Genomic DNA, 96,451 nt, shown 5'->3' on the forward strand with positions numbered 1-96,451 from the left:
TTCTGGTTTTCAAAAGCTTTTTCCAGAAATGTTTCCGACTGGTAAAGGTACTGTCCCGGCGTACCGCACACGTAGGATGTAAAGCCCTGCTGCTCCCACATTTGCATGGGCGAAAATGAACTGTAAGACTCACTGTCCCCGACAATCACCACGTCGATGGTATCTGCTTTTTCTCCCAATATCCCATTGGCAGGCACATCCTCCATGCCAAATGCTTTCATATTATTTTTTGGAATAAAAATCATGGACAGCACCACGAGAAGGGCAATGAGTCCTGCCGAAAAAAACAGACTGCCCACAGCTTTTTTAATTCCCTGCTTCAATAAGTATCACCTCCATTTAAAAACCGGCATAAATAGGATCAAGAGGAACGTATCCGACACCGTAAGCCCCAAAAATAATGACAAACAGGATCAGACCGTAACACAGTCCCCACCGCACAGGCAGGCCCCTTTTTCCCAGCCATTCTCTCGGATCAATGCTTTTTTCCTTCAAAATACTGTTAATGAATACGATCAGCACCGCCACTGCAACGATCAAAAAGTCCTTTTTATCCATGCCGATCTGAAATAAGCTCCCATCCTTAACCGAGGCAAATGTAAAGTTTGTCACCATATTGACAAACATGCCAAGCCCGGCCTTTAAACCGTGAGCCCGGAAAAACATCTCCCCCACACAGACCAGGGCGGCTGTACGGACTATACGTACCGTGCCCCACGCCACAGACTTCCGGGGAATATGGAGTACCTTGCAGATTTTTGCCGCTGCCGGCTCGAAAATCTGCGCGCCGAAAATCAGCGCAAAATGATACATTCCAAAAAATATATAGTTCCAGCCGCTGCCATGCCACAGGCCGTTGCACAGCCACACGCAGAACAGGGCACAGCCTCCTGAGAGGAGAGGCCCATAGTAATTACCCACATGTTTCCGGCCAAAGGATGTTAATTTTTTCATAGGCCGTAACATGGATACAGGGTAAAAAATATAATCTTTAAACCATGTACCTAAAGTGATATGCCATCTCTGCCAGAACTGAGAAATACTTTTTGAGAAAAAGGGCTGGCGGAAATTTTCAGGCAGTTGTATTCCGAAAATCTCTCCGGTACCAAGGACTATATCCATAGTGCCGGAAAAGTCCATGTAAAGCTGGCATGTGTACAGCACTGCTCCCATGGCGATAACGCCGCCATCATACTGCCCCGGATTTTCATAGACATTTTTTATAAACAAATTCAGTCGGTCTGCGACCACCAGCTTTTTCATCATGCCAAAGACAATGCGCTGGCTGCCGCGGACAAGATTGTCAAAATGTATTCGCTCTCCATTAAAGAGCTGTTCATCCATTTCCTTAAACCTGCAGATAGGTCCCTCGATAAGCCTGGGGAAAAAACACATGTACAGTGCCAGACGGCAAATATTGCCCTGGGCCGGTATTTTCCCCCAATAAACGTCCATAATATAGGAAACAGCCTGAAGTGCATAAAAGGAAATGCCAATGGGCACGGCCATGGCGGGAATCTCCAGGGCTGCCGGAATCTTTAACGCTGCCAGAAGCCGGTTAATGTTCCCCATAAAAAATGGCGTATATTTAAGAAAAAGCAGAAGGCCCACATTAAACAGAGCAATCCCCGCAGTTACCGCCATCTGCTTTTTCTGATATATTTTTCTCAGTTCCTTTTTTGTCGGGCCTCCCTGTGTCTCTGCCGCCAGGCGGATACGCTCGTCTTTGTGTGTTCCCAAAAGGGCGATCCATATCCCGCCGTAATGGATAGACACAATGGAGGCCAGAAGGTAAATAACCAGTTTCCCACTGATACACCAGAAGAAGATGAGGCTGCTTCCAAGCAGAACCGCCCATCTTCCCTTTTTGGGGAAAAGGGTGTACACCACAATGACCAAAGGCAGAAACAGGGCCAGGTAGGCAATGGAATAATAGGAATCCATTGCCATCAGTTATCCTCCTCCTTCAGTCTGCAGATCAGATCCCAGATACGCGCAGCAGAGTTAAAATTCTCAGGCAGAATCCAGACGGCGGGAATGACAACATCGAAGGCGTCCTCAATCTCTGCCACAAGGGCGAGAATCGTGAGGGAGTTAAGGATCTGTCCGTCAATAAGGTTTTCGCATGTGGCATAATCCACACCTGGCTGAATATCTTCTAAAATCTCGATTAATTTTTCCATAATTTATTCTTCCTTTCACATTTTTATTACAACAGTTCAGCCATCAGAGATGGGACGGACAGATTTATGCACGCATAAAGATCTGGACGTTCCAACTCTGATGAGAGGAGCTTACATATTTAAAGGATATGTCTCCAGCGGGCCACGGGCCAGATGGCTCTCTCCTTTCTCATCTAAAATAACAATTGCGGGCAGATTTCTGCTTAAAAACAGGGCAATTCCCTCAGTCATAGCGTAGGCGCCGGTATTTTTAAAGATGAGTACATCCCCGGTCTTTACATCCGACAATGGCATCTGCTTTACAAGAATATCATTAATAGTACACAGAGAGCCGCAGATATTCCAGTTTTGCTCATTCTCCACAGGCCGGCGTGGAAACAGTTCGCACAGCGGCTGTTTCATAGCCATGGACTGTCCATAGTAAACCATCTGATGGATTCCTCCATCGACAATAGCGTAATTTTGCCCTTTATTCCTTTTTGTGTCGACAATCCGGGTCAGATAGGTTCCGCAGGATGCGGCGATACTTCGTCCCAGCTCCAGAGTGATCTTGCCTTTATGGGACAACCCTTTCAGCAATTGGGCAAATCCCTGTAAGAACTCTTCCTCATTAAAATTCTCCCCCGCAAAATAATCTACGGGAAGGCCGGGGCCAAACTCCAGTTCCGGAAGTCTGCACCCATATTCCTTATCCAACTTTTCAAGGAGACGGTCCACTTCGTTAAGTTCTCTCTCCAGACGCCTCAATGATTTTTTCTGAGTTCCGGAAAAATACTGGATACCCAGGATATTTAAACAGGGATCATTGCGGCTGTTTTTAACAATATTGCAGATGTCCTCTGCGTCCATACCAAACTGTCCTCCGGAAGTAAGGCGCAACAGCATAGGGATTTTCTTTTTATACCGGCTGGCAAGGCCGTGAAGAAGTTTAAACTGTCCCACGGATTCTACAGTGTATGCCCCCGGCAGAAATTCCCCTTTAACCAGCTCCTCCATCAACTCTGGATCTTTATACACGCCGGAGATCACCAATTTTTCTGACATAAGATTCTGAGTCCGGCAGATTTTAAGCTCTCCGGGCGAACACACTTCAAAACGGTCGATAATATCTTTTAAAACACCTGGAATAAATGTGTTGGCCTTCACGGCATAACACAGCGCTATATTTTCCGGCAGCACAGATCTTAAATAGGCGATTCTTCCTTTCAGCACCCCTGTATCGAAAACATAAAAAGGGGTCGGATGGCTTTCCAGCAATGTTTCTATTAACTTTTTATTCATAAAATTCACCACCTTATATGATTCCTGAAGCTAAAGCTTTCCGGTCAGTTTTTCCGTTGGGTGTCAAAGGCATCCCTTCCACCCATTTTAAAGACGTAGGGATCATAAACGCCGGGAGCATTTCCTTCAGCTTTACAGACAGTTCACCTTTTGAAATAGTGCCTGTATAAAAACCGTAGAGACGGCTTTTCTTCTCATCAAAGACGCAGCAGCATCTGGAAACACCTGGGACATTGTGTATGGCCCTCTCGATCTCTTCCAGTTCGATCCGGTGTCCCATATACTTCACCTGAAAATCTTTCCGGCCGCAAAAATATATATCAAAAAAATCATCCAGGCATCCCAGATCTCCAGTTCTGTAGATCGTCTCCGGGTAAGCCTTATTTAAAGGATTTTGGACAAAACTTTTTTTCGTCGCCTCATGGGCGTTAAAATATCCCAGAGCCAGATCTGTTCCCCGGACGCATATTTCCCCAACTTTTCCCGCCTCTTTAATTTCACGGTTCTGCTCATCCAGCAGAAATACCCCTTTATTTGGGAACGGCCGGCCAATGGGAAGTCCCCGGCTATAGTCCCGGTTCCTTTCCACCACATGGTATGTACAATTACAGGTGATTTCCGTGGGGCCGTAGAGATTGACAAAAACAGTGTCCGGCAGATGATCCATCCAGCTCTTTAAATGTTTCCACGGCATCACTTCCCCGCTGAACATAATCTTGTCCACCGTTTCCGGGATCTTATAATCCAGCCCATGGAAGGTTGTCACCAGACAGAGGGCGGAAACCGCCCAGATCATTGTCGTCACCTTGTGGCTGCATATAAAATCCAAAAGTCCTGAAGGATTTGAAAAAAGTCTCCGGGGAATAATCACCAGCTTGGCGCCGGTTTTTACGGCGGAATAAATATCTTTCACAGATACATCAAAATCAAATGGCGCCTGATTGCCAATCACGTCTGAGGCACTGATATGAAACAGCCCGGTAAACGTATCAATAAAGTCCATCACTGACCGGTGGCTCACAGCCACCCCTTTGGGGACCCCCGATGACCCTGAAGTAAACATGATATAAAGAGGATCCGTGTCAAGCATATTTTTCCGGATGAGAGCCAATCCCTTCTGATTCTCTGTTTCCGCTTTAAGATCATTAATATTAAAAATCTTCTGACCGGAGAAAATCTCGCTGGCCTTTTCCCACGTCTGATCATCGGCGATGACCACTTTAAGTTCCAAAACATGGGCCATCTGAGCCAGTCGGGGCGCCGGAAGCTGTGGAGAAAGCATGACATAGCAGCCTCCCGCATATACGCTTCCAAAAAAAGCAGTCAAGGCATTGATACCTTTTTCCATAAATATTCCCACCGGTTTTCCCGGATCGACCCAGTTTAAAAGGCCGCTTCCTACTCTCTGGCTCATTCCCGCAAGCTGACGATATGTGCAGCTTCCCCAGGCGTCTATGACGCCGTTTTTTTCCGGACGTCTCCTAGCAGTTTTCTCTAATATATCTAAAATCAAATAATTTTTTGTCATTAATCATCCTCCTGAAAAATGCATGTGTTCTTTCTTACAATTCAGAGTATACTGTACCTGCCTTTATTTACCCTATAGCTGAACCTAAAGATTTGTTAAGGAATTTTAAGATGAAAGCACCCAAGGATTTTAGATTTATCCCTTATAATAACCTCACTATCAGATATAAGGAGGCCCCATTTTATGAAATATAACCTTTTAATCGCAGAAGACGATCCAGATATTACTCAGCTCCTGGCCCTTTATCTGGATAACGGCGATTACCACATTTTTACTGCGGATAACGGGGAGACCGCTTTACAGATCGCCAGAGAAGAAAAAATTGATGTTGCCCTGGTGGATGTTATGATGCCTAAAATGAATGGATACCAGTTTATTAAATCCATCCGCCAGAATACATCCTTCCCCATCATTATCATTTCAGCAAAAACTATGGATGAGGATGAAGTTCTAGGATTAAATATTGGGGCAGACGCCTACATAAAAAAGCCATTTAATCCCCTGGTTGTCGTGGCCCAGGTCAACGCCGCAGTCCGGCGGGCCTATGCCCTGACATCCAACTCTTCCCAGGAGAGCAGCCGTCTCATCGTAGGAGATCTGGAATTTGACACAGAGAAGTTTCTTTTATATAAGAAGGGCGAGCTGCTCCCCATGACCCCCGCCGAGCTTAAAATCATGGCTGTACTTATGAAATCACCTGAGCGGATATTTACAAAAGCCCAGCTTTATGAATGTATTAACGGGGATTATTATGAAAACGATGACAATACGATGATGGTCCATATTTCCAACATCCGCTCAAAAATCGAGGACCATCCGGAATCACCTCAGTATATTAAAACTATAAGGGGGTTGGGTTACAAAATTGAAAGCAAGAAAAATTAGATTTCAGAAAAGTTTTATTTTTACATGCGCCGTCCATTTTCTCGGCTATTCTCTGATTTTATTCCTTATATATATGATCATCAGTTCCTTTATACAGACGCGGCTATCCAACGCCTTCCCGGTCATTGAAGATCTTCTGAAATACGATGATGTTGTGAATAAAGATGATTTTTCAAAGATTCCCGCCAGGCTGACCCGGATTTGCGATATCATTATCTTTGATGAGGACGGCCGGACGATCTATGCCTCAGACCGGGCCATCACCGAGAAAATCAGTGCGGAAAATCTGGTGGTGATCAGTTCCTGCGACGGGACTTTTTATTCCGTCTATGAAAAAGACTGTGAAAACAATCAGCCCTGCTATCTGATCAACCTTAATGAACAGGACGCAGATACCGGCCGGATACGGATTTTAGGAAGCTGTACACTTGACGAAGACCTGAATATTCTTTCAGGTGAGCTTTTTTCAGACAAAGATTCCCTGACTCAGGAGGAGTTTCAACTGCTTCAGGGAATTTACACAAGCAACAAAAATATTGTTAAATATGAATATGAAAATGATCTTGGAGAATACCGGGCCATGGTCTTTATCTCTCCCCAGATGACCGCCCAGTCTTACGACAAGGTCATGGGGCGGGCCAGCCGGATGTGGCTCATGGCCATACCGCTCATCGCCATTGTAATTCTCATTGAAGGTCTTTTGTTTACAAGAAAAGTGCGGTCATCTTTCCTCCCTCTAAACGAGGCTGTGGCAAATTATGAAAAAACTCAAACCTTTAAAATTGACACTCACGCTGTCCCTGTGGAATTTCAGCCCATCACTCAGAATTTTACACAGCTTTTAAATCGTCTGACAAAGGTACAGAAAGAAAAAGAAGAAATTTATAAAGAACGTCAGAGAATCATCACAGATATTTCCCACGATTTAAAAACGCCCCTGACAGTGATCCAGGGTTACGCCAAGGCATTTATGGAAAACATGATTCCGGAAGATAAAAAAGATAAATATCTGTCGGTCATTTACAACCGCTCTGTCTTGGCTGCAGGGCTGATCGACACCCTCTTTGACTATGTGCGCATGGGACATCCTCAGTACCAGGCAAACATGGAGGAACTTGAGCTTACCGGCTACATCTCCGGCATTTTGGCAGAAAAATACAGCGAAATTGAAAACAGCCAGTGTTTCCTGGAAGTGGATATCCAGGATGCGCCCATTCATTTTTGCGGGGACAAAAAATTACTGCGCCGGCTTATAGAAAACCTGATTGGAAATGCTTTAAAATATAATCCCCCGGAAACTACCATCTATGTATCGCTGAATGTCACTGACCAGGCTATCTGTCTGACAGTGGCAGATAACGGCACCGGTATCCCGAAAGACATCTCGGACCAGGTGTTTGCCCCATTTGTTACGGGAAGCGCAGCCCGGACAAGCGGCGACGGCACCGGACTTGGACTTGCTATCGTCCGGCAGATCGTAGAGATTCACGGTGGAAACATCCAACTTGTGCCTTCCACAGAAAGTCACTATGCCACAGAATTTAAAATAACTTTCCCTTATAGCCGTCAAAGCATCCCCTGATGCCTTACGCCAAACAGACATTCTCAAGGATCTCACTTAAAGCGCTTCCGCTGCTTGTATGGCAGCGGACGATCTGAGCATTGGACTTTTTGGCCTCAGCCACAGCGCATTTTGCCATTTTGTGGGATACTGTGTTTGTGAAAAGAATGATCAGATCCGGTTTTCCGATCTGGCTACCAAGCTTGGCGGACATCTGTGTAAACACTTTAGCTTTACAGTTATAGCTTTTGCAGATCTTTTTATATTGGCACACCATACAGTCATGGCCGCCTACAATGACAATACTCATAATCTTCATCTTCCTCCTTTGACTTCATTGCCGTTGCTCCTGGCGCCATTTTAAGGCGTCAGGAGCATCCGTATCTTTTGTTTAGAGAGCTGCAAGCAGGCGTCCCAGGTCCCGGCACTTCTCCAGGCCGTCCTCATCCGGCGCCTCGTTGATAATCAGACCTTCACCGCCAACAAGATTGGCCCCCGCGGTCTTCATCCGCTCTTCCCAGTCTCTCATCCACTCGCCATCGCCCCAACCGTAGGAGCCAAAAAGAGCGATATTTTTGCCGGCTGCAAACTTCTCCACTTCCTCCACAAAAGGTTCCATTTCCATTTCTTCCAGCACTTCCGCGCCCATAGCCGGGCATCCCAGAGCAAAAGTCTGAACGCCTTTAAGATCATCCAAAGACGCCGCCGATACTTCGACAACTTCTCCTTCCTTGCCGCCCTGGGCAATGCCTTCTCCCAAAGCTTCGGCCATCGCCTGGGTATTTCCTGTCTGTGACCAATAAACAACATAAATTTTACTCATACTGCACTCCTCCTGATTATATCTGAAAAACTGGCTCCGGCATCTACCTGCCGGATCATAGATTCTTTCGCCCGATTGAACTGTTCAAATAATTTTAATGTATCGGATAAATTATCATAGATTTTCCAATATCCGGTATATAAATCATTTTTCCCTTTATTGATGATAAAACCATAGACATCTGCCGCGGGATAGCCCAGAATCAGCCCCATCTCATGAGGAAAATCTTTTTTTTGCTGACAGTAGTCTGTGTACCGCCGGCAAAAAAGATCCAGGACGTCTTCCAGGCAGGTCTTATCATAACCCAGCCATAAAAGCAGGGCTAAAACCCGGCTCTGTCTTAAATAGGCCTCCAGCTCATCTCTCCGGTAGAGAAGAAAAGTAGCTTTTGTCTCTGTCCTGCAGATCAGCCTTGCTTCAATACAGCTTTTGCGAAACAGCCGCCTTATATGATTTTCGTCTTTACTGCTGACAATCAGCAGATTGGATACTTTCAATCCGGCCAGAACCGGAGAACACTGAAGGGCAAGCTGCATCTTCAGCGCTTTAATATCCTTATGGGTTATAATCTGAAATACATCTTCGCTCATGTGTCCTCCTTTGCTAGTTAGCTATAACTAACTTGCTTATATACTAGCGGATTCACAGTTATTCGTCAATAGGGATTAATAAGAACAAATTCTCATTATCAGTAGATCAAAACCGAATCCCTGCGCATCCTAAGCGGAGCGTTTATCATATAGGGGATTGACTCCCACCACTAATACAAATTTGTTATACTCGCCGCCTATAGAGGCGGGAGTCTTCCCACATCTGATAAAACGGTGCCAAAACTCTTTATAAACAGTTTTGACACCGACAAGTTTTTTTATTCTTTTTCAAGAAGATTTTCCATACTCTTCAAACTGATAGCCAGAGTGGACATATTGTGAAGGAGTGCCGAAGTGGTGGGCATGATCCCCCCGGCCACGCCAAGAATGATCAGGGCGGTGTTGATCCCCACAATACGACGGTAATTTTTCTGAATACGAACCATGAGCAGGTTGCTGAGACGTTTCAGCGTCACCAGCTCATTTAAGTCGTTGGCGGATATGGTGATATCGGCAATCTCCCTGGCAATCTGGGCCCCATCGCTAATAGCAATGCCCACATTTGCCGCGGACAGCGCCGGAGAATCGTTGATACCGTCCCCAACCATAATCACCTTTCGTCCAAGGGACTTTTCCCTTTCCACAAATGCCGCCTTATCTTCGGGAAGCACTTCCGAGTAATATTCGTCAATGCCAACCTGTCGGGCAATGGCCGCAGCAGTGCGCTCGCTGTCCCCTGTCATCATAACAATTTTATCAATACCACAGGCTTTCAGTTCTTTGACAACAGTGCCCGCTTCCTCCCGGATGGGATCTTCGATACAAATCACCGCTGCCAATTTCTGCTCTACTGCCAGATATAAATGGGAATACTCCGGAGAAAGGCTGTCAAAACGTTTCTCCTCCCCTGGCGGAATCACGGATTTTTCGTCCTCAAAGACAAAATGGTAGCTGCCGATAATGACTTTTTTGTCCTCTATAAAAGAAGAAATGCCGTGGGCTACAATATAATCCACTTTGGAATGCATTTCCTCATGTTCCAGATGTTTTTTCCGGGCGGCATCCACCACAGCCTTGGCCATAGAATGAGGGAAGTGTTCTTCCAAACAGGCGGCGATGCGAAGCATTTCGTCAGGATCTCGTCCGTCAAAGGTCACCACTTCTTTCACCGTAGGGCAGGCGTTGGTCAGAGTGCCTGTTTTATCAAAGACAATGGTGGTCGCTTCCGCCGCAGCTTCCAGATATTTTCCGCCTTTAACTGTCATATAATGGTCGCCGGCCTCTCGGATTGCTGATAAAACTGCGATAGGCATGGCCAGCTTCAGAGCGCAGGAAAAATCAACCATAAGTACCGCCAGAGCTTTGGTAGCACTCCGGGTGATGGCACCTACAAGTCCGGTTCCCAAGAGAGTATAAGGCACCAGCCGGTCAGCCAGATGCTCCGCCTTGCTTTCTAATCCGGATTTAAGCTTTTCGGAATCCTCGATCATGGCAACAATCTTTTCATAACGGTTGGCTCCGGAGACAGCCTTTACCTTAATTGTCAGTTCCCCTTCCTCCACAACAGTCCCGGCGTAGACATAGCCGCCGTTTTCTTTTTTCACAGGTATAGATTCACCGGTCATGGACGCCTGGTTGACCATACCTTCCCCGGCCGTGACTAAGCCGTCGAATGGGATTACATTACCCATATGGACTACAACCTCATCCCCCTGCTCAATGGTCTGGGATGGAACAAGGACTTCCTGCCCGTCTTTTAGAAGCCATACGTTTCTGATATTTAAAGACATACTCCGGGCCAGGTCACTGACTGACTTTTTATGGGTCCAGTCTTCTAGGATCTCCCCTACACCTAGTAAAAACATGACAGAGTTGGCGGTGTCAAAATCGCCCCGGAGCATGGACACGCCAATGGCGGTGGCGTCCAGCACAGGAACTTCCAGCCTTCCTTTGGACAGACATTTCAGCCCATGGTAAATATACTTTACCGACTTAAAGATTGTGTAGGCGATCCGAAGTGGCCGGGGCAGCAGTAATTTTCGGCCAAAATGGAACAGCACTTTCATAGTCAGTTGTTCCTTAAACTGGTGGGTCAGGGCTCTCCCGGAATTTTCTATAACATTTTCCGGCACCTGGGCCGACTCATAGTGAAAGGCCTTAACCGCCCCGATCACAGTCTCCGGAGCGCCAGTAAAATAAATCGCCGCGTCACAGGTATATTCATACACTTTAACACGGGATACATTTTTCACTTTTTCTAAATAGTATTGTAAAATATCGGCCTGTCTGCAGGTCATATGATTCTGGGCCAGATGTATACGCATCCGGCCCTTTGTTTCATGCTTAATGATAAATTTCACATTAAAAACCTCGATTATTCTGCTTCGGTCTGTTATTCTTCTACAGTCTGCTCATCGCACTCATCTTCCTGAACGCTGGCAGCCTCTTTCGCCGCTCTCTCCTCATTGATCATCTTCGCCTCGGCGAGAATATCCTCAGCGTTCTCCTGAACAGTGGTGGCTGTTTTCATCACACAGTCTTTCGCCCGAAGAGCTGCTGCTGTACAATTTGTATACACTTTCTTAGCGTCTTTGCTGGAGAGCAGCTTAATCCCAGCCGTTCCAAAAAGCACACCTCCCGCAAAAATACCTAAACATTTTAATTTGGAAATATCAATCATTTTTCTGCCTCCTGTAAAAAATATGTAGTAACAGTTCAGCCATCAGGAATGGGCGGGATGATTTATGCTTGCATAAGAATCAGACCGCCTCATTCCTGATAAGTGGAGCGCCCGATCATGAGCAAAAGAGCGGCGCAGCCGCGGGTCAGCGCATTAGCGCGATTTTGCGAATGGCGCGCGCTGAACTGTTACATTCTCTTGTTCAGCCATCAGGAATGAGCGGGCTGAACTGTCACAATATGTATGAGAGCTGCTTTAGCGGCTCTGTTATTTGTGCTTGTAGCCGGTATACATAACCATAATAAATGATATGAGCATTGCCCAAGCCCAAAATTTATGATGTTTCACTAAAAAATCACTTCCTTAGTCCTTAAATTTACAATGAAAGCCAGTCTAAAAACAAGACCGGCGAGTTGTCTGCAGACCGGACAGTCTCCGTGGTACTGGCGCCGCGCAACATGGCCATGTTCTTATGAATTACTATAGGATTCTCATTGTCAGAAGTCAATTCTAACCTGCTTTATTGAGAAATCTTATCGTTTTTCACATTCTCACCACATTTTTCGCGATTCCCATGGTGGACGCCCGATGGGATACAAGAATGATCGTCTTGTCCTCTTTCTCCTCATTCAGGCTTTTTAATATCATCCCCTCATTTAAACTGTCGATATTACTTGTAGGCTCATCCAGGAAGATTACCGGGCTGTTGTGCAAAAATGCCCTGGCGATGCCGATACGCTGACGCTCTCCCCCGGAAATACTGTCCCCAAGCTCGGAAAGCTTTGTCTCATAGCCGCCAGGAAGGGACTGAATGAAATCGTGGATTGACGCCTTTTTCGCCGCGGCAATGACCTCCTCCCTGGAAGCGGAAAGTTTTGCTACCTTAATATTATTCTCAATAGTATCATGAAAAAGGAAGATCTCCTGGGTGACATAGGCCACATGGCGCCTTAAATTCGATGTGGTAATCCGGTTGACATCCTCACCGCCGTAAGATATTGTCCCGGAATCCGTCTCATAAAAACGCATCATCAGTTTAAGGAGAGTAGATTTACCGCAACCGCTTTTTCCAAGAATACCGTGGATCATCCCCGGTGCAAAATCATGACAAAAATCTTCCAACACTATTTTTGGTTTTTCACCTGTTTTTACCTTTTCCCCCTTTTTGTCCTTTTCCCCTGCCGTCCTGTAGGCAAAGGACACATGATCGCAATGGATAGCCCCGTTTCCGGGAGCCGCGCCACCAACCACTTCCTGTACTTGTGGCGATTCTTCCAGCAGTGACAGCACCCGTTTTCCCGCAGCCAAAGTCTGGGTAAGGTTGTTTGACAGGGAGGACAGGGCCGCCACCGGCCCGAAGGAACTCATCATGGCAATCACGGCGATGACACCGTCGGCTCCTTCCATCTGCCCAGACATCACAAAGGCCGCGCAGACTGCCGCCTGAAGAATACCTGCGGCAAGGATCACCCAGTCTGTGGCAATCTTCTGGGTATTCTCCCTTTTTTTCAGCCTCAGAGAAATTTTTTCAAGGCTTTCACTTTTTTCATTCATATGGCCCATACGCTCTTTTTGGCCGCCATACTGGAGAATTTCATCCAGGCCGTAGAGATTGTCCAGAACAACTGTATTCAGCCGGCCAAAGAGATCCCGGTATTTTACTCCGTCCGCTCCTCCCAGGCGGCTGTTGACTACAGGGATGACCAGACCTGTGATCACATAAAAGACCGCCGCCAGGACAGCCGCTGCCGGATGGAGGCAGGCCATAAAGGCGATCATAACAGCCGATGTAATCACGCCAATGGCAATGGGAGATATGGTGTGAGCGTAAAATACTTCCAGAAGTTCAATATCGCTTGTAAGAATAGCGATGAGATTGCCTTTATCACTGCCGTCAAGCTTGGCCGGCGCCAGCCGGCGGAGGGCTGCGAATACTTTATGGCGGATGCGGGCCAGCAGCTTAAAGGCGATAAAATGATTGCTGGCCTGCTCCCCATAACGAAGGAACCCCCGGACCACAGCAAAAACAATGATCACCAAAATGATCTGTCCCAGATTTCCATCATAAAATCCTGCGGCGGTGAGAAGTCCGTAGCCGCCAAGAACAGTAATAAATGTGGCCATCAGATTGCCGGCGCACCCCAAAATGATAGCCAGTGCCATAAAACCCAGCAGAGGCCTGACCATGCCGATGAGCCCGGCCATAACTTTCAGTCCGCTTCTTCTTTGATGATTCACAGCGCCACCGCCTTTCCCGAATAATTTTCAAGTTCTTTCTGCCGGTTAAAGATCTGGCTGTAGTAGCCGCCAGCATTCACAAGTTCCCGGTGTGTTCCCTGTTCTGTAATTTTTCCCTCTTTGAGGACAAGGATCTTGTCCGCCCGGACCACATTGGCCAGGCGATGGGAAATTAAAATCACCGTCTTTGTTTTTGCCAGGCGCTCCACCACTTCCATGATCTTATTTTCACTTTCCGCGTCAATATTTGAAGTAGCCTCGTCAAAAATATAAATATCGCTGTCGTGGAGAATGGCACGAGCCAAACAGAGGCGCTGTTTTTGCCCGCCGGATAAATTGGCAGCTTTTTCTTCGATCACCATGGACAGCCCGCCCTTCTCCATGATCGTTTCGTAAAGATCCACCTCTTTTAAGGCTCTGTAAAGCTGTTCCTGCTCCGCCCCCGGATTTCCCATTCTCAGGTTTTCTTCCACCGTTCCCCCAAACACATAGCTGTCATGGCAGATCCGGGTCACTTTTTTGTACAGACTTCCCTCATTTATATTTTCAATAGGTATCCCGCCAACGCAGATCTGACCGGTATACCCGGAATAGGCCCCCATGATCAAAGAAGCAATCGTACTCTTCCCGCAGCCGGACACGCCTACCAGCGCCGTAAAAGAATGATCTTCAGCACTGAAAGAGATTTTCTGAAGGACTTCCTTTTCCTGGTCATAGCCAAAAGATACCTGATCAAAGACAATGTCTGAGCCTTTGATCTTCTCTTCCCCGCTATGAACCTTGGAAGGACGGTCCAGGAGGTTGAAAATTTTGTTTGCCGCGGCGTTTCCGTTCATGGCAATATGGAAAAAAGAACCTAACAGTCGCAGGGGCAGGAAAAATTCAGCACTGACCAGGATGATAAACAGACATTGACCAAGGCCGATGTTTGCCGCCCTGCACTCTAAAATTGCCAGGATGATGCCGGCTGCTGCGCCGCCGTAGGCCACCAGATCCATAATGCTGATGGAATTTAACTGCATGATCAGCACACGCATAGTGACTTTTCTGAATGTCTCCGACTCCTGGTCCATCTTTTTGCTGTAGTGTTCATCAGCCTGATAAATTTTCAGAGTTGTCAGTCCCTGGAGACACTGGAGGAATGAATCCCCCAGATGGGTGTAGGTTCCCCAGTATTTTGCCAGCATTTTTTTCGCCAACTTCTGCACCGCCACAATAGCCAGTGGGATCAGAGGAACACAGATCAGCAAAACAACCGCCACTTTTAAAGTCATTGTCCCTACGATGACGAACAATGTCAGCGGCGCCAGCAGACTGTAAAAAAACTGGGGAACATATTTTCCAAAATAAATTTCAAGCTGTTCCACACCTTCCGTGCTGATCTGAACAGCCTCCGACGACGACACAGATTCCCGATAGGATGCTCCCAGATCCATAAGCTTCCCGTAGATTTTTTCTCTCAGTCTCTGCTTAACAGAGGAGGAGGCAGCAAAAGACATGCGGCTGTTTAAAGTGTTCATCACAGCTCTCAGAACCCAAACCCCCGCCAGGATCAGGATAAGACAGACCCCATCACTGAGAATAACATCTCCTTTCAGCATTTTTTCCATAAAAAGAGCGGCAAAATAAATCAGAAGTACGTTGGCCATCAGAGTGACCCATAAGGTCACAACCATGCCGGCAACGTACTTCTGATTTTCTTTAAACTCCTTCATCAGACGTTGATTAAACATGTGATTTTCTCCTGTTTTGTAAAGTGATTTTCATATGACGCAGGGCTATCACCGGATGGACAAAAAGCATCCTCGGCCCGGAATAGCGCATGATCTGCCGGACTTTTTCCTGCATTTTCGGCGAATAGCAGTGAACCTTGCAGGCGCTGCAAAATGTTTTGGTCTCCATAAAAGGACAACTATCCGTCCGGCTGTTGGCGTAGGATAAAAGAGCTTCACATTCAGGGCAAAGCTCCCCTGTCCGTTTATGGCGGCTGCCCCGGCAGTAAATACGGACCATAATTTCCATGGTCGCCTTTTCCTGCTCCCTCTTTTTGGCAATTTCAGGAGAATCAGCTCCTTTTACCATAGTCTCTGACCTCCTCCTGCCTGACGGCGGCTGTTTTTATCTTAAAACCAAAATAGTAAAAATGGAATAATGCCACGGCAAGGATAATGATCTTTACAAACCATATAGGCACCAGGATAAAGCTGACAGAAAAGATAATAAACAAAGTAATCAATGCTTTGACCTTGGCTCCCCGGTCCATAGCCCGTTTCCCCATGGCCGGCTCTACATAGTTTTTATGGAGTTTTGTCTGAATAAACCACCGGTGGAACCGGGTAGAACCTTTGGCAAACAAAACCGCCGCCAGGATAAGAAATGGCGTCGCCGGGAGAACAGGAAGGATAATTCCCACAACCCCAAGGCCGATACATAAAAATCCCAAAATAATACAAAGTCCGTTAATAATTTTTTTCATAGTCACTCCTTTTTATAGTTGATGTCACATTCACATGGTTTTATCAGATGGGGGAAGACTCCAGCCTCTGCAGGCGGCGAGTATAACAAACTCGTATCAGTGGCGGGAGTCAATCCCCCATCTGATAAACGCTCCGCTTAGGATGCACAGGGATTCTGTAAGGAAGATGTCAGCTAAAGCTGCCCCGAATCCCGCGCCAAGACCCGCGAGCAGGTCTTGAATGTAATAGAAACAAGTTTCTGATTTTTGGCAAAGCCACAGGCGTTAAGACCTTCCTGGACAACCTTGTTCCACATTTTCGCGGACAGATGATAGGTTGTCGCGTCGTCTAAAACGACAGTACAGGCGTCCTCCATGGCGCATTCTGATGAATAGGCGACCCGGTACATGTTTTTTCTGCTAATAGCGCCGATGTCTTCCAGGGCATTGATCATGCGGTAAACCGTGGCCGTCCCGATCTTGCGGTCAATTTTTGATGCCTTATAAAAGATTTCTTTACAACTGGAGCATTCATTTTCCAGGATAATATCTAAAAGCATCAGGCGCTGCTTTGTAATACGCCCGCCGTGTTCCTTTAGTTTTTCAATGATCATTTCTTTTTGCATCTGGGTCCGCTGATATTCGTTCTCTTTGCAGCAGTCTTTCCCTTCCCCCTTGACCTTCCGGCACTCTGACATCTTATCATCTCCATTTCAAAACCGGGCCGGCCATGAGCCTGCCACGCTGCCGTTATAAAACCGGAGCCCGCACTTTTTTCGCGCAGGCTCCAGTTTTTTCATTCTCTTTCAGCCCGTCAACAGGCCGTTTTTACTTTACCCGTGCCATTGCTTTAGCACTGATATTTAATGTATTGCTCTCTTTGTACGGACGTACAAGGAGGTAAATAAATACGATCACTAAGAGGAAAGCCACAACAGTACCTACGCCGAAAGCACCTGTAGTGATCAATGTGCCGATCTGGTATACGCACAGAGATACGACATAGGCCAGAAGCGTCTGATAGCCGATAGCGAACCAGAACCACTTGGCACTGTTCATTTCTCTCTTAATAGCGCCCATAGCTGCAAAGCACGGCGCACACAGAAGGTTGAATGTGAGGAAAGAGTAAGCCGCCACGGCAGTCATACTTCCTGCAAGAGCGCCCCAGTACTCGGCGCCGTCTTCCGCAACCTCAGCAAAACCGTAAAGAATACCAAAGGTGCCGACAACATTTTCCTTGGCCACAAGACCTGTGATCGCTGCCACAGCCGCTCTCCAGTTGCCCCAGCCAAGAGGTGCGAAAATCCAAGCGATGGCGTTTCCAATGGTGGCCAGGATACTGTGATCAAGTTCCATATCTTCAAGCATACGGAACTGTCCGTCCACCCATCCGAAGTATGTAGTGAACCACACAACAATGGTTGATAAAAGAATAATGGTACCGGCCTTTTTAATGAAGGACCAGCCCCGCTCCCACATGCTCCGCAGTACATTTCCTACAGTTGGCCAGTGGTAAGCAGGAAGTTCCATAACAAAAGGCGCCGGATCGCCCGCGAACATTTTTGTTTTCTTCAAGATAATACCAGAGCAGATGATGGCCGCAATACCTACAAAGTAAGCGCTGGGCGCTACCCACCAGGCTCCGCCAAACAAAGCGCCGGCAATCAAAGCAATGATCGGCATTTTAGCGCCACAGGGGATAAATGTAGTGGTCATAACGGTCATCTTACGGTCACGGTCATTTTCGATGGTACGTGAAGCCATAACGCCGGGAACGCCGCATCCGGTTCCGATAAGCATAGGAATAAAGGACTTTCCGGAGAGACCAAATTTACGAAAAATACGGTCCATGATAAAAGCGACTCTGGCCATGTAACCGCAGGATTCCAAAAATGCCAGGAAGATGAAAAGCACAAGCATCTGAGGAACAAAGCCTAATACCGCGCCGACACCGGCAACAATACCGTCAAGAATCAGTCCGGACAGCCAATCCGCGCAGCCGATGGCGGCAAGTCCGTTTCCAATCAGTTCAGGAATACTGGGGATATAAAGGCTTTCAATGCCAAACAAATGCCAGCCATCGCCAAACACGCCGTCATTGACCCAGTCTGTGGCCCATGTCCCTACAGTTGTCACTGAAACATAGTAAACAATGACCATAACCGCCGCAAAAATTGGCAGGGCTAGGAAACGGTTAGTAACAACACGGTCAATTTTATCTGAAACTGTCAGTTTTTCTTTAGTATTTACTTTCGTATAGCACTCATCAATGATGGAAGAAATATAAACATAGCGTTCATTGGTGATAATACTCTCTGTATCGTCATCCATCTCTTTCTCAATATATTTTATTTCATCACTGACATCCGGTGCCTGTTTCATCTGCATACCGATCTTGTCGTCTTTTTCTAGAAGTTTAATGGCAAAGAACCGTTTCTGCTCTTCCGGGACACCGCTTCCCAGTTTTGTCTCGATGGAATCCAGAACGTCTTCCACTTCCGCCGCAAACTTATGTACCGGGGGGACAGCCGTCTTACGCTTTGCAACCTGGATTACTTTCTCTGCCGCTTCTTTAACCCCCGTGCCTTTTAAGGCGGATATTTCCACAACTTCACAGCCAAGCTTTTGTTTCAGCTTGTCGAGATGGATCTTATTGCCGCTTTTTTTAACGATATCCATCATATTGACAGCCATAACCATAGGGATTCCCAGCTCCATCAACTGTGTGGATAAATAAAGATTACGTTCAAGGTTGGTTCCATCAATAATATTTAAGATGGCATCCGGCCTTTCATTAATAAGATAATTTCTGGCTACTACTTCTTCCAGCGTATATGGTGAGAGGGAATAAATTCCCGGAAGGTCCATAATAACCACATCTTTGTGGCCTTTGAGTTTACCTTCTTTCTTTTCTACAGTAACGCCGGGCCAGTTGCCGACAAACTGATTAGATCCTGTCAGAGCATTAAACAACGTGGTCTTTCCACTGTTGGGATTGCCCGCTAACGCAATTTTCATTGACTCTCCTACCTCTTTTCTGCCAATGGCAATATAATTTTCCAATTAGGACCGCCGTCTGCTAAAATTCTTGCAAAACCAGCGGTATATGTATTAATTTAGATATCGTTAATTAGAATACACTAACTCAATCCCAAAAAATTTTGCCGCCGCCGCGGCAATGGAAACTATTCCACCTGGATCATTTCCGCGTCCGCTTTGCGCACTGAAAGTTCATAACCTCTCACGGTGATCTCAATGGGATCTCCCAAAGGGGCGACTTTGCGCACAAAGATCTCAACGCCTTTTGTAATACCCATATCCATAATGCGGCGCTTTACCGGGCCTTCACCGGTTAATTTAGTCACCTTGACCGTCTGGCCGCAGGGAACCTGCTTTAATGTTTTCATGTCTTTGCACCTCTTATCCTACCATTATTTTATTAGCCATATCTTTACCGATAGCCACACGGGCGTCCTTCACATTGACGATAAGATTTCCGCCAATATCAGATACCACCGTAACTATCGCGCCAGCTACAAAACCAAGATTTTCCAGAAACCGGCGTGTTTCTTCTTTGCCGCCCACCTTGCGGATCACAGCTTCTTCACCGGTCTTTGCCAATGTTAAAGGCATCATATCTCATCTTCTTTCTGCAAGTACTAAAAGGTATTGATAATCATTTTCATCTCTTTCTTACAATGGTTAGTATATTCTAACAAAATCAAATTGTCAATATATGTTAATGATATTTTTTATCATTTATAACGAAAGCCAGTCTCAAAACAAAGACAGACAGGCTGCTTGCAGACTAGGCTGTCTTTGTTTTAGAGACGCTAACCCGTATGAGTACGAGGGATGCCGTAGGCAGACCGAAAAGTACGAATACGGGTAGGATGGCGGGAGTGCCTCTGCACAAAGCCATCCGTGGCTTTCATTATATAATATTGCCGCGCATCGCGCGGCGGCCAGTCTCAAAACAAAGACAGACAGGCTGCTTGCAGACCGCCCATCCCGCGGCAGCCATGAAAAATATTTATAAAAAATGAAATAATTCTTTAAGGTTTTGATATATAAATCAGATATTGGATATGTTAATATATAGTAAACGACAAATACATTTATCGTTTACTATAAAATAATTGTTCAAAAAGAAATTAAGGAGGTATCCAAAGATGACCGCTGCTGTCGCCTTTGTGCGAAGAAATGCTATAACTATCGCAGGACTTTCAGTCCTGATCATCATTGCCGCCGTCGCTGCGGCATCCGGTCTTTTTTCATCCAGAGACAATCTTGAAATATTTCTTTCTCAGGCCGGCATTGCCGCGCCTATTATCTTTTTGCTGATTCAGACCATCCAGGTGGTGATCCCCATTCTCCCCGGCGGAGTAACCAGCCTTATCAGCGTTGTCGTCTTTGGCCCGGTGTGGGGATTTATATACAGCTACGCCGGTATGGTGGCCGGATCGGTCATCAGCTTCCTCTTAGTCCGAAAATACGGTAAGAAACTGATTTTAAAACTGATTTCTGAAGATCACTACAACAAATATATCGGCTGGCTGGAGCGAGGAAAGCGTTTCCATCTCCTCTTTGCCGCCGCCATATTCCTTCCATTTTTCCCAGATGACGTATTGTGTATGCTTGCCGGACTGTCGGACATGTCTCTGAAACGTTTTACATTGATTATTCTTTTATGCCGCCCAGTATCTCTCATTGGATACAGTGTAGGATTTAACCTGTTTACCATGTTCTTTTAAGAAAGCCGGATAAAGACTTGGCTCCATCCGGCTTTCAAAATTTTTGTTATGTTGTGGAGTGGTTCGGCCTGGATTTGTCATTATTTCCCGGAACATCCACCCGTTCCACATATCCGTTTTTCAATTTGCTGCTCCGCTTAAAGGCTTTGCTCCATCCGCCAATCTTATTGTAGATCCAAAAAGAATGAGTAATCACGGTTTTTGCCTTTCCCATCTTCTCTTTGGTCGTATTAGTGTAAATACTTCCGCCGCAGGTGATAGGCTTCCTGCTCTTAATAAAGTCAATCAACTGGGATTCCCGGCAGATATCATCGGGTACTTCTGTGTAGGCCAGACCGATACAGTCCAGCTTATGGGCATCACTGCCCCCCGTTCCCGGAAGATTATACTCTGCCGCAATCCTGCGAGCCTTCTCGTTGACTTCCAAAGGTTCGCAGGCGTTAAAAACTTCCATAAAATCAAACTCTTTTAATATGTCCGGATTCCGCTTATAGGCTTTAGCATTCATAAAGCTCATAAACTTCTCACCGCATGGATGAGCCGGGCCTAGAATCCCCCCATAATTGTGGACAATAGGGATGAGCATCTGTACAGGAATTCCTCTCAATTCCAAAAGCCGCAGTTTTATGCTCTCTGGCATGATCACAATAATATGCCCTGCGTCCACTGTGTCGTATTCAACCCCTTTAAAAACTTTGAAATCTTCGTGGCGGCGCCCTTTAATATGGTTCTTCCACTGGCGGTAGCCGCCGTAAGAATCATGATCCGTGACGAGCATTCCGCCAAACCCCTGGCGCTTCAATGATTTTATATATTCCTCAATAGGCACCTTTCCATCTAAAGATCCCTCTTTTGTATGGCAATGCATATCAATCTTCATTACACACACTCCCTTCCCTGACTTACTTTCCAGGACCGTGTTCCCCTATTTATACTATACCTCTTTTTTCGATTTTTTACAACGCTCAAAACAAATCTGTTGTAGCAGTTCAGCCATCAGAAGGGAACCAAACTGTTACAACCGGTCTTTAAACATAGCAGAAGCTCGGAAAACAGAGTTACAGACCGCCTTTCAGGACGAATTTTCGGATAGCCCAGGCCACCCCGTCCTCTGTATTGGCCTTTGTAATAAAATCCGCAGCCTGACGGATCTTCTCCTCCCCGTTGGCCATAGCCACAGAAAAGCCCGCAGCCCGGATCATAGGAAGATCGTTGCCGGAATCTCCGCAGGCCATGATCTGTTCCCTCTTTATACCCAAAATCCGGCCCAGAGCCAGAAGTCCACTGCCCTTATCACATGTAGGCGCGTTGATTTCCATATTGAAGGATGATGCGTTGGTAATATTGTAGTCCGGATATTTTTCTTTCATTTTCATAAAAGCGTCATCCCGGATCTTCATATCGCCAAAAATCATATGCAGCTTCTCCACCCCAAAGGGCTGTTCTCTTATATAGCCAGCCAGGTCATCTTTTGGAATCCGTGTCTTTCTAATATATTCAAGAAGGGACTGAGGTACAAAAGAAAAATTGTCAGCATTTTCATAATTTTTCCGGTCTGTATAGCATTTGCCGTCCATATAGCATTCCGCCAGACCTTTAAACTCCAGCATATCCGTCACCATTCCCGCGGCAAAATCTTTGTCTATACAATTTTCATAGAGCCTCCGGCCGGTACAAAGATCCACCACTGCCGCCCCGTTACTTGTTAAGGCGTAATGGACCCCCGGAATGTCAAGAAATGCCTGAGGCAGACCTCCCACAGGCCGGCCTGTGGCGGGAAGAACTACAACGCCCTGATTTATGGCCTGAGAGATTGCCTGGCGGACGCCGGGAGTGATCTCCTTGGCGTCATTAAATACGGTTCCGTCCAGATCCAGGCCGATCATGCGTATATCCATCTTCTCATTCATGTTCCCGGCCTCCGATATTTTCAATCTGCCAGTCAATGGGCGTTTCCCCATGGCTTTCCAGAAAAGCATTGGTCTTACTGAAAGGCCGGCTCCCGAAAAATCCCCGGAAGGCCGACAGAGGGCTTGGGTGGGGAGATTTCAGGACAAGATGCTTTGGATTGGTCAGCATCGCCGCTTTCTGCTGGGCCGGCCGTCCCCACAAAATAAACACCACCGGGCGATCCAGAGCATTCACTGCTTCAATGACAGCGTCAGTAAACTGTTCCCACCCCATTCCCTGGTGGGAATTGGCCTGATGGGCTCTCACTGTCAGGACTGTGTTGAGCATAAGAACCCCTTGATCCGCCCATTTTTTAAGATATCCGTTGTCCGGGACATAGCATCCCAAATCATCGTGAAGTTCCTGAAAAATATTTACCAGGGACGGCGGCAGTTCCCGGACCTGAGGCTTCACAGAGAAACTCAGCCCGTGAGCCTGATTCACATTGTGATAGGGGTCCTGTCCGAGAATAACCACTTTCACCTTATGAAGGGGCGTAAAATGAAAAGCGTTAAAGATCTCCTCCGCCGGAGGATAAACCACATGGGTCATATATTCATTTTTGACAAATTTATATAAACGGGCATAGTAAGGCTTTTTAAATTCCGGCTCCATCACTTCAAGCCAGTCATTGGTGATCATTGCCATGGTCTTTCCTCCGTAACATCACAGCCGAACGGAAACGCCGCGGCCGCGAAGATATTTTTTCAGATCACAGATCTCCATTTCTTTGTAATGAAACAGCGAAGCCGCAAGGACAGCATCCGCTTTTCCTTCAGTGAGAGCGTCATAAAAATGGCTCATCTGGCCAGCACCGCCGGAGGCGATCACCGGGATCGACACATTTTCGGCAATGGTTCTTGTCAGTTCAAGATCATAGCCGTTTTTCGTACCGTCGCAGTCCATACTGGTCAGAAGGATCTCGCCGGCACCCAGAGCGTTGGCCCTGATGGCCCACTCAACAGCATCCAGTCCGGTGTCAATGCGACCTCCGTTCTTGTAAACATTCCATCCGCTGCCATCTTCACGGCGGCGGGCGTCAATAGCCACAACTACACACTGACTGCCAAACTTTTCCGCTGCCTGGCTGATCAGTGACGGCGTATTAATGGCAGAAGAATTAATAGAAATTTTATCCGCGCCTTCCCGCAAAAGCACACGGAAATCTTCCACAGTACGAATACCTCCGCCTACAGTAAAAGGGATAAATACTTTCGCGGCCACCTCTCGGACCAGATCTACCACTGTATTTCTCTGATCGCTGGACGCTGTAATATCCAAAAAGACCAGCTCATCGGCGCCGGCTTTATCATAAGCCGCGGCAATCTCCACAGGATCACCGGCGTCTCTTAAATTAACAAAATTTACACCTTTCACAACTCTCCCGCCATTGACATCCAAGCAGGGAATGACTCTCTTTGTAAACATAGCCGCCTCCTATAACGATGCAAAATTCTTCAGTATATTTAATCCCACTTCACTGCTCTTTTCCGGGTGAAATTGGCAGGCAAACAGGTTCTCATGCTCCACTGCGGCGTGAATTTCCACGCCATAAAAGGTCTTTGCCGCCACATCTTCCTCATGCTCCGCTTTCAGGTAATAGGAATGGACAAAGTAAACATAGCTTCCCGGATCAATCCCGCGAAACAGCTTTGTGCCGGGCCTAAGATCAATGGAGTTCCATCCCATATGAGGGATCTTTAAACTGTCGACCGGCGGTATTTTTACGATCTCGCCCTTTAAAAGACCGAGTCCGGCCACCCCAGGGCTTTCCTCGCTCCCGGAAAACATAAGCTGCAATCCAAGGCAGATGCCTAAAAAGGGAATTTTTTTATCTACAACATCGTAAATGGTATTGACAAGGCCAAAACGGTGAAGCTTATCCATAGCGTCGCCAAAAGCGCCTACACCTGGGAGTACCACTTTTTCAGCGCTGAGTATCACATCCCTGTCCCTGGTGATCACAGCAGTCTCACCGAGAAACTGAAGGGCTTTTTCTACACTTTTTAAATTTCCTGCGTCATAGTCTATAATTGCAATCATTAATGACCAACTCCTTTGTGTCTATTCTACCTGACTTTTTATGATTTTTACAGTCCTTCTGGAAAGTTTATAAATTTCATCCGCTTTTTCTACGATTCGCGCATAATTTTCTCTCCATCCAGATTTTTTTGATTCATTTTGACAATACTTTGATAAGTTTTGCTCTTCAAAACACGAAAATATTTTGAAATTCAATATATATTTTTTATGTTCTTCGTTACTTTTACGAAGGATTTTACACACATATTTAAAGAAATATTTGCAAAGGGCTCTGATTTATACTATGATAGCATTATCAATTATCTTTATTGATTTCTTTAAGGAGGATTAACATGAAGACAACATTATTTGTTGAATATGGCCAGAATCAGACAGAGGATAAAGCTCTGATCGCCAAAGTCAAAGAGATCTGGGTAAACGCCGGCAACAAGATTAAAGATATTAATACTTTAAATCTCTATGTAAAACCGGAAGAAAACTCTGTTTACTATGTTGTTAATGAAACCGTATCTGGCAAACTGACACTTCCTGAACTGGAAGAGGCGTAATCTATCAAAGTGCTGACTAATCTCAAATACATAAATATGTGAAAAGCCGACAGCGTCCTTTTCGGAACACTGCCGGCATTTTTTATTCTCCTGCCGGGGATATGTCCACGCCTGTAGTAGCGTCCAGCTCAAACCAGAATTCAACCCCATCCTCATGGTTGAACACGCCATAGTTCTGCCCCAGAAGATCCATACTTGCCTTCACAATAGACAGACCGACGCCGCTGCCGCCATACTCTCTTGTGTGGGCTTTATCCACTTTATAAAACTTGCCCCAAATTTTCGGCAAATCCTCTTCCGGTATAGGCGTTCCGGTATTAAACACCGATACCCTCACATGCTGCTGATCTTTAACGATACGAACACGGATAATCTTCTCCCCATCCACATGGTTAAATGCGTTGGAGAGATAATTATTAAATACTTCCTCGACAGTGTACACATCCGCCCAGGCATAAACGGGTTCCCTGGCGTCAAAATCCAGAGTCACCTGTTTTTGTTTAAACAGAATATCAGAACTGGACAGCAGGTTTTCCACCACAGAAACCACATCAAAATGTTCCATATTCAGATTATTTTCTCCGAACTCAAGCTGATTAAGATCAAGAAGCTTCTTCACAATGTTGTTCATTTTCGCCGCCTCATCTACAATAACTTCACAGTAAAAATTCCGGCTTTCCTCATCGTCGTTAATATTTTCCATAAGTCCTTCCGCATATCCCTGAATGAGGGCAATAGGCGTTTTCAATTCATGGGACACATTAGAAAGAAATTCCGTCCTCATATTATCAATCTGGGTCTGCTTTTCCAGATCTTTTTTAAGTTTGGCATTGGCCAGTTTCAGCTCGCCCAGCGTTGTCTCCAAAGTAGATGACAGATAGTTCATACTGTTCCCAAGGACTCCAATCTCATCCTGACGGTTAACCCGGTATTTGGTGGTAAAATCTAACTGGGCCATCCGTGTGGCAATCTGAGCCAGAGTGAGTATGGGCTGGGTAAAGCTTCTCGAAATAATGTAAACCACCACTGTGCCAGCCACCAGCATAAACAGAGAGATATACAGATAAAACTGGTTGGACAGATTTACGCTGCGCTCCATACTGTCAATTGATGATCGGATTAGTATTCGGTCCCCGTTGTCCAGACTGGCAGACAGATAAAGATAATCGTTGCCAAGACGCTGGACATACATTTTCTGGATCTGATATTTGGCTGTTGTCCTTAATGTTTCCGTCTGCTCATTGCTCTGGGCGTCCCAGTAATCCTGAACCATTTTATTCTGTTCATCCCCATTATCCTGTGTTCCCATGGAAGAATAAATGGTCTGGGCATAAATCGTCCCGTTAAACATACTAAGATCATAGGTTCTGAAAATAACGATGGATGTCCCTCTGCCCTCACTCATCCGTTCCAGACTGTTTTCAAAATCTTCCCCTAGAATCTGGGAAAAATCCGTATTCGGGTTATCCGAAGGAAACCCTTCCGCCTCCTGGGTCACGGCGCCGCTGACCATATACAGCCGGTTTACGTCGTTATATGTCTCGATCAGCCCTTTTTGCTTTCCCATCATATAAAAATCGCCCAGAAATAATCCGCTGATCAGCGTACTACATATGACAATTCCCAGCACAATTACCATAAGCATAAGGGTCAGCTTTAATCGCAATGATTTATGCATGGGTATCCACCTTCCTGTATTGTACTTTTCCCTTTATTTTGACACTTCAAACTTATACCCCATGCCCCAGATTGTCTTAATGTACTCGCCCTTATCCTTCAGCTTGCTGCGAAGCTTTTTCACATGGGTATCAATCGTCCTGGCGTCACCGAAATAATCATAATTCCACACATTATTTAAGATACGCTCCCTGGACAGAGCCACCCCCTGATTTGCCACAAAATAGGACAGCAGCTCAAATTCCTTAAAACTCAGCTCTACCGGTTCCCCGTCCACAGTTACCTCATGGGCCGCTTTATTGAGACGGATGCCCCCCGCTTCAATAATATCATCAGGGCCAATGGCATTGCTCCGGCGCAAAATCGCCTCCACCCTCGCCACAAGAATCTTGGGGCTGAAAGGTTTTGTAATGTACTCGTCAACGCCAAGTTCAAAGCCTAACAGTTCATCTTTTTCATCACTTTTCGCCGTCAGCATAATAATAGGTACCTGAGACATTTTCCGGATCTCCCGGCACACTTCCCAGCCATCCATTTTAGGCATCATTACGTCAAGAAGGATCAGGGCGATATCTTTTGTCTCAAAGAAAATATCCACCGCCTGTTCCCCGTTTTCCGCTTCAATAACTTCAAAGCCTTTCTTGGACAGGAAATCCTTCACCAGTTTCCGCATACGGCTTTCATCATCCACCACAAGTATCTTTAAATTATCCATGGCTGCACCTCACCTGAATCCTACTTTTTGTAAGGCCCTGGCAAAACACAGCGCCGGGGCCTTACCTGTTTTTCTTCTTATTAGTATACAAAATAATTATGTATCTACTGTGAATTTCCGCAAAAAAATAAAGGCAGCGAAAAAAATTTTCAAAACAAAGGATTTTCCCTAAATACGCCCCTGGCATTCCACAAAGATCAATTGTATCTCATTGGGCTCCAGTATGGTTGTAAAAGCGATCTTTCCATTGTTTTCTTTATATGTGCGGACAGTCATATGTGGCGTACAACGCATTTTCAGATATGCTGTATCCTCACTGTCCATATATTGGGGCACGGACATGGCGATCCACTCGTCAAGAACGCTCCCGCTGTTTTTATTCACCCGCAAAAATTTAAGCCGGTACGTATTTTGGAAAAGTACAGGCAGTTCAAAATATAGCCTTAAAGAATGACGCCCGCCGGAAAAGAATACCTCCGCCTCCTCAGGGGAGATTTCATCTTCTCTTTTAAGATAATACCGGTAATCGGGAGATTTATAATGATGGCAGAGAATTCTGTAATTATGATATTTCCCCCTGGTAACAATAACATTTTCCGTTTTTTTACAAATAAAGCGCTCCAGACAGTTTAAAAAATTAATGGCATACCAGGCCGGTTTTCTTATCCCCTCTCTGGTGAGAAGACCCACACTGCCGCTTAAACAGGGTGTCTGGTCAATATACTCCGCGTATAGATCTGATCCCGTCCAATAAGCCAGAACATCAGCCAGATTCATACATTCCAGCACATTTTTTACAATCCAGGCCCCTTTATAAACCGTATCATTGATAATATTTCGGTTAAAAACCGTACAATTCCACTCAGTGACTGTCAGACGCACATTCAGACCTTCTCTGGCCATAACCTCTGCGGCAAACTCAAGGCAGGATTTCATATATCCGTCCCGCATCACATGATTATTCAGGCACATGTCAGAATTTTTTCTGGCATAGGGATAGATGTACATAGAAATAAATGAGGGTCTCTGATCTATTTTTGCCCAGCGCCGGATCAATTCTTCAAACTGTTCTTTCCCAAAGCGCAGGGAAAAGCCGCCGCCGCCAACCTTGATATTGGTACCAAATCCCCGCACAGTCTCCGCCAGCACCGCAAAATCTCTCAGATACCTGCAGATCATTTCGTCAATATAATTTCTCCACTCTCCCATCCCCAATTTAAAATCTGCTTTAGCTAAACCATCAGGGTTTTTATTGAATGATTATAGTATATTTGATTATATGCATAAAATCATCAGCACTTTTTGATATTTTTCATGCACTTTTTACGTTAATAGGTATTTTATTCACCAATAATGTTGTTATAACTGATATTTTTTTATCTTTTTTTAATCTTCTTTTATCTACTTTGCTTTATGTTTTTTTCTTTCCATTTCGACATATTCTGTGCTATAATGAGTCAATACAATGATTTTTGAGGTGAGATGTTTGAAATTATTAGAAGATAAGATCCTTGCTGAGGGCAGGGCACTGAACTCATCCACTCTGAAAGTGGACAGTTTTATTAATCATCAGGTAGACCCTGTGCTTATGGACGCCATCGGCAGGGAATTTGCCTGTCATTTCAAAAACGCCGGCGTGACCAAAGTTCTGACCATTGAAAGTTCCGGCATCGCTCCCGCTGTTTACACAGCCATGCATTTAAATGTCCCAATGATCATCCTTAAAAAACAGACATCTAAAATTCTCAACGGAAATGTGGCTCAGACCAATATTACGTCCTTTACCAAGGGGACAAGCTATGAACTGACCCTTTCCCTGGATTATGTAAATCCATCGGATACCGTCCTGATTATTGATGATTTTCTTGCTAACGGAGAGGCTGCCACCGGAGCTGTCCGCCTGGCAAAAGCCGCCGGGGCAAAGATTGCCGGCATCGGTATTCTCATCGAAAAATCCTTTCAGAAAGGCCGGCAAAAGCTTCTGGATCAGGGCTACGATGTGTACTCTCTAGCCAGAATCGCCCGCTTAGACGAGGGCATTATCGAATTTGTAAAATAACGCTTCAGCTCATGGTCGAGCCCAAAAGACAATCCGGAAGAAGGGACGGTGTGAAAATACCGTCCCTTCTTCCGGATTGTCTTTTTCATTTTGGGAAACGCCGCAAATCGCCCAATATGAACGCTTCCCATAAATTTTACTATTTATCCAGACCTCCATACATCAACACCGCTTGTAAAACACCTCCGGCGATGGTTCTTGCCTTATCAGAGATAGTCGTACAGTTGCCCTGCTGGGAAACCCTTGGATCTATATCTGCAATCTTAAAACCTTCGGGAATATTTAGGCCGCCGCGGAGAAGACCGCGCAAAACACCATCTATTGTGGCATATACCGGCGTATCAGCAACCCAGGCGATGATCTGACCTTTTTGAACAATATCGCCAATGGCTGAGACTTCCCTCATAACACCGGCTGCCGGCGAGTGAATGACCCTCTCACGGCTCACGCCGGCGATCTCCCCAGGTATTCCCGTATTAGGGATGGCGCAGCCCCTGGTAATGATCCGGCCAAGCTGATGGCCCCTCATCGTCTCAATGACAACGTGGACGTCTTTGCCCGCCTCAAATCCCGGTCCAAGGCCAATGACCAGAGGCGCCATATCTATAGATGTGCCGAGATTTTTTTTGGCGATGATTCCGTCAACAACCACCTGGGGGCTTAATTTTTTAATCCAATAGCCGCCGGGATCTTCCGCCACAGGGATGATCCCCTGAGTCCACATTTTTTCCATGTCTGCCTTGTCCCTGACTTTTCCGGCACCCACGCCCTCCACAGAGATTAGATTCTGGTACATAACTTCACTAAAGGCCGCCCGCCGGCGGATCGTCGTTGGTTGTCCTGTTTCAAGCACAAGGACTTTAAATCCGCACTGGTGCAGACACCAGATGGTTCCCGTAGCCAGATCGCCGCCGCCCCGGACAATAATAAGACATTGACTGATCTTCATCAAACTACACCTTCTTTTAAAACGGTTTTATGTTGTTTTACAGGCCAAGCCACCGCTCGGCCTCCTCAGGAGTGTCAATATCCACCCCTGCCTGGGGATCGGCAATTTTCACAGGGAACACTTTCTCTGGATATTTTAAAATCACTGTTTTTCCGCCATTATCCCCGGTAAGTGTCTCTAGCTCATGGTATAGAGAGGACGGAAACAATGCCGGGCTTCCAGGTCCATAGCTATAGACAGCTCTTATAATATGACCGGGATGTCTCTCATACGTCTCAAGCATTTCCGAAAAAATACCAGGTGTCAAAAAAGGCATATCTCCGGGAATGAACATCAGCCCGTCCATATCTTTTCCAGCCTGAGTTCCAAGAACTACCGAACGGCTCTGCCCTGATTCCGGATGATCGTTTAGGATAACATCAAAACCGCGCCGGCAGGACATATCCGCCACAGCTTCATAGGCCGTCACAACAAAACACCGGGAAAATCCGGCAAAGGCAGCACTGTCCATGACATGCTCTACCAGAGCTTTCCCCCTGTAGGGGATCAGCAGTTTATTCACCGCTTTTCCGTTTTTACCGGAGTGTTGTCTGATCATTCTGTCGCCCATCCTGGATGAAAAACCAGAAGCTAGGATCACTGCTCCAATTTTCGCCCCAACCTTCATGTCCACGCCCTCCCTGCCAAAATACAGTCAATATTTTTAAGACGCCGGTCTTTTTTAAGCTCCGCCACAGCTTTTTCCTGTTCCTCTGCAGCGATCTGAGCGAGATACAATACCTTTTTTCCCACAGCTTTTCCAAACAGTCCTTCGGGGCTTGTGATCACCCGGATCAGGTGTTCCGCCGTCAAGGCATCCCCTTCACCTATTTGAGCAATACTGCAAAAGCGGTCCCACCGGTGAACTTGGGCGGGACCGATCTTTTTTCCAAGCAGGGACACAGGGAGAACACCGATAGTAATCTGTGTCTGAGGCAGAACTACCGGCTCGTGTTCCGCCCACCCCTTTAGGGGAAGCCTGCGGGAGCCGTCGGCCTCAATTAGGATCACATCCATGTGGGCTATGGTCCAGAGGAGCATTTCCCTGGAAAATCCATGAAGTTTTCCTTCTTTTTTCAGCAGCTCATCAGCCACATAATACACACCGGAAGTTTCTGTCGGGATATCCATAGCCGGACTTTCCTTTAAGATCACAGGGTATCCCGGTAAAGGGCAATAGATTTTCACCGATGTGGCCAGAGCAACCCGAAACTTTTTAGCGAGAATCCGGGCCATGCCCTGGATCAGGGTAGTCTTGCCGCCGGAGCCTATTACAGACACAATGCTCCCCTGCCCAATCTTTAATTTTTCCACACAGTCTTTAAACTCATCCCTCTCCATTATCTTTAGCCTCTTCAATGGCGGCAAGAACTTTCTCCGGCGTTATAGGAAGCGAGCGCATATTAATGTCCGCCGCATTGCGCAAAGCGTCGGCAATGGCCGGGGATGGAGTATTGACAACAATCTCCCCGATGGATTTGGCGCCGTAAGGGCCACTAGGTTCATAGCTGGATTCAAAAGCCACACGTATCTTTCCAACATCCACGCGGGAGGGGATCTTATACTGCATAAAGGAATTGGTCATCATCTTGCCTTTATCACTGTATTTCACATCTTCATACATGGCAAGACCAATCCCCTGGGCGATGCCGCCCTCGGTCTGCACCCGGGCAAGGCTTGTGTTGATCACTGTACCGCAGTCCACCACGCCTACATAATCCAGGATTTCATATTTTCCTGTCTCCTTATCCAGCTCAATCTCCACAAAACCGGCCATGAGGGGCGGCGGAGATGTGGGGCTGGAATAAAATCCGGAACCGTTTAAATACGTGCCTGTATAATTTCCCGCGCAGTGAATGGCAATGTCATGAATACTGACGGATTTTCCGCTGGATACTTCCGTCACATTGGCGCCGTCAAAGAAAAACTTCTTGGGATTAAACTTTTCCAAAGGCACGGTATATTTTTCAGGGTCCAGCATTTTAGCCCCGGCAAAAATAATCTTGTTCTTCAAATCGCAGGCCGCGTTATACACAGCCATACCAGTGACATAGGTTGTGGCTGAAGCGTAGGAACCCGAATCAAAGGGCGAAATGTCTGTATCCACCTGGGCGACAATAAATTGATCCATATCCGCCAGAAGGGCTTCCGCCGCAATTTGTGTCAGTATAGTGTCACAGCCAGTACCCATGTCCGTGGCTCCAATCTTTAATGTATAAAAGCCGTCGTCATTAAGCTTGATCTCCGCCCCGGCTGTATCCACTTTGGCAATGCCGGAGCCCTGCATGGCTATAGCCATGCCTACAGCCCGCACCTTGGTGTCGCTGATCTGAGTCCTTGGATACTTTTTATCCCACTGGATCATCTCTCTTCCCCGGTAAATACACCGGTCCAGGGCTGAGCTTGTCATTTTCTCATTATAATAAGCCGGCATGATCTCCCCAAAGCGGACCATGTTCTTTTCCCGAAGGCGGGTGGGGTCCATCCCAAGCTTTACAGCCAGCTCATTAACCGCCGACTCCAGGGCAAAAAGCCCCTGAGTGGCGCCATAACCTCTGAAGGCTCCGGCGGGCATGGTATTTGTATAGACACCGGTATATTTAAAGCGGAAAGCTCTGGCCTGGTTATACAGGGGCAAGGATTTATGGCCGCTTAACCCGATGGTCGTTGTCCCATGTTCGCCGTAGGCTCCTTGGTTGGATAAGGTATCAAGCTCAATGGCCCGTATGGTTCCGTCAAAATCCGCACCGATCTTTACCCGGATACACATTTGGTGACGGCTGTTGGAGGCGGAAAACGCCTCCTTGCGGGTATAAATGATCTTTGCCGGCAGCCCCGTCTTTAATGTGATGATCGCCGGATAAAACTCTGACACAACCGTCTGTTTCGCACCGAAACCTCCGCCGATGCGGGGCTTGATAACCCGAATACGGCTCTGTGGAATCTGAAGAGCGCGTGAAAGGATGCGGCGAACGTGAAAGGGAACCTGGGTGGAAGTCACAACACAGAGACGGCCATTGTGATCCATGTAAGTATAAGTGCGGAAAGTTTCCATCATACACTGTTCCTGGGCCAGATTTTCATATTCATGGTCCACAATTACATCGCTTCTTGAAAACTCTCCTTCAACATCCCCATGCTCATCCATGCCCTCGACAACAATATTGCGCTTATTATTCTGTCCCTGGAAATCGTAATTGTTGTGATAATCTTCATAATTATGGACGATAACCGGGTTATCTTTCGCCTTTTTATAATCAAGGACCGGCGTAAGAACTTCATAATCCACCTTGATCAGCTTCAGGGCCTGAATAGCCGCCTTCTCGTTGGCGGCGGCGACCAGGGCCACCTCATCCCCAACATAGCGCACATACTCATCAAGAATCAGACGGTCATAAGAGGACATTTCCGGATAGGTCTGACCGGCATTGGTAAAACGAACCTTCGGAACATCCTTATAGGTAAGGACACAGGCCACTCCCTTTACCATCTTTGCCTTGGAAACATCAATATTTTTAATGCGGGCATAGGCATAGGGGCTTCTCAGAGCCTTGACAATGAGACACTCCTTCGGCGCAAGATCATCGGTGTAGAGAGGTTTTCCCGTCACCAATGACATTCCGTCGATTTTTCTCACAGGTCTGCTGACATATCTCATTCTTCCACCCCCATATATTTTTTCACGGCCCGAAGCTGGCTCATATATCCGGTACAACGGCACAGATTCCCCGCAAGATAGTGGAGGATCTCCTCCTCTGTGGGATCTTTAAGCTCCCGCTTCATTGCAATAATGTTCATAATCAGTCCCGGACTGCAAAAACCGCACTGATCCGCCCCTTCGTCTACGAGAAGGGAGCCAATGAGGGCAGCCTCCTCCTGGACTCCCTCCAGGGTGGTCACATTCCGGTTGTTGCACCGCATAGCAGGGACGCTGCAGGAAAGCACCGGTTTGTCATCCAGCCACACGGTACACAAACCGCAGTTGGTTGTATCGCATCCGCACTTGACACTTTTATATCCGGCGTCCCGCAGTACTTCCATAAGCATATCGTCAGGACCGCAGTGGATTTTCCTTTTTTCACCGTTGATCACAATATGTATCAGCATCCTTCCACCTCCCTGATCGCTCTTTTTAGAAGCACTTTGGCAATTTTCTCACGATACCAGGCAGCAGCCCGCATATTGGAGCCAAAGCCCACCTCATCCCCCAGGATCTTCCCCGCCTGGGCGGCATTCTCATCCAAGGCTTTAGGATCCTTCTGGTTGCGAAAATCTTCCAGGGCCCTAGTCAGATATCCGGCAGTTTCCGGCGCCAGAACAGCCCGTCCGGGCCTGGCACCCACCGCAACTTTGAAGCGTCCGTCTGTTTTTGACAAAGCTAGGTTCACAATGGGGAAATCCGCCTCAGCGTTGCGAAACATCTGGTAAGAAGCGATCACCGGCGCCTTTTTCACCGACACTTTTACAAGAATATCCTTTGTGTAGGGCATTTTCATAAACTCTTCCAAAGGCAGGACGCCATCCTTATACATATGGACGCTTGTATCCAGCACCATCAGCGGCGTAAGGAAATCTGAAAAACCAAATCGTGAATAAACCGATCCGCCGACAGTCACCACATTGCGAAACTGGATGCCAATAATAGAAGCCACAGCCCGGCTTAAAATCCCGCTGAAATTTTCCTGTAACAGACTGCTTGTCTCTACGCTCCGGTAGCTGGTCATGGCGCCCATTTCTATGGCGTCCCCGGTATCATTAATAAAATCCAGGCCCACCTCTGACAGATCCACCGCCGTATTGATCCGCCGGCTGCCCATACGCAGCCAGGCGCATCCCGCAACGATATAGTTTGTCTTACGGGCGGTTAATATTTCATAGGCTTCCTCAACACTTTGAGGCATGGCATAATCTTTTGCAGTAAACATCCTGCTCCTCCTTATTTTCGCGGGCAGTGAGCCAAGGGGACGCGCTGGTGCGTCCATTTGGCGGTGCTGCGAGGGGTATTTGACTTGCAGCCTTTACTTAGGCAATAGTTTCAATATAGGCGATCATTTGATCCAGATAGCTGTGGGAGAATTCCTCGATAGCCCCCCGGTCACACAACTGGGCGACGGCCGGTTCAATAGGCAGGGACGCATAGGAAGGGATATTTAACGTATTTGCCATCTCCTCCCCTTTGCCTTCTCCGTAAATATAAATCTTACGTCCGCAGTCCGGACAGAGGAGATAGCTCATGTTCTGAACAAGACCCACCACAGGAATATTCATCTGTTTTACCATATTGTAGGCTTTCTTTACGATCATCTCAACAAGTTCCTGGGGACTTGTGACAATAACAATGCCGCTCACCGGCAGGGACTGGAATACTGTCAGAGGTACATCGCCGGTTCCCGGAGGCATATCTACCAGAAGATAGTCCAGCTCACCCCACACAACTTCATTCCAAAACTGCTTAACAACACCGGCCAGTACCGGGCCTCTCCAGATGACAGGTGTCTCCTCATCATCCAGCATCATATTAATGGAAATGATTTTGATGCCGCCTGGAGTCACTGCCGGGAGGATACCCTGTTCATTGCCAAGGGCCTGCTCATGGATGCCAAACATCTTGGGAATGGACGGGCCGGTAATATCTGCGTCCAGAATACCCACTTTGTAGCCTTTTTTGTTCAGCAAAACAGCCAGCTCGCTGGTGACAAGGGACTTTCCTACGCCGCCTTTGCCACTGACAACGCCTAAAACATGTTTTACATGGCTGAATTTGTTTTCCTCAACTTTAAAACTTTCCTTACGTGAACTGCAGTCCGACTGGGAACATGAACTGCAGTTGTTATTACAATCGCTCATTGCTCTCTCTCCTTTTCTTATCTTTGCTTTTCTTACATTTATGATGTTGGGGTCAAAAGGTCTTTTGACCCCAATCCCGCGCCAAGATCCGCAAGCGGGTCTTGAATTACAGTGCCAGAAAGGACCGCAGAAGAACCAGTACATTCAGCCCTTTTTCAAAGCGTCCCGCAAAGGTCTCCACAGTTCTGTTTTTAAGATCATGAACAGCCACATACTCGTGGTATTCATATTCTTTCACAAAAACCTGGTCATAATACGTGGTTACAAGCCAGTCTGTGCCAAACATAGTGGCAAAGGTTCCATATTGGCCGTCATAATCCAAGGAGCGGCCCGGATCGGTCAGACAGATGACCGGGCAGGATTCTCCGTCTTCCTGATCCAAAGACCAGTAAACCTGCCTCTGGCCAGGGTCATAAATGACTCTTCCCCCCTCAGGCACTTCATACCCGGCGAGAAGCTCATATGCCGGCGTCCTTTGGAAATCCAGAGTACACCGGATGATCTCCTCCCACCGGCGGGTCCGGTCCCTGCGGCGGAAGAGAACCTGATCCTGTCCGGCCTCCACAATGCGGACATAGTCAAAGCCCCCGTCCCCGGCTTTTGCCACAGTTAAGAATCCAGCGTCCAGTCCGGCTTTGACGCGGTCAATAAAATCCCTGACCGGCACCCACAAAATGGCGCTCTCCCCGTTTTTGTCATCCCGCTCTTCATTTTTATAAAAAGCTTCATAGATGACAGACATATGGCCGCCAAACGGCCGTACGAAAATATCTTCCGTCAGCGAGTCAAAATGGCTGTCCTTTATGGGATATTTTTTAGCCGTAGCAATCTCATATAAATAACGGACGTTCACATAGCGCTTTCCACAATCTTTAAGGCCATATGTTTCAAAAACTTCCGGCCCGCCTTTTACCTCATCGGTGATGATCATATAGTCTTCATTGAGAGAATAAATATTGATGATCTCTCCCTCTGGATTAATCAGAAAATCTGTAGTGTTCTCCCATGTCCGCTTATCAATCTTGCGCAGGCGCAGCCGGTAATCCTGCAGCACGTTGACTGCATAAAAAAAATCCGGCATCTGAGAGTATGTTCTGAAGGATTCCCACAGACGGGTATAATCCAAAGAAATCAGTCGCTCCACCTGCCGGCTTTTTAGATCCATCTTCTCAATGGAACATACATCCTTTATTTCATTTTTCTGATCAATGGCATAGATCATCGTATCGTCGGTAAGCTCCAGCACTTCAATTTCTCTGGAAAACGCGTCAAGCAGATCTACACGTTCCATAGTCTAATGCCTCTCCTTAAATTATTTTACGGGGCACTCCCGCAATCTACATCTACTATACCATACCCGCACTTAAATTTCAGCAATTTTTATGTATTTTCTGTAACAGTTCAGCCGGCAGGGATGGTGGGATGGTTTGCAAGCAGAAACATTTTTGACACATCTTCTTTTTATAATGAATCACAGAGGTGATACTAATGAAAAACAAATGGATACGTCTTGTCACTGTAATGGCCGCCACTTTGATCATCATGCTTGCCGGACGGGGGATCAGCCTTATCTTTTCGCCGGAACCCGCAGAAAAAGGTGCCCTTCTAAGGGGGGTTTTGGCCGCCGCCCGGCACAGTCCCACACCTGTAGCCGGACCGGACTGGGTCGTCAAAGATTATCTCATACCAAATCCCTACTCCCGCCCTCAGACCCCTCTGTCACAGGTCAATGGCATTGTTGTCCACTATGTTGGCAATCCGGGGACTACGGCCGAGGGCAACAAAAGTTATTTTGAACAGCTTGCCCAGACCGGCGAAACATACGCCAGCAGCCATTTTATCATCGGCCTCGACGGGGAAATCATTCAATGTATTCCTTTAAATGAAATTTCATACTGTTCAAACGAGCGCAACGATGATACGATCGCCATCGAGTGCTGCCACCCGGACGAGGGCGGACAATTTACTGAAGCTACATATAATTCCCTTCTCAGACTGACAAGCTGGCTGTGTCAGTCTTTTAGCCTGGACCCGTCTTCCGATGTGATCCGCCACTATGACGTCACAGGAAAAGAGTGCCCTCTGTATTATGTAAAGAATCCCCAGGCATGGCAGCAGTTTTTGTCCGATCTGTCAGCATTTGACCCGGAAACATAAACAAAGGGCAAAAAGCATATATTATATAAAATAATCCTGCCATTTTGGAGTATGACATGACGATCCATATTGTTCGCCAGGGGGATGACCTTGAGAGCATTGCCCGGACACACCGCATCCCCCTCTGGCTTCTTTTAATGCTCAACGGCCTTTCCGGCGATGAAACGCTGGTTCCAGGCCAGTCCCTTCTTATTCTGTATCCCCAAATCATCCACCACGTACGGGCCGGCGATACTCTCTACAAAATTGCCAGGCAGCACCATATTTCCCTTCGCACCCTTTATCAAAATAATCCTGGCCTTATCTTAAAGCCTTATATTTATCCGGGAGATCCTGTGGTGATCGCCTACAAAGACGCCCCCACAGACACTATCACTGTAAATGGCTACGCCTACCCTTTTATCCCTATTCCTCTGTTTACAGAAACACTTCCCTATCTCACCGGTTTTAATTCGTTTACTTACGAGCTTACCAATGACGGCCGTCTGGCCTTGCCGCCGGCAGATGAGATGCTCATTGATATGGCCTCTTTGGCCGGGGTGTTATCCTATATGGTCATCTCTAATCTTCGGGAACCAGACGGTTTTGATCCCCAGATTGCCCATGATATTCTCTCCCACCCCCGCCTGTGGCCTGGCCTTGCCGGTGAAATCCTGAGTGAAGTCCAGAAAAAGGGCTATGCCGGGGTAGACGTGGACTTTGAATATGTTATGCCCAAGGATCGGAAAGCATTTCCTGAATTTCTCGCATTTCTGAGAAGCTACCTGGCACCCTTGAAAAAATCTCTTTCTGTGGCTCTGGCAGCAAAAAACAGGGCCGATGCCTTGGAAAGTACCGTAGCCGGCCTTGATTATCAATCCATCGCCCAGTCTGTGGACTATGTGCTTTTAATGACTTATGAGTGGGGCTACGCCAGGGGCGAGCCGAGAGCCGTGGCTCCCCTGGATGAGGTGGAAAAAGTCCTTGATTTTGCCGTCACCCAAATACCCTCGCCAAAAATCCTCCTTGGCATTCCCAATTACGGCTATGACTGGCCTCTGCCCTATATTCCTGGAACAACCAGGGCAACTTCCATCAGCAATGTGGAGGCCGTAAACCTTGCCAGAACCTACCACTCAACTATCAAATTTGACGAGACTGCCCAGGCGCCGTGGCTGACCTACACATCACAGGGCACAGACCACATCGTCTGGTTTGAGGATGTTCGCAGTATCCGTGCAAAACTTTCCCTCATACACCGTTACCGCTTAAAAGGAGCCTGCTACTGGAATCTTATGCGTCCTTTTCCTCCCAACTGGCCCCTCGTCAGTGCTTTGTATAAGATCCGTCCCGACAATAGCAGTTCTCAAGGTCTGTAACCATAGACATATATTTATTTTTACAGTCTTCATACCGCCCTTCCCTGATCATGGAAATACAAGGGCGGATATACTTCTGATAAATCCCTTCGTAAATCCTGCCCCGGTCCGGACGGCTGTCGATGGCTCTGACCACCTCCGGCGCCCGAAGATAATATTCATCCACCAGGGCCGGACCGTTTTCAACGAGCATCAGCCAGTGATCCCTGTACTCCCTCAGACAGTTCAGTTCCTGGCAGTCATCGCCTTTTCCAAGGCTTTCACACACAGCCGTAGTAATATAGCAGAAACGCCGCTTTTTAAACCCGTTGGAAATCTGTTCATAGCTCCCTCTGTTAATGGGATGCTGGGGATACTGCTGACGCCACGCTTTCACAAGACAATCTGCCAGGGCATCGGTATACTGAGTCTTAAACTGGCTCACCGCAGGAACCACAAAGAGGGCCATGTACAGATTATCATCATAAAGGCGGACTTTTCTCTGCCGGGCCGGCGTCCGGGCAAGCCGTTCTTCTTCACAGGCAATAAATGCCCTGCTCACCTGATCCTGCACGTCTTCCAGAGCATCTTTCTCCAAAGTCCCGCAAAAATTCACATATTCCTGCATCAGATCTTTATACTGATCAAATAACTTTTGAAAGGCATCATCATATGTTTTTTTGCCAAACATTTTTGAACCGTCCACTTCATGTTCCATCATCCGGGCAAGATCCCTGGTTTTTGTAAATTCCATTATTACTGCCTCCTTACTCATACGTCAAAGAGAGCCGCCGCCATCGCTGGCGGCAGCTCTCTGCCAGTTGCCTCCACAGCTCAACTGATTCTTTAAAAAGCAACAGTTCAGCCATCCAGTGGACTGAACCATTGCTTTAAAAGTACTTTCTTGAACCCCACAAATTACTTTTCTTCAATTCAAGATATTCGTTGTAGGCTTTTTCTAAAATTTGCTTTTCGTTTGTGAATTTCAGCAGATGGTAAGCCTCATGGTACTTATAATAGCCGGAATCCACAAAATATTCTTCGCGCTGTGGTTTACTGAAATAGCTGTCCGCCATCATCAGATACCAGTGGACATCTTTGACAATCATGTCATGTGTCGTATTAAATGTGTACTGACTTTTACCGACATATTTTATAATCGCCGCTTTAACACCGGTTTCCTCCTTAACTTCACGAATGGCTGTTTCCCTGTATTCTTCACCGCTTTCTACAGTTCCCTTTGGCAACACCCAGCCTTCATATTTGTTACGGTAGTTTTTATACAAAAGAAGGATCTTGCCTCTGAAAATAACCACACCGCCACAGCTTGTTGCCTCCGTCATCGCCGTTCCTCCTGTCTCTTTTGGTGTGTTTTCCCACTATAAACAGTATACACTTTTTTGGCGTTTTTTACAAGGCTTCATTCACCAGGTACAGCTCCGGCTGGTTTAAATGCTTTTTTGAGAGCGCAGGTCAGTGAAAAATAACACTATTTCACATAGGCCGCGAATATCTGCTGGGCCACGGGAACTGCCACATAAGAACTGCTTGTGCTGGCGTTTTCCACAAGGACACAAATGGCGATCTGAGGATCCTCGGCCGGCGCGAAGCCGACAAACCAGGCGTTGTTTCCGTAATTGTCAATCTCAGCCGTACCAGTCTTGCCGGCCACGGTGTATCCAAGGCCGCTTAAAGCTGTAGCGGTTCCGCTCTGAGTCACCTGGATCATCATATCTGTCAGCAGGGACGCCTCCGATGAAGATATAAGATTTCCATAGCTCTGAGGCATATTTTTCTCCACTGTTGTCCCGTCACTGCTCTGCACGCTGTCCACCAGGTAAGGCTCCATGAGAACGCCGCCGTTGGCTATAGCGCTGGTGATCATAGCCGCATGCAGAGGGGTCATGGTCGTATTTCCCTGGCCGATGGCCGTGGCACCTTTAAGCCAGTCGCTGTCCGAACTGCTGAGAGAAAAACTGCTCTTAGCATGGGGAATCTGGGTAGGCAGACTCTGGTTAAACAAAAGGCTCTGGGCCAGTTGGGTAAATTGATCCGCGTCCAGGACGGTGCCAATATTGGCAAATGAAGCATTGCAGGAATTGGCAAAAGACTGAAACAAATTTTGCGTTCCGTGGATTGTCCCATGATAGCAGGAAAGTCCCTGGGTTTTGCCATTGCCATCGGACAACTGGATGCTACCCTGGCATGTATAGCTGTAGCCGTCATAGGAAGGATTTTCACGAATATACTCCAGAGCAGTACAAATCTTAAAAATGGACCCCGGTGTAAACAAACCGCTGGTGGCCTGATTAAGCAGACTTTTATTATTACTGTCAGAAATGATAGCGTCAAAATTAGCCTCCAAAGTATTCGGGTCATAATCCGGTTTGGACACCATGGCCAGCACCTTCCCTGTAGATGGTTCAATGGCGACCACTGCTCCCTGATTGGAACCAAGGGCGTTATAGGCCACCTGCTGCAGGGTTGTATCCAGGGTCGTGATCACGTCATCGCCGGGATTTTTCTCGTTCTGCAATTCATTAATAGCCTTTCGGAGAGGATTTATGTTGGACATGAGCAGCTCATTCTCACAGGACGCCTCAAGACCGGATTTGTTAATATCTGATGTCCCCACCACATGGGCGAACACATTGGCATAAGGATAATTGCGGATCTCCTGGCCGGAAGCGTCAGTAATCGTCTGGGCCAGCACTGATCCGTCAGCCGCCAGAATACGCCCACGGGAAGTTTTTTCCTGGAGCTGGGCAATATGGACATTGCCCGGACGGTTGATCACATCCTTGCTTTCCACAGCGTTGTAATATATAAAATATCCGATAGTTGTCAGAAAAATACAGATAAAGGCATACATGACCACAAGGATCTCCCTGTTTTTTACACCCTTAGGCTGTTTTTCCGACAAAGCCTTTACCTGCTTTTTCTCACGGCGCTGTTCCTGACGTTTGCTTTGAGGCTTTACTTCCTGATCATACTCATCCACAAATGAATCATAGCCGTCGTCACTGCCATCATCTGAGGCACCATAATAGTCATCGTCCTCCGGCGGCAGCTCAAAATAAGTATCATCGTCCCGCTCAGGGAACATGAAGGAATCCTGCTGTCCCTTATTGGAGCTGTCCCTGGTATTCCTGCTGTTCTTCATAGATCTGTGCCTCACTTTCTTTCTGTTTTAACAGGTATAGGCCCTGAATCACCGCAAAGGTAATGATCGTTGATAAAATGGAACTTCCGCCGTAGCTGATCAGCGGCAGGGTAACACCGGTATGGGGAATAAATTTGATCACACCGCCCACCGTCAAAAAAAGCTGAAAAGCGTAGGCCGCACTCAGGCCGATGGCCAGAAGTTTATAAAAAGGCCGGGTCAATTGAAGAGAAATATTGATAAACATAATAAAGCAGCTAATATATACCAGGAGTATACAGATGGCAAACAGGCCGCCAAGTTCCTCGCAGATGGCAGAGAAAATGAAATCCGATTCCACGATAGGAATATCTGTGGGAACTCCCTGGTAAAGCCCCATGCCAAACCACCCGCCGGTACCGATAGCGAAAAGAGACTGTGCAATCTGATAGCCTGTATTCTCATAATCAGACCATGGATTAAGCCACACCCGGACTCTGACCCGGACATGGCTAAATAGCCTGTAAGCTACCACCGATGCCGCCGCCAGCCCGCCGAATCCAATAGCCAGATACCTGGCTTTCTGACTGGCCACATAGACCAGAACAAGATAAGTCATAAAAAAGATTACCGCAGCACCAAGGTCATTTTCCGCCACCAGGATAAGAACAAAGGCGGCGGCAAAAATGGAGACAAACACCAGATACTTAAAGTCCGTCCGGCGGCAGAGCATCGCCGCGGCAAAAAACACGAAAATAACTTTCGCCAGCTCTGACGGCTGAAGACCGATGGGGCCGATCTGTATCCAGTTGGTAGCGCCGTTGGCTGAACGGCCGACAACGAAGACAGACGCCAGGACAAGAAGACACAAAACGCCGTAGACAATACCGAAACGCTCCAGCGTCCTTACCTTGGCAATAATTACCGGAATCACCAGAGCTACAGCCACACCAGCGACGGCAATACAAAACTGGCGGATCGCCAGATCAAAGTCCAGCCGGGTCAGCATGACAAAGCCGATCATCATTAAAAAGCACATATTATTTACAAGCAGCCGGCTGGCATGCTTATATATGGAACTGTACAGTCCAAGGGTGACGATAAAAAAGGCCACCTGAAAAATATAAAAGGCCAGCACAGCCAGAGTACGCTCATTGAGAAAAATCAGCAGATAGCACACAAAATGTATAAAGAACATAAGAATATTCTGGGTCATATACACAGACCCCCGGTCCCAGGCATGCTTCGACCGAAACACTGTAAAACATTTCATAGCATAAACCGCCGCCAGTATAATGAGCAGATATCTGGAAAGCTGTGTCATTAAATTAACCATAAGTCACCTGCCTATTCTACGCCCCGGTTAAAGTGACCGCGGGTAAAGTCTTTAAATATGTTTGCCCTGGGATTTTCTAAAATTCTCCGGATCATCTCAGGGGTTTCAAAAGTAAAATTAAATCTGACCGCCGCCGGCTGCAGACGGCCCACCTTATCCTCCATATCATAAAGGACCATGGGAAGACTGTTGTAGATCAGATTGTAGCAGTGGGAACAGACGGTGCGCACAGGAAAACTCTTACCGTATCGGTCTTTCAGCGAAAGCTCCCTGGGTGAATGGATACACTTCACTGTATTTTTATACAGGCACTGAGCAGTCACCATTAAAGGCATATACCCGTAGACAATCAGCTCACCGCCCCGGTAACAATCCTTCAAAAGCTCGGAATAATTCAGCTCCAAGGGCAGAGTTTCCCTGATTACGCCCAAGCTAAAATAATAATTCCGGGCACTGTGGTTCATAATGTAGAGGCTGGAATCGGACAGAATAAATCCGCTATTTTCCAACAACCCCTGTCCTTGTATAAACTCAAGGCTCTCCATATTACGCACAAGATATCCGTCCGGAGAACACTTTCTTAGTGTTTCTACGTATCCTTCCCACAGTTTTTGGCTGTTTTCCCGAAAAATGTGAGGCATGGCAATGACCGCTTTCTTTTTGGCATCCCGGATCTTCGCCACAGCATCTTCCCCGGCAGGACTGTCCATAAGCCAGGATTCCAGATAAATCTGGTCAAAATCTCCATATTTTAACAGGGTATCCACCATATCCAGCCGGCTGACAAGAGCTGTGCGCAAAGGCTTTTCGCCCCGGCTGTATGACTGTCTCTCAATCTTCCCGGAGATTGTCAGCGCCGCGCCGTCTGTACCTCTTAAATAGGGCTTGAGCATAGCCTCCGTCAGTGCTTCGATTCCCTCCCGGCGCAGATGGTTAATGGCCGTCAGCGGCAGATAGGCGTCCTCATCCATATAGATATCAAGGCTGTCCACATAAAAAGGCGTATTTCCAGTTTTTTTCAGCTTTTGGGAAACAACTTCTCTCGTAAGCGGCTGACTGGCAGCTTTCTCTGCCACGGGCCCCTCTACCTCCACTTTACAGTCACGGCATTCTAATTGGATTTTAGCAGGTAAATCTTTCAAAAGTGTGAATGAAACATAAATTTTTTCTTGATTTTTAACAGAAAAAAAACGATCCTGAATATCCCGCATAAGTGCCGAATTATACAGACGGTACACTTTGGATTTAGGTGATACGGCTGTGCCGAAAGATATGGAGACCTTCTGCCCAGGGCTATAATCCCGGTTCAGCGTCACCGTATGCTTATCTCCCGCCTTTTCCGCCATAAGGACATCTCCTGCGTTTAACGCTGTATCGGCTATAAAGATAATGTTTCCTCCCTGGCACTGGCTGACTGTCCCCACCAGACTTCCTCTATGGTTAGGGCGGGCCAGGGCCATCATGTTCCGGCCATTGCGCTGCTTATAATAACCGGAAGAAAAGCCGCCCCTGCAGTAGAGATCTTCCAGAGCGCGCAAATCTTTCGGGTCGACAGCATAGTTTTCTCTGCCCTTTTTCAGATATATATCTGCGTACTTCCGATACAAATAAGAGACAAAGGCGGCATATTCCGGCCGCTTCATCCGCCCCTCGATTTTAAATGAATCAATGCCCGCCTCACAGAGCATGGGGATATGCTCCAGGGTACAGAGATCTTTAGGACTTAAAAGATAGTTTTCCCCCTTGGTTCCCAGCATTTTCTTTTCTTCATAAAGAGTATAGGGCAGACGGCAGGGCTGGGCACACCGCCCTCGGTTTCCGCTCCGTCCCCCAAGCATACTGCTGAAAAGACACTGTCCGGAATAACAATAGCATAGGGCGCCATGGACAAAGCATTCAATCTCACCGCCAAAAGTATCTTTTATATGACGAATCTCCTCGATCCCCAATTCTCTGGCCAGCACAATCCGCTTAACCCCCAGGGCCTTTAGGGACTTTACATGGCCAGGAGAAACGACGGTCATCTGGGTGCTGGCATGAATGGGCAAATCGGGAAACCACTCCCGTATCCGGCACAAAGCTCCCATATCCTGAACAAGTACGGCGTCCAGCCCCCGCTCGTACAGAGGCGCCAGATAAGGATAGAGCTTGGTATTTAGTTCCTCCTCCTTCAGCAGCGTATTCACTGTCAAATATAGCCGCTTCCCGTGAATATGGGCGTAGTCTATAGCCGAGAGAAGTCCCGCAATATCCGGGTTATCGGCGTATGCTCTCGCCCCGAAGGCCGGTCCGCCCATATAAACCGCGTCGGCTCCGGCCATAAAAGCCCCGGTCATTCCCTCAAGGGAACCTGCCGGCGCAAGGATTTCAATATTTTTCATATATTTATCTCCTGAATAAAGTAACTGTTCAGTCCGCCTATTCCTGATGACTGACAGGAATGAATTAAGGAAGCAACTGTCTGGCCGTGCCATTCCTGATGGCTGAACTGTTGCTGAAAAAAAGTGCTGCATACAAAACATGCAACACCCCAAAACTATTTATGGTAAGCTTTCGTCTCAAGCTTGACGATCTGCTTTTGCAGCTCATTGATCTCCGCTTTAAGATTTTCAATCTCTTTTCCGGCTTCCTCAAGACGGATCTGGGACGAAATCAATTCATGTTTGAGATCATATTCAACTTTATCCTTATCCTCCATATCCTGTTCCAACAACTCAATCTGGCTTTTTGCCTTATAGTAGTCGTCAGCCATATTAAGTTCCAGAAGGATCTTTTGCATATCTGAATTAAGTCGGCGATAGTTGGGGGTATCGTTAAGCTCGGCCATTTTATTATTTATATATAAAGCGATCTTCTGAAGATACTCTTCGCCTTCGTAGCCGCTGAGAGTATAAACTTTACCGCCGATCACTACCTGTATATCTGTTTTTGATGACATTAAGCAGTCCTCCTAACCCTTTTTCTTCCTGAATAATTACTGTTCATCCGGTGAACAGCAACCCTGAATATACTTTATTATAAACGATACTTTAAAAAAGCACAAGACCGAAACTCTCAACTTCCCAATACCCCTGAACAGGTAGATACGCCTGTTTTGCCGGCCATTACTGGGGCGGTTTTCTCCCAAAATGCTCATAAGCCGCCGATGTCAGTGTTCTGCCTCTGGGCGTCCGGGACAGCAGACCGTTTTTAATCAGATAAGGCTCATAGACATCTTCCAGGGTGGATGCATCCTCGCCAATAGCCGCCGCCAGCGTATCCAATCCCACCGGTTTGCCGTCAAAGCGATCCATCATAGTCAGGATAATCGAACGGTCAATATGATCAAGCCCTAGCGAATCAATTTCAAGAAGATCAAGGGCTTGTGCCGCGATTGCCCCAGTAATCGCTCCGTCATAGCGCACCTGAGCATAATCCCGCACCCGTTTTAAAAGCCGGTTAGCCAGACGGGGCGTGCCTCTGGAACGCCGGGCCAGCTCCAGGGCGCCGTTGGCGTCAATATCCACATGGAGAAGATTTGCCGAGCGGCATATGATCTGGCTTAGCTCCTCCGGGCTGTAAAACTCAAGGCGGCTGACAACTCCAAACCGGTCTCTCAAAGGCGCTGTCAGAAGGCCGGCCCGGGTCGTGGCACCCACCAAGGTGAATCTTGGAAGATCCAGGCGCACAGACCGGGCTGTGGCCCCCTTCCCAATCATAATGTCAATGGCAAAGTCTTCCATGGCAGGGTAGAGAACCTCCTCCACCTGACGATTCAGGCGATGGATCTCATCAATAAACAGCAGATCCCCCTCTGACAAACTGTTTAAAACAGCGGCAATCTCTCCGGGCTTCTCAATAGCCGGTCCGCTGGTCACCTTTAAATTCACGTGCATCTCATTGGCAATGATCCCGGCCAGAGTTGTCTTTCCTAGTCCGGGAGGGCCGTAAAACAGCACATGATCCAGTGGTTCCTGGCGCTGCCGGGCCGCCTCTATATAGATTTTTAACGTCTCCTTGGCCTTAGTCTGCCCGATATAGTCTTTGAGCATCTTCGGCCTGAGATTATTTTCAATTTTAATATCTTCTTCGACAAGTTCTGTTGTTATAATCCGCCGATTCATAACATCCTCCAGCTTTCATAGTATGAGACAAGCGACAAAAGGTCATGCGGGCTGCGCTTGCGCAGGCAAGCATGGCTTTGTGGCGCGCAAAACACCGAAAAGCAGTCATTTTTCGCAGAAAAATGAGCGGATTTGAGGTGTTTTTAGGATTGCGGGAGTACGAAGTGCGGAGCAATCCGTGTCTCATGCCCATTTGTCGGGCAACTCATAGTATATTGATCAGCGACGGCAACCCGCTCCCCGGCGCTGCTCCCTCTTTAAAAAGGGGTGTCACAGAGTCAACACTTGCTTCAATGCCGCTTTCAAAATAGCGTCACTGGTCATCTGGGGCGTAATCTGGCACCGGGAAAGAGCCTGGAGTGCCTGGGTCTGGCTGTAGCCCAAAGCCACCATAGCCAGAAGAGCTTCATTTTTACTTTCTGAGGCGCCGTCCTCCAAATCCACCGGCGCAGCGGCGGCTTCTTCCAGGGAATCTTCCAGATGTATTTTATCTTTAAGCTCAATAATCAACTTTTGTGCCGTCTTTCTTCCGATCCCCGGCGCGCTGGATATGGTCTTGACATCTTCCGACAAAATGGCAAAGCGCAGGGCATCGGGGGAAATGGTGGACAGTATCCCCAAAGCTCCCTTTGGGCCGATACCATTGACCGTGATCAGAAGACGAAATATAGTCAGGTCATCCCGGTTCAGAAAGCCGTACAGACACAAATTATCTTCCCGCACATACAGGTATGTATAAATTTTAACCTCACTCCCACGGGGCGGCATCTGGCTGAGTACTGAGGCGGGGACAAACACTTCATAGCCCATTCCGTTATGTTCCAGGATAACGGAATCTGCCCGGATCTGATCAATCTGGCCTTTAATATATGCGATCATAGAATTCTCCTTTTTCATTCAGCTAATCAAACATCAGTTCTATTATATGGGATTTCCTCCGGGAAGTCAACCACCGCCAGACGCCGTCAGAGATTTCAAACAACCGTTCAGCCATCAGGAAGAAGACAGCCTAAACTGTTATGATTTCGGTCCTTGTGTTTCCCTCTTATATCTTCTATAATAAATGACAGGTCGCACCGCTGCCCCTTAAATTATTTCAACCGGGCTTTTTCGGGGTACGGAGAAAACGATTTCCATTGTAAAAATGCCGCCATTTCACCAATTTTCTGCTTTTACAGCGGACACTCACACCGGAGGTCTTTATGCTTACACGCACATACAATATTACATGGGAAGATTTTCCCGGCAACCGCCGGATCATCTCCCGTCTCACAGAACAAACCCCGTTTCTCCAGAGGGGACTTTTTTTCGATATAGAAACCACAGGATTTTCCGCTGAGAAAAACGCCCTCTATCTTATTGGATGCTGCCGCTTTACCGGCCGTTCCTGGCAGATCACTCAGTGGCTTGCCGGCAATGAAAGCCCAGAGGAACAGCGCCTTGTCCTGGAAAGCTTTTTAGGACAGCTCACACCGGGAGATCTGCTCATCTCCTATAATGGGAGTACTTTTGATCTGACCTTTCTTGAAAAAAAAAGCCGTCAGCTCTCTATACAGGAAAATCTCACGTCTTTTGACCATGTGGATCTGTACAAGGATCTTCGCCCATTAAAAAACTTTTTACATCTGAATGATCTTAAACTGAAAACCGTGGAGCGCTTTCTTGGCATTTTCAGGGAAGACACTTATTCCGGAGGCGCCCTTATACCTGTGTTTAAAAGTTACGCCCGCACTCATACCCATGCCGAGGAAGAAACGCTCCTTCTCCACAACTATGAAGATATCCAGGATTTGCTCTACATACTTCCTGTGCTGGCCTACAAAAACATCTTTCTTGACGGGCAATTTATCATTAATGGAAGCCTAAGAATTGACGGTGAAACGCCTGCAATCCAGTGGACCCTCACCGGGGACACCCCCCTGCCGGTATCTCTGCCGCGAACAAGTCTTTCTCTGGCCGGCCTATGTTCCTTAAAAACGCCCCTGGACGCTGTCCTTGAAACCAGAGATGGTCAGATTTTCCTCACCCTGCCGCTGATTCGGGAGGAACTGAAATATTTTTATCCCAACTATCAGGATTACTACTATCTCCCCCAGGAGGACTGCGCCATCCATAAAAGCGTGGCCGCTTTTGTGGACAAAAAATTCCGCCGGAAAGCTACTGCCAAAAACTGCTACATAAAAAAAGCAGGGGAATTTCTTCCCCAGCCTGGAGAAAAGATTTCGCCTGCTTTTAAAATACATTTTGACGACCGGCTCAACTGGTTTGAATATTGCGCAAAACAGAACTTTTCAGAAGAACTTCACGCCTGTCTCCAGGCTTACCTGCGCTTCTTTGTCCTGGGAAGTTTCTGAGTTTTATCGGAAACTCCGGGGAGCTTTTGCGTTTTCTTGGAAACTTCTGGAAGCTTCTGGGTATCGTCCATCGTCTGGCGATCCGTCCCCCTCTGAGTATGAGTCACAGCCTTTTCCCCATGCCGGTCTTTGCCGCTTCCGGTCCGTGGATTCTTTTTTTCACTGTAAGCCCGGATAGCATCGGCGGCGTTGATGACAGCATCCTGAACAGTATCCTCGGACACCTGGGCAGCCGCCCGGCGATGCTCAATCACCTTTGCATAAGACTTCTTTTTGGATTGCTTTGTCAAACCAGAAACAAAATCCTCATAATCATCGTGGAAAATCCATGGAGCCAGGCTGCACACGGCCTTCCAGCCTTCCTCCATCATTCCCGCCTTTTTCCCTTTCACTGTACAGCAGTATTTTTGAAACTTCCTATCATAGAAAATCACATCATACTGAACCAGCTCATCGCTCCCCGCGTAATAGGCTTTCCCAAAACATGCCGCCAGATCACGAATCCGCAGGATCTTTACAGAAGGATTCCATGAACGGATAGAGAGAAGGATAAAATGGCGGGTGATAAACATATAATGATCAAAAAACAACGTCTGTTCATCTTCCAGCTCCTGAAAAAACTCAGCCCTTTCTTCCAGAGATACCTTTTTGAAAATCAGGTTTTCAAACCCAAAGGCTTTGACGAGAAAAAACAGGCCCATAAGTAAAATCAGAACACAGGCAATGATCCCGAAAATATAAGCATAGACACTGGCCGGATCATAAATCTGGATCATTTCAGACAAAACAGCGTACAAAACTCCAGCGCCAAAAAGAAGGAGCGCCGTGCCAATGATCAGATGTATCACATAATTTCTGAGTTTAACAAGGCTGTATTTTTCCATAATCCACCTCATATTTCAGACCCGCTTGGGAGTCCTGGCGCGGGATTCGGGTCAGCGTCATCTGGACACTCTCCGATCCAAATCCCTTCATTTTTGCGTTGCCCATTCATGTTTAAAAAGCAGAAATATTTATAACAAACGACAAATATATTTGTCGTTTACTATAACCGCTCCGGGGAAATGCGCACGTTTTTGCAAGGAAAGATCTGCACTTTGCGCAGCAAAAACCGACGCAGAAAACGTCATAGTCAAATACCCCGCAGCAAGCTACGGGGCATCAAACTTGCAGCGAAGCAGAGCTGCGGGGTATTTGACCCTCGCGGCAGTCGCCAAATGGACATGCAAGCATGTCCGCTTGGCTCGTTGCCCGCGGGAATAAAAAATATTATGACGTTTTCTGTAATTATATTCCTGCTTTTTTAACCGGTCCAAGGCCCGGCACTTAATCGGATTTATTATTCCACTTCAGCGGTCTCTTCATCCTGTTTCTGGGCATTTTCCAGCGCTTTAATACTCAGGCTGATCTTGTGATCTGCCTCATTAAAATCTACAACTTTCGCTGTGATCTCCTGGCCTACAGATAACACATCGGATGGCTTGTCCACATGATCTCTGGAAATCTGAGAAACGTGGAGAAGAGCGTCAACGCCCGGCTCAAGTTCGACGAAAGCTCCGAAATCAGTCATTCTTGCCACTTTGCCTTCAACAACGTTGCCTACGGCATATTTCTCAGCGGCTGTGAGCCACGGATTTGTCTCAGGGAATTTCAGACTTAAAGCAATCTTATCACCCTGGATATCTTTGATCAGAACTTTAATATCATCGCCAACCTTTAAGAATTTCTTAGGGTTGTCCACACGGCCCCAGGACATCTCGGAAATATGGAGAAGTCCGTCTGCGCCGCCCAGGTCGATAAATGCGCCGAAATCTGTGATATTCTTAACTTTTCCTTCAACAATCATACCATCGGAAATTCTGGACAGAAGTTCTTGCTGGCGCTGGGCCTTCTCTGCGAGAAGGAGCTGTTTGCGGTCACCGATGATGCGGCGCTTTCTCGGATTAAACTCGCTGATCACAAAGGAAATCTCCTGGCCATCATATTTGGAAAGATTCTTCTCATAAACATCGGAAACAAGGCTTGCTGGAATAAACACACGTGTTTCTTCCACAACAACGCTTAATCCGCCATCCAGAACCTGAGCCACCTTGGCTGTAAGTACTTCATGGTTTTCATAAGCCTCTTCCAGTCTCTTGTTGCCCTTCTCAGCGGCAAGTCTCTTGTAAGTCAGGAGTACCTGGCCCTCGCCGTCGTTGACTTTAAGCACTTTCGCCTGAAGGGTATCGCCAACATGGACAACTTCTCTAAGGTCAAGGTTTGGTGTGTTGGAATATTCATTTCTTGTGATGATTCCGTCTGCTTTGTAACCTATATTTAAGATAATCTCGTCTTCTTTGACGTCGATTACGGTACCTTCCACGACTTCTCCTGTTCTAATAGTTTTCAATGATGCCTCCAGTAATTGTTCAAAACTCATTTCAGACATGCTTTATGAACCTCCTCGATAATATTATTTGGGGTGGATGCCCCTGCGGTAATACCTACATTACTCATAGATTTTACTTGCGCTAGATCTAAGTCATTAAGTGTCTGTATATAGTAAGTATTTTCACATTCATTTTTACAAATCTCAAATAACTTCTGAGTATTTGAGCTATGCCGGCCGCCAATGACGATCATGGCATCGACATTCGCCGCAATCTGTCTCGCCTCGGACTGCCGCTCCTCTGTGGCGTTACAGATAGTATTTAAACATCTTATATCATAACCTTTTTTTGAAATAATTTCAACTAATTCTTGAAATTTATTGTAATTAAATGTCGTTTGTGATACAATGCACAACTTTTCAGACGCCGGAGCGTGAAAACTATCCGCTTCGTCAATAGTTTCGATCACTGTAGCCGGCGTTTTACACCATCCTTTAATAGCCTCCACTTCCGGATGTCTGTTATTTCCTATTATAATAATGTGCCGTCCCTCTTCCGACTGGGCTTCAACAATTCTGTGGATCTTCTTTACAAAAGGACAAGTGGCATCCACAATGCGGACGCCTTTTTTTTCCAGGGCCTCATAGACATTCCGGGAAATCCCGTGAGAGCGGATCACAACCGCCGCCCCAGGAACAAGACGCTCATCGTCAATGCTCTCAACAACCTGCACGCCTCTCTCCTTTAAATCTTCCACCACAGCTTCATTGTGTATAATCGGTCCATATGTAAAAACCGGCAAACCTCCGATTTCATCATAAACCATATGCACAGCCCGCTTTACGCCAAAACAAAAGCCGGCGGTTTTCGCAAGGGTTACTTTCATAGACAGACGTCTCCTTTATTCGCTTTTTCATAGAGATTCATGATAGACTGAATCACCTGGGGAATATCCAAATCGGATGTATCCAGATAAACGGCGTCCTCAGCCTGCCTAAGCGGGGCGATGGCACGGGTCATGTCGCTCTCGTCCCGCTGGCGGATATCCAAAGCAACGGTTTCCAGGGACGCCTTTTCTCCCTTTTCACACAGCTCATCGTAACGACGTTTTGCCCGGGCCTCCACACTGGCTGTCAGGTAGATTTTCAACGGAGCGTCCGGAAGGATATTGGTTCCGATATCTCTGCCATCCATGATCACGTCAGAATTTTGGGCCAACGATCTTTGAAGTCCGAGAAGCTTTTCCCGGACAAAAGGATAGGCGCTGATAGCTGAAGCCATCTTTCCCACCTCTTCCCGGCGAAGCTGTGATGTGACGTTTTCCTTATTTAAAAAGACCTGCTGCACACCTGAGTCATCGTAATCCAGACTCACCTGGATCTGATCCAGCAGCTCCTTTATTTTCTCACTTTCCCCTGCGTCGATATGACGCCGGATAAAAAACAATGCCAAAGCCCGGTACATAGCTCCTGTATCTACATATATAAAGCCCAGCTTTTGGGCCACAGCTTTAGCCACTGTACTTTTTCCGGCTCCAGCCGGGCCATCTATAGCAATATTAAAACCCATATTACTTTCCTCCTAAACGTTTGAGCCGGCCAGCCATCCGCTGGACCATGCGATCTGTAAATTAAATCCGCCAGTGAGGGCGTCCAGATCCAAAACTTCCCCGGCAAAATAAAGGCCCAAAACCTTGCGTGATTCCATAGTGGACGGATTGATCTCCCTGACAGAAACGCCGCCATGGGTAATGATAGCTTCATTATATCCCCGTGTACTTTCCACAGTCATGGACAGATGTTTTAAAACATGTACAAGCTTCTGGCGCTCTCCACGGCTGATCTCATTTACCGGCTTCTTCCTGTCAATCCCCGAAAGTTCCACGACCACCGGGATCATTTTTGAGGGAAGAAGACCGGATAAACTGTTGGAAAACCATTTATTTTTATTGTCCCCAAAATCTCTCAAAATTCTGGCATCCAACTGCTGTTCATCCAGAGCCGGCTTGAGATCAATGGACAATGTCACCGGCTGGCCCAATTTCAAGGCTGCCAGGACATAGGCGCTCCCGGACAAGATCAGTGGACCGCTGACGCCAAAATGGGTAAAAAGCATTTCTCCCCTGGCATCATAGAGCTTTTTCTTTCCCGATGTTAATGTCACCTGCACATTTTTCAAAGACAGCCCCTGAAGGGCCTGGCACCAAGGTTCTCGAATATTTAAAGGGACCAGGGAAGGCATGGTCGGAGTGATCTTGTGTCCCGCCCCTTCGGCAAATCTATAGCCGTCACCGGTGGAACCGGTAGCCGGATAGGAAAGACCTCCTGTGGCCACAACAACGCTGTCGGCCTCCATCATCTGGGTTTTAGAACCCTGCTCAAAAACTACACCTGTCACTTTCTGATCATCCATTAAAAGCTGAACAGCGGTACTGTTTAAATGGACGCTGACCTTTAACCGATCCATCTCCCTGGAAAGAACTCTAATCACATCGGAGGATTTGTCAGACACAGGGAACACCCGGTTTCCCCGCTCTGTCTTCAGGGCAAGTCCCTCCGCCTCAAGAAATGCCATCATATCCTGGCTGTTAAAGGCGTAAAAAGCGCTGTACAAAAATCTGGGATTGGAAATCACATTTTGCAGAAGGGTTTCCACATCACAGTTATTGGTCACATTACAGCGGCCTTTTCCTGTGATAAACAACTTTTTCCCCAGCTTCTCATTTTTTTCCAGGACATGAACGTTATGTCCCTGGCGTGCGGCTGCAATGGCTGCCATCATTCCGGCGGCGCCGCCGCCGATGATCACGATTTTCTTTTTCATAATCCGGATAACTCCTCACTATCCTGAGAAGTTTTGTATACTCCATATTCTTCCCAGATATTTTCCAGTGTACGCATAGTATCCATAACTTTTTCTTTATTTTTAAGGCTCAGGGCTGTGATCAAGGCATTGATCACGCTTAAAGGGGCCACAAGTGAATCCGCGATGGAGGCCATATTGCTCTCGGCAAAAAGGTTATACCGGGCATACTCCACCATAGGGGAGGCCGCGCTGTCTGTGAGAGCGATGCCTACGGCGCCCCGCTTTCTTGAATACTCCATAACTCTCACCGTGTCCATGGAATATCTGGGAAAACTGATGCCTATGATCACGTCATGTTCCCCGATGCGGTGGACATCCTCCATAGATTCCGCCAGACTGTCTGAACTGATAATCCTCACATTATCAAAAATATAATTCAGATAATAATAGAAGAAACGTGCAAGCACCTCGGAACTTCTTCCGCCTACAATATAGATCCTCCGGCTGGCGCAGATGGCCTCCACAGCTTTATTAAACTCCTCCCGGTCAAGAGCCTCCAACGTCTGCTTTATATTATCATAATCCCCCCGAAGCACCGTTTCCACAATATCGCTGTCTTCCACCCGGTCATTGGTCAGAGTCATCCTCTGAATGGAATTAAGCCGGTTTTTTACGATCTCCTCCAAAGCTCTCTGAAACTGAGGATATCCTTTAAAACCAAGTTCTGTGGCAAAGCGTACCACCGTGGATTCACTGACGCCCACAATACTTCCAAGCTTTGCCGCTGTCAGGTGAACCGCCTTGTCATAATTTTCGCAAATATAATTGGCGATTCTTTTCTGCCCTTTGCTAAAAGTTTTATAGGAATCCTCTATTTTTTTCAGCAGATCTGCCGCAACTTCCATCTCGTCACCTCATGTTCCATCATTAGCCATCCATTATCTGTTTGGCTGCATAACACTCCTAATTATATATGTATTTAAAAAAAAATACAAGAAAAGCCCGACAAAAAATATAACCGGTCTGCCAAAACAGCAGATCGGTTACGTTTTCACAATTTTCAATATCTCCCCTTCTATGTCCGGGGTCTTCTAAAAGGCCGAAGAGACAGCGTTGGGGTCAAAGGGTCTGTGGAAACGCTGTTCAAAGGCTTCGATGAGCATAGGGCGGAATTTGGGATGGGCAATATTGATCAGCGCCGTAGCCCGCTGGCGCAGCGTGTGTCCGGTAAGGCGTGCAATGCCATATTCGGTGACAATGTAATCCACATCGGTCCTCAGCGTCGTCACCACCGCTCCCTGCTCTAACTTTGGGACAATTTTTGAAATCGTTCCTTTGGATGCTGTGGAAGCCATGGCAATAATAGACTTTCCTCCGGGACTGTTGACCGCGCCTTTGACAAAGTTGACCTGGCCGCCGATGCCGCTGATCTGTTTATCCCCGACGGCCTCAGAGTCTACCTGGCCCATAAGATCTACCTGAATACAGGAGTTAATGGAAATCATATTTTTATTTTTCATGATCACGTCCGGGTTATTGACCACATCCACCGGGTAAAGTTCGAAATCCGGATTGTGATCCACAAAATCATAAAGCTTGCGGGTTCCCATTAAAAATGTTGCCACAGACTTCCCCGGATTCAGCGTTTTCCTGGAATTATTGATCACGCCCTCCTCGATCAGATCCACCACGCCGTCAGACAGAAGCTCTGAGTGGAGTCCCAGATCCCGCTTGTCATGAAGGCAGGCGCACACAGCGTCCGGAATCCCTCCAATGCCAAGCTGAAGGGTGGCGCCGTCGTCTACAAGGCTGGCACAGTACTCGCCGATCCGCTTTTCCACCTCGCCGGTCTTTCGGGGCGCTAACTCCGGAATCGGCAGGGACTTTTCAACAAACAGATCAATGTCATTAACAGGAATACGGCTGTCGCCATAAACATAAGGCATCTGGTCGTTGACCTGGGCAATCACAAGCTTTGCCTTCTTGGCCGCGGCTTTTGTAAAATCCACAGACAGGCCAAGGCTGCAGTTGCCATATTTGTCCGGGGGCGTCACCTGGATCAGGGCAACGTCCACAGGGAGGTACCGGTCAAAGAGTTTGGGTACCCGGGAAAAGCAGCAGGGCGTAAAATCCGCCCGGCCTTCATAAATGGCGTCTCTCGTCCCTGCCCCTGCGAAAATAGCGTTAAGGCGGAAATAGGACTCCATTCCGGGTTTTGTGTACTCACATTTCCCCATGGGAACCATCTGGACAATCTCCACGTCCCGATACATCTCCCGGTTTTGAACCATCGCGTCCACCAGGTACAAAGGCTCGGCGCAGGCATGGCCAATCACTACCCGGTCTCCGGATTTTATACGGGAAACCGCCTCCTGGGCACTGACGATCCGGCTGTGATAAATTTCTTTCCAATTCATGTCGCACACACTCCTTTAAAAAAGGAGGAGTTTTATAGAAACTCCCCCTTTCAAAAGAACAATATTAAATCATCGGTTTAATATCATCCGCAATGATCAGGGTTGCCTCAGTGGCATCCTGAATCTGATCAAGTGTAAATTCTGGATTATACTCTTTTAATACAATTCCATCAGGCGTCACTTCCATCACACCCATCTCTGTAATAATGAGGTTTACCTGGCCTTTGGCAGTCAGCGGAAGGGTACACTCTTTAAGAATCTTTGGCTTGCCCTTGTTGGTATGTTCCATAGCCACAATAACCTTTTTGGCGCCGACAACAAGATCCATAGCGCCGCCCATTCCGGGAACCATTTTTCCGGGAATGATCCAGTTGGCAATATTGCCTTTCTCATCCACCTGGAGAGCGCCAAGAACGGTGGCGTCCACATGTCCGCCGCGAATAATGGCGAATGATGTGTCGCTGCCGAAAAAGGCGCCGTCATGGGCGATTCCTGCCGGAGTCCCGCCGGAATTGACAATATGAGGATTTTCATTGCCTTCCTCCGCAGGCTTTAACCCTACAAAGCCATTTTCAGACTGAAGGATAATGTGGACACTGGGATCAAGGAAATGGGGAACAAGCGTTGGAAGACCAATACCCAGATTAACGATATCTCCGTCGTGAAGTTCTTTTGCCACTCGGGCAGCGATAAAATTCTTAACATTGGCTTTATCCATTATGCCTCACCTCCAACAATGTAATCCACAAAAATTCCTGGCGTCTCAACATAGTCCGGGCCAATTTCTCCGGCTTCTACAATTTTTTCACCAAATACGACAACAGTATCCGCAGCCATGGCCATAACCGGGTTAAAGTTTCTCTCAGAACCAATGTAACGGGTATTGCCGCTCTTATCTACAATATGTCCGCCAATGAGGGCGATATCCGCATGGAGGGGCAGCTCCAGAAGATATTCTTTGCCGTTGATGACTTTGACTTCCTTGCCCTCTGCAATAGCTGTCCCAACGCCTGTCGGGGTGTAAAAACCGCCCAGGCCTGACCCGCCGCAGCGGATGCGCTCAGCCAGAGTTCCCTGTGGGACAAGCTCCAGCTCTGTCACACCGGAAGTATATTGCTCGCCCAGTTCCGGGTTTAATCCAACATGGGAGGCAATGATCTTTTTAACCTGATGATTCTCAATCAGCTTTCCTACACCAAAGGAATTGCCTTCATATTCTCCAGTTGTTTTATTTTTCTTTCTGCCCCATCCCGCGTCATTGCAGATGATCGTCAGATTTTTTACTCTGTTTTTCACGATCTCGTCGATAATCGCTTCCGGGGTTCCATTTGCCATAAAACCGCCAACCATAACAGTCATTCCGTCTTTTACAAGATCGGCTGCCTGCTGTGCTGTGATGTGCTGTTTTTTTGCCATATCAGTTCTCCTTCTATTTAAATTTTATCAGCTTAAATTTTATCAGCGTTTAACAATGAGCGCCTGTCCCTGTCCGCCGCCGATACACAGTGTAGCGAGACCATATTTAGAATCCCGTTTTGCCATCTCATAGAGAAGAGTAACGAGGATTCTGGCTCCTGAAGCGCCAACCGGATGTCCAAGAGCGAGAGCGCCGCCATTGACATTTGTCTTTTCCATATCAAGACCAAGATCGGAAGCCACAGCCAGAGACTGAGCAGCAAAAGCTTCGTTAGCTTCCACAAGATCCATATCTTTGATCTCAAGACCGGCTTTGGCCAGAGCTTTTCTTGATGCCGGAACCGGGCCAACGCCCATGATCTTAGGATCAACGCCGGCTGTGGCGTAAGATACAATAGTTGCCAGCGGCTTAATGCCAAGTTCATCCGCCTTTTCTTTGGACATAACAACCAGAGCCGCAGCACCGTCGTTAATACCGGATGCGTTTCCGGCGGTTACTGTGCCGTCTTTCTTAAATGCCGGGCGAAGTTTGCCTACTGTTGCCATGGTGGTGCCGAATCTTGGGAATTCATCGGTGTCAAAAATAATGGGATCGCCTTTTCTCTGAGGAATAACCACAGGAACGATCTCATCTTTAAACTTACCGCCTGTGATGGCCGCTTCCGCGAGGTTCTGGCTTCTCACGGCAAATTCATCCTGCATTTCTCTTGTGATTCCGTACTTTTCCGCTACATTTTCAGCGGTAATGCCCATATGATAATCATTGAAGGCGTCCCACAGGCCATCGTTGACTGTAATATCCACCATCTGGACATTGTTCATTCTTGCCCCCCAGCGGGCTGTAGGTACAGCGTATGGAGCGGCGCTCATATTTTCTGTACCGCCGCACACAACGATCTCAGACTCTCCGGCAATAATCTGGTTTGCCGCCAGAGCAACTGCTTTAAGACCTGATCCGCATACAATATTGATCGTCATAGCTGTACATTCAATAGGCAGCCCGGCTTTAATGGACACCTGACGCGCCACGTTCTGGCCAAGGCCGGCCTGAAGCACATTGCCAAATATAACCTCATCCACCTGTTCCGGTTTGATTCCAGCTCTTTCAACTGCTGCTTTTACAACAGTGGCGCCAAGATCAACTGCCGGAACACTTTTTAAAGTTCCGCCGTATTTTCCAATAGCAGTTCTGCAAGCACTTGCAATAACGATCTCTTTCATTATAAATCTCTCCTTTATTCAAATTTTAGCAACAGTTCCTCCTATCCATCCATGGCGGCTTCACTATTGCAAATTATGTAGAGCTTCCACAAAATAATATTAACAAAAAACAACGCTATTTGCAAGATTGTTATGGGAGTGCGCCTGAAAGAATACAAAAAAATCCCGAAAAAATGCCGCGTTTTCCTTAACAGCCGGCATTTCCCCTGGATTTTCTACATATTTAGATCTCACCTTTCTCCTTCTGCTCTTCAGACACAGAAGGCGCCTCGCCTACAGGATTGTAAATTTCCATGTACAGCGCGATCTTTCCATCTTTACATTCATAATAAGTATACATTTTTCCGTCAGTGATCTCCCCGTCGCCAAAAGCCCCCCGGCTAACCACATTTCCCCAGAATTTATCCGGATACTGGGTCATAAAAATCTCAAATTCCGGATATTCCCAATTAGGAAAGTCCCGGACGGTGGCAGCGTTCCACTCCATAAGATTTGAGGCATGAGGCACACCGGACTTAGTAAACGCCATAACAGCCTGTCCGTCCTCGGCCAACAAAGGTTTGCGCCCGATATTTCGCTCAGGGCCCCCAAGGCTCATAAAATCCACCACAAGCTGGTAATTTTTCCGGCGGAGTTCTTCCTCCCCAGGGCTTAAAATAAATGTCTGTTTTTCCATTCAAAAAAACCTCCTCTGCACATCTTTCAAAGCAGGAACATTATAACATTTTTATCGTAAAAAAGCACATTTCAAAATACGAAAGCCTTACACAAATGTAAGGTTTCCTGAGAAATTTGTAAGCCGTTTCAATGGCATCCCTTTCCGGATTCATCTACACTAAAATACATAAGAAGCCACCGCCCGGCCATAGTGACAGATCTGTCATTTTAAATTCACGGAAACGTCAGCCGGACGCCGTATACTCAAAGTAAATTCCATAACCGAAGGAAAAATGACAGTCCCCAAAAACGGGGCCTCAGATCGTAAGAAAGGATGGTTATTATGAAAAAACTGATATTATCTCTGATCCTCCTGGTTTTTGCGGGAACCATGTGTCTTGGGGGATACCTGACGATGAAAGGATATAACTATTACCGGGAAGCCATTTCAGAAAAAAGTCTCCGGGATATGGCGTTAAATATACGCTCCAAGGAAAATTACACATCTATTGACGATCTGCCCCAGATGTATAAAAACGCAGTGGTCGCTGTGGAGGATAAACGGTTTTATGACCATAACGGCATAGATATCCTCGCCATTGGCCGGGCGCTGTGGCACGATATTGAAGCCGGCAGCTTTGTAGAAGGCGGCAGCACGATCACCCAGCAACTGGCTAAAAACCAGTATTTTTCCCAGGATAAAGATATTACCCGAAAGATCGCCGAAGTATTTATGGCGTTTGACATAGAAAAGACATTTACAAAAGATGAAATCCTTGAACTCTATTTAAACTCCATCTATTTTGGAAATAATTATTACTGTGTGGCCGACGCTTCCATGGGATATTTCGGGAAGGAACCTGCCCAGATGAACGATGATGAATGCACCCTTTTGGCCGGCATTCCCAACGCCCCTTCGGTGTACGCTCTCAATGTGAACCCGGATCTAGCTCGGCAGCGTCAGGCTCAGGTCATCGACCAGATGATCTCCTGCGGATATTTTGAAGATGGCTCCTCTGTGAGATCGGTTCTGACCGGCTTCCACATCCAGTCTCTGAATAAATCGGATAGGGAAAGAAATCTTTCCCTATCCGATTTTTGTGATACCCCGCTCATCTCGCGGCCTTGCCGCTCGATAGTCTTTGTTCCGCTCCTCCGGCCGTATTGCGCAAAAAAATAAGGACGTCATTTAATAATACAACCGTCCTTATTTACATCTGTTAAAACCTAAAACAGCAGGATAAACAATATGGAAAATATGATCAATTTTGCCCGTCAAAGTATGCTCAAGAATAGGGTTTTTGAACCCACTTCAGAATCTATATGATCTGACGTTCTTCAGGATCTATGCGCATCCGGTCGGCGATCAACGCGATAAACTCTGAATTGGTGGGTTTACCCCTGGTCAGATTCACGGTATAGCCAAAGATCTTCTCCGCCATCTCATTATTCCCCCGTGACCATGCCACCTCGATGGCATGACGAATGGCGCGCTCCACCCGAGTGGGCGTTGTCTGGTTAATTTTGGCAACTTCCGGATATAAAACCTTTGTAATCGAATTAATAGCATCTGGATTGGCGATGGATAACAAAATCGCGTCCCGCAAATAAGCGTAACCTTTAATATTGGCAGGAACGCCCAGATCCTGTATCATTTTCGTGACACGGCGTTTCATGTCCTCGCTCACCGCCGGAGCGGCCTGCTTCTCTTCCAGAGTGTACTGAGCATGTTCTTCCGCCACAAGCTGCTTTATTAATTCTTTTAATTTCTCACTGTCATCAATGACAATAAAGTTGATCTTTTCCACAAAAAAACACTCCCTTCTATCTCTTCTGCCATTTTTTTGCTTCATCAGATAAAAAAATTATATACTTCGACATTGTAAAGTATCAAATCATTTCGATGGACATCTTTGGCAGGAAGGCTGAAAAATAGACAGAAGGGAGGCAAAATTGGCGTCTACCGCATCTTATTTTTCTTTGAATCCGGTTATTTTTTTCTTTGAATCCGGTTATTTCTGATATTTGGATTCGGGGGACTCCGCAGCGTTGGGGCATACAAGCTCATTCACGCGCATGGCCGGTTTCGCCCATTTTACCGCGTTGCGGATAATCTTGCGGACATTCTCATTGAAATAGGAGCGGTTTGTCTCATGACCCGGCTGAAAATAAAACATCTTTCCGTAGCCTCTGGTCCAGGTGCATCCGGAACGGAACACTTCGCCGCCTCTGTACCAGCTTATAAACACAAGATCATCCGGTTTGGGGATGTCAAAAAATTCTCCGTACATTTCTTCTTCATCAAGTTCAAAGGAAGCGGGAATGCCCTGAGCAATGGGATGAGTCGGGCATGTATTCCATACACGGCAGAAATCCCCCTCTCTCCACTGGAGTGTTCCGCTGGTTCCCAGCAGCTTCTGCATAGGTTTACTTGGATGAGCAGAATGAAGAGCAATAAAGCCCATGCCTCTTAACACGTAATCCCGCACTCTCTCGGCAATCTCATCGGGTACTTTGTCATGAGCAATATGGGCCCACCATACAAGGACGTCCGTATCATCAAGAACATCCTTAGTCAGACCGCACTCTTCCATCTCAAGAGTAGCAATATGGCACACCTGAATCTCCTCATCTTCTTCCAGAAGGGCCTTTAACGTATCGTGGATCGCCCCATGATGAACCTCCCGGATCTCCTTCGCCCGCTCTGTCATCCACTGGCGGGCCTGGGCATTTTCCTCCCCTGGAAAAAGTTCCCCGGCCTTCACATCCATCTGTTCCTGGACAAATTCATTCCATACAGTGACTCTGATCATTCACATAACCTCCAACATTCATTATCTACTGACATTATACGACATTCTTTTTAGATTTCAATAACCGTTTTTTATTTTTTAAAGATCCTGCGCCTTCAAATTGTCCAGCAAACGTGACAGATCCCCGTAAAGGCGGTTTAAGTCATCCTGTGACAATCCACAGCATAATACATCATCCAGTTCTTGGAAATATTCAATCACCTTCTCAGCTTTTTCTTCCCCTTCCTGGGTAAGGCGGATGAGATAAGCTCTCCGGCTCTGAGGCGGACGGCTGCGGTAGATCAATCCATTTTCTTCCAGGCGGTCCAATGTTCTTGACATGGTCGTCACATCCAGATGGCACAGATCCGCCAGCTCCCTCTGTGTCATAGATCCGTTGGCTTTAAGCGTCCTTAAAATCCTGGGCTGACCCTGTCCAAGGGTCAGTCCAAGAGACAAAAATCTGGGCTGCAAAAACTTCTTTCTCAAATATTCCAGTGCCATTAGGGTTTCCCTTACTTTATTTTTCTCCATAAAAATCCTTCCTAAACTCTCGCTATACCCATGAAAATCCTTTTCTCGCCTTCAACGCGCTTTTCGTCATACAGCTTATTCCAGTTCAAACTGCCCGGTATAGAGCTGATAATAACGTCCCTTCTGTTCCAGGAGCGCCTCATGGTCACCCCGCTCGATGATCTGTCCATGTTCCAGGACCATAATCGCTTTGGCGTTGCGCACCGTGGACAGGCGGTGGGCGATGACAAAGACAGTCCGTCCATCCATAATGGCATCCATACCCTTTTCAATAAGCCGCTCTGTCCGGGTATCCACAGAACTTGTGGCCTCGTCCAGGATCAGCACCGGAGGCTGGGCAATAGCCGCCCGGGCGATGGCCAGAAGCTGGCGCTGTCCCTGAGACAGGTTCGCACCGTCACTGTAAAGCACGGTCTGATATCCGTCAGGCAGACGGCGGATAAAGGAATCGGCGTTGGCTACTTTGGCAGCCCGTATCACTTCCTCATCGGAGGCGTTGAGGCGTCCATAGCGAATATTATCGGCGATGGTCCCTGTAAAAAGATGGGTTTCCTGAACAACCATGGCCAGTGACCGGCGCAGGTCATCCTTTTTAATATCTTCTATATTGATGCCGTCATAGATGATCTGCCCACTGTCAATTTCATAAAACCGGTTGATCAGATTAATAATCGTCGTCTTTCCCGCGCCTGTGGAACCTACAAAAGCAATCTTTTGTCCCGGTTTTGCGTAAAGACTGATACCGTTAAGAATCTGGCGCTCTTTTGCATAACCGAAAACCACGTTTTTCAGATCTACCCTGCCCCGCAAAGGAACATAGACCAGCCCGTCAGTTCCACAAACTGCCGCCTGCTTTAACACCGAGGCGTCAAAGTTTGTTCCCTTTGGAACTTTCCAAGCAAAATTGCCGGTATACTCCCCGGCTTCCTCCACAGAACCATCCGGTTTAAAATTTACATTGCACAGAGTCACTTTTCCCTCATCCACTTCCTCCGGTTCCTCCATCATTTCAAAAATCCGTTCCGCCCCAGAAAGAGCCGCCAGCAAAAAATTGATCTGGTTTGTAAACTGGTTTAAAGGCATGGCGCTCTGGCGAACGTAGACCAGATAGGAGGCAAGACTTCCAAGGTCAAACATCCCTGCCAGGGTAAAGAGACCGCCTACACAGGCGGACACAGCATAATTGGCATAGGAGAGGCTGACTACTGACGGCACCATCATGGAAGAATAGCTGAGGGCGCTTGTAGACGCTTTTCTCAGCGCCTCATTTCTTTTACAGAACTCCTCAAAATCCGCTTTTTCGTGGTTAAAAACTTTCTCCACTTTCTGTCCGGCAACCATTTCCTCCACAAAACCGTTAATGGAGCCGAGTTGTTCCTGCTGCCGGGTAAAGTACTTTCTGCTCCGCTTTCCGCTGAACTGGATCATGATAAACATGAGGATCATAAAGACAATGACAATGACCGACAGACGGATGCTCAGCACAAGAAGCATAGTGATCGTTCCAACGATCATGAGAAAGCTCTGGATTAACATAGTAAAACTGTTGTTTAAGGCTTCCTGAACCGTATCCACGTCGTTGGTAAACCGGCTCATAAGATCCCCGTGGGTGTGGGCGTCAAAGTATTTCAGAGGAAGTTTTTGCACATGGGCGAAAAGATCCCGGCGGATCTCACTGACCACTTTCTGGGCCGTAATCACCATAAGCTGATTATAGCCTAATGTAGCTAAAACACCGCAAAGATACATAAGGCCCATGGCCGCCACCGCCGTGATCAGCCCTTTTGTGTCTCCCGGAAGGATAAAACGGTTGATCACCGGCTTGAGCAGATAAGTCCCCATAATATTGGCCCCGGTACTAATCAGAACCAAAAGAGCCACAAGAGCCAGGAGCCATTTGTGATTTCCGAGATAGCGCGACAGCGCCAAGAGTGTCTTTTTCGTATTTTTCGGTCGTTTATATCCAACATATCTGGCCATTACAACTGCGCTCCTTCCTTTTGAGATTCATAAATTTCCTGATAAATTTCATTATTTTCCAGAAGCTTGTCATGTGTTCCGATGCCGCTGACTTTTCCGTCATCAAGAACAATAATCTTATCGGCGTGGCGCACCGACGAGATCCTCTGGGCGATAATGATCTTTGTCATCTGAGGCAGCTTATTTGCCATCATCTGGCGTATCCGCCCTTCTGTGGCAGTATCCACAGCGCTTGTAGAATCGTCCAATATAAGTACTTTTGGTTTTTTCAGAAGGGCCCTGGCAATGCAGAGGCGCTGCTTCTGGCCGCCGGAGACATTAACGCCGCCCTGGCCCATTTCCGTATCATAGCCGTGGTCTAATCGCCCGATAAATTCATCAGCACAGGCAATCTGGCAGACTTCTTCAATCTCCTCCATAGTGGCGTCCTCCTTACCCCATCGCAGATTTTCCAGAAGTGATCCGGAAAACAGGGTATTTTTCTGCAATACCATGGCAATGGCGTCCCGCAGATGTTCCAGAGGATACTCTTTCACCGGATGGCCGTCAATAAATATGGTTCCTTCTGTCACATCATAAAGACGTGGAATAAGCTGGACAAGGGTAGATTTTGCCGAACCTGTCTGTCCGATGATCCCCACCGTCTCCCCAGCGCCGATATGAAATGAGATATCTGACAAAACATATTCCGCCGCTTCTTTTTTATATTTAAAATAGACATGGGAAAATTCAATCTCTCCCCTCTCTACAGAAATATCACCGGCATCCTCGTCGGTAATCTCCGGTTTTTCATCAATAACCTCTACAATACGTGATGCGCTGGCTAAAGATCTTGTCATCATCATAAAGACATTGGAGATCATCATCAGGGATTTTAAAATCTGAAGAACATAGCTTAAAAATCCCGTCAGTTCCCCCACCTGCATCTCCCCTGTACCGATAAGGCGGCCGCCAAACCACAAGATCGCCAGGATCGTTCCGTACATAACAAACTGCATAGCCGGCATATTTAAGGCAGAAAGGCGGAAAGACTTTCTGGAAATATCCACCAAATCTTCGTTAACTTTGTCAAACTTTTCTCTTTCATAATCGCCACGGACACAGGCTTTCACAACTCTCACCGCCGTGAGATTTTCCTGGATGATCCGATTGACCATATCTATAGCCCCCTGCATACGAGTATAAAGAGGCCGCACATGGCTGATAATCTCAAAAAGGAGAAATGCAAGCAGGGGCAAGGCCACCAAAAACACAAGGGCAAGCTGGGCGTTAAGTGTAAAAGCTACCCCCGTGGCAATGACAAGCATCACCGGCCCCCGGCAGGCGGGGCGCATACCTGTGGATATAGAGTTCTGGACATTGGTAATATCGCTGGTCAGCCGGGTCACTAAAGATGACACTCGAAAGTTGTCGATATTGGAAAATGAAAACGCCTGAAGGCGCCTATACTCCTCCTTGCGCAACTCGGCCCCAAGTCCCTGTCCGGCCAGGGCGCTGAACCGGGCGCTCCCGATACCGAACACAAGAGCCAGCGCCGCGCATATGAGCATTTGTCCGCCTTTAAGGAAGATCATCTCCCGATCTCCCGTGGCCACCCCCTTATCTACAATGTCCGCCATGATCAGGGGAATAATCAGCTCAAAAACCGACTCTGCCACTACGCAGATTACCGCCAGAATGGCATACTTTTTGTACTGATGGAGAAAAGAAAAAATCCGCTTCACCATTGATCTGTTCACCTCACAATAATTGCATCTACAACTATTGTAAACTCAATTATTGTGGACGTCAAGTGTATTCACAATAAAAAACGCAGCCCGATATTTTTATTTGGGGCTGCGTTTTTATGTTTATAATTGTAGATTAAAATATTATTTTGATTATACAAAAGTTTTCAGCTTCACATTGATTCCTTCTCCAATTCAGTATTAATCTCATCAATCCATCCACTATCTTTACTTTCAAATAACTTCATAAATTTTCCAAAATTACTACTTCTATAAAAATACTCTGTACAAAATACTAAACCGGACTATAATAAAAATATAAGAAAACGAAAGAAGGAAATCTCCTATGTGGCTCTTATTTGCTGTGGGCTCCGCGTTCTTTGCCGGGGTCACATCCATCCTTGCCAAATGCGGCATAAAGAAAACCGATTCCACCGTGGCAACGGCTGTGCGCACTGTGGTGATCCTGATCTTCTCCTGGCTCATTGTCTTTATCGTAAGCTCCCAGAATCAGATCAAAGATATTGACGGAAAAACTCTCATCTTTCTCATTCTCTCCGGGGCCGCCACCGGCGCTTCCTGGCTGTGCTATTTTAAAGCCCTCCAACTTGGAAATATCAATAAAGTGGTTCCCATTGACAAATCAAGCACCATCCTCACCATTATCCTCGCACTGATCTTTTTTCAGGAAGGCGTCAGCCTTCCCAAGGCCGCCGCTGTGGTTGGCATTGCCGCGGGCATCTTTCTTATGATTGAAAAAAAGGATGTATCTGAAAAAAAAGAGGGAACGAAGGCCGGATGGTTTATCTATGCCTGCGGCTCTGCCCTCTTTGCCAGTCTAACGGCAATTTTAGGGAAAATGGGAATTTCCGGCATTGAATCCAATCTGGGAACTGCCATCCGCACAGCGGTCGTCCTTGTCATGGCCTGGGTCATGGTGGCCGTTACCGGAAAAACAAAAGAAGTGAAAGAAATATCCACAAAAGAAATGATTTTTATCTGCTGTTCAGGCATTGCCACCGGAGCCTCCTGGCTGTGTTATTACCGGGCCCTCCAGGACGGCCCGGCCAGCGTTGTTGCCCCGGTGGATAAGCTGAGCATACTTGTCACCGTTGCTTTTTCTTACATTGTTTTCGGAGAAAAGCTGACAAAAAAGTCAGCTCTGGGACTCCTTCTTTTAACGGCGGGTACCATTGCCATGGCGCTCCTCTAAAAAATAAGACACTGCGTTCGCCTTTCATCTCAGGAGGTACTATATAACGCCGGCATAAAGCACCTCTGGGGGATGCGCTTGCGTCCTCCAGAGGCGCGCTGACCGCGAGAACAAATTTTACTGTACAGACACATTCCCCGCCAGCACTTCCTTGTAATCTTTGTAATTGCGTGCAAGGAGAGACGGGGTATCCAGCCCGTAAGGACATTTAGACGTGCAGCGGCCGCAATGGAGACAGTTTTCAATCAGCTTCATCTTCTCCTGCCACTCTTTGGTCAGCCATGCCTGAGATGGGGCGCGGCGCAGCATTAATGACATACGGGCGCAGTTATTAATCTCAATTCCTGCGGGACATGGCATACAGTAGCCGCAGCCCCGGCAGAAATTCCCTGACAGCTCTTTCTTATCTTTTTCTATCAGTGCGGCTCTCTCTCTAGTCATTTCCGGCGGAGATTGGATATAGGACAAAAACTCATCCAGCTCTCGCTCCCTCTGAATGCCCCAAATGGGAAGCACATGGTCATACCGGGCCAGGAAAGCGTAAGCCGCCGCAGAATCAGTGATCAGGCCGCCGGATAATGCCTTCATGGCAATAAATCCCATGCCGGCTGTTTTGCACATTTCTACAATTTCCATATCCTTCTTGGAAGCCAGATAGCAGAAGGGAAACTGGAGAGTTTCATAAAGGCCGGACTCTATAGCCTCCCGTGCCACTGCCAGCCGATGGTTAGTAATGCCGATGTGGCGGATCTTTCCCTGAGCCTTCGCCTCCAGCATGGCTTCATAGAGGCCGGTGCCGTCCCCAGGTTTCGGGCAAAAGGCCGGATTGTGGAACTGATAAATGTCAATGTGATCAGTTTTTAAGAGACTTAAAGAAGTTTCAAGATCTTTCCAGAAATTTTCAGCGTTTTGTGCCGGTGTTTTTGTGGCAATGATCACCTGGTCACGGATGCCCTCAAGAGCTTCTCCCAGCTTTTCCTCACTGTCTGAGTAAGACCGGGCTGTATCAATAAAGTTCATGCCGCCGGCCACCGCTTTTCTTATAAGTTTTACCGCTTCTTCTTTAGGAATCCTCTGTATGGGAAGGGCTCCGAAACCGTTTTTGTTCACGGTGATCTCTGTGCTTCCCAGGGTTACTTCAACCATTTTTCATTCGCTCCTTTTCAAAAAAAGACTCTTTTCCATGCCTTTAGATTAAAAGCCACGCCTGCCGCAGGGCTGCGAAAGGCATGACTTTTTCATACTTACTATTCAACAGTGACGGATTTTGCCAGATTTCTCGGCTGATCCACATCATACCCTTTGGCTACAGCTACATAGTAGGCAAAAAGCTGGAGAGGTACTGTGGCCATAAGGCCGGTAAACAAGGGCAATGTCTTTGGCACATAGAAGACAAAGTCCGCTGTCTTTTCAATGGCGGTATTGTCCTCGTTGGTCACAGCCAGCACAAAAGCGCCCCGGCTTTTAACCTCCACAAGATTGCTGACGATCTTTCCGTAAAGTGCCTCCTGGGTCACAATACCCACCACCAGCGTCCCTTTCTCAATCAGGGCGATTGGACCGTGTTTTAATTCCCCGGCGGCGTACGCCTCAGAGTGGACATAGGAAATTTCCTTTAACTTCAGGGAAGCCTCCAAAGCTGTGGCGTAGTCAATGCCCCGGCCGAGAAAAAATACATTTTTCAGGCCAATATAGCGGTTGGCCAGATACTGGATATCTTCCTTGCTCTCCAAAAGTTTTTCCATTTTGTCGGGCAGGATCTCAAGCTCGTTAAGCATCGGCTCATAATCCTCCTGAGACAAAGTCCGGCGCGTCTGGCCCAAATACATGCCGAGAAGATACAGGGCCGCAAGCTGGCTTGTATATCCTTTTGTGGTGGCCACGGCGATCTCAGGTCCGGCCCATGTGTAAAGAACATCGTCAGCTTCCCTGGCGATGGAGCTTCCCACAACATTGACAACAGCCAGGGTGCGCACACCATGCTTTTTAGCCTCACGCATGGCAGCCAGAGTGTCTGCTGTCTCGCCGGACTGGCTGATAATAATCACAAGACAGTGTTCATCGAGGATCGGATTTCTGTATCGGAACTCTGACGCCAGATCCACCTCCACGGGAATGCGGGACAACTGTTCGATCACATATTTTCCCGATACACCGGCGTGGTAGGCGGAACCGCAGGCCACAATATAGATTCTGTGGATTTCTTTGAGCTGTTCCTCACTCATGTGCAGCTCGTCGATGACGATCTTCCCGTCTTTGACCCGTGGGTGAATAGTATCCCGCACAGCCTTTGGCTGCTCATGGATCTCTTTCATCATAAAATGCTCATATCCGCCTTTTTCTGCGGCAGACACGTCCCACATGATCTCTGTAACTTCCTTGTGTACCGGCTCAAGATCCATATTATAAATGGTCACCCCATCCTTTGTCAGGCGAACAATCTCTCCATCCTCAAGGATATAGACTTTCCGGGTATACTTTAAAATCGCCGGGATGTCTGAGGCGATAAAATTGCCGTCATCAGACAGGCCCACGATCAGGGGACTGTCCTTTTTAACAGCGATGATCTCGTCAGGATTATCTGCGCACAGTATTCCAAGAGCGTAAGAGCCTTCCAGACGGGCCAGAACTTTAGCTACTGTGGACAAAATATCGCCGTCAAAATAGTAATCCATCATCTGGGCTACCACTTCGGTGTCTGTCTCTGACTGGAATACATAGCCTTTATTTTCCAGTTTCTTTTTCAATATCAGATAATTTTCAATGATCCCGTTATGAACAACGGAGATGGTTTCCCCGGCGTTTAAGTGGGGATGGGAGTTGACGTCAGATGGCGCCCCGTGGGTAGCCCACCGGGTGTGTCCGATGCCCACCGTTCCTTTCAGATCCGCCCCGTCATGGCAAAGGGAGCGGAGATTTTTGATTTTGCCTTTGGTCTTAATCACATTGATCTTCTCGCCGTCAAACACAGAAATTCCCGCGGAATCATAGCCTCTGTACTCCAGCTTACTAAGTCCCTCCAAAAGGATAGGCGCTGCCTCCTGGTTTCCAATATATCCAACAATACCACACATATGTAGAACCTCCATTCACATTCGATTTATGATTTATCTGCCTTTTTAGACGTCTTTTTATAAAAATGAGCCGCCGTATTAAATTTTCCCCGGACCAGATACTGATTATTCAGCCCCAAAACCCCCTGGGTCCTGGATACAATAAAATGCTTCAGCTTGACCATATACTCTTCCTCAGTGATGGAGCCCTCGGCCACATAGGTCAGCCCCTTCTCCCAACTGGCTGTCAGTTTTGGCTCTAAAAGGGAGTGAATTGATGAATCCACCACGTCAAAAACCATCTCGCCAAGCTGGGTTGGGGTAATGACCTGGGTCTTTTTATTCAGGGACAGATATTTAATTGTGACAAGTTTTTTTAAGATCTCCGCCCTGGTGGCGCTTGTGCCGATGCCGCTGCCTTTGATCTGGGCCCGAAGCTCCTCGTCCTCAATAAGCTGCCCCGCGTTTTCCATGGCCAGGATCATGGACCCGGAATTGTACCGTTTGGGCGGGGATGTCTCCCCTTCTTTTATATATATGCGGCCAATATCCAACATATCGCCTTTTTTAATCTTTTTAATAGACTCTAAAAGGGCTTTGTTCTCCTGGGAGTCCTCATCCCCCTCCGGATTTTGGCTGTCTCCGCCGAATACTTCATCCTGCCCTGCAGTCCCCGGTAAAGTGTCCGCCGGCTTTTTTCCCATTCCGGAGACTTTCATATATCCCGGTTCCACCAGCACTTTGACGCTGGCATAAAGTTTTTCCCGGCCAAGGCCGCACACCACAGACACTTTCTCGTAGACCGCCGGCGGGAAGAAAATACTTAAAAACCGCCGGACAATGGTCATGTAAACGCCATATTTTACAGAATTCAGGCTCTTTAGGGAGCCAAGCCCCTGGCCTGTAGGGATAATGGCATAGTGGTCTGTGATCTGTTTATCATTGACATACCGGGTTTTTGCTATATTTTTGTAGGTTTCCTCCTCAAGGACCTGGACGGCAAAATCCCCCAGCCCGGACAGGGATTTAAGTCCCGATATATTTTTGTAAATCTCTTTGGCCACCGCCGAGGACAGCACTCTGGCGTCCGTACGGGGGTAAGTGACCATCTTCTTTTCATAAAGCTCCTGGACGATTTTTAATGTCTCGTCAGGGCTGATCTTAAATATTTTGGAACACTCGTTCTGAAGCTCCGCCAGATTGTATAAAAGGGGCGGATTCTTCTTCTCTTTTTTCCGCTCCAGAGATTGTACCTGGGCCTTAAATGGCTGGGTCTGTTCCAGCGCTTTTATAAGTGCCTGGGCGTCCTCTTTTTTCTTAAAGCCATTTTCCTTATATAAAAGAGGGGAACCAAACCAGACGGACTGTTCCTGCACCCGCCATTCCGCCTCGAAAGCGCCCGGACCGGGGTTTAAGGCGGCCAGCACCCTGTAAAAGGGGGTTTTGACAAACTCCCGGATCTCCCGCTCCCTGCGCACTACCATTCCAAGAACACAGGTCATCACCCTGCCCACAGACAGGACAGTATAGCGGGTGTGGAGAAAGTTGGAGATGTTTTGACCGTATTTAAGGGTCAGGAGGCGGGAAAAATTAATGCCCATAAGATAATCTTCCTTGGCCCTCAAATAGGCGGCCGCAGAAAGGTTATCATACTCTGACAAATCCTTTGCCTCGCGAATACCTCTTAAAATTTCCTCCTCCGTCTGTGAATCAATCCACACTCTCAGCCGCCGCTTTCCGTGGACACCGGCCATCTGCTCCACAAGGCGGTAAATATATTCTCCCTCCCGTCCGGAGTCGGTACACACATAAATGGTATCCACATCGGGACGGTTGAGAAGGCCGCTGACAATATCAAACTGCTTTTTAACGTCTTTGATGACTTCGTATTTAAACTTATCAGGGATAAAGGGCAATGTATCCAGGGACCACCGTTTCAGCCGGGCGTCATAGCTTTCCGGATAACTCATAGTCACCAAATGCCCTACGCACCATGTGACAACAGCGTTATCGTCTTCTACATACCCACCACGATTGCCGCCGCTGATTTTAAGGGCACTGGCAAACTCCCTGGCAACACTTGGCTTTTCCGCAATATATAATGCTTTCGGCATATCATCCTCTTTTCTTTAGGCACCTACGCCTCCGCCAGACTTAACCTCAGTGAAAAAAAGAATCCTCCTCTGCGGGATTCTCCGTCTGCGTCGGGGCACTGCTGCGGCATTTTCCACTCCGCCGCAGTGCGATCTTTGCACGGAGCGCTTTTAATGTTATCGGAAACTTCATTTCCGATAACATTAAAAGCGGCCATGATCTTAGCCTGCTTCGGCTTATTATATCACGGCCGCCTCTTTTCCACAAGACGATTTACAACAGCACAGTAATTTTCGTGCCTTTGCCTTCTTCACTTTCAAGAGTTATTTTTCCATCGTGGTATTCCACCACATGCTTGACAATGGCAAGCCCCAGGCCGGTTCCCCCCGTCTGCCGGGAGTGGCTTTTATCCACCCGGTAAAACCGCTCAAATACACGGTCCTGATGTTCCTTTGAGATACCGATACCTGTGTCCTCCACAATAATCCTTGCTCTGTCCATAAATTTGTCAATACTTACATGAACTTTTCCGCCAGGATGATTATACTTTATGGCGTTTTCACAGAGATTGTAAAACAGTTCATCAATCATCTGGTGAACGCCCTGCACCGTCACCGGTTTTCCTGAGAAATCCAGGGAGACGTCATACCTGGCAGCCACCGTATCCAGGCGGGAGCATACATCCTCCGCCATCTGGTACAAATCCACCGGTTCTTTCTCCACGCCCACTTTCCGCTCGTCCAGGCGGGAGATCTTAATAATATCATTGACAAGGCCGATGAGCCTGGCCGCCTCTTTATAAATCTTTTCCGCAAATACTGGAACATCTCCGGGCTGAACCATGCCGTCTTTCATCAGCTCCGCGTAGCCGGAGATAGATGTCAGAGGGGTTTTCAGTTCGTGGGAAACATTTGCAGAAAATTCCCGGCGCATTTTTTCGTTTTTCTGCCGCTCCTCATTCTGACGGCGAATACGGGCCAGCAACGGTTCCAGCTCCTCATAGGGGCAACTATTTTCCGGCGTCACCAGATCCAGATCATTAATAGGACGGACAATAGCCTCTGTGATCTTGTGAGCCAGGATCAACACGATTCCCATAAAAATGAGAAGGATCAAAAGCAGCACCGGAAGCATGGAAATATAAAGGGCATAGACGCTATCTGTAGTTATGCTCATCCGAAGCACTGTCTGGTCTGAGAGAAGGACCGCATAGTAATAGCTGCGCTCATCCAGAGTGGACGACGTGCGCACCACAGAGGAAGCCCCTTTTTCATAGGCTTCCTGTACTTCCGGCCGGTCCTTGTGGTTGTCCATCTGTGTCCAGTCTTCTATGCTGTCATAGATCACTGTCCCATCCTGGTCAATCCATGTGATTCTTGTCCTTCCAATATCTTTCAGACTTTCAACATAATCCATCTCCTCAGAATGGACAGAAATACTGTCTAAAGCGTTGGCAAGAAACACAGCTTCATTTTGAACATACTTTTCCGTCTGATGGCCATATACATAATTAAATAAAAAGAAAAGAATAGTGTACGCCAGTATGCATATACCTCCGGCCAGAAGACACATATTTTTAAAAATCCGTTTTTTCATTGTCTGCTCTCCAGTTTATAACCCACACCCCGGATAGTGACGATCATAGAGCCGGCATCGCCAAGCTTCTGGCGGAGCATACCGATGTGTACGTCCACTGTCCGGCTTTCACATTCATAATCCATATTCCACACTGTATCCAAAAGCTTTTCCCGTGTCATGACAAGGTCTTTATTTTTCATCAGGCAGTCCAGAAGTTCAAATTCTTTGTAAGTCAGATCCACGGGGCGATCGTCCACCATCACCGTATGTTTTTTCCTGTTTAACGCAAGCCGCCCCGTAGTAATAATCTCCTCCTGGGTGTTTTCGTTGCTGCGGCGCAGTACCGCCTTAATCCTAGACACAAGTTCCATAACACCGAAAGGCTTTGTGACATAATCGTCGGCTCCCTGGTCCAGCCCAATGACTTTATCATATTCCGTAGATTTTGCCGTCAGCATGATCACCGGGATATTTTTATATTTATCATCCTTTTTCAATTTTCTCAAAACGGAAATGCCATCCTCATCGGGAAGCATGACGTCCAGAAGGATCAGATCCGGCAGGACACTTTTGATCCCCCGGTAAAAATCCCTGGCATTTTCAAATCCAATGGTCTGAAAGCCTGACGCCTTCAGCGCGTAAATAACCAACTCGCGAATATTGGCGTCATCTTCAATATAGTAAATTGTTTTTTCCATAATCATTGTGCCTCCTTAAAAACCTCGGTTCATGTATTATAACATATTCTTACGCATTATGTAACCGTCCAGCACACTCTCTTCCTGACAACTGAACGGATGGTTACTGTCTCCAAATGATTAACCCTGATTTCTTAGTATAAATATGTTTTGTAAAATCTAACTGTCTCTTTTGTAAAATAGATGTAAAATATGTAAACTTTTTTAATATAACCGTTTAGTCATGCGATAATGAACTGTTTATTTATCTCTGAAATGCTTTTCATTGCAAGCCCTGTTTTTATGCCGTATAATAAAAGTATAATAACATTGTTTGTGCAGGAGGTATGCCTATGAAACTGACTTTTTTGGGGGCAACACATGAAGTCACAGGAAGCTGTACACTGCTGGAAGCCTGCGGGCGCCGTATTCTTATTGACTACGGCCTTGAGCAGGGACCGGATACTTATGAAAACTGCGATATTCCTGTAGTGGCCAGCGAGATCGACGCGGTCTTGCTCACCCACGCCCACATTGACCACTCCGGACGGCTTCCCCTTCTGGGGGCCCAGGGCTTTAAAGGAAATATTTATGCCACCGGCGCGACCTGCCGTCTCTGCGACATTATGCTCCAGGACAGCGCCCATATCCAGGAATCTGAGGCAAAATGGCGCAACCGCAAAGCAAAAAGAGCGGGGAAACCAGCTTATGTTCCTTTGTATACCGTCAATGACGCCATTAAGATCCGGGATCAGTTTGTACCCTGCAACTATGAAGATATATCTGCCATTTTTCCCGGTATACAGGTGCGTTTTGTAGATGCCGGACATCTTTTGGGTTCCTCTTCCATTGAAATCACTGTAACCGAAAATAAAGTGACAAAAACTATTGTCTTTTCCGGCGATATCGGGAATACCGATCAGCCGCTGATCCGCAATCCCCAGTATCTGACCCAGGGTGATATTGTGATCATGGAGTCCACCTACGGCGACCGCAGCCATGATAAGCGGATCGACTATATTTCCCAGCTCACCCCTATTATCCAGAGGACCCTGGATCGGGGAGGAAATGTGGTGATTCCCTCTTTTGCCGTAGGACGTACCCAGGAGCTTCTTTATTTTATACGCCAGATCAAAGATCAGGGCCTAATCCATGGCCACGATCATTTTCCCGTTTATGTCGACAGTCCGCTGGCTGTGGAGGCCACACAGATTTTTTCCCAGAGTATGTACGATTACTTCGACAGCGATGCTCTGGCACTTATTGACCAGGGGATCAACCCTATTAATTTTTCCGATCTGAAGGTGGCTATCACCAGTGATGATTCCATCACCATCAACGAGGACCCTGAACCCAAAGTGATCATCTCCGCCAGCGGCATGTGCGAGGCCGGGCGTATCCGCCACCATTTAAAACACAACCTGTGGCGCCCGGAATCAACCATCCTCTTTGTGGGGTATCAGGCTAACGGCACCCTGGGCCGCGCCATTGTGGAGGGAGCCCGGGAAGTCCGGCTTTTTGATGAACATATCCATATTGAGGCAGAAATCTGTCAGCTCTCCGGCATCAGCGGACACGCGGACAATGAAGGCCTTATGGCCTGGATCAAAAGCTTTCATCCAAATCCCTCCATGGTCTTTGTCAACCACGGCGAAGACCAGGTGTGCCAGACTTTTGCAAACCGTCTCATCAATGAGCTTGGCCTTAATGCCACAGCTCCATACAACGGCGCCTGCTATGATCTGATCACCGGGGAATGCCTGTACGAGGGCAATAAAAAGAAGATTACTGTGCCTGAAAGTTCTGAATCCGCCGGTAAAAAACGGTATACTAACCCTGTATACCAGCAGCTTGTTGATGCCGGAGTCCGCCTGACCAAAGTTATCGACCACAATGAAGGCGGAGCCAACAAAGATCTTAGGGCCTTCATCCGTGAGCTTAATGATCTGTGTGAGAAATGGGATAGATAAGAAAGAGAAATGGAGGAAATTTCATGACCCCAAAACAGCAATATTATGAAAACCTTGCCGATTCTCTCATTGAGAAATTCGGCCTGCGCCAAATTGAAGCCTACTACGCGGCGGATCGGAAGGAAGCCCTTGAAAAAGCCTGCCGCTATCTTTCCCCGGACTGCAGCGTCGCCTGGGGCGGGTCGATGACTTTAAATGAAATTGGTCTCATCGACGCTATACAGGCGTCAGACTGTATCATTTATGACCGTTTTAAAGCCCAAACGCCGGAAGAAAAGCGGGAAATTTTTGGAAAGATCGCTGCCTGTGATTATTATTTTATGAGTTCCAACGCCATCACTCTGGACGGCCAGCTTGTAAACATTGACGGCACAGGCAACCGGGTAGCTTCTCTGATCCACGGCCCGCAGAATGTAATCGTCATCGCCGGGATGAACAAAGTTGTCCCCGACGTCAAAAGTGCCATTGATCGGGTGCGCAACATGGCTGCCCCGCCAAACGCTGTCCGTCTCAATTATCACACGCCCTGCCGGGAGCTTGGCCGCTGCGCCGACTGCCTCTGCGCCGACTGTATCTGCGACCAGATTGTCATTACCCGGCGCAGTTTCATCCCCAACCGAATCAAAGTCATCCTTGTGGGTGAGGAACTGGGATACTGAAAAAAATGCCCGGCCAGCCGGGCATTTTTTAATATTGTAACTGTTCAGTACGGCACATCTTCCTGCCCGGCCGCAGGCCGACCAAGGGGCATCGGATATCCATCTGTTTTCCCGCTGTCCTAAACTGTTACTTAATATTAAGCCACTTTTTCACAGTGTCTTCCATTTCGTCCACATCGCACTGAGTGTTATGCAGCACCGGGGCTGTGCGGATCTCCTCCACCGCTTTTGGCACGGGAACGCCGGAGATGGAGGACAGCTCGTCAATCAGCTCAAAATCTCCCATATCCGCGTATTTTTTATCAATGGCCGTCATAACGCTCCTGGCAAACTTAAAGGGGCTGGCTGTAGATGCAATGACCGTCTTCTTTGTATCCTGAGTGTCGCTGACATACTTTTTATAGACAGTTGCTGCCACAGCGGTGTGTGTGTCGATCACATAGCCTGTATCTGTATAGAGATCATGGATGGTACGGGCAGTCTGATCCTCATCGGCGAAATTGCCGTAAAAATCTTTCAGCCGCTCTCTCATTTCCGGAGTGATCTCGTACTTTCCGTCATGGCTTAACGCCTCCATGAGACTGCGGTTTGCCTCGGCGTCCTCTCCGGCAATCTTGTAAATGAGACGTTCCAGGTTGCTGGAAATAAGGATATCCATAGATGGGGATGAAGTCACCACAAAATCTCTGTTTTTGTCATATCTTCCAGTGGAAAAGAAATCATATAAAACTTTGTTCTCATTGGAAGCGCAGATCAGCCGGTCAATTGGAAGACCCATGTTTTTCGCATAATAAGCCGCCAGAATATTTCCGAAATTACCTGTGGGAACTACCACATTAATCTTTTCCCCGTTTACAATCTCCTCATTATGGACAAGCATGGCATAAGCGTAAACATAATAAACGATCTGAGGGACAAGGCGTCCGATATTAATAGAGTTGGCCGATGAGAACTGATATCCATTGGCATCCAGAACTTTGGCAAGCTCTTTATCGTTAAACATTTTTTTCACGCCGGTCTGAGCGTCATCGAAATTTCCGTGAATACCTACAACAAAAGTATTCTTTCCCTTCTGAGTCACCATCTGTTTTTCCTGTACCGGGCTAACGCCGTCTTTCGGATAAAAGACAATGATCTTCGTCCCTTCAACATCAGCAAAGCCGGCCATAGCAGCCTTCCCTGTATCCCCGGATGTAGCGGTCAAAATGACAATCTCATGGTCCACATGATTTTTTCTGGCACTGGTAGTCATCAGGTGAGGCAGGATGGACAGAGCCATATCCTTAAAGGCAATTGTAGCGCCGTGGAAAAGCTCCAGATAGTAAGCCCCGTCGGCGTAAACCATAGGCGCGATCTCCTCAGCGTCAAATTTGGAATCGTATGCTTTATCAATACAGCTTTTCAACTCCTGTGGCGTGAAATCTGTCAGATAAAGCTTCATTACTTCGTAAGCCACTTCCTGATAGGTCATATTTGATAATTCTTCCACAGATACGTCCAGAGCAGGAATACTGCTTGGAACATACAGACCACCGTCATCGGCCAAACCTTTTAAAATCGCCTGTGACGCTGTCACCTGGGCACCGCCCCTGGTACTTTTGTATGTCAAATTCATGAGATACATCCTCGCTTTCATGTTTTCTTATAATATGATACAAGCGTCCAAAGGTCATGCGGACTGCGCTTGCGCAGGCAAGCATAACTTTGAGACGCGTAAAACACCAAAAAGAAGCCATTTTTCAGAGAAAAATGAGCGGATTTGAAATGTTTTAGGAGCGCGAAGCGATCCGTGTATCATAGGCGTCAAAATATCTTTTGACGCCTTCATCATAATATAATGATCCATGGTATCATGCGATCAAATTAATATTTGACCTCATGGACTTTCTTTCAATAGGTTCGATTATAGCATATTGAAAAAAGCATATCAAGTGTTTCAGAGCAAAAAATTGCGTCCAGCGCGTACAAACATCCGCTCATTGCGCACAGTCCTCACATCAAAACTTCTCTTTCCCGATGATCGTATTCATGGTATAATAGTCGCGAAGCGGCTATTATACCGCGTCTTTTGCGCAGCGACCGAAGGGAGCATTCATCTGCGCAAAAGTACGCATCCGGGCGGAGCCATACTATGGCCGCGTCAGCGGACATGGTATAATAACCACAAAACAAGCAAACATATACATAAAGGAGTGACACAATCTTATGAAAAAGCCTTCTTCTGGGCAGACCGTCATCCAGATCTTTCTGTCCTTGATCCTTGTTCTTTTTATTATTTCCTTTGCCGTTGTCTTTACCTTAAATTTCCGTCCACTCTACTATCTTGATATGGGACTGCTCAACATTTCCCAGACCTCAGGATATTCTGAGGAAGAAATCCGGGCCAACTACGACGTCCTTATTGACTACAATTCCATATTTGGCCCGGACACCCTTGAATTTCCCACCCTTCCCATGTCTGAAACCGGGGAGATCCATTTTGAGGAAGTAAAAGTTATCTTTGTCAATGTCCAGATTCTGTGCATTGTCACATTTATTTTAGGACTTGCAGGTATTTTGTGGCAGCGGCGCAAAAAAGACTGGCGCTATTTAAAATACGCCTCCATTCTGGCCATCGCCATCCCTGTAGTGTTAGGAGTAATCATCGGCCTTAACTGGGAACAGAGCTTTGTCACCTTCCATCATATTTTCTTTAACAATGACTACTGGATCTTTTCAGCGGACACAGACCCGGTGATCACCATTCTCCCGGACACATTTTTCTTCCACTGCGCTTTTATGATCCTTGGCCTTGTTGTTTTAGGAAGTATTTTATGTTTTATATTTTACAGAAAAACTCGCAGGAAATAACAAAGTTGCATGGGCTTTCTCCTCTTCCGCCGCACTCGCACAAAAAGGCTGTGAGTAAACGGATTCACGTTTTCTCACAGCCTTTTTGTGGCATACCATATTCCCGGCAGTCTGCCGGAGTATGACGGCGGGACTATCGCACTAAGTCATTAAGTGCGCTGCCTCTTTTTATTATACACAAAAATAGGGTTATAGATACATACCGCGGCTTTCGGCCTCCTGAATATGCGCCCGGATTTCTTTTTCATGGGCCTGGCAGTAGGCGTAGCTGTCTTTCATAATGGATTCAACCACCATTTCACTTAAAATCCATTTCAGGGACGGACGTTCATACTCTCCCCAGGAATCCTGAAAAATCTCATGCCATACATAAAACCAAGCGAAATGAATAATTTCGTGGATACATTGTCCGATGGCCCCTTTTTCGCTGTTTTTATAGAAAAAATCAAAACGGTGTTCCCTGAGGAAACGCGGCTCAGTAGGATTCATGCTGACACAGCAGCACAGATCATTAAACAGATTCGCCTTCTGTCTGAAAACTCATGATCTGACAGATCATATCATCAATTCCCCGATTCACAAAAGTGACATTCATAAAACCCCTCCCAAAAAATCCTCCGACGTCAAATGCCTGTTTACCGCCTTACGGTTATCCGCAAATTCGTACTGTTCCGATAATGGCCAAAGAGTTATCAATATTTTTTTGCAGCTGCCATTTCTGTGGCGCTGTCGAACCCGTTGGAGGCGATGTGCTTTGCCTCTGTTTTAATAAATTCCAAAAAACAGCCTAATGACAGATATGACAAAGACAACTCCGCAGACGACAAAGATGGTAACAAAGATATATCCTCTGCCTGTGAAGAGATCAAATTCCTCCAGGTCAAAGCTCCGCTTTTTAATACACCGCATAATAGCGGCAAGATTCAGAAGAATGACAATGGCCATGCCGGCCAGGGAAATAATAGCCAGAACTCTCTGTAAAATACCTATCACATTGGCTTTCTGAGCGTAGGTGCTGACTTCGATCACCTTATTATGGGTAATACAAGTCAAAACATTGCCATCTTCAAGAACATTTTCATAGTTATTATTTTCCACAAAATGTCCGCCAAAGCTTCTCGGATACTGGAAACGGTAATAAAGACCTTTGGTGGACTGGGAGCCTCCGAGAAATAGAGTCAGGTCGATCTTATCCGTATATTGATAGGTGATCTGGTTCAGCCGGTTTTCATCGGACTGGCCGCCGGACAGGGAAGAATTGCCAGACTGAGCATTGCCGTCTAAAAAGGCGCAAGTCAATTCAGAGAGTGCCTGGGCACTGTCCGCGCCCATAGTCACAGTGTAAATTGTATTGCTTCCCGATTGAGATGTCTCACAGCTCATGCCTTCCAGGAGCTGCTCGTTGATCCTTGTCTCAAAGCGCTCGCCGATAATACTATTCTGCTCAGAGGTGAGTGTAAAACGAATATTGCGGACAAAGTCCTTTTCATTATTCATCACCGTGTCTACTTCCACCCGGTCAATATCCACACTGTAGCCCAGATAAAGGGTGATCTCATCGGAGGGGGCTACAGTAATATATGTGCTGCAGTACTCATCAGTATTTTCAAAAGTACAGCTTCTCAAATATTTATAGGTACTTTCACAATTTTCAAAAGAATGCTCAGGCGACGCCTTAAAAATATAGGTCATCACTGTATTTTCATCAGAAAAATCCAGAAAATAGGAGCCATCCAAATACTGGGTAATCCGCCGCTGTGCCCGGAGGGTATCCTGCTCGTCACTCTCCTCGGTCACTTCAAAAACCGTGTTGTCAGAGTGGAGGGCCTGATTCATCTTATTGACATAATCCTCAGCACTCACAGCACTGAACTTGATGGTAAATACGGTCCCTTCCTCTGTCGTTCTTGTGGAAAATGTTCCATCGTCAGGCACCAGACTGTTCATGATCTGTGTCAGTTCGCTTCCCAGCTTTTCCACAACAGAGGTTCCCGCATAATAATCCAGCACCGCATCGTAACTTCCGCTGCTGTTTAATGTTGTCTCCACTGTAATTGTGTTAAAGGCATTGGAATCCATGCGGGAGACGCTGATACAGTTTTGAGCCGGGATTTCCTCCCCGTCAAAAACCAACGTTGTGGTTCCTGACGTAAAAAGTTCATCGGCGGTCCGCCCCTCCAGATTGGAGTTATCCTCAAGCATAGCGTCCGTCAGCCAGAAAAACAGTTCTGTGGATGTGAAATTTTCTTCAATAATAAAGCCCTTTTTCAGAAGGCTGTCCGAATATTCAAAATATACGGAGGGCATATTATCCGCGTCGTAGCTAGCGCTTCCTGAAAAAATAGCCCGAATTTTACTGTAATACTCATTGTAGGAGGTAAAAGGAATACTTAATGTGATCTCCACGTCACCGCCATCCAGCATCTGAGCCTGGGCATTCATATCCGTAGGCGCGTTGTCCGTTAAAAGCTGGTTCAGTCCCTCCAGATCACCGCCAAAGAGGAGATCAAATTCCCTGGCAGACAGTACCGCCTTCATAGTACGCTCTCCGGAAAAACTGGTGTCCACAGTCAAAGTAGTGTCCACAGACACCGGCTGCACGGAACCACAGCCCCACAGGCCGCCCGCAAACAGAAGCAGCCCGGTAAACGTAAGCAGTATAAGCAGATTTCTTTTTATCTTTTTCATAATGTCACTACACCACTTTTCTATTTGCCGTATTTCATTACACAGCGGCGTCCGAAATCAATGGCACGGGCGACAGTCCCTTCCCTGACTTTCTGGCGGTTGCCGCTGAAGTGACATTCGATCACTTCGGTGTGGCCTTTCACATAGCATCCAATATAAACAAGTCCTACCGGCTTCTCGGACGTGCCTCCGCCCGGACCTGCAATGCCGGTCACAGACAAAGCCACCTGGGATTTAGCCGCCCTCGCTGCTCCCTTAGCCATCTCTCTGGCCGTCTGAGGGCTGACAGCCCCATATTTTCTCAACGTTGAATTTTTCACCCCAAGAAGGTCTTGCTTGGCCTCATTGGCATAGGTAACAAAACACCGGTTAATCACATCCGAGGCGCCGGCCACGTTAATAAGACGCCCGGACAGAAGACCACCGGAACAGCTCTCCGCTGTAGTCACCGTCAGGCCGTATTTTTCCAGCAGGGAGATAAACTTGTCTTCAAGCGTCACCTCATTGCGGGTTGTATATATACTTTTTCCAAACCGCTTTTTCAGTTCACGGATCACCGGGCGGATCAGCTTTTTGGCCTCCTTTTTTGTAGCCGCTCTGGCAGTCACACGCAAGTGGACCTCCCCGATCTTGGCGTAAGGAGCTATGGTTGGATTCGTCTGGTTTTCAAGAAGATCCTGGATCTGGTCTGCCACATAACTCTCGCCCATGCCACCAATCTTTACCGTCCTGGAATAAATGATCTGGGATGTGAGCTTTTCAAGGAATGGCCGAATGGCCTCCTCAAACATGGGATACAGTTCTCCCGGAGGTCCGGGCAGCAGGATCACCTGTTTTTCCCCGGCCGTAGTCACAATAAGCCCCGGCGCCGTACCGTTGTGATTGTCCACTACCTGGCATCCCTCAATAATCATGGCCTGCTTCCAGTTGTTATCTGTAGGGGGCCTGTGAATACCCTTTTTAAAATAATCTTCAATGCGCTGCCGGCTATGGGGATCTTCCACCAAAGGCAGCCCTAAAACCTTTGCCACAGTCTCCTTTGTGAGATCATCCTCTGTGGGTCCGAGACCTCCCGTCAAAATCACCACATCGCTGCGGGACAGTGCCGTGGCAACAGCCTCCTCAAGACGGCCAGGATTGTCTCCCACCGTGACCTGGGTATAGCAAGACAGCCCCAGGGCGGCGCACTCTTCCGCCAGATAGCGGGCATTGGTATTGGTAATATTTCCAAGTAAAATTTCAGTTCCCACGGAGATCAGTTCCGCAACCATTAGATTTTTCCTCCATCCAGCAAGATATTTTTGTTTTTAACCAGGTAATCAATTAAGGAAACAACGGTAAGGATCAGGGAAGCATAAATCAGCACCTGTTCAATCCAAAACACAATGGTTCCTCCAAAATTGGGCATCATAAAAATAATGGTGACCATCTGAACCGTCGTCTTTATTTTGCCCCAGTAACTGGCGGCGATAACCACGCCGGACTCAGCGGCAACCAGACGGAAACCGCTGATAATAAACTCTCTGGCAATAATGATCAGCACAACCCATGAGGGGATACGGCCAAGATCCACATAGCACACAAGGGCAGATACTACAAGAAGCTTATCTGCCAGAGGATCCATAAACTTTCCGAAATTCGTCACAAGGTTATATTTTCTGGCGATCTTTCCATCTAACATATCGGTCAGACTGGCGATGACAAAGATGGCCAAAGCGACATACACAGACCATGGGCCGATAGCATCGGCAGCCAGCAAAAATACTACAAAAAACGGGATTAATATAACTCTCAAAATTGTCAGTTTATTTGGCAGATTCATAAATCACTTCTCCTATCAGATCATATTCATGGGACGCAGTCACCCGGACCGTCACAAAACTTCCGGACAACAGTTCTTCCCGGGCAGAGATAAATATATAGCCGTCCACATCCGGCGCGTCTTTATAGGTACGCCCTATGTACACACCCTCCTCAGGAAGTTTACCTTCTACAAGGACGTCAAGAGTTCTTCCCACCATGGCAGCGGATATATCAAATGCAATGTTCTGCTGAAGAGACATCAGTTCATCCTGACGGCGCAGCTTTTCTTCCTCCGGAATCTGATCCGGCATAGTAGCGGCTGCGGTTCCCTCCTCCGGGGAGTAAGTAAATACTCCAAGCCGGTCAAACCCCATCCTCTCAACAAAATCCATCAACTCTTCGTGCTGCTGCTGTGTCTCTCCGGGGAAACCTGTAATCAGGGTTGTGCGCAGGGCAATATCCGGAATATTTTCCCGGAGTTTCTGGATCACATTCTCCAGATCTTTCCTGGTAGTGCGCCGCCCCATACGCTTTAAGATCTCGTCATTGGCATGCTGTATAGGCAGATCCAGATAGTGACAGACTTTTTCTTCCTCCCGGATTACCTGGATCAGCTCATCGGTAATTTCTTCCGGATAGCAGTAGAGAATCCTTATCCAACGAATACCGTCAATCTGGCAAAGCCTGCGCAAAAGCTCTGGGAAAACTTTTGCACCATAAAGATCTTTCCCATACATGGTCGTCTCCTGGGCCACAATGTTCAATTCCTTTATCCCGGCCCGGGCCAGATCCTTGGCCTGTTTTAAAACTTCTTCCATGGGATAGCTGCGGTACTCCCCGCGGATTTTAGGGATAATACAGTAGGAACAGTGCTTGTCGCAGCCCTCCGCGATCTTTAAATAGCTGCTGTATCCTCCGGTGGTGATCACCCGCCGTACATCCGGTGCCGGCAGCTCTCCCAGACTATGAATATCCAGCAACCGCTGTCCCTGGAGAACTTTGTCGATGACCTGGCAGATATCGCCATACCCTGTGGTCCCCACAACGGCGTCCACCTCCGTGATCTCGTCCAATATCTCCTGCTGATAGCGTTGGGCCAGGCATCCGGCAGCTATAAGCACTTTAACCTGCCCCGACTTTTTATATTCAGCCATCTCCAAAAGAGTATCCACACTCTCCTGCTTCGCGTCATGGATGAAACTGCATGTATTGACCACAATAATGTCGGCTTTTGTCTCGTCATTCGTCAATGTATAGCCCTGCTTTGTCAGCAGGCCAAGCATCACTTCCGAATCCACCAGATTTTTGTCGCATCCAAGAGATACAAAATATATATTCATTGATCCACTCCTTAGCTTTTCTATTGTAACAGTTCAGTCCGCCCATACGCGCTGCCCCACGGCTTTCGCCGCTCCTTTGCTCATAATCCGGCACTCACCTCATCAGGAATAGGGCGGGCTGATCTTTATGCAAGCATAAATCATCCCGCCTATCCCTGATGACTGAACTGTTACTTTTCATTTTATCAGCTTTTACCGAAAAATAAAAGCCTATTCTATAATATTAATGAGTTGCCCGACAAATGGGCATGAGACGCGGATCGCTCCACAAATTCACAAATTTACATGCAATCATGAAAATTATGACCTTTTGCTGCTTGTCTCATATAATGCCGAAGGCCCCCGAAAAACCAAAAGGTCCTCCGGAGGCCGTTATCATCAGGAATTAGAACGTTTTTCTTCTTTTCTTCTGGCAGACTCAACACAGTTGGACATTAGCATGGCAATGGTCATAGGGCCTACGCCACCAGGTACAGGGGTGATCATGGACGCCACAGGTTCCACCTGTGCAAAATCCACATCGCCGCAAAGTTTATTTTCCGCGTTTCTGTGAATACCTACGTCAATGACAACCGCGCCCTCTTTCACATAATCTTTTGTAAAGAATTTCGGTTTGCCGATGGCACACACAAGGATATCGGCCCGGCGGCAAATCTCTTTAAGATTTTTTGTTCTGGAATGGCATATGGTCACTGTGCCGTTTTCACGAAGCAGCAGGAGGGACATGGGTTTGCCCACAATATTGCTGCGGCCTACTACAACGCACTCCTTACCTTCAATGTCAACGCCGCTGCGCTTCAAAAGCTGAATAATGCCCGCAGGCGTGCATGAGACAAATCCCGGCTTTCCGATGCACAGAGCGCCCACGCTCCACGGATGAAAGCCGTCCACATCTTTTTGTGGGGAGATAGCTTCAATAACCGCGTCCTCCTGGATATGGTCAGGCAGGGGAAGCTGTACGAGGATACCGTCCACACTGTCATCCTCATTAAATTCACGAATTTTTTCAAGGAGTTCTTCCTGGGTTGTCTCCTCAGGCAATTCACAGGAAATGGAACGGATACCGATATATTCACAGGCTTTTTTCTTATTGCGCACATACACGCAGGAAGCCGGATCCTGTCCCACTAAGATTACGGCGAGACATACCTGGGTGCCCCGCTCTTTCATCTGAGCCACTTCTTCTTTAAGTTCATCTTTGATCTGCGCTGAGATCTGTTTTCCATCAATGAGTTTTGCCATAATTTTTTCCCCCTGTTATTTTAAAATAATCCGGTGATCCTGCCGCTTTCATCCACATCAATGCCTTCTGCCGCCGGTACTTTGGGAAGTCCTGGCATGGTCATGATCGCTCCGGTAATCGCCACCACAAATCCGGCGCCGGCGGACACATAAACCTCCCGGATATTGACTGTAAATCCTTCCGGACGGCCAAGAAGGTTAGCGTTGTCAGACAGTGAATACTGAGTTTTTGCCATACATACCGGCATATTGGAAAATCCCATGCTCTCAATGCGGTCCAAAGCTTTAGCGGCGGCCGGCGAGTAGGTGACTGCCGCGGCGCCGTAAATTTCTCTGGCTACAGTCTCGATCTTCTCCCGCAGGGACAGATCATCGGGATAAAGAGGCGTGAAATGGCTTTCCTTTGTCTCCAGTGTATCCACAACTTTCCGGGCAAGTGCTTCGCCGCCTCTGCCGCCGTCCTCCCATACACGGGCAAGGGCGAAGCTGGCGCCTTTTTCCTCACAAAATTTCTGGACAAATTCAAGTTCAGCCGGCGTATCGCTGACAAAAGCGTTTAATGTGACAATGACCGGCACATGATATTTATGAAGATTTTCAATATGTTTTTCCAGGTTTACAATACCTTTTTTAAGGGCCTCAACGTTTTCCTGTCCAAGATCCGCCTTGGCCACGCCTCCGTTATACTTCAGCGCACGAACAGTTGCTACAAGAACAACAGCGTCCGGTTTTAGGCCGGACATGCGGCACTTAATGTCAAAAAACTTTTCTGCGCCAAGATCCGCTCCGAAGCCGGCCTCTGTGACAACAATATCCGCCATTTTCAAAGCCATGCGGGTGGCCCGGACACTGTTGCAGCCGTGGGCGATATTGGCAAAAGGACCTCCGTGAACAATGGCCGGGGTATGTTCAAGGGTCTGAATCATATTAGGCTTAATTGCGTCTTTAAGCAGAGCCGCCATAGCGCCGACGGCCTTTAAATCCGCCGCAGTCACCGGCTCTCCTTTATAGTTGTAAGCGACAATGATTTTGCCAAGCCGCACTTTAAGATCTTGCATATCTTCCGCAAGACAGAGGATGGCCATGATCTCAGAGGCTACGGAAATAACAAAATGATCTTCCCGGACAACCCCATCCATCTTGCTGCCAAGGCCCACAACAATATTTCTCAGAGCCCGGTCATTCATATCCACACACCGTTTCCAGACAACCTGCTTTGGATCAATTCCAAGAGTGTTACCCTGATGGATATGATTGTCGAGCATAGCTGCCAGAAGGTTATTGGCCGATGTTATGGCGTGGAAATCCCCTGTAAAATGGAGATTCAGATCTTCCATAGGGACAACCTGAGCGTATCCGCCTCCGGCGGCCCCTCCCTTGATCCCAAAACAGGGGCCCAGTGACGGCTCCCTCAGAGCGATTACCGCCTTTTTACCAATGTAATTCAGCGCCTGTCCAAGACCTACAGTGATGGTTGTCTTCCCCTCGCCGGCAGGAGTTGGATTGATCGCTGTGACAAGAACAAGCTTTCCGTTAGGGCGGTCCTTGATCCGCTCCCACAGTTCATCGCCAAGCTTTGCCTTGTATTTTCCGTAAAATTCCAGCTCATCCTCATTGATGGACAGTTTGGCCGCCACATCTTTAATGGGCTCCATTTTCGCCTCCTGGGCAATCTCAATGTCTGTTTTCATACATTCTCCTCCTTTGATCATTAAACATGTTTCATCTAAATTCTTAAATATATTCGCAGCAATTGGGCCTGCGCTCTCCGCAAAACCGCTATTTTCCATAGTTGAAACACTACACATACTCTTCCACATATTTTTCAAATTCTTCCGGGCTCATTAAAACCTTTCTCGGTTTTGTCCCCTCTTCAGGGCCAACCACACCCGCTTCACAAAGCTGGTCCATGATCCGGGCAGCCCGGTTAAATCCAATGCGGTATACTCTCTGGAGCATACCAATAGAGGCTTTATCTTTTTCAATGATCATACGTCCCGCTTCCACAAAATATATATCTCTTTCAGGAGCGCTGCCCTTGGCAGATACAGCCGCGCCGGAACTGATACTATTGACAATGGCCTCACTGTACTGAGGCTGTTCCTGGTCTTTCGTCAGGAAATCCACCACCGCGTTGACCTCCTCGTCGGAGACAAAGGAGCCCTGCACACGCACCGGTTTCTGGTAGCCTGTGGGATAAAAGAGCATATCGCCCTTTCCCAGAAGTTTCTCCGCCCCATTCATATCAATAATGGTACGGGAGTCCACGCCGGAGGACACAGAAAAAGCGATCCTGGACGGGATATTGGCTTTGATCAGGCCGGTAATAACATTGACAGACGGGCGCTGGGTAGCGATAACAAGATGAATCCCCGCCGCCCGTGCAAGCTGGGCCAGACGGCAGATAGCGTCCTCCACTTCATTGGAGGCAACCATCATTAAATCCGCAAGCTCGTCCACGATAATTACAATCTGTGGCAGACGTTTATGATCCTCGCTCTCCCCGGTGGCCTCGATCTTGGCATTATAGCTCTTCATATCCCGCACGTTGAGCTGGGCAAATTTAGCGTAGCGCTTTTCCATCTCCGCCACAGCCCAGTTTAAAGCGCCCGCCGCTTTTTTCGGATCTGTCACCACGGGAATGAGCAGATGGGGAATGCCGTTGTAAACGCTTAACTCTACCACTTTCGGGTCAATCATGATCATCCGCACATCTTCCGGCTTAGCTTTATAAATAATACTCATGATCAGCGTATTGATACAAACCGATTTACCGGAACCTGTGGCGCCGGCGATGAGCAGATGAGGCATTTTCGCAATATCTGCAATGATCACCTGGCCGCCGATATCCCGCCCCACAGCAAAGGCGATAAGGGATTTACTTGTCTTAAACTCCTGGCTTTCCAGGAGGTCCCGAAGCATAACTGTGGATGTCTCTTTATTTGGAACCTCGATGCCCACCGCCGCCTTTCCGGGGATAGGGGCCTCGATGCGGATATCCGCCACAGCCAGGTTCAGCTTAATATCGTCGGTCAGAGACAGAATTCTGCTGACTTTAACCCCCTGCTCCGGCGACAGCTCATAGCGGGTTACTGACGGTCCGCAGCTGACATTGGTCACATGAACTTTAACCCCAAAGCTGTCCAATGTCTCCTGTAGCTTCCTGGCTGTATCTTTCAGATACTTATCAGAATCCGCCGCACCGCTCAATGGTTTGCCCCGTTTAAGGAGATCCATGGGCGGAAAGACATATTCTTTCACCTGGGGCATGATCTGATCGTCAGTAACCGGCTCCGGAGCGTTATCTGCCTTAGGTGACCGTGAAGCCGCCATTTTTACAGTTTCCGTCGGGGACAAATCCGCCTGTCCGGGAACATACTCTCCCAGATTGGTGTATTTTTCCTCCACTGTACGCTGACGGATCTCATCGCTTCCCCGGTCTCCATTCCCGACATTTTCTTTACTGTTCTTCTTTGTCTCTTCCCACGGAAGGTCGATGTCCACCGCTTCGTCCATCCCACTGGCAGTCTCTTCACTAAGCAGCCCTGCCTTAGAAAGATCCGGCAGAGGCAGTGTTGTCCCAAAGGGGTCTGTGAGGGCGCTGGTCGGTTTCACCATAAAATCAGGGATTTCTATCATGGAGTCTTTTCTTGATTTTTTGCCGTCATTCTTGACACCGTCGCCTTGAACCAGCTCATCAGGTTCCAGGTATACCGGATCTGGAGTAAAATCAAAATTCTTTTCCAGATCCCCGCCGCTTTCTTTGGCTGAAGTAATATCTTCCATACGGGTAATGGTCAAATCCGGAAAATCCAGTTCTTTTTCTGATGCAAAATCTTTAGAATCCGCCTTTTTTTTCAGAGACGTGTCCGCAGGTTCCCCGGCGTGACTGTCCCCTTTAATATCAAAGCTAATAGGAGCGATCTTCTCACCGTAATCCCCTTCCGGCTGGATCATTTCTTCATGATTTTTCTTCTTTCGGGATCTGAAAATCCGGATCTTACCTTCCGAAGCTTTCTTGGTATCTTCTTCATCTTCGTAGTCTTCGTCAAAATCTTCATAATCTTCCGGTTCCTCCTGATCCGAAGCAGCATCTGCCATGCGCTCAAGGCGGGCCTGCTCTTCTTCCTGACGCCGCTCTTCCCTGGCCTGGGCCAAAAGCGCCTGACGGCGGCGATAGCTGGCCGCAGCAGACGACAGTCCCTGGGATATTTTCCGGAACAAGGTGACAAAGACAGATTTCCCGGCAAATAAAACAAGGGCCACGGCAAAAATGGCAATAATGATCAGGTAGGATCCCGCCACGCCGAAAAATGGCGTCAGAAGCCGGCACACAAGTCCACCCACAATTCCCCCGCCATTTTTATAGACAGCGCAGTCCTCATAAAAATCTAAAACGGAGAGATATGTATCTCCCGGATCCGTGATCATCTGGGCAAAAGCCGCAACGGCAACAAACAGCACAATGCCGGACAATATTTTTACTGCGGCCACCCTGTTGTGACGGTTGGAAATATAGAATGCGGTGCCAAAGAAAATCATATAGGGGACCAGGTAGGCGATCCATCCTACAACGCCAAACATAAAATGAGAAATATGGCGTCCTGCACTCCCGCACAGATCGTATATACTTAACAGTAATAAAATGGAAACCGCCAGGGCAATGATCAGTTCCAGCTCGTCATACATACCGCTGCGCCGGCGGTAATCGACAGCGGTATTTTTCTTATTGGCAGAAGACCCCTTTGCCAAAGACGTTTTTCCTTTGCCGGATGTACGTCCCTTTGCCGGACTCTTGCTTTTACCTGTTGTATTTTTTCCTGATGTACGTGCCGGTGACGTCTTTTTCGCCGGCGTCCTGCGGTTGCCTGAGCGGGCAGTTTCTGTCTGCCTTGCAGCCATGGGATCATCCTCCTTTAAAATCAATTGCGAAACGTCCTCAGCACACTTCTTCAAACGTTTCGCAACATTAATTTCCCTTATATCTATCTTATGTTGGATAACTGTTCAGCCATCAGGGATGGGCGGGCCAAACGGTTAAAATCACATTTTACTTTAAGCCTCCGCCGCTACCGGATAAAGAAATAGCAGCAAATAGAGATCACGCCGATCACCGCGCAATAGTAGGCAAAATATTCATATTTTGCACGTTTTACCACATTGATCATAATTTTTATGCAGACAAAGCCTACAACTCCAGCAACGATCATTCCAATAAAATAATTTAAGATCAATCCCCCATTGACCGCATCGCTGCCGATATGGCGGAGTTCTAAAATATTGGCCCCAAGAATTGCCGGGATGGACGCGAGAAATGAATATTTTACCGCGAAAGATCTGTCCAGGCCAAGGAAAAGGCAGGCTGATATCGTGGCTCCTGAACGGGAAATTCCCGGCAGAGTAGCCACGCCCTGGGCCAGTCCGATAAGCCCCGCGTCTTTGTAGGTGGTCGCTTTAGCTTTTTTCCTGCCGTTTGGGCGCCCATCCACAAACAGAAGAAGGATTGCTGTAATGAGCAGACAAATCCCCGGAACAATAAGTGTGTTGGAAGCCATCTCAATCCATGAACTGAACACAATGCCAATGATCCCTGTCGGAATGGTCGTCACAATGACAAGAGCTGCAAACTTCCGGTAGGCGTTGGTAATCAGGCGGCGGTATTTATGATCTTGCTTATTTATTTTATTCATAATGAAAGTCCGGATATTCATACATACGTCTATGATCAGACCAATACCATGGATCACCAGATTTTTAAAATCCTTCCAGAACACAATGCAGACGGCCACCAGTGTTCCGAGATGAAGAAGCACTTCAAATAAAACGCCGGTATCTGTCTCGATGCCGAAGAGCTGCTGAAAAATAGCCAGATGACCGGAGCTGCTCACCGGAAGAAACTCAGTAAGTCCCTGGATCAATCCCATAAATATTGCCTGTAATATATTCATAACTCCTACCTTCCCGCTGTCATGGAACCGACAGCTTTATCCTCTCGTGTTTTAATGTGGCAGTCATTTTTTCATACAAACTTTTTCTTATCTTACTACATTTTCATACATTTGTCAAAAACTGATTGGACTATCATCAAAGGATAGTCCCTCTGCTACTTTGCATGTGTCGATCATGCTGTGA

At 47.3% G+C, this 96,451-nt stretch carries 86 protein-coding genes and 1 pseudogene (1 of these 87 running past the window's edge); 13 read left to right on the forward strand and 74 right to left on the reverse strand.

Going from position 1 to position 96,451, the window contains the following annotated elements:
• The 5 genes from HNP82_RS10545 to HNP82_RS10565 all read right to left on the reverse strand — a co-directional run.
• Positions 1 to 323, reverse strand: the 5' end (the start) of a protein-coding gene (locus tag HNP82_RS10545) for a hypothetical protein (protein WP_183774269.1). 634 nt of this gene lie to the left of the window's left edge; the window shows 323 of its 957 coding nt (coding positions 1–323); its start codon is at positions 321 to 323; the stop codon falls past the left edge of the window.
• 16 nt (positions 324 to 339) lie between these two features.
• Positions 340 to 1,950, reverse strand: coding sequence for an MBOAT family O-acyltransferase (locus HNP82_RS10550; protein WP_243164737.1), 1,611 nt, complete (start codon positions 1,948 to 1,950; stop codon positions 340 to 342).
• A complete protein-coding gene (locus HNP82_RS10555; protein ID WP_183774272.1) occupies positions 1,950 to 2,183 on the reverse strand; it encodes an acyl carrier protein in 234 nt (77 codons plus the stop codon). Before HNP82_RS10555 ends, HNP82_RS10550 begins: the two co-directional genes overlap by 1 nt.
• A 111-nt stretch (positions 2,184 to 2,294) precedes the next feature.
• Complete coding sequence (locus HNP82_RS10560; protein ID WP_183774275.1) at positions 2,295 to 3,464, reverse strand: diaminopimelate decarboxylase family protein; 1,170 nt, start codon at positions 3,462 to 3,464, stop codon at positions 2,295 to 2,297.
• 13 nt (positions 3,465 to 3,477) lie between these two features.
• Positions 3,478 to 4,992: an amino acid adenylation domain-containing protein gene (locus tag HNP82_RS10565; RefSeq protein ID WP_183774278.1), complete on the reverse strand. Its 1,515-nt coding sequence runs from the start codon at positions 4,990 to 4,992 to the stop codon at positions 3,478 to 3,480.
• Between the two features lie 183 nt (positions 4,993 to 5,175).
• Between HNP82_RS10565 and HNP82_RS10570 the strand changes: the two genes are divergently transcribed.
• A complete protein-coding gene (locus tag HNP82_RS10570; protein ID WP_183774281.1) occupies positions 5,176 to 5,877 on the forward strand; it encodes a response regulator transcription factor in 702 nt (233 codons plus the stop codon).
• A complete protein-coding gene (locus HNP82_RS10575; RefSeq protein ID WP_183774284.1) occupies positions 5,858 to 7,459 on the forward strand; it encodes a sensor histidine kinase in 1,602 nt (533 codons plus the stop codon). The genes HNP82_RS10570 and HNP82_RS10575 overlap by 20 nt, the downstream gene beginning before the upstream one ends.
• Before the next feature lie 4 nt (positions 7,460 to 7,463).
• Here the strand turns inward: HNP82_RS10575 and HNP82_RS10580 are convergent, their stop codons facing one another.
• The 13 genes from HNP82_RS10580 to HNP82_RS10640 all read right to left on the reverse strand — a co-directional run bounded on the left by HNP82_RS10580 (position 7,464) and on the right by HNP82_RS10640 (position 19,860).
• On the reverse strand, positions 7,464 to 7,748 hold the full coding sequence (locus tag HNP82_RS10580) for a DUF2325 domain-containing protein (RefSeq protein WP_183774534.1): 285 nt from the start codon (positions 7,746 to 7,748) through the stop codon (positions 7,464 to 7,466).
• Positions 7,749 to 7,829: 81 nt separating this feature from the next.
• Positions 7,830 to 8,261, reverse strand: a complete 432-nt coding sequence (locus HNP82_RS10585; protein ID WP_183774288.1) for a flavodoxin — start codon at positions 8,259 to 8,261, stop codon at positions 7,830 to 7,832.
• Positions 8,258 to 8,851, reverse strand: coding sequence for a DUF3793 family protein (locus tag HNP82_RS10590; protein WP_183774291.1), 594 nt, complete (start codon positions 8,849 to 8,851; stop codon positions 8,258 to 8,260). The genes HNP82_RS10585 and HNP82_RS10590 overlap by 4 nt, the downstream gene beginning before the upstream one ends.
• A gap of 278 nt (positions 8,852 to 9,129) precedes the next feature.
• Positions 9,130 to 11,211: a heavy metal translocating P-type ATPase gene (locus tag HNP82_RS10595; RefSeq protein WP_183774295.1), complete on the reverse strand. Its 2,082-nt coding sequence runs from the start codon at positions 11,209 to 11,211 to the stop codon at positions 9,130 to 9,132.
• Between the two features lie 32 nt (positions 11,212 to 11,243).
• Complete coding sequence (locus tag HNP82_RS10600) at positions 11,244 to 11,531, reverse strand: DUF6110 family protein (RefSeq protein ID WP_183774298.1); 288 nt, start codon at positions 11,529 to 11,531, stop codon at positions 11,244 to 11,246.
• Positions 11,532 to 12,074: 543 nt separating this feature from the next.
• Positions 12,075 to 13,736: an amino acid ABC transporter ATP-binding/permease protein gene (locus tag HNP82_RS10605; protein WP_183774537.1), complete on the reverse strand. Its 1,662-nt coding sequence runs from the start codon at positions 13,734 to 13,736 to the stop codon at positions 12,075 to 12,077.
• 29 nt (positions 13,737 to 13,765) lie between these two features.
• The gene (locus HNP82_RS10610) at positions 13,766 to 15,502 is read right to left on the reverse strand and encodes an ABC transporter ATP-binding protein/permease (protein ID WP_183774302.1); all 1,737 of its coding nucleotides are present in this window, start codon (positions 15,500 to 15,502) and stop codon (positions 13,766 to 13,768) included.
• On the reverse strand, positions 15,495 to 15,851 hold the full coding sequence (locus tag HNP82_RS10615) for a nitrous oxide-stimulated promoter family protein (RefSeq protein ID WP_183774305.1): 357 nt from the start codon (positions 15,849 to 15,851) through the stop codon (positions 15,495 to 15,497). The genes HNP82_RS10610 and HNP82_RS10615 overlap by 8 nt, the downstream gene beginning before the upstream one ends.
• Positions 15,835 to 16,245, reverse strand: a complete 411-nt coding sequence (locus HNP82_RS10620; RefSeq protein ID WP_183774308.1) for a YbaN family protein — start codon at positions 16,243 to 16,245, stop codon at positions 15,835 to 15,837. Before HNP82_RS10620 ends, HNP82_RS10615 begins: the two co-directional genes overlap by 17 nt.
• Before the next feature lie 173 nt (positions 16,246 to 16,418).
• A complete protein-coding gene (locus HNP82_RS10625; RefSeq protein WP_330599540.1) occupies positions 16,419 to 16,922 on the reverse strand; it encodes a transcriptional repressor in 504 nt (167 codons plus the stop codon).
• Between the two features lie 130 nt (positions 16,923 to 17,052).
• Positions 17,053 to 19,242 (reverse strand): ferrous iron transport protein B, encoded by a 2,190-nt coding sequence (gene feoB / locus HNP82_RS10630; protein WP_183774311.1) that lies wholly within the window; start codon positions 19,240 to 19,242, stop codon positions 17,053 to 17,055.
• A 167-nt stretch (positions 19,243 to 19,409) separates the two neighbouring features.
• A complete protein-coding gene (locus HNP82_RS10635) occupies positions 19,410 to 19,631 on the reverse strand; it encodes a FeoA family protein (RefSeq protein ID WP_183774314.1) in 222 nt (73 codons plus the stop codon).
• Between the two features lie 13 nt (positions 19,632 to 19,644).
• On the reverse strand, positions 19,645 to 19,860 hold the full coding sequence (locus HNP82_RS10640) for a FeoA family protein (protein WP_183774316.1): 216 nt from the start codon (positions 19,858 to 19,860) through the stop codon (positions 19,645 to 19,647).
• A 536-nt stretch (positions 19,861 to 20,396) separates the two neighbouring features.
• Between HNP82_RS10640 and HNP82_RS10645 the strand changes: the two genes are divergently transcribed.
• Positions 20,397 to 20,978 (forward strand): TVP38/TMEM64 family protein, encoded by a 582-nt coding sequence (locus HNP82_RS10645; RefSeq protein WP_183774320.1) that lies wholly within the window; start codon positions 20,397 to 20,399, stop codon positions 20,976 to 20,978.
• Positions 20,979 to 21,024: 46 nt separating this feature from the next.
• On the opposite strand, the gene HNP82_RS10650 is transcribed toward HNP82_RS10645, so the two are convergent.
• The 5 genes from HNP82_RS10650 to hisH form a co-directional block, all read right to left on the reverse strand.
• Complete coding sequence (locus HNP82_RS10650; protein WP_183774323.1) at positions 21,025 to 21,858, reverse strand: PHP-associated domain-containing protein; 834 nt, start codon at positions 21,856 to 21,858, stop codon at positions 21,025 to 21,027.
• Between the two features lie 178 nt (positions 21,859 to 22,036).
• Entirely contained in the window at positions 22,037 to 22,888 is an 852-nt protein-coding gene (locus HNP82_RS10655; protein WP_183774326.1) for a Cof-type HAD-IIB family hydrolase, read from the reverse strand.
• Complete coding sequence (locus tag HNP82_RS10660) at positions 22,881 to 23,576, reverse strand: uracil-DNA glycosylase (RefSeq protein ID WP_183774329.1); 696 nt, start codon at positions 23,574 to 23,576, stop codon at positions 22,881 to 22,883. The genes HNP82_RS10655 and HNP82_RS10660 overlap by 8 nt, the downstream gene beginning before the upstream one ends.
• 18 nt (positions 23,577 to 23,594) lie before the next feature.
• On the reverse strand, positions 23,595 to 24,356 hold the full coding sequence (gene hisF, locus HNP82_RS10665) for an imidazole glycerol phosphate synthase subunit HisF (protein ID WP_183774332.1): 762 nt from the start codon (positions 24,354 to 24,356) through the stop codon (positions 23,595 to 23,597).
• Positions 24,357 to 24,365: 9 nt separating this feature from the next.
• Entirely contained in the window at positions 24,366 to 24,971 is a 606-nt protein-coding gene (gene hisH, locus HNP82_RS10670) for an imidazole glycerol phosphate synthase subunit HisH (protein ID WP_183774335.1), read from the reverse strand.
• Positions 24,972 to 25,303: 332 nt separating this feature from the next.
• On the opposite strand from hisH, the gene HNP82_RS10675 reads away from it, so the two are divergent.
• Entirely contained in the window at positions 25,304 to 25,519 is a 216-nt protein-coding gene (locus HNP82_RS10675) for a DUF6465 family protein (protein WP_183774338.1), read from the forward strand.
• Between the two features lie 82 nt (positions 25,520 to 25,601).
• On the opposite strand, the gene HNP82_RS10680 is transcribed toward HNP82_RS10675, so the two are convergent.
• The 3 genes from HNP82_RS10680 to HNP82_RS10690 all read right to left on the reverse strand — a co-directional run bounded on the left by HNP82_RS10680 (position 25,602) and on the right by HNP82_RS10690 (position 29,120).
• On the reverse strand, positions 25,602 to 27,197 hold the full coding sequence (locus tag HNP82_RS10680; protein WP_183774341.1) for a sensor histidine kinase: 1,596 nt from the start codon (positions 27,195 to 27,197) through the stop codon (positions 25,602 to 25,604).
• Between the two features lie 33 nt (positions 27,198 to 27,230).
• Entirely contained in the window at positions 27,231 to 27,911 is a 681-nt protein-coding gene (locus tag HNP82_RS10685) for a response regulator transcription factor (protein ID WP_183774344.1), read from the reverse strand.
• A gap of 168 nt (positions 27,912 to 28,079) precedes the next feature.
• Positions 28,080 to 29,120, reverse strand: coding sequence for a GH39 family glycosyl hydrolase (locus HNP82_RS10690; protein ID WP_207720606.1), 1,041 nt, complete (start codon positions 29,118 to 29,120; stop codon positions 28,080 to 28,082).
• A 277-nt stretch (positions 29,121 to 29,397) separates the two neighbouring features.
• Between HNP82_RS10690 and HNP82_RS10695 the strand changes: the two genes are divergently transcribed.
• Positions 29,398 to 29,970, forward strand: a complete 573-nt coding sequence (locus tag HNP82_RS10695) for a xanthine phosphoribosyltransferase (protein WP_183774349.1) — start codon at positions 29,398 to 29,400, stop codon at positions 29,968 to 29,970.
• A gap of 139 nt (positions 29,971 to 30,109) precedes the next feature.
• Here HNP82_RS10695 and yqeB read toward each other — a convergent pair whose 3' ends face one another.
• The 8 genes from yqeB to HNP82_RS10735 all read right to left on the reverse strand — a co-directional run bounded on the left by yqeB (position 30,110) and on the right by HNP82_RS10735 (position 38,096).
• Positions 30,110 to 30,919, reverse strand: a complete 810-nt coding sequence (gene yqeB, locus HNP82_RS10700; protein WP_183774543.1) for a selenium-dependent molybdenum cofactor biosynthesis protein YqeB — start codon at positions 30,917 to 30,919, stop codon at positions 30,110 to 30,112.
• A 37-nt stretch (positions 30,920 to 30,956) separates the two neighbouring features.
• Positions 30,957 to 31,586, reverse strand: coding sequence for a nucleotidyltransferase family protein (locus HNP82_RS10705; RefSeq protein WP_183774352.1), 630 nt, complete (start codon positions 31,584 to 31,586; stop codon positions 30,957 to 30,959).
• Positions 31,583 to 32,299, reverse strand: coding sequence for a selenium cofactor biosynthesis protein YqeC (gene yqeC / locus HNP82_RS10710; protein ID WP_183774355.1), 717 nt, complete (start codon positions 32,297 to 32,299; stop codon positions 31,583 to 31,585). Before yqeC ends, HNP82_RS10705 begins: the two co-directional genes overlap by 4 nt.
• Positions 32,286 to 34,616 carry a xanthine dehydrogenase family protein molybdopterin-binding subunit gene (locus HNP82_RS10715; RefSeq protein WP_183774358.1) on the reverse strand — a complete coding sequence of 777 codons (2,331 nt, stop codon included), beginning with the start codon at positions 34,614 to 34,616 and terminating at the stop codon, positions 32,286 to 32,288. The genes yqeC and HNP82_RS10715 overlap by 14 nt, the downstream gene beginning before the upstream one ends.
• The gene (locus HNP82_RS10720; RefSeq protein ID WP_183774362.1) at positions 34,613 to 35,065 is read right to left on the reverse strand and encodes a (2Fe-2S)-binding protein; all 453 of its coding nucleotides are present in this window, start codon (positions 35,063 to 35,065) and stop codon (positions 34,613 to 34,615) included. The genes HNP82_RS10715 and HNP82_RS10720 overlap by 4 nt, the downstream gene beginning before the upstream one ends.
• Entirely contained in the window at positions 35,059 to 35,883 is an 825-nt protein-coding gene (locus HNP82_RS10725; protein WP_183774365.1) for an FAD binding domain-containing protein, read from the reverse strand. Before HNP82_RS10725 ends, HNP82_RS10720 begins: the two co-directional genes overlap by 7 nt.
• A gap of 97 nt (positions 35,884 to 35,980) precedes the next feature.
• The gene (locus HNP82_RS10730; RefSeq protein WP_183774369.1) at positions 35,981 to 36,805 is read right to left on the reverse strand and encodes an Mrp/NBP35 family ATP-binding protein; all 825 of its coding nucleotides are present in this window, start codon (positions 36,803 to 36,805) and stop codon (positions 35,981 to 35,983) included.
• 106 nt (positions 36,806 to 36,911) lie between these two features.
• Entirely contained in the window at positions 36,912 to 38,096 is a 1,185-nt protein-coding gene (locus tag HNP82_RS10735) for a hypothetical protein (protein WP_183774372.1), read from the reverse strand.
• Between the two features lie 197 nt (positions 38,097 to 38,293).
• Here HNP82_RS10735 and HNP82_RS10740 point away from each other — a divergent pair, with 197 nt between their 5' ends.
• A complete protein-coding gene (locus HNP82_RS10740) occupies positions 38,294 to 38,962 on the forward strand; it encodes a peptidoglycan recognition protein family protein (protein WP_243164739.1) in 669 nt (222 codons plus the stop codon).
• Positions 38,963 to 39,018: 56 nt separating this feature from the next.
• Positions 39,019 to 40,320 (forward strand): glycosyl hydrolase family 18 protein, encoded by a 1,302-nt coding sequence (locus HNP82_RS10745; protein WP_183774375.1) that lies wholly within the window; start codon positions 39,019 to 39,021, stop codon positions 40,318 to 40,320.
• Here the strand turns inward: HNP82_RS10745 and HNP82_RS10750 are convergent.
• The 8 genes from HNP82_RS10750 to ruvA all read right to left on the reverse strand — a co-directional run bounded on the left by HNP82_RS10750 (position 40,268) and on the right by ruvA (position 49,759).
• Positions 40,268 to 41,053 carry a CFI-box-CTERM domain-containing protein gene (locus tag HNP82_RS10750; RefSeq protein ID WP_183774378.1) on the reverse strand — a complete coding sequence of 262 codons (786 nt, stop codon included), beginning with the start codon at positions 41,051 to 41,053 and terminating at the stop codon, positions 40,268 to 40,270. The genes HNP82_RS10745 and HNP82_RS10750 overlap by 53 nt on opposite strands.
• Positions 41,054 to 41,189: 136 nt before the next feature.
• Entirely contained in the window at positions 41,190 to 41,642 is a 453-nt protein-coding gene (locus tag HNP82_RS10755) for an NUDIX hydrolase (protein WP_183774381.1), read from the reverse strand.
• A gap of 146 nt (positions 41,643 to 41,788) precedes the next feature.
• A complete protein-coding gene (locus HNP82_RS10760) occupies positions 41,789 to 43,462 on the reverse strand; it encodes a peptidoglycan D,D-transpeptidase FtsI family protein (protein ID WP_183774384.1) in 1,674 nt (557 codons plus the stop codon).
• Positions 43,425 to 44,777: an FtsW/RodA/SpoVE family cell cycle protein gene (locus HNP82_RS10765; RefSeq protein ID WP_183774387.1), complete on the reverse strand. Its 1,353-nt coding sequence runs from the start codon at positions 44,775 to 44,777 to the stop codon at positions 43,425 to 43,427. The genes HNP82_RS10760 and HNP82_RS10765 overlap by 38 nt, the downstream gene beginning before the upstream one ends.
• Positions 44,778 to 44,788: 11 nt before the next feature.
• Positions 44,789 to 47,158 carry a U32 family peptidase gene (locus tag HNP82_RS10770; protein ID WP_183774390.1) on the reverse strand — a complete coding sequence of 790 codons (2,370 nt, stop codon included), beginning with the start codon at positions 47,156 to 47,158 and terminating at the stop codon, positions 44,789 to 44,791.
• Positions 47,159 to 47,313: 155 nt separating this feature from the next.
• On the reverse strand, positions 47,314 to 47,715 hold the full coding sequence (gene zapA / locus HNP82_RS10775) for a cell division protein ZapA (protein ID WP_183774392.1): 402 nt from the start codon (positions 47,713 to 47,715) through the stop codon (positions 47,314 to 47,316).
• A gap of 166 nt (positions 47,716 to 47,881) precedes the next feature.
• Complete coding sequence (ruvB, locus tag HNP82_RS10780) at positions 47,882 to 48,880, reverse strand: Holliday junction branch migration DNA helicase RuvB (protein ID WP_183774397.1); 999 nt, start codon at positions 48,878 to 48,880, stop codon at positions 47,882 to 47,884.
• Positions 48,881 to 49,150: 270 nt separating this feature from the next.
• Positions 49,151 to 49,759 (reverse strand): Holliday junction branch migration protein RuvA, encoded by a 609-nt coding sequence (gene ruvA / locus HNP82_RS10785; RefSeq protein WP_183774400.1) that lies wholly within the window; start codon positions 49,757 to 49,759, stop codon positions 49,151 to 49,153.
• A 323-nt stretch (positions 49,760 to 50,082) separates the two neighbouring features.
• On the opposite strand from ruvA, the gene HNP82_RS10790 reads away from it, so the two are divergent.
• Positions 50,083 to 51,234 carry a ribonuclease H-like domain-containing protein gene (locus HNP82_RS10790; protein WP_183774403.1) on the forward strand — a complete coding sequence of 384 codons (1,152 nt, stop codon included), beginning with the start codon at positions 50,083 to 50,085 and terminating at the stop codon, positions 51,232 to 51,234.
• Here the strand turns inward: HNP82_RS10790 and HNP82_RS10795 are convergent.
• From HNP82_RS10795 to HNP82_RS10845, 11 genes are all read right to left on the reverse strand, one after another.
• Positions 51,201 to 52,118 (reverse strand): hypothetical protein, encoded by a 918-nt coding sequence (locus HNP82_RS10795; protein ID WP_183774406.1) that lies wholly within the window; start codon positions 52,116 to 52,118, stop codon positions 51,201 to 51,203. The genes HNP82_RS10790 and HNP82_RS10795 overlap by 34 nt on opposite strands.
• A gap of 455 nt (positions 52,119 to 52,573) precedes the next feature.
• Positions 52,574 to 53,662 carry a 30S ribosomal protein S1 gene (rpsA, locus tag HNP82_RS10800; protein WP_183774409.1) on the reverse strand — a complete coding sequence of 363 codons (1,089 nt, stop codon included), beginning with the start codon at positions 53,660 to 53,662 and terminating at the stop codon, positions 52,574 to 52,576.
• Positions 53,650 to 54,489: a 4-hydroxy-3-methylbut-2-enyl diphosphate reductase gene (gene ispH / locus HNP82_RS10805; protein ID WP_183774415.1), complete on the reverse strand. Its 840-nt coding sequence runs from the start codon at positions 54,487 to 54,489 to the stop codon at positions 53,650 to 53,652. The genes rpsA and ispH overlap by 13 nt, the downstream gene beginning before the upstream one ends.
• Positions 54,486 to 55,172, reverse strand: a complete 687-nt coding sequence (gene cmk, locus HNP82_RS10810) for a (d)CMP kinase (protein ID WP_183774418.1) — start codon at positions 55,170 to 55,172, stop codon at positions 54,486 to 54,488. The genes ispH and cmk overlap by 4 nt, the downstream gene beginning before the upstream one ends.
• Before the next feature lie 12 nt (positions 55,173 to 55,184).
• Positions 55,185 to 56,426: a BaiN/RdsA family NAD(P)/FAD-dependent oxidoreductase gene (locus HNP82_RS10815; RefSeq protein ID WP_183774421.1), complete on the reverse strand. Its 1,242-nt coding sequence runs from the start codon at positions 56,424 to 56,426 to the stop codon at positions 55,185 to 55,187.
• On the reverse strand, positions 56,423 to 57,313 hold the full coding sequence (locus HNP82_RS10820; RefSeq protein WP_183774425.1) for a MurR/RpiR family transcriptional regulator: 891 nt from the start codon (positions 57,311 to 57,313) through the stop codon (positions 56,423 to 56,425). The genes HNP82_RS10815 and HNP82_RS10820 overlap by 4 nt, the downstream gene beginning before the upstream one ends.
• 186 nt (positions 57,314 to 57,499) lie before the next feature.
• Positions 57,500 to 58,825 carry an acetyl-CoA hydrolase/transferase family protein gene (locus HNP82_RS10825; RefSeq protein ID WP_183774428.1) on the reverse strand — a complete coding sequence of 442 codons (1,326 nt, stop codon included), beginning with the start codon at positions 58,823 to 58,825 and terminating at the stop codon, positions 57,500 to 57,502.
• Between the two features lie 64 nt (positions 58,826 to 58,889).
• Positions 58,890 to 59,543, reverse strand: a complete 654-nt coding sequence (locus HNP82_RS10830) for a 3-oxoacid CoA-transferase subunit B (protein ID WP_183774431.1) — start codon at positions 59,541 to 59,543, stop codon at positions 58,890 to 58,892.
• On the reverse strand, positions 59,543 to 60,241 hold the full coding sequence (locus HNP82_RS10835; protein ID WP_183774434.1) for a CoA transferase subunit A: 699 nt from the start codon (positions 60,239 to 60,241) through the stop codon (positions 59,543 to 59,545). The genes HNP82_RS10830 and HNP82_RS10835 overlap by 1 nt, the downstream gene beginning before the upstream one ends.
• Before the next feature lie 42 nt (positions 60,242 to 60,283).
• Positions 60,284 to 61,462, reverse strand: a complete 1,179-nt coding sequence (locus HNP82_RS10840; protein ID WP_183774437.1) for an acetyl-CoA C-acetyltransferase — start codon at positions 61,460 to 61,462, stop codon at positions 60,284 to 60,286.
• Between the two features lie 223 nt (positions 61,463 to 61,685).
• Positions 61,686 to 62,138 carry a PhzA/PhzB family protein gene (locus tag HNP82_RS10845; RefSeq protein ID WP_183774440.1) on the reverse strand — a complete coding sequence of 151 codons (453 nt, stop codon included), beginning with the start codon at positions 62,136 to 62,138 and terminating at the stop codon, positions 61,686 to 61,688.
• A 315-nt stretch (positions 62,139 to 62,453) separates the two neighbouring features.
• On the opposite strand from HNP82_RS10845, the pseudogene HNP82_RS10850 reads away from it, so the two are divergent.
• Positions 62,454 to 63,158 (forward strand): annotated as a pseudogene (locus tag HNP82_RS10850) (biosynthetic peptidoglycan transglycosylase); the annotation flags it as partial.
• A gap of 280 nt (positions 63,159 to 63,438) precedes the next feature.
• Here the strand turns inward: HNP82_RS10850 and HNP82_RS10855 are convergent.
• The 5 genes from HNP82_RS10855 to HNP82_RS10875 form a co-directional block, all read right to left on the reverse strand.
• Positions 63,439 to 63,927, reverse strand: coding sequence for a sporulation initiation factor Spo0A C-terminal domain-containing protein (locus HNP82_RS10855; RefSeq protein ID WP_330599544.1), 489 nt, complete (start codon positions 63,925 to 63,927; stop codon positions 63,439 to 63,441).
• 204 nt (positions 63,928 to 64,131) lie between these two features.
• A complete protein-coding gene (locus tag HNP82_RS10860) occupies positions 64,132 to 64,932 on the reverse strand; it encodes a ThuA domain-containing protein (protein WP_183774449.1) in 801 nt (266 codons plus the stop codon).
• A 78-nt stretch (positions 64,933 to 65,010) separates the two neighbouring features.
• Positions 65,011 to 65,445, reverse strand: a complete 435-nt coding sequence (locus HNP82_RS10865; RefSeq protein WP_183774452.1) for a MarR family winged helix-turn-helix transcriptional regulator — start codon at positions 65,443 to 65,445, stop codon at positions 65,011 to 65,013.
• A gap of 75 nt (positions 65,446 to 65,520) precedes the next feature.
• Complete coding sequence (locus tag HNP82_RS10870; protein WP_183774455.1) at positions 65,521 to 67,425, reverse strand: ABC transporter ATP-binding protein; 1,905 nt, start codon at positions 67,423 to 67,425, stop codon at positions 65,521 to 65,523.
• Positions 67,425 to 69,149, reverse strand: coding sequence for an ABC transporter ATP-binding protein (locus HNP82_RS10875; protein ID WP_334298280.1), 1,725 nt, complete (start codon positions 69,147 to 69,149; stop codon positions 67,425 to 67,427). Before HNP82_RS10875 ends, HNP82_RS10870 begins: the two co-directional genes overlap by 1 nt.
• A 349-nt stretch (positions 69,150 to 69,498) precedes the next feature.
• Here HNP82_RS10875 and HNP82_RS10880 point away from each other — a divergent pair, with 349 nt between their 5' ends.
• Entirely contained in the window at positions 69,499 to 70,365 is an 867-nt protein-coding gene (locus HNP82_RS10880; RefSeq protein WP_183774462.1) for an EamA family transporter, read from the forward strand.
• Between the two features lie 117 nt (positions 70,366 to 70,482).
• Here the strand turns inward: HNP82_RS10880 and HNP82_RS10885 are convergent, their stop codons facing one another.
• From HNP82_RS10885 to HNP82_RS10910, 6 genes are all read right to left on the reverse strand, one after another.
• The gene (locus HNP82_RS10885; protein ID WP_183774464.1) at positions 70,483 to 71,511 is read right to left on the reverse strand and encodes an aldo/keto reductase; all 1,029 of its coding nucleotides are present in this window, start codon (positions 71,509 to 71,511) and stop codon (positions 70,483 to 70,485) included.
• A 101-nt stretch (positions 71,512 to 71,612) separates the two neighbouring features.
• Complete coding sequence (gene glmS / locus HNP82_RS10890; RefSeq protein WP_183774467.1) at positions 71,613 to 73,439, reverse strand: glutamine--fructose-6-phosphate transaminase (isomerizing); 1,827 nt, start codon at positions 73,437 to 73,439, stop codon at positions 71,613 to 71,615.
• A gap of 26 nt (positions 73,440 to 73,465) precedes the next feature.
• Positions 73,466 to 75,532: a DNA topoisomerase gene (locus tag HNP82_RS10895; RefSeq protein WP_183774470.1), complete on the reverse strand. Its 2,067-nt coding sequence runs from the start codon at positions 75,530 to 75,532 to the stop codon at positions 73,466 to 73,468.
• A gap of 23 nt (positions 75,533 to 75,555) precedes the next feature.
• Complete coding sequence (locus HNP82_RS10900) at positions 75,556 to 75,729, reverse strand: hypothetical protein (protein WP_183774473.1); 174 nt, start codon at positions 75,727 to 75,729, stop codon at positions 75,556 to 75,558.
• Positions 75,730 to 75,785: 56 nt separating this feature from the next.
• Positions 75,786 to 77,108, reverse strand: a complete 1,323-nt coding sequence (locus tag HNP82_RS10905) for a sensor histidine kinase (protein ID WP_183774476.1) — start codon at positions 77,106 to 77,108, stop codon at positions 75,786 to 75,788.
• Complete coding sequence (locus tag HNP82_RS10910; protein ID WP_183774479.1) at positions 77,105 to 77,788, reverse strand: winged helix-turn-helix domain-containing protein; 684 nt, start codon at positions 77,786 to 77,788, stop codon at positions 77,105 to 77,107. The genes HNP82_RS10905 and HNP82_RS10910 overlap by 4 nt, the downstream gene beginning before the upstream one ends.
• Positions 77,789 to 78,120: 332 nt before the next feature.
• Between HNP82_RS10910 and HNP82_RS10915 the strand changes: the two genes are divergently transcribed.
• Both HNP82_RS10915 and HNP82_RS10920 read left to right on the forward strand, forming a co-directional pair.
• The gene (locus HNP82_RS10915; protein ID WP_183774482.1) at positions 78,121 to 79,737 is read left to right on the forward strand and encodes an MBL fold metallo-hydrolase RNA specificity domain-containing protein; all 1,617 of its coding nucleotides are present in this window, start codon (positions 78,121 to 78,123) and stop codon (positions 79,735 to 79,737) included.
• Between the two features lie 23 nt (positions 79,738 to 79,760).
• Entirely contained in the window at positions 79,761 to 80,396 is a 636-nt protein-coding gene (locus tag HNP82_RS10920; RefSeq protein ID WP_183774485.1) for a lactate utilization protein, read from the forward strand.
• A 127-nt stretch (positions 80,397 to 80,523) separates the two neighbouring features.
• On the opposite strand, the gene thrC is transcribed toward HNP82_RS10920, so the two are convergent.
• Positions 80,524 to 82,011: a threonine synthase gene (gene thrC, locus HNP82_RS10925; protein ID WP_183774488.1), complete on the reverse strand. Its 1,488-nt coding sequence runs from the start codon at positions 82,009 to 82,011 to the stop codon at positions 80,524 to 80,526.
• 590 nt (positions 82,012 to 82,601) lie between these two features.
• Here thrC and HNP82_RS10930 point away from each other — a divergent pair.
• Positions 82,602 to 83,246: a TIGR01906 family membrane protein gene (locus HNP82_RS10930; protein WP_183774491.1), complete on the forward strand. Its 645-nt coding sequence runs from the start codon at positions 82,602 to 82,604 to the stop codon at positions 83,244 to 83,246.
• A gap of 189 nt (positions 83,247 to 83,435) precedes the next feature.
• Here HNP82_RS10930 and HNP82_RS10935 read toward each other — a convergent pair whose 3' ends face one another.
• From HNP82_RS10935 to HNP82_RS10975, 9 genes are all read right to left on the reverse strand, one after another.
• Positions 83,436 to 83,735: a hypothetical protein gene (locus tag HNP82_RS10935; RefSeq protein WP_183774494.1), complete on the reverse strand. Its 300-nt coding sequence runs from the start codon at positions 83,733 to 83,735 to the stop codon at positions 83,436 to 83,438.
• Between the two features lie 276 nt (positions 83,736 to 84,011).
• Positions 84,012 to 85,934 (reverse strand): Asp23/Gls24 family envelope stress response protein, encoded by a 1,923-nt coding sequence (locus HNP82_RS10940; RefSeq protein WP_183774497.1) that lies wholly within the window; start codon positions 85,932 to 85,934, stop codon positions 84,012 to 84,014.
• A gap of 20 nt (positions 85,935 to 85,954) precedes the next feature.
• Positions 85,955 to 87,205, reverse strand: a complete 1,251-nt coding sequence (locus HNP82_RS10945; protein WP_183774500.1) for a competence/damage-inducible protein A — start codon at positions 87,203 to 87,205, stop codon at positions 85,955 to 85,957.
• Complete coding sequence (gene pgsA / locus HNP82_RS10950) at positions 87,205 to 87,756, reverse strand: CDP-diacylglycerol--glycerol-3-phosphate 3-phosphatidyltransferase (RefSeq protein WP_183774503.1); 552 nt, start codon at positions 87,754 to 87,756, stop codon at positions 87,205 to 87,207. Before pgsA ends, HNP82_RS10945 begins: the two co-directional genes overlap by 1 nt.
• The gene (rimO, locus tag HNP82_RS10955) at positions 87,740 to 89,077 is read right to left on the reverse strand and encodes a 30S ribosomal protein S12 methylthiotransferase RimO (RefSeq protein ID WP_183774506.1); all 1,338 of its coding nucleotides are present in this window, start codon (positions 89,075 to 89,077) and stop codon (positions 87,740 to 87,742) included. Before rimO ends, pgsA begins: the two co-directional genes overlap by 17 nt.
• A gap of 378 nt (positions 89,078 to 89,455) precedes the next feature.
• Positions 89,456 to 90,319, reverse strand: a complete 864-nt coding sequence (folD, locus tag HNP82_RS10960) for a bifunctional methylenetetrahydrofolate dehydrogenase/methenyltetrahydrofolate cyclohydrolase FolD (protein WP_183774510.1) — start codon at positions 90,317 to 90,319, stop codon at positions 89,456 to 89,458.
• Between the two features lie 20 nt (positions 90,320 to 90,339).
• The gene (locus HNP82_RS10965) at positions 90,340 to 92,010 is read right to left on the reverse strand and encodes a formate--tetrahydrofolate ligase (RefSeq protein ID WP_183774513.1); all 1,671 of its coding nucleotides are present in this window, start codon (positions 92,008 to 92,010) and stop codon (positions 90,340 to 90,342) included.
• A gap of 109 nt (positions 92,011 to 92,119) precedes the next feature.
• Positions 92,120 to 95,221, reverse strand: coding sequence for an FtsK/SpoIIIE family DNA translocase (locus tag HNP82_RS10970; protein ID WP_183774516.1), 3,102 nt, complete (start codon positions 95,219 to 95,221; stop codon positions 92,120 to 92,122).
• A 167-nt stretch (positions 95,222 to 95,388) separates the two neighbouring features.
• Complete coding sequence (locus HNP82_RS10975) at positions 95,389 to 96,267, reverse strand: undecaprenyl-diphosphate phosphatase (RefSeq protein ID WP_183774519.1); 879 nt, start codon at positions 96,265 to 96,267, stop codon at positions 95,389 to 95,391.
• Between the last annotated feature and the right edge of the window lie 184 nt (positions 96,268 to 96,451).

The organism is Catenibacillus scindens (assembly GCF_014202115.1).
GTDB classification, from domain to species: Bacteria; Bacillota; Clostridia; order Lachnospirales; family Lachnospiraceae; genus Catenibacillus; species Catenibacillus scindens.

What these genes read in the sequence shown, in the direction of transcription:
- HNP82_RS10550 (WP_243164737.1), bottom strand. Translation starts at nt 1,950, where the DNA reads ATGGCAATGGATTCCTATTATTCCATTGCCTACCTGGCCCTGTTTCTG.
- HNP82_RS10555 (WP_183774272.1), bottom strand. Translation starts at nt 2,183, where the DNA reads ATGGAAAAATTAATCGAGATTTTAGAAGATATTCAGCCAGGTGTGGAT.
- HNP82_RS10560 (WP_183774275.1), bottom strand. Translation starts at nt 3,464, where the DNA reads ATGAATAAAAAGTTAATAGAAACATTGCTGGAAAGCCATCCGACCCCT.
- HNP82_RS10565 (WP_183774278.1), bottom strand. Translation starts at nt 4,992, where the DNA reads ATGACAAAAAATTATTTGATTTTAGATATATTAGAGAAAACTGCTAGG.
- HNP82_RS10570 (WP_183774281.1), top strand. Translation starts at nt 5,176, where the DNA reads ATGAAATATAACCTTTTAATCGCAGAAGACGATCCAGATATTACTCAG.
- HNP82_RS10580 (WP_183774534.1), bottom strand. Translation starts at nt 7,748, where the DNA reads ATGAGTATTGTCATTGTAGGCGGCCATGACTGTATGGTGTGCCAATAT.
- HNP82_RS10585 (WP_183774288.1), bottom strand. Translation starts at nt 8,261, where the DNA reads ATGAGTAAAATTTATGTTGTTTATTGGTCACAGACAGGAAATACCCAG.
- HNP82_RS10590 (WP_183774291.1), bottom strand. Translation starts at nt 8,851, where the DNA reads ATGAGCGAAGATGTATTTCAGATTATAACCCATAAGGATATTAAAGCG.
- HNP82_RS10600 (WP_183774298.1), bottom strand. Translation starts at nt 11,531, where the DNA reads ATGATTGATATTTCCAAATTAAAATGTTTAGGTATTTTTGCGGGAGGT.
- HNP82_RS10605 (WP_183774537.1), bottom strand. Translation starts at nt 13,736, where the DNA reads ATGGCCGGGCTCATCGGCATGGTCAGGCCTCTGCTGGGTTTTATGGCA.
- HNP82_RS10610 (WP_183774302.1), bottom strand. Translation starts at nt 15,502, where the DNA reads ATGTTTAATCAACGTCTGATGAAGGAGTTTAAAGAAAATCAGAAGTAC.
- HNP82_RS10615 (WP_183774305.1), bottom strand. Translation starts at nt 15,851, where the DNA reads ATGGTAAAAGGAGCTGATTCTCCTGAAATTGCCAAAAAGAGGGAGCAG.
- HNP82_RS10620 (WP_183774308.1), bottom strand. Translation starts at nt 16,245, where the DNA reads ATGAAAAAAATTATTAACGGACTTTGTATTATTTTGGGATTTTTATGT.
- HNP82_RS10625 (WP_330599540.1), bottom strand. Translation starts at nt 16,922, where the DNA reads ATGTCAGAGTGCCGGAAGGTCAAGGGGGAAGGGAAAGACTGCTGCAAA.
- feoB (WP_183774311.1), bottom strand. Translation starts at nt 19,242, where the DNA reads ATGAAAATTGCGTTAGCGGGCAATCCCAACAGTGGAAAGACCACGTTG.
- HNP82_RS10635 (WP_183774314.1), bottom strand. Translation starts at nt 19,631, where the DNA reads ATGAAAACATTAAAGCAGGTTCCCTGCGGCCAGACGGTCAAGGTGACT.
- HNP82_RS10640 (WP_183774316.1), bottom strand. Translation starts at nt 19,860, where the DNA reads ATGATGCCTTTAACATTGGCAAAGACCGGTGAAGAAGCTGTGATCCGC.
- HNP82_RS10645 (WP_183774320.1), top strand. Translation starts at nt 20,397, where the DNA reads ATGACCGCTGCTGTCGCCTTTGTGCGAAGAAATGCTATAACTATCGCA.
- HNP82_RS10650 (WP_183774323.1), bottom strand. Translation starts at nt 21,858, where the DNA reads ATGAAGATTGATATGCATTGCCATACAAAAGAGGGATCTTTAGATGGA.
- HNP82_RS10655 (WP_183774326.1), bottom strand. Translation starts at nt 22,888, where the DNA reads ATGAATGAGAAGATGGATATACGCATGATCGGCCTGGATCTGGACGGA.
- HNP82_RS10660 (WP_183774329.1), bottom strand. Translation starts at nt 23,576, where the DNA reads ATGGCAATGATCACCAATGACTGGCTTGAAGTGATGGAGCCGGAATTT.
- hisF (WP_183774332.1), bottom strand. Translation starts at nt 24,356, where the DNA reads ATGTTTACAAAGAGAGTCATTCCCTGCTTGGATGTCAATGGCGGGAGA.
- hisH (WP_183774335.1), bottom strand. Translation starts at nt 24,971, where the DNA reads ATGATTGCAATTATAGACTATGACGCAGGAAATTTAAAAAGTGTAGAA.
- HNP82_RS10675 (WP_183774338.1), top strand. Translation starts at nt 25,304, where the DNA reads ATGAAGACAACATTATTTGTTGAATATGGCCAGAATCAGACAGAGGAT.
- HNP82_RS10680 (WP_183774341.1), bottom strand. Translation starts at nt 27,197, where the DNA reads ATGCATAAATCATTGCGATTAAAGCTGACCCTTATGCTTATGGTAATT.
- HNP82_RS10685 (WP_183774344.1), bottom strand. Translation starts at nt 27,911, where the DNA reads ATGGATAATTTAAAGATACTTGTGGTGGATGATGAAAGCCGTATGCGG.
- HNP82_RS10690 (WP_207720606.1), bottom strand. Translation starts at nt 29,120, where the DNA reads ATGGGAGAGTGGAGAAATTATATTGACGAAATGATCTGCAGGTATCTG.
- yqeB (WP_183774543.1), bottom strand. Translation starts at nt 30,919, where the DNA reads ATGAAGATCAGTCAATGTCTTATTATTGTCCGGGGCGGCGGCGATCTG.
- HNP82_RS10705 (WP_183774352.1), bottom strand. Translation starts at nt 31,586, where the DNA reads ATGAAGGTTGGGGCGAAAATTGGAGCAGTGATCCTAGCTTCTGGTTTT.
- yqeC (WP_183774355.1), bottom strand. Translation starts at nt 32,299, where the DNA reads ATGGAGAGGGATGAGTTTAAAGACTGTGTGGAAAAATTAAAGATTGGG.
- HNP82_RS10715 (WP_183774358.1), bottom strand. Translation starts at nt 34,616, where the DNA reads ATGAGATATGTCAGCAGACCTGTGAGAAAAATCGACGGAATGTCATTG.
- HNP82_RS10720 (WP_183774362.1), bottom strand. Translation starts at nt 35,065, where the DNA reads ATGCTGATACATATTGTGATCAACGGTGAAAAAAGGAAAATCCACTGC.
- HNP82_RS10725 (WP_183774365.1), bottom strand. Translation starts at nt 35,883, where the DNA reads ATGTTTACTGCAAAAGATTATGCCATGCCTCAAAGTGTTGAGGAAGCC.
- HNP82_RS10730 (WP_183774369.1), bottom strand. Translation starts at nt 36,805, where the DNA reads ATGAGCGATTGTAATAACAACTGCAGTTCATGTTCCCAGTCGGACTGC.
- HNP82_RS10735 (WP_183774372.1), bottom strand. Translation starts at nt 38,096, where the DNA reads ATGGAACGTGTAGATCTGCTTGACGCGTTTTCCAGAGAAATTGAAGTG.
- HNP82_RS10740 (WP_243164739.1), top strand. Translation starts at nt 38,294, where the DNA reads ATGAAAAACAAATGGATACGTCTTGTCACTGTAATGGCCGCCACTTTG.
- HNP82_RS10745 (WP_183774375.1), top strand. Translation starts at nt 39,019, where the DNA reads ATGACGATCCATATTGTTCGCCAGGGGGATGACCTTGAGAGCATTGCC.
- HNP82_RS10750 (WP_183774378.1), bottom strand. Translation starts at nt 41,053, where the DNA reads ATGGAATTTACAAAAACCAGGGATCTTGCCCGGATGATGGAACATGAA.
- HNP82_RS10755 (WP_183774381.1), bottom strand. Translation starts at nt 41,642, where the DNA reads ATGACGGAGGCAACAAGCTGTGGCGGTGTGGTTATTTTCAGAGGCAAG.
- HNP82_RS10760 (WP_183774384.1), bottom strand. Translation starts at nt 43,462, where the DNA reads ATGAAGAACAGCAGGAATACCAGGGACAGCTCCAATAAGGGACAGCAG.
- HNP82_RS10765 (WP_183774387.1), bottom strand. Translation starts at nt 44,777, where the DNA reads ATGGTTAATTTAATGACACAGCTTTCCAGATATCTGCTCATTATACTG.
- HNP82_RS10770 (WP_183774390.1), bottom strand. Translation starts at nt 47,158, where the DNA reads ATGAAAAATATTGAAATCCTTGCGCCGGCAGGTTCCCTTGAGGGAATG.
- zapA (WP_183774392.1), bottom strand. Translation starts at nt 47,715, where the DNA reads ATGTCATCAAAAACAGATATACAGGTAGTGATCGGCGGTAAAGTTTAT.
- ruvB (WP_183774397.1), bottom strand. Translation starts at nt 48,880, where the DNA reads ATGAATCGGCGGATTATAACAACAGAACTTGTCGAAGAAGATATTAAA.
- ruvA (WP_183774400.1), bottom strand. Translation starts at nt 49,759, where the DNA reads ATGATCGCATATATTAAAGGCCAGATTGATCAGATCCGGGCAGATTCC.
- HNP82_RS10790 (WP_183774403.1), top strand. Translation starts at nt 50,083, where the DNA reads ATGCTTACACGCACATACAATATTACATGGGAAGATTTTCCCGGCAAC.
- HNP82_RS10795 (WP_183774406.1), bottom strand. Translation starts at nt 52,118, where the DNA reads ATGGAAAAATACAGCCTTGTTAAACTCAGAAATTATGTGATACATCTG.
- rpsA (WP_183774409.1), bottom strand. Translation starts at nt 53,662, where the DNA reads ATGTCTGAAATGAGTTTTGAACAATTACTGGAGGCATCATTGAAAACT.
- ispH (WP_183774415.1), bottom strand. Translation starts at nt 54,489, where the DNA reads ATGAAAGTAACCCTTGCGAAAACCGCCGGCTTTTGTTTTGGCGTAAAG.
- cmk (WP_183774418.1), bottom strand. Translation starts at nt 55,172, where the DNA reads ATGGGTTTTAATATTGCTATAGATGGCCCGGCTGGAGCCGGAAAAAGT.
- HNP82_RS10815 (WP_183774421.1), bottom strand. Translation starts at nt 56,426, where the DNA reads ATGAAAAAGAAAATCGTGATCATCGGCGGCGGCGCCGCCGGAATGATG.
- HNP82_RS10820 (WP_183774425.1), bottom strand. Translation starts at nt 57,313, where the DNA reads ATGGAAGTTGCGGCAGATCTGCTGAAAAAAATAGAGGATTCCTATAAA.
- HNP82_RS10825 (WP_183774428.1), bottom strand. Translation starts at nt 58,825, where the DNA reads ATGAATTGGAAAGAAATTTATCACAGCCGGATCGTCAGTGCCCAGGAG.
- HNP82_RS10830 (WP_183774431.1), bottom strand. Translation starts at nt 59,543, where the DNA reads ATGGATAAAGCCAATGTTAAGAATTTTATCGCTGCCCGAGTGGCAAAA.
- HNP82_RS10835 (WP_183774434.1), bottom strand. Translation starts at nt 60,241, where the DNA reads ATGGCAAAAAAACAGCACATCACAGCACAGCAGGCAGCCGATCTTGTA.
- HNP82_RS10840 (WP_183774437.1), bottom strand. Translation starts at nt 61,462, where the DNA reads ATGAAAGAGATCGTTATTGCAAGTGCTTGCAGAACTGCTATTGGAAAA.
- HNP82_RS10845 (WP_183774440.1), bottom strand. Translation starts at nt 62,138, where the DNA reads ATGGAAAAACAGACATTTATTTTAAGCCCTGGGGAGGAAGAACTCCGC.
- HNP82_RS10860 (WP_183774449.1), bottom strand. Translation starts at nt 64,932, where the DNA reads ATGATCAGAGTCACTGTATGGAATGAATTTGTCCAGGAACAGATGGAT.
- HNP82_RS10865 (WP_183774452.1), bottom strand. Translation starts at nt 65,445, where the DNA reads ATGGAGAAAAATAAAGTAAGGGAAACCCTAATGGCACTGGAATATTTG.
- HNP82_RS10870 (WP_183774455.1), bottom strand. Translation starts at nt 67,425, where the DNA reads ATGGCCAGATATGTTGGATATAAACGACCGAAAAATACGAAAAAGACA.
- HNP82_RS10880 (WP_183774462.1), top strand. Translation starts at nt 69,499, where the DNA reads ATGTGGCTCTTATTTGCTGTGGGCTCCGCGTTCTTTGCCGGGGTCACA.
- HNP82_RS10885 (WP_183774464.1), bottom strand. Translation starts at nt 71,511, where the DNA reads ATGGTTGAAGTAACCCTGGGAAGCACAGAGATCACCGTGAACAAAAAC.
- glmS (WP_183774467.1), bottom strand. Translation starts at nt 73,439, where the DNA reads ATGTGTGGTATTGTTGGATATATTGGAAACCAGGAGGCAGCGCCTATC.
- HNP82_RS10895 (WP_183774470.1), bottom strand. Translation starts at nt 75,532, where the DNA reads ATGCCGAAAGCATTATATATTGCGGAAAAGCCAAGTGTTGCCAGGGAG.
- HNP82_RS10900 (WP_183774473.1), bottom strand. Translation starts at nt 75,729, where the DNA reads ATGGCCGCTTTTAATGTTATCGGAAATGAAGTTTCCGATAACATTAAA.
- HNP82_RS10905 (WP_183774476.1), bottom strand. Translation starts at nt 77,108, where the DNA reads ATGAAAAAACGGATTTTTAAAAATATGTGTCTTCTGGCCGGAGGTATA.
- HNP82_RS10910 (WP_183774479.1), bottom strand. Translation starts at nt 77,788, where the DNA reads ATGGAAAAAACAATTTACTATATTGAAGATGACGCCAATATTCGCGAG.
- HNP82_RS10915 (WP_183774482.1), top strand. Translation starts at nt 78,121, where the DNA reads ATGAAACTGACTTTTTTGGGGGCAACACATGAAGTCACAGGAAGCTGT.
- HNP82_RS10920 (WP_183774485.1), top strand. Translation starts at nt 79,761, where the DNA reads ATGACCCCAAAACAGCAATATTATGAAAACCTTGCCGATTCTCTCATT.
- thrC (WP_183774488.1), bottom strand. Translation starts at nt 82,011, where the DNA reads ATGAATTTGACATACAAAAGTACCAGGGGCGGTGCCCAGGTGACAGCG.
- HNP82_RS10930 (WP_183774491.1), top strand. Translation starts at nt 82,602, where the DNA reads ATGAAAAAGCCTTCTTCTGGGCAGACCGTCATCCAGATCTTTCTGTCC.
- HNP82_RS10935 (WP_183774494.1), bottom strand. Translation starts at nt 83,735, where the DNA reads ATGAATCCTACTGAGCCGCGTTTCCTCAGGGAACACCGTTTTGATTTT.
- HNP82_RS10940 (WP_183774497.1), bottom strand. Translation starts at nt 85,934, where the DNA reads ATGAAAAAGATAAAAAGAAATCTGCTTATACTGCTTACGTTTACCGGG.
- HNP82_RS10945 (WP_183774500.1), bottom strand. Translation starts at nt 87,205, where the DNA reads ATGGTTGCGGAACTGATCTCCGTGGGAACTGAAATTTTACTTGGAAAT.
- pgsA (WP_183774503.1), bottom strand. Translation starts at nt 87,756, where the DNA reads ATGAATCTGCCAAATAAACTGACAATTTTGAGAGTTATATTAATCCCG.
- rimO (WP_183774506.1), bottom strand. Translation starts at nt 89,077, where the DNA reads ATGAATATATATTTTGTATCTCTTGGATGCGACAAAAATCTGGTGGAT.
- folD (WP_183774510.1), bottom strand. Translation starts at nt 90,319, where the DNA reads ATGGCAAAACTCATTGATGGAAAACAGATCTCAGCGCAGATCAAAGAT.
- HNP82_RS10965 (WP_183774513.1), bottom strand. Translation starts at nt 92,010, where the DNA reads ATGAAAACAGACATTGAGATTGCCCAGGAGGCGAAAATGGAGCCCATT.
- HNP82_RS10970 (WP_183774516.1), bottom strand. Translation starts at nt 95,221, where the DNA reads ATGGCTGCAAGGCAGACAGAAACTGCCCGCTCAGGCAACCGCAGGACG.
- HNP82_RS10975 (WP_183774519.1), bottom strand. Translation starts at nt 96,267, where the DNA reads ATGAATATATTACAGGCAATATTTATGGGATTGATCCAGGGACTTACT.